The following is a 115,343-nucleotide window of genomic DNA, read 5'->3' as shown; positions in this document are numbered from 1 at the left end:
TTTTAGAGTATCACTAACTTTAATAGGAGTGACAAGCCCTCCTGGTTCTCCAAAATCCAAAGCGTCTAAAGTACTTATCGCATCTGTATGCAAAACAACGTTATGGATTGCGTACTCTAGATCGTTCTTTTCGTATAAGAGAATAGAATATTCCCCATATGAAGCAGGGTTATAGTTAGTATAAGTACCACAATTTTCACCATCTATCTCAACATAAACAGTACCAGTCCAACCCCTATGAGTACCACCTATTATCCGAAGTTTACTACCTATAAATGAAAATCGTATTTTTGATTTGCCACTACAAAGATGGTATTTACCATAAGCGGCGTAAGACGATTCAGCTATTCTCCAATCACCTTCATACGTAATAACGTTATTGTTATCATCATAACGTCTCCAACCGGTTTCTGGATTTTTGAGTACTTGTCCTATATACGCCATACCATCACCCTCTCTTTATCTTGTTTTCTTCCAATTTGAATTTGTCCACCAAGATTGACGACTATGCCGCAGCCATAACTTAGGATCATCATTTTCTTTTTCGATAACTATTAATTCATCTGGTTTTTCTGTATCTAGTACTCTCTCCATTTTGAATAGCTCATTATCTTCTAGAACTGATTCTCTTTCTGGTGTACGTTCAAACCGTTCATATTTCTCTGTAACGCTTTCTAATTCATGTTCCCTATAAAATGTATCTGCTTTGTTAGTTGTAGCTTCTATGCTAGTCTGTCGCTCTAATAATTCATGTTCACTAACGATTGCATATTGTTCAGATTCCCTTGCTGCATCTACTGTTTCAATTACATTTGTATCGGCTGTTATAACTTCTTTATCAGCCGGTGTTATATCGGAGATAATTCCGCCTTCAAATTCACGTATACCGGTAAAAGCTTCTTGATCTGTAATAAGAGCTTGTTGTGAATTTTGTTTGTAAGAAATGTCTAAAGTTATATGTTCAGCATCTAAGATAACTGGAACAGTGTCCGAAGCTACTTCTTCAATTACTGCAGTTGTATGTTCTTTCATTGCTTTTTCAGATTCAATTGTTTTATCTAGCTTAATTTGCATCACATTTAATGATTTAGATGAATCATTAAATAAGGCAATACATGTTTCTAGTTCTTTTTGAACACGGCCAAACAAATCGAATTCTGGAAGATATACGGGAATACCAAGGCCCTCAAATAAATCAAACTCTTCTATGGTAGCTTGTAATTCTTTTTCGGTTTTATTGGCAACTTCATCAGTATTTACATCAGTAATAAGTACGCGTTCTTTTAATCCGAATGAAGAGATGTCATCAACATGTGTAAGTACTGCAGTATCTTCTTTATCAGCTTGTTCCAGTTCAACTACAGTTGCTTGCAACTCATTTTTCACTTCTGCAAATGTAACGTCTGGCGATACGCCTTGTAATTCTTTGAAGATACGATGAGAATAATCTGTATCAGTAATGCCGGCATTTATTTCATGTAACCTTTCTGCTTCTTCTGTGACAATTGTCTGTATCTCGAATATGTTTTGCGATTTATTCGCATCGTCAGTTTCGGAAATGTCTTTAACAGATAATATCCGTGAAGTATTTTCAACTTCTTGTCCTACCTCTATAGCTGCAGTAAATACATTTTCTTTATTTGCGAATTCTTGTTGATCAGCGTAAACAGAATCAAGTGTTTCTACGATACGTTCAAATGTGTGTGTTGTATCTACATTCATATACTGTTCTTTTGTTCTTGTAAATGATGCGGATTCATTTCTTTCAGAATCAAATATATTTATTTTCTTGCTTACGTCGTTACTTGCGATAACATCTGCAGCAAGTTCCTTTGCTCGAATAGAGTGATCAAGGTTAATTTGAGCTACATCTATGTCACGAATTAAATACGCACTTTCAATATCTTCATAAGGAAGCAGGTCCACATTTTCAATTTCTTCTACACGATTCAACTCATATTGTTTAGCGATAGACGTTTCAATGTCTCTTTGCATACGAGCAAATAAATCATAATCCGGAAGATAAACCGGTATACCCATACCATTGAACAAATCAAATTCTTCTATAATCCCTTTAACTTCTCGTTCTTTTGTACCAAATTCGAATTGTGCCGGAGCATGAAGAAGTATTTCTTTTTGCTGTATATCACCAGTTTCATTTTCGGCAATAGATACAGGTAATATATTTGGAACTGCAGTAGATAAAGTAACCTCTGCATGTGTAGCTTGTAGCTCCCTGGTAACAATCTCGCCCGTTTCATTATGCATGGATACAGCTTCATAATCCGTTGCAACTCTTTCGGCCATAAGTTCATTATAAAAACCTTCACCATATACAATACGCGCAACATTTACCCATTCCGATAATACTTCTACACCTGCAGCGAATTCACGTAACTTACCTTTTAGTAAATCCTGCTTTATGATCGGTGCAGCTTCATACTCATTCGTTATAAGATTTGTTTCATCAGAAGCGTGTACCATTGCTTCTATCTCGCTTGGTTTTTCGCTCTCTACCCCTTCGATATGGTTTATATCGAAAATTCGTCTGTGTTGTGGTGATTCTTCTGCAGAAATTAGTTGAACAGAAATCCTGTCCATTCGTTGCGAATGCTGCATTTCAATGTTGGCCACATTTATATTTCGATTTAAATCAGAATCAGTTGTATTTGAAATGTAGGCTTCTACCTCTATTTGTCGCAATGCATTCTCTACAACATCTGTTAAAATCCCTTTTGCTCTTACTTTTGTGGCGGTTATTCCTGCGTTATCTTCTTTAACAGCCTTATATCTCGCATAAGGAGCAATGCAAATTGGATAATCAACATCATTTTTGTTTTCTGTATTTGCTGGTGTAATAGAAAAAGAATAAACTTTTTCATTCTGATCTGGTCCAGAACCAACGACAACAACATGACTTTTTTCTTTGGTACATATAGAAGGGGAAGCAATAGAATAAACTTTTTCACTCATTCTTCTGCTACCCCCTTATGCTTAAATATCTTCTTTGTAGATCGCTAAACCAATTGGATTAAATGGTGTTGCTTTCGCTTGCGTCATAGGACAAACTGGCGTTGTCGGTAATGTATAACGATATAATTGAGCCATTTCATAAGCGCCTGTGATTTCAGAACCAATAACCGGTGCTTCGTTAAATGTAACGGTCTTATCCTCTGCATTGTATACATAATCTGTTTTTTCTACTTCTTTACATGAAATGAATAATCTTAACGTTTCGCCCTTTGGCTTATGTTCTAAATGAAATACTTTACGATGGCCATCGCCTTGACCAAGTACTTCATCTACAACTGTTTTTTCAATTTCTAATTCATCAGCTTGCTGGATATTCTTTGGATGAACTGCATAAACATCATCTAGTTTTCCAACATATCCATCGTTTGGATGAACAATATAAATTTGAGATAAATGATATTTACCACTATAAACCGATGGATTAAAGCGTCCTTGTCCACTATCTACTGACATATCATGAGTAATGAAAGCTAGATAATGATGTTGGTACATGGCTCCTGTGCTTGATTGTGATAATTGAACCGTTTCGTTTCCGTTTGATGTATCAGAACCGTAATCAAGTGGCGCATTACCGATTTTCTTATTTGGCGAATATACAAATTGGTCGCCTGGTCTGCAGCCACTTAAAATAATCATGTTTTTTCTTGGTGCAACATCGAATGTATATAATTTCCCGATATACAACGGAACAAATAATGCACGAACTGGATTTGGTGTTGGATCTACACGCATAAACATAACTAAGCGGTCCTTGTTTGCGTTCCCATACAGATAAACAACAGAGTCGCGATTTAATTCTTTAGAGAAACGCTGCTCCGGTGTAAAACTAATTGATGTATAAGGGGATGGGTTCACAAAATTAATCGTAGAATATACTTCGCCCATAATACTTTCCATCTTTTGTACATCGAAACTTGTTTTTGCCGTTAATGTATCCAGTGTCCCGTCTTCTTTTGGTAATAAGAAATAAATACCACTAATCTTAATTGTTGTATCTGCTGCAGGTGCGGTTTTAAATACAATTTCTGTTTCAGTAAACGAATACTCGCTAGGATCAACAATAGTATTATCTTTGTAAACTACGGTCCTACTTTCGTCAAAGTTAGGGAATGGCAATGCGAAGTTCTTTTTCGTTCCATTTCCTTTTCCTAATTCCCCTAATTTATCACCGGAAAGGATCTCTTTTTCAATAAAGTATCGATTGAAAGTAAATAGCAGCATGTCATTGTTTGGCTCATATGTGTTGGTAGCCAATCTGTATTCGCATGTTACTTTATCACCTTTTGCAATAGCGGTAGTAAATGTTACTTTTCCTGTAGTTGCATCCACCTTATATTTACTCTTTTCTTGTTCAAACCCATTTACATATACAATGACAGAAGGGCCAAGAACAGGAGAAACAGGGATGGAGAAGTCTTTCTTTACTCCATCCCCCATCCCTAATTTACCTAGTGGAGAATCTGCAGAAATAAAGCGGCTATCAGTGAAATCAGAATCAGCAGTGTCATACGCATTTGCTATGCCGAATCTTCTACGTTCTCCATCGCTTCCTAACGATTCAAACAACCTTACATCAATAAATTTTGAAATGCCGCTCTTGATTTGGAAAAATAGCGTTCGTTTCCAACCGTTATCAGCAAATAGTTTTTCTAATTCTTGCGGTAATGTTTGTAAATATACGACTTTATCAAACCACATATATGTACACTCCTTTATACTGTTTTCTCAAAAATACCTAATCCAGCAGGACGATACGCCGTAGCAGGTCTTTTTGTAATTGGTGAAATAGCATCTACATTAAAGAATTTGTAAATGTCGTGTGAATCTGGACAAGTATTCTTTCTAACTTTTAATCTATCGCCATTTAATAGACCTAACGGAGACAATAGGATCATATAAGGTAAATATCCACGTACACCTTCATCTGGATGAACAATATAAGCACGAGAAGTATGTACTTTATTGCTATAAACAGACGGGTTAAATTGATATTTGTATTCGTCATTATCCTGCGATTGCCATGCTAGTGAATACTGGCCACCATCTTTACCAACGCGATCTGGTGGCATTGCATTAGGCGCTACATTCCAAGCAATAAAATGAGCCTGGTATCTTGCTCCTAATCTTGAACGTTTAATAATTACGTTATCAATACCATTACCAGGGGAACGTGGATAAGACTTCATGACAGGCATGTAGTTTTCTACATTTCTATATGGTTTCGTGTCGTTAAAATCGAATTTATGTGATGCTTCTTCATTACCTGTATCAAAAGCTGTTCCCGCCCATAATGCATCACCTAATGTATCATCATTAGCGTAACTTTCTAATTGGCCCATATAAAGCGGTGTAACTGGAACTACGTTGTTTTCAAAGGCTGGTGTATTATCAGCTTGTATTAATAAAACAACACGGCTTTCATCAACTTGGCCATTAATTCGAACCAATGAATCAGGCCACCAGTTTGTTTGAGCATTGATACCTTGTAAATTCGTATTTCGTAATGTTACTTTCACCCAAGGAGACATCATGACTTGTGTCTCTGCTTCGTCATAGGAGTAAACTTTATATGTACCGACACCACTTGGATTTGTCTTTAGAGTAATTCCTATCTTAGTTAATTCCACATCTAATAATATTTTTTCAAATTTATTAAATTCATAAGGAAGAACAAGAACACCCTCATCTGCAACGCTGGGTTCTTTTTCAATCATATAAACATAAAAACAAGAACGATCCCTGCCGCTTTCTAAACGTTTTTTACCATCTTCGGCAAAAGATTTCTTACCTTCTTCATTTGTGAAGTTGTATTTAATCTCTGACTTTTTAAGTGACCATTTTGAAATTTGAGCAATTCCATAAATAGAACCGCTATTGTTCTTCACTAGCATGTGCTTACTCATGCCGAACTCAAACTTTGAATCATCTTCGGATTTTATGTCTAAATCCGGATAAACGGCTCTGAAAAACGATTTTACTTTCTTCCATCCGTTAGCGATTACCAATTTAACAATTTCGTCTTGGAATTCGCCTTCTGTATACATTTTTTCAACGTATGCCATCTATTTCACGCTCCTAATCTCTTAATAGTTGGTAATTAAGCCATATGGCTTTTTTCTCTGCAGATGCATTGTGGTATTCAAATTTTAGTTCTGCATTAGCAGGTATAGGTTTTACAATGGAGAAATTAAATCCCTCCGGCACATCTTTTACATAAACCTCTTTAAATACTTGTTGGCCATTAATAAATAAATTCCAGTAGTCCGAGTCACTGTAATGTGAAGCAGCAACAGAAAAAGCAATCATTTCTGTTTCGAATGGTAATGAAAACTTATCTACATGAATTTCATCATGTATACCAACTCTTCGCCCTTGTATAAATGGCTCTGTTTTTGTTGGGAAGTAAGGTGCATCGAATCTTCCACCAGCCATATAGGTAACAGCAAAGCTCATCAATACGCCCCCTTATCTTAAAAAGTGCAATTCAAACCAAACTGTTTTATCAAGAATTCCTTGGTTATGGAATCGAAATACAATTGTGTCTCCTGCTTTAACTGCTGTATAAACCATAAAGTGCATCCCTTCCGGAAGCCGCTTTGTATAAATATCTTGGCAAACGGTTTGCCCGTTCACGATTAAATCCCATTTATCATCTAATTCGTAAATGGAAGAACTAACACTAATTGCGTAAATCTCCATATCTGCAAGCAATGTATATTTCACTTCATCCGTTTTAAATGATGTGGAATCCATAATGAAACCAGGTATGAATGGTTCTGTTTTAGTTGGATGAAAGGGTGGATCTAATCGTCCACCGGCTAAATAGGTTGTTTCAAACAAGAGTAATCACCCTTTTTCTTGTATTAAAAAATTCCCGTGCATCATTACGACACATCGGGAATTGGTAAATCAGAAAGTATACCGTTACCTTTATTAAGAAGTTTCGGCTGCACACGCTCTAATTGTTTTTGTGCATTGTATATTAATTGTATCTCCATCTCTTTTCCGGTTACTTTATGAGAGACAAGAACCTTTTCTAGCATACCGTGTGCATTAAAGGCCAAGTCATAGTGCAGATATTTATCTCCATCAACTGCAGATAAACGAGCACCGTCACGAATAAGTGTATATCCTTCGGTCATACCTTCTTTAAATACGTCATTCGGGTCATTCCCAGGCATTGGCTTACCACCGGTATATATTTGCCTATCGATTAATCCTTTCATCAAATACATGATTGGATCATATAAGTTTTTTTGCATTATCATAGAATCACCCCTAGTTCACCCTCGTAACAGACCAGGTTTTTGCTGGTCGTTGGATATAATAGTGATCTTTGTCTTGATTTACCCGAGGAAATGATAAATCTGGTAGAGAACCATAATCAAATAAGATATTATTTTGCGTATCCAGTACTTGCAAACGTCCTGTAAGAATCCCTTTTGGGTTTCGTACTGCTTCAAATACGATAATATTCACGCCGTATTCAAGCGGAATATCTACATACGTTGGATTGTTCCGGATGAAATAATTTTCTTCGATTAATTTATCATTACAGTAAATATTTAATAAATCGCCATCCTCTAAATCCCAATCCCAAAGTTTTAAACGTAATGTATCTACATTTACTGTAATACCGGTTATATCTGTATAGGGAGCAGGTTCATACCCATAGTTAACAGTTAAATCTAAAGTTTGATAGAATCCATCATCTGCAGAAATCATTGTATTAATCCCTTTAACAAAGTAATTCCACTGTTGACCAGAATCTCTATTGTAAACAGAAATAACATCAAATAATTGAATCCTTGGATCACCAACTACTGCTACTGTTAATGTTCTGAACTTCTGAATTGCTTTTAAATGATAAGCTGCAGCAACCGCTCTTCTTGCAAAGAATGTTGTTGCCCAGGGCACTTCTATCATTTCCTCTCGTAAATCACCCTGCGATACATTTTTTAATAGAAACGAATTAAGAAATCCGTTTGCGTAATCGCCACATTTAACAACAATACTATTACTTATATCCTGATCAGTTAGCTGCATATCTAAAGAGATAAGGTTTTCCCCTTCTCTAAAACTAAACTTTGCAGGTTCATTAATTGCATAGTCTGGCATTTTCATAAATGTACAACTTCCGTCTGGTTCGTGTTTAATATAGTGGAATGTGGTATCTATAATATCGCGAACAATTTCATCCCATTTTTGAAATCTCTTACCGGTTGCTCCTTCTACAATCCAGCTCTGATTGGTTCCAGGAATATTTACTCTGTTACCGTGCAATGTAACTCCTGCTTTTTCAAAGAAGAACTTCACAACATCATAAACATTACCGGTAGGTGCAACAATTTCATCTGATCCAGGTGTTGGGATTACTGATTTATGTAAAACCTTCTTATAAGATGTAGTGCAGGTAACTGAAATCGTGCCGCTTTCGGCATTTACCTTCACATCAGATACAAAACCATGTATATAAGGTAATGCTTCCTCACCGTAACCAATAGACACTTTAAATTCAGTCTGCGGATATAGCTGGTTTGTATTTGTTACCTCACTGTTATAAAACCATTCTGAAATAGAAGAGAACTTACCATACCAGTTATCAGGAGCCATTTGACCGTATTCATTCGCAAAGGTAATAGTAAATGTACTAGCAAACTGATCTGCGTTCTCCTGCACTTCTAAGCCTATTACACGATGTTGTATTTGTACGTAAGAAGAAGAGTCTCTTCTTTTCATATAAACAATTAAATTAGGGGAGTTATTCCCAACTTGGAAATAGCTCCCCAACATTCTAATTAAAGAAATAGATCCTTCTCTCACATTCCATCAACTCCTACTCCTGCTTGTGACATGGACATTAATTTACATTTTGCTATGACTAACGTTCCTTTTCGTATTGCATCTACTTCATTCGGCGGAATTATACCCCCATAGGTACCGTAATCACCAGTAATAATATGAGGACGGTATATTTCCCTCATGAAATCACGCCAATAACTGATATCTTTAAATAGTACAGTGAATTCTACTTCACAACCTTTGCTACCTGCACTTTGAGAACGCGGGTATCCATGCATGACATTATGCAATTTTAAGCCATCTAGTGATTTTGGTAATTTTGTTTGTTCAATCTTTTCGATATTAGGTACATGCCCAAATGCATAGTAATGTACGTCGCGTATATATGCTATGTCAGAGGAACCATAACCGATTGTTGTAAATTCAATTGTTTGTGGTCCTGCACCTACAAAGATTTCTCTTGCTTCCCAGTCATAAGGTCCTCTTGCTCTAAATCTCTCAATACCATTTACCCGAACAATAAAGTACTTATCTGGTAACATGCCATCAGAACCAATAGGAACCTGGGACAAAAACGAAAAGTTATATGTCCCTGGCCATGAGAAATCAATGGTATATCGTATTGTGTCTTTTAACTCTGCAGCCTTTCCTAAGAGATGGTATGAACCACCTCTTCTATGCAATGTTTTTAATATACTCATACATTTCGCACCGCCATTCCCATTAGATCATCAGCAACTACGTTTTGTAGCAGCTTTCTCATTTTTACAAAGTCGTCTGCAGATTGTAGTTTTTCAACAGAGACTTTAAAAGTAGCATTTTGAATTGTTACGCCATTATCCGTTTTCTTCTCAACGTGGGTTTGTCCAGCAAATGGATGTGCAGTTTTACCGATTAGATCAGCAGAACGTGCGCCCATTTGTCCAATTTGATTAGATACATCGGTTACTAGTTTCATTGGTTTAGGTGGTACGACAGCTTTATTTAATAGTTCAGAAGCTTTGTCTACTGCAGGAATCATTTTTTCCATCCCTACACCAAGACCTTCTGTAATATAGCCCCCGTATTCCATCATTAACCGGGATGGGCTTCGAATACCAAAGAACTTTAATACGGCTTTAGGTATTCCCGAAACAACTCCTTTAGCTTTTTTTATAAGCCAATCTGCCATTCCTGACATACCTTCACCAATACCGGCAATAATATCTTTTCCCCAGCTAACTGCATCTTTTGCTACATTTTTTACTATAGAACCAACTTTACTGAATACATCTTTTACTGTATCTACAACCCCTGTAAATGCACCAGTGATTGCTTTCTTTATAGTTTTAAAATTACTAACAATAAATTCTTTTATACCGCCAACAACATCGGTTATTGTGTTATATAATTTGTTGAAATTAGTAATTACAAACCCAACAAATTCACGAACTGCATTAATGATTGTAAACTTTATAAAATTCCAAGCTGTTTGAATCACATTTTTAATTGTGTTCATAACGCTAGAAATTGTATCTTTAATAGATTCCCAAGAAGATTTCACAAAATCTTTTAAGAATTTTAATACTGTAGTAAAGGTTGATTTAATTGCGTCCCAGGCTTTTTTTACAATTTCCTTAATCGTGTTAAAAACACTGGATATTGTATTTTTCATTTTTTCGAATTCGGTTTTTACGTACTGCTTTATTATTGCTAAAGCCATAGAGAAAATTCTTTTAACAGCATTCCATCCAGTAGTGAAAATTTTCTTCCAGGTGTTAACTGCCTTTTGGGCACTATTCTTAATGAATTTCCATGTGCCATCTACAATTTTTTTCAATCCATCTAATGCAAATTTGAAGATGAATTTAATAGCATTCCAACCGAATTCGATTATATTTTTCAACAAGTTAAAATACCATTTAACTATTTTTACATAACCATCCCAAGCTTTAGAAAATATTTTACCTATGAATGACATTGCAGAACTAAATATTTTTTTCGTACCTTCCCAGAATCCGGAGAAGAACTTACCTAAACCATTCCATGCCTTTTTTGCACCTTTTACGGTTGCGTCCCAAGCTTTAGAACAGACATCGCCAATCCATTTAACTGCTTTCTTGGTGTATTTTACGATGTCATCCCAGTTTTTATAAATTAGATATACTAATCCTACAATTGCTAGTATGGCAATCGTCCAGGGATTCATCAGTAAGGTCATCATGGATCTGCCCAACAGCGCTAGAGCTTTCCCAATTCCACCAAACATACCGATAAGTTTAGGGCCGACTTTAAGAATGCCTGTAAATAGCATTGGTACTTTAGTAAGTATTGGTACTAGGAATCTTAATGAACCAACAAATGCTCCAACTCCACTTGTCATAAAGCCCATCATGGCGACTAATGGACCTAATACAGCGACCATACCTAAAATTGCTACAATACCAATTTGAATTGGCTTAGGCATAGAACTAAATGCCTTTGCAACAACTTCTACTGTTTTAATAATTGGAGGAAGTGCTACTTCTGCAATATCTAAAATAGCTTGTCCTAATGGTTCTAAAGATGCCATTGTAGTACGCATTAACTTTTGCCAACGAACACCAAAAGCTTCTTGCTGCGTCTTCTGCATTTTTCCCATTGTGCCCTCGACATCGCCTAACGCACCATTTGCATTATTAAGACCTAAGACAGCTTGAGCACCCATGTCTTCCCACTTTGTCAATTGTGTTATCGTAAAGGCTTTTTATCCTCTACTTCTTACAGTTCATTTCCTGTAAGTTCGGCATACGTTTTCACTAATAAGTGTCGCGGTCTCGTGGAAGGATTATATCTTTTCACCTTCTATGCTCTGCCCCTGGCTATACTTTGTATATCCTTCGGTTCAAATTAGGATTCGCACCCTCTTTGCTTTATACCGCGATTTTATTTCGGCACAATTTATCATCTACCGAATACAGCAACACCAAGTTGGTTTGCTTTTACTTTATCGTCCATCTTACCTAAATCACCTAAAACGGCATTAAATACATCCGCAGAAGTTCCTTTACCTTTATTGAAATTGTCCCAAACCTTTTGAGTTGCTGGACTCATTTCTGCAAAGGCATCAGCTACGCCTTTAGAACCATCTTGCACACGAATACCGAACTCTTTTACGAGATCGTTAATGTAATCGAGATTATAACTGCCGTCACGAGTTCCGTTTGCCATAATGGTAAACATCTCGTTAGCAGAGAAGCCGGCTTGTTTGTACAATGGCGCATATTCGGCCACATTATCAAACATTTCATTTGAATAGTTCAAACCTTCTTGTCCACCAGCAGCAAATAAATCGAATGCTTCCTTTGAAGAAATACCAAACTGATTCATTAACTGCCCTGCACCACGAGTTACTTCATTGATATCAGAATCAAATGTTTTACCCAATGTCATAGCGCTTTTTGTAGCTTCATCTAATTCTTCGTGAGGAACGTCTTTCATATTCTGATACACTTTTATAAGAGACTGATCTACTTCTTCAATACTTTGGCCAAATCCATCTTTCCAAGTTTCTTTTGCGATTTTACCAAGGTTTTCAGCACCTTTTTCAGTAAGACCTAAAGAAGATTGGATGTTTCTTTGAGAAGTATCGAAATCAGAAGCCACTTTTACAGCGGCAGCACCGATACCAGCTAAAGGTAAGGAAACGCCCGTTGTCATGTTTGTACCAACATCTTTCATTTTGTTACCTACATGACTAATTGATTCCCCTGCTTTTTGGAATTTATCATGCATTCCATTTGCAGTCTTTTGTACTCGATCTTCAAACTGTTGTAAATCTTTATAAGCGCCTTCTGCTTTAATACCAATCGTTCCGAACAGTTGGAACATTTCAGCTAACATTTACGCACCCCCTTCTGGGGCCGATAACCATTTTATTCTTCATCGTCGTCTTCCTGGAATTGAGCCATAATCTGCTCAACATGCGCTTCACACTCTTCTTTCGTCCATACTTCACCCATTTCATAAGATGATTCTTTATCGTCCTGGTTGTCAGTTAGTCCAAAAGCTTGAAGATAATCATTAAAAGTAGTACCTTCTTCAAGTTGACGAGTTTGAAAGCCAATGAACGCCATCTTTTTCCACTCATTTAGTTCTTCTTGCTGCTCTTCTCGTGCAATTAGAGAAAACAGGTCCATTAAACGCGAATACGGTATTGATAAGACATAATCATCTGTCCATCCATACCGTTTTTGTATCTTGTCGAAAGCACGTAACATATTTTGTTCTGCTTCTTCTAAATATTCATCTGAGTCTTCATTTACGCTAGGATTGGCGCTGCTGCTGATTGGTTCCATTTCTCGCTCTGAACTTTCACTAGCCCCTGCACTTGGTTGAAAAAAGTCATTAAGTCTTCACTTTCCAGTAATCCTTGAATAACAGAAACCATTGCTTCGGGAGGGAGTTGGCAAAATTCCTCTTTCTTAGCTTTTAGTAAACTTGCAAAGAACTCTGTGAAATCATCCTCACAAGCCGGGATCATTGTTAGTACACGTAAAGCAAACTCTAAACCTTTTTGTTTTTGTTGTTCTTTAAGTGCAGCTAACTGAACGTTTTTTTCTTCTTCCGGAAGAGACTCTGCAGCTTTTGTTAGTTCATCCATTTCATTTTTAGCTTTACCGAAATCTGCAAAATCAGCTATTGCATGTCGGCCAACTTTAGAAATAATCTTAGCGAACCGCCAAACATCCGTTACATTTAAGCGACGCATCAATATTTTCTCCCCTAAAATCGTGATTTCTGTACCGGTATTCATCATTTTTTCTAAAATAGATTTCATTTCGTTCTCTCCTTTTAGCATTTAGCTCGTTTTATGTAATAGAAAACCGACTACCATTTATGTGGTAGCCGGTGCTTTTTGTACTGTTGTTTTCTTTTTCTTTGGTAAGTAGATGTCGTATGGTGGTGTAGTTGGTGCAGATTCACTGTAATGACCGATAAATTTACATTTTAAACCAACCGTTCCTTTACCGTCTTTTAGATCTACTTCAATAGATGAAACTACCATTGCATTACGAATTACAAAAATGACTGGTAGCTCACTACCCGAAATCATACCAATGAGTGCAATATCATGATAGTTTGAATCTGGAATATCATTTGAAGGTTTCATAATATCGTAATCTTCTTCAGTTGTACTATCTACCGTCATACCAGGTAAAGCTAACTGCAGGTTTTCTTTTGTGAACTCTACTAATGTAAGTTCTACATGCGGTTCATCTTTTAATAACCACTTACCACGCACCATTTTACCTAGCACACCATCAATATCTGCATCATAATACTCACGATCAAAACCCACTTTAGTTCCGCCTGTAGTCGCTCCTACAAGCTCACCTAATTCTTTTACACTTTTAAATCCTTTGTACATGACACCAGGACCGATAACAAAATTATCTGTAGTCCCTTCACGGACACCATTAATTAATTTCCAGCTCATTTGTCCTACCCCCTAATACAAGTCCGTTCGCATGGTTCGGACAAGAAATTTCGCATTTATATGAATGATAGATGGGTCTTCATCCGGTACCGGCAGTTTCCCTGCACGATGTATAGAAAGTATCCCATCATCTTTTAAACCAACTTCTCTATCTAGTAACTTCTCAATACGCGTAGCAATTAACTTTGCCTTATCATAATCCCCATTATCACAATACACATCGAAATTTAGAATCATACGATCTATAATTTCAACATCATCCGGATTATCTGCTTCAATTCTCATAACTACATAAGGCATTTCCATATCATCTTGTGCAGTTTGGAATGAAAGGGCAGGCCCTTTATCCTCGCCTTCACCATATTCTGATAGATTAGCTTTTATTATTTCATCGTTCTCTACAAGTATTCTAATAGCTGCAATAGCGTTAGACATCTATTACCCTCCCATCATTCTTTTAAGTTCTCTACGTTCTTTTTCAAACGCTTTTAATAGGAATGGACGGGCTTCCATATGACTTGTACCAGTTTCAAGCCAAATTGCTTTTTTTAAATCACTTCCTACTGCGCCTAACACTTCCGATTGTGATCGTTTGACATTATACTTAATCGAATTTAATAAATCACCGGTACGAACGGCAGGAGCTTCACCTGGTTTAGAAGCAGTATATTTACGACTCGTATGAGGTATTTTGTATTGCTTACCGCTACGGCTGCCTGTGAGGTTCTTCTTAACTTGATTTTGTAAATGAATAGATGCTGTTGTGACCTTTTCAACACACATAGCGTTAATATGTGTCTTTACTTGCTCCATATTACTTGAGTACTCAATTTCTACTGAATTCGCCATATAGAATCATACCTTTTCGCAATAAATTTCAATGTGATGATTCATAAATGCAGGATTACGCGGCTCTCCTTTTACTTCAAATGTATAATCAACGCCCACATCTTCATTTTTGAAATGAATAAGATCATTGGGTTTAATTATGTAAGAAGCAGGTGCATATATCTTAAAGGTTGTATCAAAATTTTGTTTATCGCGCTTAAATCTCTCATTATCAGCAGCAGAATTAGTAGTTACACGACAAGTCATATTCTCATAAATGTCTTCTTCTGTTTCTGCATAATTACCAGAGGATTGTTTCTTTTTCATTTTTCGTTTTACAACTACCTCATGAATATATAAATCATCCATTCCACCATCATCGAAATACATTTCGTTCATGTGGCCATCACCGGCTTAACTCTTGCTCTAAAGCCTTTTAAACCATTGAGTATCTTATTGTTTGTAGCTGGTTCATCTAGTGTTTCTGGGCTAATCTGGTACGAATAATCGCCAATACTCTCCGATGTCTTCATACCTTTTCGTAGTAAGTTAGCACGAACTACTGCAGAAACAACCAAATCAATAATACATTTCTTCATAAGTACCTGCAGATCATCATAATCTTGTATCTTATATTCGAATTCATATAACTGATTTTCAGATAAACCGTAAACAATACGCCCATTTACAGTAATAGAATCGGTCATATCTTGTTTAGAACTAACATGAGTTACTTTTGCTATAGATTCAGCAGGAAAAGAAAGCCAAGCTAATTTACTTGTTTGGATGATTTCTTTCATTGGATTCTCCGGCTTAACTCTTAAATACTTCTTAGTAATAACTGCATAGTAATCTATTAGTTCTTGAATAACCGTATTGGGCATTTTCTGCACATTTACACGGTCTTTAATGTCCTGCACGGTAATATCCATTATGTTTCTTTCTCCTTCTTATCGACTTCTTTTACAAGTTCAAAATGTCCAGTACTTACAAGATAATCAGCTTTATCATTTGCTATTGTTTCTTCTTGGCCATTCTTAAACTTTTGTCCATAAGCGGTATAAGTACCACCTAATCGCAGCGTAACTACTTTCATAATTAACACCCCTTTCACGAATGTAAACTAATTATTAAAAGTTTACTTTTTAACACGTTTTTGATATCCAACATATAGTACTATGAGCATTCACAATATAGCCTAGGTCATTGCTGTGTTTTTTCTCATTGAAAATACGAATGTAAACTAATCAATGAAAGTTTACATTCGTATTATTGGTTTTATTGGTTCCATCTCGTATTCCATTAAAAACAAGAAAATATTAAAAAAGTATACATTCAAAACCCTAATAACAAAGGGTTTATTCCCATAAAAAATACGCCTGGATATTAAGCTCCAAACGCATCCGGAATATTTGTTAGGATTGCTACTGCATCCATTTCTTGAATTACAGCATCATCATCAAAGTGAATTACATAGAATCGTTTATCTTCCATTACTGCAGTTTTACCTTCTGTAGTTTTACGAACACGAGTGTCGTGTATTAACTGCAATAAAGTTTTTAGGGTCTGCAAGAATAATAACATCGTCTTCTAAAGATGGAACCGTAACAATTCCGTATCCCATTGGTTTATTAACTTGATCTCCTGCTCCAAGTAACGCAGCATCACCAGCACCAGTAGGACGATTTGTTAAATACTCAATCCATTTCTCTCTACGGCTTGGAGACATAATCCAACGTAGGTTGCTGTTTTTATATTTATTTGGCATTGCACCGGATAAAGCAAAGATAGAACCTTTCCCAAATCCATTTGCCGCAGCAGCTTCACCTGTACCAGTTACCAATTTAGCATGATCGACAATATGAGACTCTTTTGATTTCTTGATTTTTTTCAACCATCCATCATTGATAGATAACATTCCGTCGGAAGATTCTGTATCACCATTCCAATGTAAATCCTCTAAATCGATACCTAATTGTGTAGACATAAGAGCCATTACAGTATCTTCATACCCTTCACCTTCAATATTTTCGCGGAGTAATTCTTCTGTAATTTCCCAAGGTAAACGAATAGCCTTTGTATTGTACTCAATTTTAGAAGTTTGAACACCTGCGCGGTAATTATCATCGCTATTTTCTGTTTTCTTGCGTAAGATACGGCCACCAATTGCAATTTTATCTAATTCACCTTGTTTTGCTTTACGCATTTCTTTACGGTGTAATTGTGAGAATGGCGTTGTATCAAATGCCATACGGAAGAACTCTTTACTTTGTTCTGGATTTAATAATCCTGCATTCATTCCACTTGTTGTCATTGCTGCCTTTTCAATACGATCTAAACGTTTTAATAATTGTGCGTTAGTCATTGTCATAATGATAAATCCTCCCCTTACAGGTTCAATCCTGTCCATTTAGATTTTTTAATTTGTTGTTGTCCTGGTGTAACTTCTTCATCTGGATCTAAACCTTTACGGATAGAAGCGGCATTTTCGATATTTTCAAGTCGCTTTGTAATTGGTTCTAGTGCTTTTTGAATAACTGCTGTAGCTTTTTCTTCCTCTGTTTGCTCTTCTGGTGTCGGTTCTACTTCCTCACCATTCACTTGTTTTTCAATCTTATCTAACTTAGTAGCTAGTGGCTCTACTGCTTGTTTAACAATCTCTGCAATATCTTCTGCTTTCATTTCCTCTTCCTCCTGTGGCGAAGCAGCTTCTTTTATTTCAGTAATTAAAGCTAATGCTTCATCTAATTTTGTATGATTCTTTTGGGATAATACTTTCCCCGCTTTTTTAATACTTTCTAAAACAATGCTTTCTGCTTGTACACTGTTTTCTGATTTCACAATGGTATAACCACCTTTAATAGAAGAAAGTATGTCCTTCATATCGTCAAGAGCAGCTGCCATACGGTCGATATCGGGATTACTTTCCCAAATCTCCCAATAGAACACATCTTCAAACAAATTAAAAACAGCCCGTAAATCACGCTTTTGTTTTTCATCAATAAAGCGGTCTTTTACTTCGCCTTTTGCGATTTTGTGAGTTTCACCTTTAACGAAATCTAGCATTTTTCGAATAAGACCTTTATCTTCATGAGTAAAATCTTCTGCCTTCGCGATTTCCACACGTTCACCAAAGCCACCCATAGAAAAACCGGTAACTTCACCTTTTTTAATTTCTTCCCAGGTATCTGCATCATCAACGCGAACTGTCATAAGCCATGTTCCTGCTTTTACTTCCTGTTCGCCTACTGTCATATCACTTTTAGCAATCCAGTTTTCAACAACTGTCCCTTTACCAGCGATTTCATCATGCTGTTTGTCGATGTGCTGGTAATTTTCCATAAAGGTATAAGCAGCCTTTTCAATTTCTTCTGCGGTCATTTTATCCCCGTGTGAATCTTCTACATCTGGTTCATATACCACACCTGTAACAAGCTGCTTCTCTTCCTCTGTTTTAAGGATTGGAACTTGTTTTGATATATTTGGTTGTCTAGCAGATTCGCTTTTCATAATGGCGAATTGACGACCATTAGCTCCCTTTGTAACTAATGAAACATAGCTGATATTGGCGTTTTTTAGTTCGTATCCCATCGTTTTACCTCCTTCCCTATAAATATTGGGGTTCCACTGTCAAAACGCATAATAGCCAATTTAAAGCCGCATACGTTTTGACGATGAAACCCCAATCAAATAGGTGTATTTTATTACTCTTCTGAAATCATAGTGCAGCGACAATGTGGATGAGCTGGCGGGCACATCTTTCCGTTGCTAAATAAATCATCAATATCTACCGTTTCGCCATGTAAACCACCACATTCTTTACAAACACGCTCATCGTTTCCTGTAAGCCATGTTTTCTTGTTTCTATTTGCACCTTTATAAGCAATTAAATTGCCGTAATTCATCGCATATGTTGTTTCTGTACGTGCAATCATCATTGCTCTGTAGTTACTTGCTTCTGACATTACATCTGCAATAGAAACACTTAATGCATCGACACCCATTCCCTCACTAAGATTCTTTAACATTGCTTCTCTTAATCTATCTTTAGTAGTTTCATGGATTCCCTTTGCTAATTCAAAAGCGTAAGTAGCTACCCATTTTGCAGCAACGTCACCAATTGGATCTAATACCATCCAGGTTAAACCGTTAGAAGCTATAGTACTCTGTACAAACTCTGTTACATCATCCTGTAGTGTGTCCGTGACTTCATCGACAAACATTTGTCGTTCCTCATCCCAATCAACACTATCCAGAAATTCATCAACTTCTGCTTCTGCAATTACAAGATCAATCTCTTCCTCTGCTTTATTAATACGAATTACGGGAAGCAGGTTTAAGAGCCGTTTTCCCTGCTCGGAAAAAAATCCGCTACCTTCTTTTGCATAGCTTTCTCTACTTCTTCATGCTTTTCCCTAAATGCATTAATAGCAATTAAGTTATCTTGCTCATTATCTGCAGCTTTTGCAATTGGTTCTATTTGAGAAACGGATGGACCACCTTCAAAGAATGTATCTCCATCTGCTACAGGTTCATAACCTACTACTTTACGAGATTCATTCCGTGTTAATATACGTTTCTCATAACCATCTGCCGCATATTGCATATCAGCTTCACGATCATCTGTATCAATTTCGTTTAATTTGAAATGCCAATCTAATCCACCGAGTATTTCAGCAAATACACGGAACAATTGATAGTTTAATCGATGTTCTAATATTCCTTGTCCAGGCTCAATAATAGAACGCTTGTACATCTCGTTCATTTCTTTAGCGGTTGTTTGTCCTAATGAGCCTGTCATAGCCCAGCCGATACGATAAGGCGGCACACGATGAGCCACACATATCTCCATTGCGCTATCCTGCTTATATAAACGAAAACTGCCTTCTTTTACATCTGGACTAACTTTTTCTAATCTAGCTTTTGCCCCTGGCGGTACGGGGACAACGGCCAATTTATGATGTTCTCCTTTTGTTTCTGCAGAGAAGAATGCTTTTAGTTCATTTTCCGTTCCATCATCTATTTCATCAACGCCCTCAAGAAATAGCAGAGCATCTGGAATTGTCTTTCCTGTAAAGAAGTTAATATTGTAATCTCTTACTGCTTGAGATCCAACTATCGAGCCGATAGAACTAACATAATTAGGTATCCCATAATAAGAAGAACGAGAACCGAATTTACGAATAACAATTACTTCTCCAGCTTTTTCTGTTCCGCTTTCTGCAACATCCTCTGCATTTATCGCCCTACCATCAGCAAGACGGAAATCATCGGGATAATTGAACTTTTTAAACCATCGTTCTTTGTTATTTACAATTTGAGCAAATCGGACTTTATCCTTATGAGCACGAACCGTATGCGCCGGAATATGGTACAGTTCCGATGGTTCGTTTTTTTGATTCCGAACAACTTCGATAATCCCCCAGCCAACAGTTTCATAATCATCCCATACAGCTCTAAGAATTTCTGAACTCGTCATTTCTGGATTACAATTCCGCATAAATTCTTTTAACCTTTTATATTGCTCCTGGTTCGCTTCTTTCACTTCTTCAAAAGGAGCAAAGTCAAAACCAACACCTGCAATATCATCGACTTTTGCGCTAATACAAGCAGAATGGATTGGATTACTTTCCTTTATTTCCAACAGCACTGACATATCATAAGGTGGTTTAACCAACCCTTTATCGCCATATATTTGCGCGAATGGATCTACAGTCATTTGCTTACTGTTGTCTTCCCTATTTTTGGGGTCATCTGCTGCTTTATTAATACCAAATACTTTTACATTCTTAATGGTTTTCTTATTGCTCATATCGTTTGTGTCCTCCTTTCTTCTATTAATAGAGAGCAAAAGAAATAGCCGAACAATAAATGTTCGACTACACTCTTTTAACCTTCCCACCCATAACTACTTTCGGTTTATAGAAGGCTAGAACTATAGCATCTGCTCTATCGGGTGATTGCAATCCGCGTTTCTTCATTTCTTCTTTTCGCTCTAATGCAATCTTACCTCTACTTGTTATTCTGTATTTACGGCTAGAGAATTGAGAAATCATTTTTTCATCATTTGGAATCTCCATTGTAGGTTCTTCACCCTGTATAAATGCTTTCATATTCTCTTCAAGTAAATCTCTTACTACGGCCCAACCTTCTGCACCTGCATTATCATAATGCTCATCATCAAGCGGTTTCCCGTTATTCACAACCGGATATACTTTGAATGGTAATCGTTCAGATTTAGTAACTTCTTTCAATCTGTCCGTAACACCACCACCAACACCACTATCATCGACTTTTATATCAACTCTTTTTAACTGCTTGTAATTTGCCATGTATTCCTTAGCTAATTTCAATACATGACCAGCAGTTTCCATAGTATCTTGTTTATAGTGGTTTAATAATTTAAAGACTTTATTTCCTATCCTTGGAGCAATTACAGTTTCATCATCACCAAATCGCGCAACGTCAACACCTAAGTCAAGTGTTTCACCAGTCGGCTCTACTTTACAAGATGCTGCTTGCTCTACAATTTCTAACGGGATAAATGCATCTGCTTCTGCTTTAGGAAATTCACCAAGTACACGTACACGCCAAACATCTGAACCCTCACCATATTTCTTTTTCAATACTTCTATATTGTCTTTACTGGTTCGAGGGCTATCTAAGCTAGAGACTTTATGTATTTTATATAAATCTCTGTCACGATTATGAGAATCATAAAATACACCGCTTGTTCTTGTTGGGTTTCCGCATAAAAACAATTTATTTTCTGCGCCAGATAAAGTACCAAGTATAGCTTCCATAATAGGATCTGCTATACCAGAAGCTTCATCACATACAAATAGCATATAATCTTCGTGGAAACCCTGCATATTCTCCGGCTTTGTTGCCGTTCTAGCAGTAGCAAACCAACGTTCCTCACTGCCAATCATATATACTCGTGTTTTAGTCCATTTAAGTAGATTTTTAACCGCACTGCCTTCTAACCACTTCGCTATTTCAGCCCAGAGCACAGTAAATAACTGTTCCTTTGTAGGAGCTGTACAAATAACTTTTGGATTCGGCCTACAGCAGAGGAACCAGATAACAACGACTGACTCAAGACCTGTTTTACCAACACCTTGGCCAGAACGCACAGAAACCTTTGGACTTTGTGCCAAATCCATAAGAACTTTTCTCTGCCATTCATCCGGATAAAAACCTAGCATATCCTCAGCAAACGCTACAGGATCATCCCAATAAATATCGATAATCTCCATAAATTCGCTAAAAGCTGTGTTACTCATTTTGTTCAGCTTCCTTTTGCTTACGTCTGCGCTCTGCTATCTTCATAAGAGACTCTTTCCAGTCTTCTGTATTCTGATTCGTATCACCATCAACTTTAATAGCAGCGATCTCTTTCTTGAGTTTCTCAATGCGTAGTTTTTGTTCTTCTGTATTAGCTAATCTATCGTATTTTTCAATTAGATTTACTAGCGTTGACATTGCTTTCGATTGAGCATTTAAGAAACTAGCTTGTTTATCCCAAGCAAATTGAATTTCCCACTCTTCCTCATAGCCACTTTCCGTAAGTTTGTTTTTCCGCAGTTCTTTGGTCATGTCTTCGTTGTCTTTAACAAACATAATACGTTGAGCATGAATGATTTGAGTGTACTGCAGCATAATACTGTCCCAAATGATTGTTAAGGAATCGTTGTTAACCGCTTCTTTTAATTCTTCTTTTAAATCATATATTTCTTGCGGCAAATACTTTCTATACAATCCATGACTAACAGCATTACCATTACGAAGTGGAGCAGCGCCACCGGAATTACCAACAGCATTTTTATTACCCTTTTTGGCTCCGCCACGATTGTTTACAGCATTCTTATTACCCTTGGGTGCTCCTGGTTTCTTTTTGGAGTACTCCGTATCTTTCTTTGGAGTACTCCGTTCATTTTTATGGAGTACTCCATTTAATTTGTCTATCCATCCATCTTTGGATTTCCATCCGCCAACCGTTTTTTCACTTACAGTTTTTTCGGATGTAGACAACAATTCGGCAATTTTACGATTCGTAATATCACCATTATGTTCTTTAAATATTTCATACGCTTTGTTACGGTCTGGACTTCGTTGTCTGGCCATAATTACATAACACCTGCCCCCTTATCCAATTGTTTGCACTTCCTTCTCTAAACACTCAATGCATATATGAGCATTATCCGTATTTGCTTCACGGAGATATGTTTTATCAAAATGAGTAATAGTTAATGGCATTTTTAATGTCCACATGCACGGCTCATTACAAACAGAGCATGTAGGAACGTTTATAGTTTCTTCTTCCATTTACACCACCTCACGCTAATTGCTTTACAAAATAAAAAAGCAGCGAATTCGCTACTTTAAATTTTTCGTATTTTTTTCTTTTTCATTTATGTATCTATATAAAGTGGCCCTTGAAACATTGAACATCTTACAGACATCAACTTTAGGTAATCCTTGTTCAACCATTTTTAGCATACCCTCTATCCGTTCCGGAGTATGAGCACGTTTGCGACCACCTTGTTTTCCTCGTTCTTTTGCAGCAGCCACACCACTAACAACACGTTCATTAATAACCTCGCGTTCCATTTCAGCCATTGCACCAAATATATGAAATAAAAACCTTCCCATTGTTGTAGATGTATCAATACCATCTTTAATAGAAACAAAGTGAATTTCCTTATCATTAAATTCTTGCAATAAATTAACTAACTGGTGCATGGTTCTTCCTAAACGATCTAACTTGTAAACAACCAATGTATCACCTTTGCGAAGTTTGCCAAGTAATAATTGAAGCTCTTTTCTATCCTTTTTCGCTCCACTTTCTTTTTCTGTAACTATTTCCTCACAACCATAACGGTTTAATTCATCCAATTGCATATCTAAATTTTGTTTTTTAGTAGAAACCCTAGCATATCCGAATATCATGCACCATCATCCCTTGTTATTTGATATAAAAAGTGTATCAAATTCCTGTATCAAAATCAATTATTAATTGAGACATAGTTTTGAGACATTTGTTATACCATTTTTATAGGTTTTAAGGCCCATATATTAAGTGTCTCATAATGTTTTGTTTTTGAGACACTAGTTTTCGGACAAAATAAGTTGCAATCCACTCGTCATCCCTTTAATTAGTTCAGATTCCTTTTCGTTAGATTGGGCTAATAATTTACCGATTACCTTCTGATCTGAATAAGCTAGTAAAAAAGTAGATATATAAGCTAGTGCATTTACGTATTCTGTAGCATCTTTACTTTCGTTATTTGCATGAGCAGTATAATGTACATTTGGCACTATTATCACCTCTTACAATATTTGGGTTGTGTTGAGTTTGTTTCGTTTTTACAGGAACACTTGAACCACTCTTCAAACCGCTCTCTATTTATCACCCAGGTTCCACCGATCTTTTTAGATTCAATAGCACCTGCTGCACATAGATTCTTTATATGACCAGGAGAAAGGCCGCTAATAAGATGAGCATCATTAACACCAATAACATTATCTAACGCTGCATATGGCTTCAAATTAACATCTTCCCATTTAACACCATACATCCCTATACCCATTTCATTCATTTTTGTTTTATCTGTCATTCTCTCTAAATGATCCAATACAATAACATTAATTAATTCCCATGTAACTGCATCAGATAAAACTCTTGTCTTTAACTCTGCTGTTAAATCATTTAATAATTCTAATTCCATATGTATCACCTCATAATAAATGCAACACGTTTGCGCTTATCTTTCCTTAACAACAAACAAGACGCCACCCAGATCACGGCAGCGCCTGCTCTAATTGCTATACACATGTTTGTTCTAAAAATAAAACATCCATAATGGACACATCATAAGATTAGTAACCGTATTTTCTGTTCGTTAATTATTATGTTTATAGGCCTAGATTGTGCACATCTATATTCAGTGAGCGCATACCCTATTACACGAATACTACTTTAGGAGTGATTATATTATGAATCCTTTACCGATGAGGATTGTTGTAGCTCCAGCTTCTGCTTGGCAACATTTACCTCAATATCCTTCATATGGTCAATATGTTATGCAACCTGGGCACATTCCCTTTACTCCTACAATTCCGCCTTCTCCCGTAATATACCAATATCATTATCTTTTTCCGGCATTGTATTTCCAAGAGTTTCACGGTACATTTAACATCTAATCTAAATAGAAAAATATCTGTTATCTGTACCATGAGTCAATTCACATTATACCTAAGACAGTATTTAAATACGTTTAATGTGTAATTTCTATATAACAAAGAAAAAAGCACCCGTTTTGGATGCTACTCTTTAATTAATACTACTCTTGGTTTATTTCCTTCATACGGACCAATAACTCTATTCTCTTCAAGACGATCAATAATCTTTTCTGCACTAATATAAGCAACTCTAAATCTACATTGAATCCGAGTTACTTATGCAGCTTGTTAGCTTCTTCTATAATGTTTCCCTGGAATTTCATCACTTAAATGTGTTTCCGTCATATAAATTCTACCTCCCACACAAATAATAAAAAGCGCACGAATGGACGCTTTGATATAAATTATTAATTTGTACTTCAATTACGGTAAATGAAGTTTTATCCTTCTTCCAATCACCTAATATTAAGTATCAATCTATTAATACACTATTAAGTAACTGGAAGAAGAGCAAAAGCTCTCCTCTATATTAACGTTACATTCAATCAGTACCATCTGCTGGTTTCGGATTTTAGTATGCCGTCAATATGGGTCGTTTAGATATCGAATTATAAAGGCATTCTTGTGATTTATGTTTTCCGCCACTTCTCACAATACAAATATAACACGGAAATTCCAAAATAACCGGTACATTTCCTGCCAAAAAACGGTCACGACTCTGCCACTTCTTTCACTATTCTCATTTCAAATTTTTCAATTTGATCTGTAATTTCTATTCTAATCCCAAGTAAACCATGATTTTTCACCTTTTTCTTTTTTCTAATTAGCCACTCTGGATAAGCCAATTCCTCTAATATCATTCTATAATAATTTGGATTTATTCTTAATAGGTTCGGCTTTTCGCCCTGTAACATTTTATACTCAACCAATTCACACAGTAGCTCTTCGCAGGCCAATCCATCATCACCTCTTATCAAGTATAATTAACTAATATACAAAACCGTATCATTTTATGCTTGTCAGTTACCCATATCTTATATTGTGTGTAACTGACCCTATCGCTGAATCCCTTGCTATCATTGACTGAATTAAACTTTCTCTTTTGAGTTACACAGTACGAAATTTATGAGTAACTGTATAGGGGTGCCACCAGCATTTTTGAAGAAAAACACTTTAAGTAAAAAATCCAATAAGCCGCCCATATGGACAGCTTATTTACATAATTTTCGTTATTGGAAGTTACTCTTCAAGTATTAATAGACGGTCAAGTTCAGTTTCGTGATAACTCTACACGCTCAAAGTGTTCAACTGTTGGAAATGGATCATAAAAGTGATGCAATAATGCTTTCCACTCTTGATATTGTTCAGATTGACGAAATCCTATCGTGTGGTCTTCTAAAGTTTCCCATTGCACAAGGAGCAAATATTTTCCTTTCTGCTCTATACAGCGTTGTAATTCATGATTTTTGTATCCTTGCATGGAAGAGATGATTGAAGATGCTTGCTTAAATGCCCATTCATACTCCGTCTCCATACCGTCTTTTACTTGCAACATGACTGCTTCTAAAATCATTTTGAAGTCCTCCTCCTTTTCCTAATTGTACCATGTGGGGAAAACGCTGTCTGAGGAGTTTTGATGTATAAACATATACATGTAAAGTTAACATAACGTCTCATTATCGGTAGCAAGAAAAAGGCGAATCCCTACTTTCAAAAGAAATCCGCCTTTTTCTATACCCCTATGAATCTTTTTATACATTCCTATCCTTAAGTGGATTTAGGGTTCTTGTTTGTTACTGGATTAGCCGAAAAACTGTATAAAATCTTGCATACTTTTAACGTGTTTTTTTTCAAAATACTACGATACCTTTAGATTTAAAAGATATAAGCAATACTTAGATTTTAAACCTAGTCATTGCTTTATCCATTGCATCTTGGTTTACACCTATATAACGTAACGTGACCTTCTCTGACGAGTGATTGAATATCTCCATAAGTAATGCTATATTTTTTGTTTGCATGTACATGTGATATCCATACGTCTTTCTCAAGGTATGTGTGCCTATTTCATCTAATCCGAATTCTGCCGCCGCTCCACTTAATATCTTATATGCCATGCTACGACCAATAGGACGATTCTTTCCTTGTCTACTTTGCAATAGATACTCACTGCCTTCTCTTTCTTCAATAAACCATTTAAGTTCTCTTTTCAGTGCTGCAGTAATTTGTATTCTTTTTTGTTTCCCTGTTTTCTTTTCCCTCATAGATATATGACTGCCTTTGACATCCCCTATTTTTAGTTTCAAAATATCTGAGATTCTAAGACCTGTATTAATACCCATAATGAAGAGAATGTAATTACGTAAACTTTTTTCCTTAAAGTACTCTTTTAGCTGTTGTATTTGCTCTGGATCACGTATCGGTTGAACAAAATTCATTATTCATTACCTCCAGTTTCTTCTGTCTCGTAAACTTCTAATCCAAGTGCAAAAGCAAGTTTATAAAACGCTTTAGACTTCCAACGGCGATATGTACGCTCTGACATTCCGATTTCGTTATAAACCATGTAATCACACATATCCTCTTCTTCTAAATAACGTTTACAAATAATATCCCTTTGAATACTTCCTGCACGTCCATTTCCTAATCGATTTAGAAACTGATCAATACGTAACGACATACCTTCAAGCCACTCTTCTCGCTTACTTTGTTGGATATTTGCTATAGCAACATCTTCTAACGGCTTACCGACTGCATGTGTAGGACCGTGCTCACGCATTTCATAAGAAGGAGTGACTTTCATTTCTTTGCGTATCATTCCAAATTGCCTATGTATACGTACGCTTTCCAGCACACCTTCTAATTCTTCCTGTGTTGATGTTCTATCAATTTTTGGTAAGAAAGATAATTGTTTAGTCATTCAAGACCACTCCTTTTTATTTTTTATTACTTTTGTCTTAACGCTCCACGTCTACGTTCATAACAAGGTCTATGCATCCCCATTAAATTTTCAATTTCACGAATACTAAATTTCTCTTTCTGTTTTTTCTTAGTTTTCTTTTTTGTTTGATTCGATTGCTTTTTCCACTCACGTAATTGGTCCTTTAGTACCTTCATATTTCCCCATCTCCCTTTTCAAAATAAAAAGGACACCTATTCCTAAAACAGCTTTAATGGCTACTTTAATGAATTGGTGTCCTCTAGTTTTCTAGCCGGACTTTATTCTGTTTGCTTTCACTTTAAAAGGATTATTTTGTTAAATAATCTGAAAAAATTTCCATGTTAACAAACTTTTTTGGATATTTCCATTCGATAACTAAATAGATATTATTAGTTTCATATGAAAATACAAATATTCATATTAATTACATATAAAATGTTAAATTTGTATATTTCCTTATAAAATTAAAGTTAAGAAAGGGTGATGATATAATGATTAAATTTCTTTTAACTTTAACTACTGAAAACAAACAAACAATAACATGGAAAAAGTACTATTATGAAATCGTTAAAGCTATGATTATTTATAAGTAACTCTGACATATTTCAAACATGCATATGTTAATTTTAAATGTATAAATTTTTCTCCCCTGAATAAAACTCAATATTCCGTCAATAATGTAGATGACACGGTAATCTTTTCTCCTTTCCCCCTTGGAGAAGCGAGCAGTTAGTTTTTGCTAGCTGCTCTTTTAATTACACATTTTTGTCTTAACACTCATATAATATTGAGAATTAAAAAATCATCTCATGTATAAAGGGAAAGTATTCTTTTTCATTACTCCACTCCCTCTTTAAATAACACTGTTTGAATAAGGTTTTTAAAGAGGGAATACATTTAAAAATCTTGGTTACACTGTAAACAGGCTCGTGAATAGCCAATTTTACTAATACCCACTCTATGTCTATTACCTTGAGCCGAGCAATTAGCAAAAGCTAATTGCTCTTTTATATTGAGTTAATAATAAAATTTAGGTCTTATTCCTTTTCTACATCATATACTTTTAACCTAACCATCCAGCTCAAAGTGTTACCTCCTATCTTAAAGAGCACTGATGCATGGTGCTCTTTTTAGTTTCCTTATTTCTATAAAATGAAATTTTTGTTTAGTTTTCTTTCATGCATAACATTTTCAAATCTGTTTATACTATAACTGTAACTTGTAGTTACAATTTGCGTATCCATGTGGAATAGTATTTACAGCAGGCAGTTAGCTACTTCAGCTAGCTGCTTTGTTGTGCCAAATAGCGTTTTCGTTCAAATACTTCACGTCCATAAAAAAATTACATTTGGTATCACATACTCTTTTACATTAAGAGTTTTAGTCAGAAGAGCACTTATATATGGTGCTCTTTTTGGTATGGAATGTAAAATAGAGGCTTGCTCTTAAAACCTTTCATGTAATTTTTATAGTTTTTCCTTACACCCATATGTCTGCTTGCTCATAAGTTGTTAAAGTATAAATATAAATTGGCTAGTTAGTTTATAACGGAGGTGTAAAAATGAGTGAATTTAAAAAGAAATGTCACATCCCATTTCCATGTGCCCTTCCGTTGCCTCAAATCGGGGCTACTGGATTAACAGGTGCTACTGGGCCTTCGGGACCTACTGGAGCTACTGGACCTTCAGGTGGACCTCGGGGACCTACCGGGCCTACCGGACCTACCGGACCTACTGGAATTCAAGGTAACCTGGGACCTACTGGTCCTCAAGGGATTTCTGGACCTCAAGGGATTCCTGGGATTTCTGGATCTATTGGTCCAACTGGACCTTCTGGAATTCAAGGTATCCAAGGTATCCAAGGCGAGCCTGGCATTCAAGGTCCTATTGGACCGACTGGAATAACGGGGGTCACTGGAATTCAAGGGATTCAAGGCATTCAAGGGATTCCTGGGATTCAAGGCATTCAAGGGATTCCTGGCCCGACCGGCCCTCAAGGGATTCCTGGCATTCCTGGTTCTGTAGGTCCAACTGGACCTTCTGGAGCTGTTGGCCCGACCGGCCCTTCCGGGGGACCACCAGGACCAACGGGCCCGACTGGACCTTCCGGGGGACCACCAGGACCAACCGGAGTGACTGGCCCCACTGGACCTACTGGATCACCAGGACCAACCGGACTTCAAGGTATCCAAGGTATCCAAGGCATTCCTGGCCCCACTGGACCTCAAGGAAGTCAAGGGATTCAGGGGATTCAAGGTAATCCGGGGCCTATTGGTCCTATTGGACCCACTGGAATAACTGGGGCGACTGGAATTCAGGGTATCCAAGGTATTCAAGGTGATCCAGGACTTATTGGACCTATCGGCCCGACTGGCCCAACTGGGCTTCAAGGTATCCAAGGTATCCAAGGCATTCCTGGGCCTACTGGATTACCAGGAACCGCTGGAGCTACCGGAGCTACCGGACCTACTGGGCCTACCGGTCTTACAGTATCTGGATTATCTCAATACGCTTATATTTTCAATACAGCAGCTCAAGTTGTTGCCTTAGAAGCACCTATTCTTTTTAATTCGAATGGTTTAATGACACCTGGTTTTACTCATACTCCTGGAACTTCTCAGATTATGGTTATTAATGCAGGAGATTATAAGATTTCTTTTTCTGTATCAGGAGTTGAACCTAATCAATTTACGCTCTTTTTAAATGGTGCTCCAGTTACCAACGCAGTTTATGGATCAGGTGCAGGAACTCAGCAAAACAATGGGCAAACAATTCTCTCTTTAGCTGCAGGTGATATTATTACCCTTAATAATCATACTTCCGCTGCTGCAGTTACTTTACAGACTTTGGCAGGTGGAACACAAACAAATATAAATGCTTCGATTGTAATTGAAAAATTAAATTAATTTAATCATTTATTTCTTGAAACTCTGGCAGTAAATAACCTGGTGTAGATTTCTTTTTTCAACAAGCAGTTAGCTTTTGCTAGCTGCTCTTTTGTATTGAGTTGAAAATAAGTTTTAGGTCTTATTTCTTTTCTGCGCCATATAATTTTAACCTAAACATTCAGCTCAAAGTGTTACCTCCTATCTTAAAGAGCACTTATGCATGGTGCTCTTTTTTATTTTGTTTTCTTTCATTTCTGAATAACATTTTTAACCCTGTTCATACTATTTTTGTAACTTAAGGTTACAAACTATTTCTGTAAGCGCAGCGTTTCTTTTGTACAACAAGCAGTTAGTTTTATTAACTAGCTGCTTTGTTGTGTAAAAGAAAGATTTTGTTTTAAAGTTACACATAGCTAAAAAACATACATATAATATCTTGGGTATCCTTTTTCAATATTAGTTTTGGTCAGAGAGCACTTTTAAGAGTGCTCTTTTAATGTATTGCAATGTATCACGTTTTACATACAATAAACATAGAATGCAATGAGCACGCAAGACATAATTTTTATATAATCGTGTACATTTTTTGTACACGTTTTTTTATTAAATAAGAATTCTGTTTAAATTTCATCAACCTTATTGATTCCTTTGCATACATTATTATCACAAGGAATTTCATAGGTTTCTCTGGTCCAGTTTCCTTGAATTCCTTGTACACCTCATTGAAATAACCCGTTTTAAATAGCGGGTTATTTTATTTTTGGTCATAAAAAACTTTTACTTAACTTTCATTCATTTTTTTGCTTATTTTGAATACATTACTATTAAGCCAAGAAATACACAGGTTTCCCTGGAGTGGTTTCCTTGTATTCCTTGAACTCCTTGTACACAGAACCTGTTATTACTAACAGGTTCTTTAATTTTTGTCATTATACAATAACTATTTTATTATGTTTCCTAACTTACAGTAATGTCCTTGAAAAACATTCATATATATTTATCGAATGCACTTTGAAATCCCTACAGTATCAAATACTTTTAAGAATTGACTGACCAATACTATTCGGCTAAATTTTATAAACTTATTAAAAATAACATAGATACACAAAAAAGCTACGTTTTATATGAGATAAAAAATTACCTTACACAAAGGGGTTTGATTATTTGTGAATTACCAAAATGATAACAACTCTAAAATTCACAAACCTTGCACTTGTCCATCCCCCACGGCTAACAGTTTAAATGTTGTTCAAACTACCCCAACAATAGTTTCTGTAAATTCTGCGATCCCACTAGATACCGTGGTAAATTCTAATGGTACAGCAATCTCATTCGCACCACCAACAACTGTTTTACTTGAAGGTGGAAGAACCTATTTGGCAATCTATGAAGTGCAAGTTATTATTCAACCAGGAGGTAATTCGGCAGGTATCACTATGTATCTGAATAATAATCCAATCATTGGCTCAGGTACTTCTCTAGGATATACTGCAGGATTCACTTCTGTATCAGCACCCGCAATTTTCACTACACCTTCAGGTATAACAAGTACTCTTACTGTTAATGTAGGACCATATTCTAATACATTAAATACGTTGGGCTTAACTCTTGCTGTTGTAGCATTAACATAATAAAATCTAATACTCTCTAAAATGATTTTCTTTGTCCTTTAACTGTGGTTTTTGAGCTAGCCTCTAGGAACTCAACATAAATACATATAGAAAAAGAACATTATTTGGATCGATAGTACTGGGTGACTCGGCTGGCACACTTGCTGAGTCACCTATTTTCCTATAATAAAATAACGCTTTTATGAAAATTCCATTGTCTAATTCCTCACTTGTCCATTTCGCTTTTCTCTATCCCTGCATTTACTATTAGTAATACTAACTATTCAGAGGTGAAAATATAATGGACGAGTTTTTATCTTCTGCTGCAATAAACCCTAATTTAGTTGGACCCACTTTACCACCTGTTCCACCATTCACACTACCTACAGGACCGACTGGACCGACTGGACCCACTGGACCGACTGGGCCGACTGGACCCACTGGACCTACTGCACCGACTGGGCCGACTGGGCCGACTGGACCCACTGGACCTACTGCACCAACTGGGCCGACTGGGCCGACTGGACCCACTGGACCGACTGGGCCGACTGGACCGACTGGGCCGACTGGACCCACTGGACCCACTGGATTACTATCAGTAGCTTACGGAACTTTTTGGCAAACAGAAATCATTACAGTCCCTTTCGAATCCCCTTTTTCTTTTGATCAGGCTGACCCTATGGTAGGGGGGATTTCTCTGTTAAATCCAACCACAATTAATATCACACAAGCTGGGGATTATCGAATTACTTTCATTTCCTCGATTAACTTGACTGTAGCCCTTACATTCCCTTATTCGCCTACCATTTCTATACTATTAAATAACAGTCTGATTCCAAATTTCAAAGCTACTTTCGGCCTTTCAATACTAGATCCAGAGGATGTAGATTGTGCTCAACTCATTGGGGACACTATTTTATCAGTCCCAGCCAACTCAACACTTCAACTTATCAATAATAGCTTTGTAGGCGAAAAAGACATTCGTACATGCGATAATGGAATAAATGCTTTAGAATTAAACATTATCAAATTAAACTAGTATCAGTACTCCTTTAAAACTAGGTGCTATTATGGCATCTAGTTTTAAGTTTCCAATGAAATTTTTATACAAAGAATACACCAAAAATCAAAAATAAATTTATAGAATATTTTATATCCTTTTCTTTTTAGAATGAATAGTCTTTACAGAGCACTTTCCCGAAGTGCTCTTACATTTACATATCAAATAATGTTTTTAATTAATTAATTACAAGAGCGGATTTTCTTATTGTGTACAAGCACTCTATTCTTTTTTTAATAAAATATATAGATATCTCAAAGAAAGGAGAGCGACATAAGTATGGCTGATTATTTTTATAAAGATGGTAAAAAGTATTATAAAAAACAATTGTACACTCACCATCAAAAAGATAACTGTTTTATCGAAACCCATACAATAACTGGTTCGAATACAGCTTTAAATTTCAACGTACCAGCTAACACTACAAGAACTGCTTTTGAAGATTCCACCAATAACCACAATAAAACATTACTTGATCTTCGCATTCCCGGTACTTCCCAACCAATTGAAGTAACTATCCGAACAAGAAGTTCTCGTCTGCCGATTAATGTAACAATAGTTGCAGGTGAAACCAGGGTATTCCAAGTAGAGGATTTCCATAGCCTCACTCTCACAAATAATACTAATATCAATAGCAATATTGGTATATTCATTCAAAAAACATTTTGTATCTGTTGCAATAATCAAAATGATTCTCGCAACAAGTATTATAAAGAACAATCAAATTCTCACTATCAAAAAGATAACTGTTTCATCGAAACTCATACTGTAGCTGGTTCAGAAACTACCCCAACCGAAAATGCACCTTTAACTATTATCGTACCCCCTAACACTTCAAGAAGAGTTTTTGAAGATTTCACTAATAATCACAACAAAACATTACTTCAAATATCTGTTCCCGAAGATGTCTCCCCCATCGAAGTCACTATTCAAACAAGAAAATCTACTACACCAATTATCGTGACTCTTGCTACAAATGAAACAAGAGTATTTCAAGTAGAAGATTTTCAAAGCCTTACTCTCACAAATAATACCGATTTCCTTAATTTCATTGAAATATTGATTAAAAAGACATTTTGTATCTGCTGCAATGATAGAAATGATTCGTGCGATGAATATTACCGTGATTACGAATGTGAATGTTAGATTGACTCCCCAAAAGAATCCTTATAAAGGGTTCTTTTTCTTTTACCTTAGTATCATCTAATCATTCACATTTGTTCAACATTTCATCTCTTAACAAAATTCCAATTTAATTAATATCCTACAAAATAATACTTTCATTAAAAAATCATTTATATTTCACTTTACGAATAATATTTTTTATATCGTACATACTATCTGCAAGCCGATTTCCCACGGCTGTACTCTTTCCAAACGGAGCTCTCTCCTCCGTACCACTTGAGGACAGGCGGGTAACTTAATTAGTTGCCTGCCGTTTTTACGTATAATCGTAAAACTTCTTGTCCATACTTTTTAGAGAAAACATCTTATGCCATTTGGAGCAACCTCCAGCACATGATATTTGTACGGCCGTTCCTATAAAGGAGCGGTCTTATTTTATCTTTGCTTGCCTCTTTTCTATTCAAATAACGCTTTTATTAAAGTTTTATAGGTTTGTTTCTTTTAATAGGCTTAGTCGAATATGTAATCTCAACTTCTCTTGAATACCCAATTTCAGAACCGCATTTACCACAATTAATTGTGTCACTGTCTTGCGAACGCTCCCAGGCATCTATATCCTTCCCTCCACAATAGGGACATATTAAATGTTCTTCGTATTCAATTTCTTCTGGCGTAGACTGTAATTTTATTTCTCTAACACCTATCAGATTGTTTTGCGGATATTTCGCACAAACATGATAAACTTTACCATCTATCATAATGTTAGTGCTTATCGCTAAATCACAATCTACAACTCTTATAACTTCCGCTGTTTTATTCATATCGAACCATAGTTCCATATCATATTTAACAATCGTATATTGCATCTCTAATTCCCCATTTCTAATAAAATTCAAATTTGATTAAAGTAACTGTGTTTTTCGTTCTTCCATACGAATTACTTTTCCACTTTGATATACAAATGATTGTTCACCAAATCCACCTTGGGGTGGTTCTATTAGTTGGACCTGACCGTTTTTAACAACATATATTCCGTTTATTTTCAAATCTATTTCAGCTTTCATTTCTACAAGATTTTCTTTAATACTTCCCACTAAGACCACTCCCGTATGTTATGATTATTTTGTCGAAGCAAGTCGGGAGCAATCTCGACTTTTTTATTTTGTTATAGATATTCCACAACATTATCGGGAATAAATGATTGTTCTAATGATAAATAAAGTCGTATTGAAATCGGTTCTTTATTATCTCTCGCAGACTTGCAAAGCTCCTCCGCTTCTTCCCAATCGAACTGCTTATCTTCCACTCGCTTAAATCTCCAAATTCCAATTGTATATTCCTCAAATAATTCATACTGATCATCTGGCGCTGTTGTTGGTTTTAATTCATCAGTAGCTCTTACTTGTTTTGGCACTTGAACAACTACATCCGTAAAACGAACTTTAGAATTTAATCGATGAATGTGTGCTTTCTCAGTATCGAATGCTACTACAGGCTCAACATCAAATATTGTTAACTGCTTTGGCATCACAATCCTCCTAAGCCTCTTTTTTATATTTAGATAACACTTGTTCTAAACGTTTACGTTCAGCTTCTAATTCGGTTTCATTAAGCTCTACTGACTGAGAATTTGTTTCCGTATCTTGAGTATGTAACCAATCAGGAACAATTTCATTTCGAGCATTATTTCTTCCACCACGAGAATGGTATTTCTTACGGAATTGAGTTTGTGCAGCTTCAACATCAGTAATACTCTTATACCCCTTAGCATGCCAATCTCTTAAAATACCTTGTACATAAGACATATTAGGTGCATTCTTTTCTAAAGCTATTTTCATTGCTTTGATAACAAGCTGTGCATTCAAATCTTCAATCCACGCATTAATCCCTTCAGCTACAAATGGTTTAAGAACTCCAAAGTTTTGCTCATAAAATGCTATTGGATTTTCTTCTGCAACTTTTTTATCTCTTGAGCAGCTTGCTGCTTCTTCTTTTGTTTTTGTTTCTTCTTTTTCTTTTGTTTCTGTTTTTGTTTCTTCTTTTTCCTTCATAGGGTCTTCGAAGCCCCTTATAAGCCACTCAAAACGAGCTTGGAAGTATTCCTTAATACGAGGAATTTTAAAATCTTGCTGTTTTTCTAACTCTAAACATGTCTCATAAAAATCAATTAAAAAATCTTCACACTTAATATTCTGGATTTCTTTTAACACACACTTTTCAATATTCATATTTGTAATAGCATTGAATTTAAGCCAATTAATCAACATAATTTCTTTGGTCTTTTTGTTGTAATGAATTTTCCCGTAATCAGCAAACCGCTCCAACAGCTTCTCAACTGTTTCACGGTTATACCCTGTATCCATTTCTATCACTCTTAGTGGAAGCTCATAGATACCACTCTGAGAAGTTTTGCTATTAGTCATTAAGTATAAGTAGAAATATTTTTCCTCCGGTGTAAGATCTAAAACGAAAGCATCTTGCCAATATGAAACTTGAACAGGTCTATAAACTGCCATATTATTCATCCTCCATTGTTTTACTTGATTTGCTTTGATATACTTAATCCAATTCTATTTTTAGAAAGACTCTCTATAAGAGTCTAAAATCTATCACTCTGCCAAGTGATAGATTTTTTATTTTCTTCGACTAACTAATGATGCGTTGATCCCCTGCTCTTGAAGACTTTTAACAACTACACGATAACTCTTTGATACATCGTGATCCTCTTTTTCATTACGAAGGCTCTTGAATTCTTTTGCGCATCTATTTAATTCCTTCTCCCAATGATTTGCTTCATTTAATGAACCAGCATTGAACATGTTATGAATACATGTCACCATGCAGTTATGTAATTCATTTGCAAAAGCAAAATCACCTGGTAGAACTAAGTCGAACAGACGATTACATTCTGATTTCATGACTTATTCCTCATTTCTAGTAATTTGATACTGTACGCATCGTTATGAACAGAAAGAAAAAGCAGAATCTAATAAAAGTTGGGGACTCAGCCTTTCTGATCATAACGACAAGCACAATTGCTTGTCGCATTAAATTGAAGTATGCTATAATTCACATGTTAATTTTCTTGGCTATCGCGGGCTATGCGGTAGTCTTTTCTTTTTTCTTTTTGTTTTTCAAAATGAACGCTGCTTCTATAATTCGAATTCTTATCTCCATTAATTTCTTCTCTTGTTTTAAACCCCTAGCTTTCATATAGTCCCCACAAACTGCTGCAATTCGAATATCACCATATAAATTTGCTTCCTTACGAATTAGAGCTTTATATTGATTTAAAGTTGGACTTGCATAATCAATCGTCATAACTTAAACCTCCGCAATAAAATAATTAAATTAAGCTTTTATATACTTCCTTGCTCGTAATGATACTTTCCAGTACTTAAAGACTTCTTTCATTGAAATACCATATTGATCACATAGGACCGCTACGAGGCTCATCATTGAACCTGTAGCATCCAAGATTTCATGCATTACCTTTTTCAAATCTTCTTTCTCACTTTCGGACCAAGTTTTTGAAGGCTTAAACCAACATACCGTATCGAGTTGTTTCAAAGCTTCATTTATTTCTTGATTGACCATGTACCTCATGCTTGTAGGATGAAGATCAATATGCTCTCCATTAAAGAATGGGACACTTACATGACCTGTTGCTTCATTCCACATTTTAAAAAATAACTGTGGATCATCAATTCCTTCAGTAATGCATTTTCGTAAATCTTCTGGTAATCGTCGCTGTTCAGTTTCATATTTTGCTAGTGACTCACGACTCACGGGGATTTCTAAGGAGAGTTGTTCTTGGGTGATTCCCTTTCTTTTGCGTGCCATAGCAACTTCTTTTCCTATGGACATCGTTTACTTCCCCCATTCGTACCTAAAGCATTATTTATTTGTGACAACTTACTATGGTAATTTGTTATTAGACGGATTCTTTGAATGGATTGTAATACTCCGTATTGTTTTCTACCCATTCAGTGTGATTCTCCATCCACTTAAAAAGAAGGTGTGTAGGAATAAGAACCCCGGCTTCACGACATACTGGAAAATCAGAACGGTTTAATAACTCAGATGCTTTGGTACGTTTAATATGTAATAGTTCCATTAATTCTGTAATAGTTAAAAATGGTGGTAATTCTTTCATTGGCTGAAGATGTTCTGTTGCTCTTTGTACTTCTTCTCGGATGATTTGACGAAATGATTCGATATCGAAGTTAATCATTTATATCCCCCTATTTTTCTTATTACTAAAATATTAAATTCGCCATTTTGGCGATTTATTTTTCAAAAAAAAAGAGAGTCTATTCTTACCTTTAAAACATCTGCAACCTGCGCAAGTGCCTCGGCGGAAAATTTACTTCTTCCTTTTTCGATATAATGATATCCATTCGGACTATCATATCCTAATATTTTAGACATTTCCACAAGAGTAATCTGTTGTTCTTTTCGCAAATCCTTTATCTTTTTTAAATTAACCTTTCTAATTGCAACCATTTTAATCCTCCTTTTCTCCATTTTGGCAACTTCTACCTCAATAATAAATCGCCATTTCGGCAAAGTCAATCAAAAAAATTACCATATCGGCAATTTAAATGATATGCATATCCCCAATATGGTAAAATAATACTAAGTTTTACTAGGAAGGATGAAATTTATGAATATCCTTGGTGATCGAATCAGGTACTTAAGAGAATTGAATAATCTTTCTCAAAAAAGGTTATCTGATGCATTAGGATTAACAAATACTCAACTATCAAGATACGAACGTGGTGAAAGAAATCCTGAGCCTGAAACAATAAAACTAATAGCTGATTATTTTGATGTAACAACAGATTATTTACATGGCAGAACGAATAATATAAATTATACCAACCCTGATTTTAAAAACATTCTTGATGACGCTGAATTAGGTCTTTGGTTTAAAGATATTAAAGATGCTAGTCCTGAAAAGCGTGAAGAATTAAAACGCTTTTGGGAGTTCATTATGCAAAATGAAATAAAACGTAAATCTGGAGATAAAAAGTAGGAAAAACAGCCTTTAGAGGCTGTTTTTCCTACATAAATAACGCCATATTATTCCTATACAAGAATAATACAGTAAATGTTAAATTTTATAATACCAACTATCAATCTCAAAATATACTATCACTATTTTTTAAACCTTTATTAAGCCAATCTATTCCAAATATATTTAGGGGGTTATCTTTAACAATGAAAAGTTTACCAGCAGAATCTAAGGAAAAGCCAGTAGAAATTAAAAATGAATCTTCTGTAGAAAAAAACACATTAGAAAATGAGATTATAGAGGATAATAATAATTTATTGTATAAACAAAGATTGAAAGACTTTATGAAACAGATTGGAAATAATGAAAATTTCGATATTAAATTTTACAAAACAAGTGAACAAACTCTTCAGGAATATTATAAATTTATTACAGCTGCACTTACATATGAAATTATTGATTTACTAAAGAAATATGATAAAAAGATTATTACAGATGATATTATTCGAGAAGCAGTCAGTAATTTCCTAAGTCAAGCTGATGCTTTTAATGTAGCAATAGTAGAACTTCAAGATACAATTTCAAAACTAATTTCACATAGTAGTAGTACCTCTATTGATAAAGCTAGTCATTACATTAATTATACCCTTCCAAACACTAAAATAAAGGAGGATTGAACAAGCCATTATGCAAGAACAAAAATTATTTTTCACTCGAAGAAACCAATTTAGTTTTTGGGAAAAACTTATGCATTTAAATAGCAATCAATATATCAATCTATATTCACAACTTGTACAAAAACGGCTTATAACAAATACAGCAGTTGCTCCGGATAATTATCCTAATTTTTTTTATTGTAAATATTTAGATTTTCAGGGTGAACATAAGCGACAACTAGAGTGTCTAGTAGATTCGTTTTTTCACACCCTTTCATCTCCAAAATCAGACTTTAATGCCCTTATGTTTACTTATTCTAAAACAATCTTGAATCTAGAAAACCTAGGAGATCGCTTTAAGCAGTTATCAACTACACTTTCTCAAAAAATAAGTATTGAAAATTTAGAAATAAATCACTTTTTAGAATGTAATAACACTGTGTTAGATATAAGATTTACAAGTTCTAAAAATACCTACTTTAAAGAAAATAAAAATGAAACCTTAATTCATACCGAATTAAGGTTTTACTTACAGCATAATATCGCACTTGTTACAAATTATTCTGACTACACTCACTCAGAATCGCAAAAAAAAGAATTTATTAGTGGCGTGTTAAATATTATTACTAACAATAGTAGTTTTTCCTTTATGGAATTGAAAGATCATTCTTTACGCAGTATTTTACTTGCTGACAAAGCAATTCCAACAAAAATAAAGTTTGAAGTAGAAGGGCGCATGGAAGTCGGTATTAATATAAATCAAAATATCAGTACTTACGAAGCATTAGCTCAGGATGAACTTAGATATTTTTATGATAAATATCCTATTTCCCACATTAAAGTCACTATTTCTGAACAAGATGATAAGATATTATTAATTAATGGCGATGAAGGGAAACTTTTATCCCGTTCTAAAAATATTGAAACAGAAGACATCGACTTATTTATTGAACAATTAACGAAATTACTAAAATACGATTACTTAAATCAGGACTACAACAAAGTACTATTATCTTTAGCAAACGAAAAAATAATTTCAACATCACGTTTTATAAAAGTAGAACTTACTAAAGGTTTCAAAGAAATAGAAAAACTTATTGCAAATAAATGTGAAGATGAGACATTAATGTACATAAAAACTATTAAAAATGCTTTCTTTTATAGTTTAATTAACAATTTCATTTTAGAGACAAACGAGAACATAGATACATCAATTTTAAGGATTGAAAATAAAACTTTAGAACTTTTCTCCTCTATCTCAAAAATGGATAAACAAAATATACATAATAATCTATGTTACTTAATAGACTTTTACAAAAAAAAGGATAAAGAAAAAACTTTTGAAGATTTCCTTAGTCAAATTGATAGTAAATTAAAACCTATGGGATGTGCATCAAATGTTATTGGGGCATGAATATGAAATTTTGTCTAGAATACCAGAGCATTTCACGTTACACAACAGTAATTATTTTATATTCAATCACAAAAAACTAACAGATGAGTTTCACTCAACAGAAATAGACTCTCTTATGAGTTTAACTGATCAAGGAATCTTATCAAAGAAAAGCGATCTTATCTATATTGACATTAACAATTGGATTGACTTATTTATAAAAGAGTTAGAAAAAACAATGATTAACTTAGGTTATTCATTCATTTGTAAATATAATAAAGATGAGAGTTTAATTCAGTTCCAAAGTAAAGAGTCTGAAGATATCTCCAAAGAATTTCAATTGAATTTCAATCCAAATGCAGAGGAAGTTTATAATTTAAATAATGTAATTCATTTTTGTATACCTATGTCATTTGAATTTTCTCTGTTTTGGCTAGATCTTATAAATAATCACAATATCCTAATAATGTTCTGTGAATTTTTAAATAATGAATTTGAACGTTTTCAATATGATAAGAAAATTAGATTTAACTTTTTTGATGGGTTAGAGTTAGGAGATATAAATCATATTTACCATAAGAGTATCAGTAGTTACTTTACAAAAAAACAATTCAATAAGAATATTATTTCAGAAGAACTAAATCAAAAAATAAAAATGTTTATTTCTAAAGAAGATTATGAAGCTTATCAGATTACAATAAACAAATCCAATATTGCTGTTGTTAAATTAAAAAATGAAATTATATTCTTTTCATTTTTAGAAGATAAATTATATTATTCACAAGAAACCCTTCAAGAACTAGAAAATTTAAAGGAATTACTGCTAAATAAAGTAAGTGAATATAATCAAATAATGTTAATCAATCGAACTAAGCTAATTGATTCAAAACATAAATCCTCAATCATTATCTTTAATATATTTTCGTACTTAGCAATTTCACTTAATTTTTTCATATATACTTTAAATTTAAATAATCAATACTTAAAATTTGCTACGGCTACAATATCTATTATTAGCTTGCTAGCTATTATTTGGTGGATTATTATTCCTGTAATAAAAATAAGTAGGTTTTCATGGGAAATTTAGTTACAAAAGGAAAATAATATTTAAGACACATAAAAAAAGCGTAAGAAATGTATTTCTTACGCTTTTTTCTTTTTATCAATTTATCGCACCGATAATCTAATATTTAATTTACTTTCAACTTCACGATTCCAAGACATATAATTCATAATTATCTCTTTGCCTGTCTTTCTTGCTCTTCCAAGTTTTTTATTTTTGTTATATCATAAGAACGTACGTTCTTAATATATGAATGGAGTGGAAATATGTTTCAATCGCAACCCTACTATACAACACAACTTGAAGACTATATCCAGCACTTGTACCAATCCTTATCTATTTTTGTTCCCGAGCAAATTGATATGATGGAGATTGCGAAAAAGCTAAACATTTTGCTGTACTTTGCTCCGTTTGGAAGTCATGCAATGGAAAGAAATCAAATAGCTAACTTAGTTATTGATAATCGTATCTCTCAGCAAGAACAATGGGAGGATTTTGGCCATGAGGCCTGTCACATCCTATTTCATTCTGGTAATCAATTATTAATGCATCAAATGTTTCTAGATTATCAAGAAGCAAAGGCTAAAAACTTCGCACAACAATTTTGTGTACCTACTTTTATGTTAAGAAAGCTTCCTCCCCTACAGTTAAAAGCATATATAATCTCAGAAAAATTCAATGTAACAACACAGTTTGCTGAAAAAAGGCTTTTACATTATGAAAATCAATTATTAGCAAGTAAATTACAAAATCAAATATCACAATACTGTAATTTTCGAAAATAACGATACAGGAGGTATTGAATATGAAAGGAAGTTTCCGTAAACGTGGAAATGCGTGGTCTTTTACGATAGATATCGGTATAGATCCAACCACAGGAAAACGACAGCAAAAAAGTAAAAGTGGATTTAGAACAAAAAAAGAAGCCCAAAATGCTGCTGCAACGATGATTACAGAGATAGAGAAAGGAATATATTTTGATGACAAACAATTAACTGTTTTAGATGTATGGGAAAAGTTAAAGCCCCTTCGTAAAGCTGAATTAAAAATTACATCTTATGAAAAAGACATGAGCTTAGTTAGGCTCTATATCCTTCCCCCATTTAGTTATAAAAAAATTAAGAGTATTAAACCCGTAATGATTCAAAGCTACTATGCTGAACTTAAGGGAAAAGGACTATCAAATGGTACAATCAGCAATATCCACCGCTGCCTAAGATGCATTTTCAAACACGCTGTAGAATGGGAAATCATACATGATAATATAATGAATAAGGTTAAAAAACCACGTGAAGAGCAAGGTGAAATGAAAACATGGTCTAGCGAGGAATGTAATCGATTCCTCCAGTATCTAAAAGAAAAAAATATTAAGTATCATATGTTCTTCTTACTTGCAATCTATACAGGTATGAGACGCGGAGAATTACTTGCACTAACGTGGAAAGATATTGACTTTGATAATAAACGTATCCTGGTTAATAAATCACTTGTAAAAACAGAAAAAGGACTATTTAAAGCTGCTACAAAAACTAAGTCTTCAAATAGAAGCATTAGTATCTCTTCTTTTGTTATAGAGAAGTTACAATCCTACTACTCCTATAAAAAGAAAGAATTTTTCCGCTGGGGTATACACTTGAATGAAGAGGCTTTTATTTTCACCGGCAATACGATACATTCGCCCTTACATATAGATGCTCCTCATCGTTTTTTGAATGATCACTATAAAAAAGCTGATGTTCCTCGGATTCGTATACACGACTTACGACATACTCATGCTACACTAATGCTTCAAGCTGGGGAACACCCTAAAATCGTACAAGATCGCTTAGGACACTCATCTATTCAAATGACTTTAGACAAGTATAGTCACATCACACAGAACATGCAGCAACAAGCAGCAGAAAACTTCGAGAGCATAATAAAATCTAATGAAAACATCTGATAAAAAATGAAAAGATTTAATGTGAGCAAAATGTGAGCATCGAGGGAAATCACCACTTAGAAACCTTGATATAATAAGGTTTTCCATACTATATCGTTGAATCTTGGGAAGAAGAATGAGCAGTTTTAGGGTTGTTTATTTGATAAAATATAAAAAACACAAAAGTGCCAAACCCCTTATACCACAAGGGTTTTGGCACTTTTTAATATCTAAAACAAATTTTATTGAAATAATTATTTTTATAGATTTTCATACTTTTTTATATAGTACGTGAACAAAATGTGTGCAAATATGTGAACATATACAGTACAAAATTACACCTTTGTATACACATTTTTAGAAACATCTTACGTTTATCAAACAATAACCAAAAGACGTACCTGCAACCTCATCATATAAATAATAGATATTAAAAAGAGGACACTATAAGCGCCCTCTTCCTTAGGTTTTAAATATGTTCTCCATGATCCATAAACACTTCAATTGCTTCGTTTTGTGGTATGTCTTTTACATTAGTAAGACCAAAAGTAAAAACAGCGGATAACATCATCATTAATAAGATTGCTTTTTTCATTTTAGCGCCCTTCTTTCTATGCTATTTTTGTCTGCATCTAAAGCGATGTGCAAATACTTGCTTGCTTTTCTGTGATTTTCTGAACCATAGAATATTTCACCTAAAAGAGAAGCATATTCTTTTACCCAATCATATAATTCTTCTTTTTCAAAATACGAAATACCTTCTATAACCACATTTTCTAATTCTTCTTGCGGTACATAGTTATGTACTGCTTTTAAAATTCGGAAATGATGACGATAACATAAGTCGCTAATCTTATAGCCATTCTCAATATATTCATTAGCGATATGACTATAACCTAACTTAAAATGTTCTCTTGCTAAAAGAAACATAGTTTTAGCGTTATTTTCTAATGAATCCTCTAAGTGTTTAATTGCTAACTCTGGCATGTTTTGACTTGCGTATAAAAGTCCTAAATTATGCTTAACTCGTTTAATAAGAAGTTCATCATTAGATTTTTGGAAGGTACCTAGTGCTGAAAGTAAATATTCCTCTGCACTTTCGAATTCATTTAGTCGAATGTGTGCCATTCCTAAAGTATTTAAGCATGCTGCAGTTTTTAATTCATACCCTGGACTAATTGAAAATACTTCATTCGCCTTTGTAGCAAATTGAACTGCTAAGATCGGTTTTAATACGTGATAGTAATGGACTGCAAGCCAATAATTAAATTCAGCTTTTTCAATTTCATCATGCATGTACTCTAAAAACGTTTCAGCTTTTTCAAATTGCATTCTTGCTTCACTATGGTTTGCTTTATTAATAGCGTAAATTGCTTTAAATAAATGATGATAGTACTCTAAAAATGTTTCTGTAGACTCTGGTAAAGGCTCGATTTTGTCCAGAATATCTTTTGTACTATCCATATCCCGAATTAGCAGTTTATACCGTGCATTCAATAAAGCGTAGTAGACTAATATTGTTTGGTCTTCCTTAATATTATTGATTTTATTTGCAATATCTTCTTTTATTTTCTGAGACTGTAATACACGTTGTGAAATCATAGCTTGATACCAGTCGTTTAATAATTTTGTGATTTCTTCTTTAGAAATAATGTCAACACTCATCTACTTCTACCCCCTTTTGTTAAATGTTATCATGACATGCTTGTTTGCATAAATAAGTTTTTGAATATTCTAACTTGAAAAAAATATTTTTGAATATTCATGTTAACAAAATGGTCCCTTTTCAAACCCAAAAAAAGAACACACGTTTGTTTGTAGTGGAGTTAAAAAAACAAAAGTGAGGTATTACATCATGGAATATAACGGCTTTCCTGTAGTACGTGGAAGAGGTATGGTGAAATGGAATCCGTTTGCTTCAATACCGGAGCAATACGAGGAAATACATAGAATGTTTGAGGAACAATATAAAGTATCTAAACCTTTTTTAACACAAGATACTATGGAACGAATAGAAAGAGCGTTAATGCAATCTTTTCACGAGGAAGAAGAAATACATACCTCATACTATCGTGATGGAATGGTGCAAGACATGTACATAAATGTATTACATATTGAACCGATGACGAAAACTATATATTGTACAGATGCTTTTGGTTTGAATACTAAGTTTAAGTTTGATGAATTGGTGAATATAAATTAAAAGAAGCCGCCCGACAGTACTGAAGTGCACCCCAATTGTTAGACACAGCCTAACAATTGGGGTGCACTTCACATATATAGGTGGCTTTTGTACGACAAAAAAGAGCTCTGCTATACAGCAGAGCAAAAGAAAAATATATAACCCTATAAAAATAATACAAATTATTGATACTTTCAAAAGACGAAATTTAAATTTCCATCACAATAATACCTATGTTTAAGTATGAAACATTCTACCTTTGTGTCATCTATTTCACATTTAAATTCTGCCTGTTTAATAGCTTGTTTAGCTTTTTTCGGATCACGAGGCCATACTTCCCTACCAGATTCCATTTTAGTTTTTTTTCGATTTTCCGGTTTCTATTCTTCTGCAATCTTTACTTTACTAAAATCCGAATCAATATTAGCCTGATACATATCTTCCTCTTGCTCATCCTCAGAAAGAATAAAGCTCTCATTCAACGCTTTAATAATATTATCAATAGATTTATATTTTGCTAATTTAATTTCTAATTTTGTTGAATCAATATTAGTAAATCCTTGTGGTGTATGGTTCAATTTGTAGCCAAAGAAAGCTGCGAATTCGATTGCTTTAATGTTTACAGGTTTTAGGTCCTTAATAAAATAGATGTATTCCCAAGTTTCATCATTATCGTTTGTTTTCTAAATTTTTCTAGCCACATCTGGGTTATGAGTCTTAGCAAAAATTGTCCCGAAAAACTTAAATTCCCCTTTAGAATATGCTAAAATCCCGTCACCCTCTTTTAACTTTTCCCATCTATCAACATTTGAAGAACCAGGAGTTGCTCCCCACATACATACATTCTCATGTAATTCATTATCTTTAAGTTTAGTTACTGTATCGGCATCTAAATCTGCTAAACATGTAGAAATAGGATATGATTTTTCAATAGTAGCTTCCAAATTTTTTATAGCACTATCATTACTTGCAGTAAAAAGATATAACATATTTAATTCCACCTTTTTTAAATTTCATTATATTTCTTTTTAGAGTCTCGAGATTTCTCTACTGGATATTTTTTATTATTTTTTCTATTTTGTTTATAATAATCTCTTCTAAATCAATATCCAATTGATCTGCCAACTCATCTTTCATGTCTTCTTTTTTTGTTTCTACAGCTTCCTCACTGCTTTTCCACTGAAAATTCTCCAACAACTCACTCGCCTCTAAAGAAAGAGAAATAGCTAAATCTTTAGGGTTGTGGAACTGCTTCCAGTTCCTATCGTCCCGAAATTTTAGGACTTTCTCTAAAATAGTTTGATTCATTTTTTGAATCCCCCAGTTACTTTTCATTGGTAAACTCTTCTATAATTACACATAACCATTTACTTCCATTGCAAAAAAATATGAATATATAAATGTAAAAGATTAAAATAAAAATAAGTACATATGTTTTATTAGGAGGTATATGTATGTCCAACAGCACTTCATGGTTAGATGAAATTATAGCAATATTAACCGAACTAGATGGAGCAGGAACACTGAATCAAATTAAAACAAAGGTTATGGAGCGTAATAAAATTGACTTGAATAGATACCAACACGAACAGTCTATAGCTGCAAGAATTAGAAAGACCATTTATCAACATTCAAGTGAATGTGATATTTACAAAGGTTATTTTATGCTGTAAATGGTAAAGGAAATGGTTTGTGGGGGCTAAGAGATTACGATAATAATAGTAATTCTGATTTAATAGACGGCGAAGAAGCATTTGCTGAAGGTAGACAAATCCTTAAGGCACACCTATCCTACGAGCGCAACAGCAAAGTAATTAAATTGGCTAAGGAGCGATTTAAACAACTACATGGTGGGAAGCTGTTCTGTGAAGTTTGTGGTTTTGATTTTTATAAGGCATACGGGGAATTAGGAAAAGATTTCATTGAAGGTCATCACACTGTACCTGTATCAGAGCTTAAAGAGGGCTCTGTAACCAAAGTAGAGGATATTATAATGGTATGTGCTAATTGTCATAGGGTGCTGCATAGGAAGAAGCCCTGGCTGAGTAAAGAAGAACTGCAACTGTTATTAAATAAACTGTAAGATTTAAAAATAATAAGAGTCCTTTTATAAGCAAGGACTCTTTGGAATAATATTACTGGTTGGAGCAATTAGCTTTTGCTAGCTGCTCTTTTTATGGATTCACTACATAAACTTCTTCTGCCCACGATTCTTCTATTAAATAGTTATTGATGGAAAAGTAATCATTTCTAGGTACATTCAAAATCAATTCATTTATACGATTAATTGTGTGAGAATTATGATGTGTGATTTCTCCTAATTCCTTGTACTGCCTTACGCTTTTTTTCCATTTCACAATTACAACATTATTTTTTTGTAACTGTTTAAATTGCTCTTGTTTTTCAAAGTTTTCAAAATTCATATCAATTCCCCTTTGTATGAAAATGAAATTTCTATAATAAAACTTTATAAGCTTTATATATCCATTCTTCATCTTTGTCTTCTTCCACATAAAAGATTTCTATTTTTATTTCCATACCATTTTCCATTAAAACGTGCGCTTCATATTTCCCATCTACATAACTAGCACAATCAATATTGTCTGCTACTATTTCTCTCCATTTATCAGGTAAACTATCATAAAAACGTTCAATGGCCGCTACTAAAACTAAATCTTCTAAATGAGCAGTTTTAGGGTTGTTTATTTTTAAAAACATCAAAAATGCCAAATCCCTCATATCATAAAGGATTTGGCATTTTTAAGTATCTAGAACACTCGCTAAGTTTAAGGAGAACTTAACAGACATGCATCCGGTATAATGCCGTTTCCACACCCAAGGAGATCGGTTACATAAAATAACGTATCTAACATGGGAAGTCTATTGGCCTTTTCCCCTTATAGTAACACTCTCTTCTACTAAGACCTTTTCTTTCTAGGACCTACAATTAATTTAATCGCTGTTCTTTCTTCATTATTAATAGAAATCTCTTGAAATGCTGGAACAAAAGCTAAGTCAATACCACTTGGAGCGACGAACCCTCTTGCAATCGCAATTGCTTTAATCGCTTGATTTATAGCTCCAGCCCCAATCGCTTGAATTTCCACATTACCACTTGTTCTTAGTACTCCTGCTATTGCACCTGCGACTGAATTTGGGCTTGATTTTGAAGATACCTTTAATATATTTTCCATGTAAGTTGCTCCTTCTATTATTTAATCTCTCTTTCGTTACAATTTTAAATATTTTAGTGTATCTTTAATTACTATTCACACCAAAAACAAATGATGCTTCATATGTACATTATTCTATATTTTCTGACTTCTTCCTGCTCAACTACGCAAATAAAAAATAAACTAAATAATCTAATATACATACGATTAAATATCATAACTTCACCAAATGATAACATCCATACAGCTAAAGGTAATATTGCTATTTTGTCAGACGAAATTAATATAGTAAAGTGAAATTTTAATGAGTGGGGGTTTAGTTCATCCCCCATCTAACTTCTTTGCTTTCGCTGAATTTTGAGGTGGGAGTCTTACTGCTCGGAAAATAGCGTGATAAACGTTTCCTTGTTACTTCAATCCATTTAGAAATTCCATTGATTTTTCTATCAAATTTTGAAGCTTATCATCTTCAAAAGGTGTTACAGGTAATACCCAAATACTACATTTCATTATTTGACCGCTTTATATTCCAAATCTATTTCCTTTTATAGTACAAGCATACATGCCAATTGCAATTAATTTCCACATACTACTATATGGTTTTAATTTATTAAGAATCGGAGGTAATATTATTTCTTCACATTCAGATGCTATTTCAGCATCTTTTTTTATTGAATAACAGTTTTCTTCAACTTTTATTATCTCACCCCACATAAAAAAGTGCAGAATTCTTTCTAACACAAGATTTCTGCACTTTTTTATTATGCTTATTTATTCTTCCTTATTTCTCTACATAAACCGACTTAACAATCGTACGATTATATGGTTTTCCTTCTTTATTCATCCCTTTTATATCCATCGTAACGTTATATACTCCCGGTTGTTTTATATCTTTCAAAGCACCTGAAAATGTATTCGTATGAACATTTTGTAATTCATTAAATTCAGAGACTAACTTACCTTCTTTATTAACGACTCTTACTGTTATGGAAAGATCCCCTTTCATTTCAGGTGCTACAGGTGATTTTTTGAGTTTATACTCAAGTTTATTTACTTTAACTTTTGTAGGCATTCGAAGAACAAATGGTGCGTCATCCTTGTAATCGCTTACAACTAAATATGCATCTTTCGACTGCTTCGCCATCATTTTGATTTTCCATTCGCCTACTTCCAATTTATCAAACTTAAATGTTCTAATTGTCGCCCCATTAAAGAAAGATTCGCCTTCACCAGTAGTTATAGCGCTATCTTTATTTGCATAGATTTTTCCTTTTGGAGATACCATTTGTACTTCTACATCAGAAGAAGCAGTTAGTACAGAAACTATTCCTTCAGCCTTTTTATCAACAGAAATACTTTGCTCTATCCACTGATTTTGTGGTAATTCGCCTCCTAAAATATTTTGATTTGAAGTTGTATTTAATTGTTCTAGATTTTCATTTGAACTATTGCTGGGTGCTACTAAAGCTGGTAATCCCACATTTGTCGTACGTAAATATGGTTCAATTCGTGCAAAAACAGCTGATCCTTTTCTTATATTGTCATGATCAAATCTGGAATCTGTAAATAAATGTGTACCGTACGATAGCTTCGCACTCCATTCATTTACTAGTCCGTCATTTGAACCGTACGATGATAAATATAACCCGCCCATAGATAATGCAGAAAATGTTGGTCCCCAGCTAGTTCCAGTAGCCGTATAGTAACGGTTTAATTTAGCTGCTGGGTTGTTATCTATTATTGAACGAAACTTTGCCATTTCACCTATTTGTAACGAATACGTACCATCATCTTTTTGACCTAATATAGAAGCAAGCCACCCTGCCCACCAACTATATGACAAATCTGCTAAATTTGAGCCGTGATGCGGTGTAGCAAGTGTAATAACATTTCCAACAAATCGATTCGCATCATATTCAACTAATGCGGCTTGTGTATCAATACCACCTTTACTATGCGCTACAATATTAACTTTTTTACCGAAATGATTATATATCTCTTCAAGTTTTTGTGCTAACAATTTTCCATTATCCCACTGACTAGCCGAACCTTTCCCCGCTGCATCATACAATTGTATAAACACTGTTTGATAGCCTGCTTTTAAAGCATAATCATACATATCATTTATATCATGATATACTGTCTTTCCATACCAACTATCAGCATTACCATTTCTTCCTTGTACAAAGAGAATTGGCGGTTTATTCTCATCATAATTAGCTGGTTTTTGGCCTAAAAACCATTCTCCAGGTGTGAATACTTCTGTATCAGGAAACCCCTTTCCAAGCTCTTTTACAACTTCTGCCTGTACATTTGTGCTAATCGTTGGAGTCATGATAAAAAATACAATTAGTAAGGCCACACATCTTCTCATCAGTCGCATATTACTCCCCCTATTTTTTTGAAAGAAGGTGTTCTTTATAATATTTTATATTTTCCCTTCCTTAATAATAGCTAATCTTTTATTTTAAAAAGATGTTAGCCCTATTTTTAGAAGGTTACTAGTTGTATACCCTCTTCCTTAACTCTCGTTATTCTCTTTGTTTCTACCTCTTCCTTTTGATAGAATACGACAAAAAAGTTTCTCAATAATTGTTAACTTCGCTACACCCAGATATTTTTTAAATCATTATTGTTTATATAAAGCATACAAATCTTGAAAAAATTTTAGTAAAAAAATATTTTATTACTAGTTAGTTATTGAAAAATATAATAAAGATATGTACTTTCTTTTCATTAAATACAAACTAATTTTAAAGGAGCTTATATTATATGACTTTCCTACGATTAAAAATTAAACTGAAATTTCCGAATAGAAAATCATATTTCCAGAAACATATATTATGATAATTTCCGCGCACTTGAATTAACTTTTTAGAAGTACTAACCTATCGGTGAGCAGAAGAAAATTCTGTAAAAAGAAAGGAGAATACTTTATGATGACCAATTTACAAAAGGAGTTTTTTAAACGCTTAAAAATTCCTGCAAAAGAAATAACATTTGATGATTTAGATGAAATTCTGTTAAAAATGGGAATGATTCTCCCCTATGAAAATCTTGATATTATGGCTGGTACTATTAAAAATATCTCAAAAGATAACTTAATAGAAAAGTTACTTATTCAAAAACGAGGTGGACTGTGTTATGAATTAAACTCCTTATTGTATTATTTTTTAATTGATTGTGGGTTTCAAGTATACAAAGTAGCCGGTACTGTTTATGATCTGTACGATAATAAATGGAAACCCGATGATGGTCATGTCATTATCATATTAAGTCATGAGGATAAAGATTATGTTGTGGATGCAGGTTTTGCATCTCATCTCCCTTTACATCCAGTCCCTTTTAACGGAGAAGTCATCTCCTCTCAAACAGGAGAATATCGAATTCGTAAGCAAAATACTCGAAAAGGTACGCATATTTTAGAAATGAGAAAAGGAGCTAACGGGGAATCTACAAGTTTCTTACAATCTGAACCTTCAAACGAATGGAAAATAGGCTATGCTTTCACTGTAGATCCAATAGATGAGAAAAAAGTGAATAACATTCAAAAAGTGATTGTAGAGCATAAAGAATCTCCTTTTAATAAAGGAGCTATCACTTGTAAATTAACTACTTATGGTCACATATCATTAACAAATAAAAATTATACAGAAACCTTTAAAGGCACCAAAAATAAACGACCAATAGGCTCTAAAGATTATGCTCGCATTCTTCGTGACTCTTTTGGAATAACGCAAGAGAAATATGTAGGAAAAACACTAGAAAGAGGCTAGTTGACTACAAGTATTTCATAATAAAGCAGATTCTATATTTAGAATCTGCTTTATTTTATATTTTGTTATAAATTAATTTAATTTTGTTGTTACCCTTTAATTTTCAATTATATACTCATCATCATATTTATCGTATTGTAGCCCTTCCCCTATCTTTGACTCCGTAACTTGATCTCTTAAAAACGGTGCAGCATCCATTTTGCTAGTTGCAATTTCAATTCCATATTTTTTCGTTAAATGAGCTAACTCTATTAAAAACCACTCTCTTCGCAATGTAACTGGAATATCCAATGTTTTTCTTTTCATATATAATAGCACCTCTTTTATTTTCATAGCTTAAAAACATCACTGGATGCACTTATTAAAACTACCTTTCACCGCTAACATCCAATGAAACATTATAGTATATGCATGTCCATTTCAAACGTGCTATCACAAATATGATATTTAAGTTTACATAATTATATTATGTAATAGTAGAAAAGGAAGGCATGTCCCTTCCCCTTCTACTATAGAGATTTAAATTAAGAACATCTTGGTACACCTAAAGCTAAGAATAAACCTGCTACTCCCGCAGTAATCGGTACTTTTAACGTAATAACATCGTCTACCTTCGTTACTAAAAAGTAAGCATTACCTTCTTGTAATATACAAGTTACCAACAATTGAAATTCCATTCAAATCTCCTCCTTTCAATCGATATACTATAATTTATGAAATCTCTTTCAAAAAGTAATAGGAAATACATCTATTTTTCCTTATATACAAAATAAATGTTTATAAGTTTAGGAAAAATATTAATTTTCTAAATTTATATAAAACGTGTAATATCCAATAAGTTCCTATATAATCAATAAGAAAAATCTTACAAATGGAGGTATGAAAATGGCGATTTTGAGTAATATTGGTGCTGCTTTATTTTTTATTGCTTTTATTCTTTTAATTTTATGTATCATTTCATTCTTTAAGAAAAATGGAAAAGCAAAACAATATGGTCGTCCTGCCGTTATTCTTTTTATGATTTCGATTGTATCAATAATAACTAGTGCTGAAACTTCTAATAACCCAATTGTTGAATTCTTTTCTATTTTAAGTTTTGTTTTATTTATTTTCTTCCTTGTGCTAGCAATCTTATCTGTTATTAAGAAAACAGGTGTAGCGAAAAAACAATTTATTATTACAGCCGTATTATTTGTCATTTTTGTTGCGTTATTAGGTATTTCAGCTCCTTCTTCTGAAAAAACGACAGCAACTAGTACAAAAGTTGCCTCTAACAATGAAGAGCAAAAAGATAGCGAACAGAAAAAAGAGCTAGAAAAGAAAGCGGCGGACGAAAAAACTCAAAAGCAAGAAGATGAGAAGCGTCAAGCCGAGGAACAAGCTCGTAAGCAAGAAGATGAAAAACGTCAAGCCGAGGAACAAGCTCGCAAGCAAGAGGATGAAAAACGTCTAGCTGATGAACAAGCTCGTAAACAACAAGAAGAGCAAAAACGTCTAGCTGATGAACAGGCTCGTAAACAACAAGAAGAACAAAAACGTCAGGCTGATGAACAAGCTCGTAAGCAACAAGAAGAACAAAAACGTCAGGCTGATGAACAAGCTCGTAAACAACAAGAAGAACAAAAACGCCTAGCTGACGAACAAAATCGGAAGCAACAAGAAGAGCAAAAAGCACAGCAAGCTCAAACACAACCAGCTAATGGTAATACTGATAGTGCATACTACAAAAATTGTGCTGCAGTTAGAGCAGCTGGGAAAGCTCCTTTACATAAAGGGCAACCAGGTTATAGCTCTCATCTTGATCGTGATGGCGATGGAATTGCATGTGAAAAATAATAATGAAAAAGAAGCTTTTACTAAGCTTCTTTTTTATTAACGTAAAATATTACCACTTATTACTTTCCCCCCTTATTTTAATAACATTCTTATTATTATTCTCAAAAATGACACAGAATAAGTGATTTCAATCACTACATAGATTTTAATTTATCGCTATTCTTAATTCAGATATTACATTTAAACTTTATGGAGGCATTCATATGGAACATACATTTACTGAAACTTCTATTGTCGGTGAGATTGTTACACAATTCCCGAAAGCTAGTGATCTTTTTAAATCATATAAAATAGATTTTTGTTGTGGTGGCAATAAACCGCTTATTGATGCAATTCATGAAAGAAATTTATCAGCTACTGAAGTGCTTACAGAGTTAAATACGCTTTATAATAATATGAAACGATTAAATGAATCTGAAATTGATTGGAAAAATGCTTCTTATCGCGAATTGATTGATTATGTTATAAATAAGCATCATCGCTATTTAAATGAAGAGTTGCCACAATTAAGTCCGTATGTGACAAAAGTAGTACGTGTTCATGGGGCAAGTCAGCCTCATTTAGCTCAAATTCATAAGCTATTTCACGAATTAAAGATGGAATTAGAACAACATTTAATTAAAGAAGAAACAGAAGATTTTCCATTAATTTTAGAATTTGAACAAAATCCAATTGAAGAAAACTATGTGAATTTACGTAAAGTAGTAGATAAGTTGGAAAATGAACATAACCACGCAGGCAACATTATTAAAGAGCTTCGTAAAGTTACAAATGACTTTACTCCTCCAGAAGGAGCTTGCGGCACTTATCGACTTGTTTACCAACGCCTTGAAGCACTAGAGTCTGATTTATTTGAGCATATTCATTTAGAAAATAACATTTTATTTCCACGTGCAATTACGAGAGTATAAATCAAGTGCAGGACATGAGTATACATACTTATGTCCTGTTTTTTCATTTGGTAAAGAATATACACATCCCTCTCGAATAAATCCGAATTTTAACAATTTGTGAATCATTATAAAAATGTGATAAATATCACATCTCCCCTTTTTTGGATTTTCTATAATAGAAATATAATCCTTTGTTCAACATTTCACAGAAAAAGGGGAAACGAAAATGAAAAAACGTTTAGTTATGATCGGAAATGGTATGGCTGGAATACGCTGTATGGAAGAAATATTAAAACATAATAGTGATTCATATGAGATTACTATTTTGGGAGATGAACCACATCCAAACTACAATCGCATTATGCTCTCTCACGTTTTACAAGGCAAAACAAATATGCAAGATATCATTATGAATGAATACAGTTGGTATGAAGAAAACGAAATAACTTTATATACAAACGAAAGAGTTCAAATTATTAACCGGGAAGCAAAAATCATTATCACCGAAAAAAATCGTACTCTTACATATGACAAACTCATTATCGCAACAGGTTCTAGTGCTTTTATTTTACCTGTTGAAGGTTCTACTCTTCCTGGTGTAACAGGATTTCGAACAATTGAAGATACACAATTTATGATAGACACCGCTAAAGAAAAGAAAAAGGCCGTTGTTATTGGTGGTGGGTTACTTGGTTTAGAAGCCGCAAGAGGTCTTATTGACTTAGGGATGGACGTACATGTTGTTCATTTAATGCCAAACTTAATGGAGCAGCAACTAGATACGAAAGCAGCTTCTCTATTACGCGAAGATTTGGAAGCGCAAGGCATGAAATTTCTAATGGAAAAGAAAACTGTAAAAATTCTTGGTACAGACCATGTTGAGGGCATTCAATTTGAAGATGGTGAAGTTGTAAATTGTGATTTAGTCGTAATGGCTGTCGGAATACGCCCAAATACGCAAATAGCAAAAGATGCTGGTTTAATTGTAAATCGCGGTATTGTAGTCAATGACTATATGCTAACAAATGATGAGTCCATTTATGCAGTTGGAGAATGTGCAGAGCATGACGGTATCGCATATGGACTTGTTGCTCCTCTTTATGAACAAGGTGCGATATTAGCAAAACATATAACAAATTTACAAACTGATGGATATTCGGGCAGTATTGTCGGTACGCAATTAAAAGTTGCAGGTTGTGATTTATTCTCTGCTGGTCAAATTTATGAAGATGCTCAAACGAAAGCAATATCAATCTTTGATGAATGTAAACGTTCCTATAAAAAAGTATTAATTCGTGACAATAAAGTCATCGGTATCGTTTTATATGGTGACACAGCTGACGGAACACGCCTCTTTAGCATGTTAAAGAAAGAAGAAGATATACAAGAATATACAGCCGCTTCCATTCTTCACAAAGCTGGTGAAGAAAGTGAACTTAACGTTGCTACTATGAGTGCTGATGACACGATTTGCGGATGTAATGGTGTTACGAAAGGCACAATCGTTCACGCCATTTTAGAACAAGAGTTAAAGACTTTTGAAGAAGTTAAAGGCTGTACGAAAGCCGCAGGGTCTTGTGGTAAATGTCGTCCGCTTGTAGAACAAGTTTTATCTCATACACTTGGAGATGCTTTTGATGCTTCTGTGCAGTCTACCGGTATGTGCGGATGTACACCTTTATCACGTGATAAAGTCGTAGCGGCCATTCATGAGAAAGGTTTAAAATCTCCAAAAGAAGTACGAAACGTTCTTGGTTTTGTACTTGAAGAAGGCTGTTCAAAATGTCGTCCTGCTTTAAACTACTATTTACGTATGGCGATTCCAGAAGAATATGAAGATGATAAATCATCCCGTTTCGTGAATGAAAGAATGAATGGTAACATCCAGCACGATGGTACATTCTCTGTTATTCCACGCATGTACGGAGGTGTTACAACAGCTGATGATTTAATGAAAATTGCTGAAGTTGCGAAAAAGTACGATGTTCCACTTGTGAAAATTACAGGTGCGAGCCGAATTGGCTTATACGGTATTAAGAAACAAGATTTACCTAACGTATGGGCTGAATTAAATATGACTTCTGGATATGCGTATTCAAAATCTCTTCGTAATGTAAAATCATGTGTTGGCTCTCGTTTCTGCCGTTTCGGTACGAAAGATTCATTAGGACTTGGTATGTTGCTTGAACAATCATTAGAAATGGTAGATACACCTCATAAAATGAAGATGGGTGTAACGGGCTGTCCGCGTAACTGTGCGGAAGTACTGACGAAAGATTTTGGCGTTGTTTGTGTCGAAAATGGATACCAACTTTATATTGGCGGAAATGGTGGTACGGAAGTACGCGAAGCTGATTTTGTAATGATTGTCCCTACTGAAGATGATGTCCTTCGCATCGCTACAGCTTACATGCAATATTATCGTGAAACTGGTATTTACGGAGAGCGTACTGCCTACTGGACAGAGCGTTTAGGCTTCGATCACATAAAAGAAATACTGCAAGATGCAAATATGGTCACTACACTAAATGAACGCTTCCAAACAGCTCGTGGCACATATAAAGAAGCTTGGGGACAAGCAATAGAAACGAAGTCGTTAAAAGCGATGTATGAAGTAGAAACTGTGAAATAAGGAGCTGTGATTTATATGATACAAACGAAAGATAAAATAAAAATTATGCGTGCAGAAGACCTTCCTATTCAAATCGGTAAAGAGGTGCAAATGAAAGGTATATCTATCGCCCTATTCCGCCTTTCAAATGGCGATGTTCGAGCTGTAGAAAATCGTTGTCCTCATAAAAACGGACCGTTAGCAGAAGGAATTGTGTCTGGCGAATTCGTCTTTTGTCCACTACATGATTGGAAAATTTCATTACTAACAGGTGAAGTTCAAAAACCTGATGACGGTTGTATTCAAACGTATGAAGTAGAAGTTATTGACGGGGATATTTATATATACATGTAATTTACGAAAGGAAGCCTCCCCCCTGGCTTCCTTTTACATAAAAATAGATGAGGTGCGATTATGAACGGATATGTATATTTAGTTGGTGCAGGACCAGGTGATGAAGGGCTTATTACAAAGAAAGCGATAGATTGTTTAAATCGTGCAGATATCGTTTTATATGACCGTTTATTAAACCCTTTCTTTCTTAGTTATACAAAAGAAACATGCGAACTTATTTATTGCGGAAAAATGCCAAAGAATCATACTATGCGACAAGAAATGATTAACGCCCACCTCCTTCAATTTGCGAAAGAAGGAAAAATCGTAGTCCGCTTAAAGGGCGGAGATCCATCTATTTTTGGCCGTGTTGGTGAAGAAGCAGAAACTTTAGCATCTGCGAACATTCCATATGAAATTGTACCAGGCATTACATCTAGCATCGCCGCTAGTAGCTATGCTGGCATCCCCCTCACCCACCGCAACTATAGTAATAGCGTCACTTTATTAACTGGGCATGCGAAAGGTCCTTTAACCGATCATGGAAAATATAATTCATCCCACAATAGCGACACAATCGCCTACTACATGGGTATAAAAAACTTACCTACAATTTGCGAAAATTTACTACAAGCAGGCAAAAAGGAAGATACACCAATAGCAGTCATCGAATGGGGTACGACAGGGAAACAGCGCGTTGTCACAGGAACACTTTCAACTATTGTTCCTATCGTCAAAAACGAGAATATTTCTAATCCTTCTATGACAATTGTTGGTGATGTCGTTTCCTTACGTAATCAAATCTCTTGGAAAGAACGCAAGCCATTGCACAGCAAGAAAGTTTTATTTGCATCTGCAACAAATAAAAAAAGCGCAATAAAGCAAATGTTACAAGAGTCCGGTGCAGAAATATATCAAATTCCAACTTTCAAAAAGAAAGAATACACATTAACCTCTGAACAAATCAATAAGATTTTTAACGTTGATCGTCTTGTATTTTGTTCCGCTGACAGTGTAGACATCTTAATGCAATCATGCAGTAAATATTATAAAGATATTCGTTCCTTACAGGCAGAACTTCAGTATATGAACCTTTCTATTCAAGAAAAGCTCATGCAATATGGATTGTTCAGTAAACCTGCGCAATTTTCTTCGAATTCAACGATTTATTTAGGACGAAACATTAACCGAATTGCTGTTTTTCAAGAAAAAATTGGTGCTGGTTCCTATATGATGACTCATGAGTACACAATTGATCATCGCTTCGATGAAATTCATTCACGTATTCTTTCTGAATTCTCATGGGATAGCATTGTATTTGAAGGTCGTGCTTCTATTGATACGTTTCTAGCAGAAATAAAACGCCTTGGCTTTATCAATATTCTTACTCTCCCATTCTCGTATACCGACGTTCCAACTTTACACTATGCAAATAAAGTTGGGTTTCATAACGTAGATCATCAATTACAAGAAACTCTTATGAAGAAAGACATGGTGAGACAATGAAAGGAATTGTATATGTTGGACATGGGAGCCGGCTACAAGAAGGTAATGAACAATTCATTCAATTTATTCAATCTGTTATGAAAGAGCGAAACGAAAGAATTCAAAAAATAGCTTTTCTAGAACTAACGACACCTACTATTTCGGATGCAGTTACAGAAACGATAATAGAGGGAGTAACTGAAATAATGATTGTACCTGTTTTATTATTTGCAGCAGCTCACTATAAACGTGATATTCCTTTTGAAATAGAGCAACTACAAAAGAAATATCCACACATAACATTTTCAGTTGTACCTCCTTTTAGTACACATCCACATATGGTGGAACTTGTAGTGAAAAGAATACGTGAAGCTATGTCAATGCAAAATAGTAGTATTTTACTCGTAGGACGAGGCAGTAGTGATCCACAACCGATACATGAATTACAACAAATCAGAGCAGCTGTCGAACGAAAACTTGGTATGCCAGTATCCTGTTCCTTTTTAACGAAAGGAACTCCCTCTTTTGCTGCTGAGCTCAAGGCTATAACATCGACTGCGTCCCATGTATATGTCATGCCGTACCTTCTCTTTACCGGATTATTACTTCAAAAAATTAAATTGCATACAAAAAAATATGATCACGTTACGACTTGTAACTGTCTTCAGTTTGATACATACATGAAGTTAACATTATTAGAACGAATGGAGGAATGCATATATGTATAACATGTACCCTCTTATGTTTAATCTACAAAATAAAGTGGTCATTATCATTGGTGGAGGTAAAATTGCATATCGAAAAGCGTCTGGATTAAAAGATACAGGCGCTTTTGTCACCGTTATCAGCCCAGAAATTTGCGAGGAAATGAAGGGACTTTCTTATATTACTTGGAAGCAAAAAGCTTTTAGTAATGATGATATTAAAGATGCTCACCTTATTTATGCAGCTACAAATCAACACGCTGTAAATATGATGCTCAAACAGGCCGCTCATGATTTCCAGTGGGTTAACGTTGTAAGTGATGGTACAGAATCATCTTTTCACACACCTGGCGTTATAAGAAATAATGAATATGTTGTCACTATTTCAACTTCAGGTAAGGACCCATCGTTTACGAAGCGTATGAAACAGGAATTAACTTCTGTCCTTGCTAAACTTATAAAAAGACTTTCTCGTACTCATAAAATGTAATCTATCACTTAGCTAAAATAGTAATTAGCTTTGAACAAACGTTTTTTAGGATCAGACAAACAATTGGACAAGAATCTGTGAAGAAAAATAACGGCAACAATTACGGACAAAAAAAGCAGTTGCTTGAGGGCAACTGCTTCAATACAGGTTTTATATTGGATATTCATTCAACCAAATTAGCGCTTGTTCATAATCATCAAAAAATCTCACAGATTCTTTCGTATTAGATTGTTGTAAATAATCCATTATCTCCCCCTCTTCAAGGAGAAATGCAATTGCCGTACTGTTATTCAAAATGATTTCATTGAAGAACTTCTCTTTCCATACTTTTTGAACAGAAAAATGATTTGGCGTGTATCCTTTTCTATCCACCAACAATTTGTATTTCCGCCCTTCAGAAATGAATTGCTGACAAACCTGCTCAAAACCATTAAACCATTCATACACATCATCTGTTTTTATATTTCCAACTAGATGGGTAACAATTATATCTCCTGAAACTGTTGTGCTGATATTCTGTTTACTCAACTTGGAATCCCCCCTTAGTTACAATTTTACGAAAAAACCGCATAAAATCAATAAAGAAAAAATTCTTACTTGACACTCCCACCCCATCGCTATCAAACTAAGCTCACGTAACGTCAATTATAAGCGAAATTATGTCTTTTTTCGCAAGTCTATATGCAGATGCTTTAAAGATTTTCATACGAAATAACCCGTAACGAGTTTCCTTTTTTTGAATTAAGCCACTTGATTATCAGACACGGTACAATTGTAAACGCCCCCCAATATATCATAGACTGTTTTCCTCTCATATCAATGGGATTTCCATCCATCATTTACCGCCTCAAATCCATTCGGTTTTAAACGTATATTCAAAACAAAATATATGACAAATAAATAACGACAGTTACTGTAATAATGCTGAAAAGTGTTGAAAATAAAACGATTTGTGTATGTAGTTCAGGCTCTATTTGATACTCCATAGCAATAGTTGATGTATTTCTTGAAGTAGGAAAAGAACTTGCAATAAATAATGATTGTGCAACAATTCCATCAATGTTTAAGAGGTAGATCATGGAAAGTGCTAATAATGGCCCCATCAGTAACCTTCCAATTAAAGACCATGTTATGACTCTATGGAAAAAATTAAGCTTAATGTTGGCTAATTGTGCTCCTAGCAATATGAGTGCTATGGCAACAAAACTATTCGCAAGCTGATTAAGAGGTAGAAAGATAGAATTAGGTATTTGAATTGTAAACGATTGAAAGAGAATCCCTAGTACGAGCGCATGAAATACAGGCAGTCTTATAAATGATTGAATAATACCTCCGATTGTTTTTGTTGCTGATAGTAAGTTATAAATCCCATATGAATAAGTTAAAAGGTTTTGGAAAATCACAATGAAAATCTGAATGGAAACCCCCACTGGATTGTGACTGAAAATCAATTGACTTACTGGTAATCCATAATTACCGGAATTCATTAACGAAATGCTATTTTTTAGAGCTGCACTTTCTCCTTTTTCTAACTTTAATGTTTTTGAAATAAAATGACTTACTAGCATTAGACTCAGACTATAAAACATTAAATAGTACATGATCTGGAGCAACAAACCTGTTTCTATACTAATATCATATATATTCACAAATACAGCCGCTGGCATCAAGCAATAATTAATAAGTGTAGATAGCTGCTTTAAGTTAAATTGGAACTTCCTTTGTAAGATTGCACCAATTAGCATCAATATTAATATTGGCACTATTACGTCTAATATAATGAAAATAAACATTTAAAACCTCATTCTACATATATTTTAGTTGGATTAAACGCTCTCTTTTCTTTAACATATCAAATATGACTCACAAAGAAAATTATGAATTATTTATACAAATTCATAATTTTATCTTATCAACCTAAACTGTATTCTTTATTTTAAGTGTACTTTTTCACAATCTCCATTAGCCTTACCCAAAAATCTGGTCCTAAAAAATATGCAGTTTTTTCTTGTTATAGATACCTTTATATGTTTTTTGAATTTCGGAACATTTCAAGCTATTGATATATTTTTATACATATTAATAGCTAGCTTTTAGAAAGGAGCGACTATTTATCGATTCGTTAGCGATCAATAGTCATCGTTTAATTCAAAAGTTATTATTTTCATTCTCGATATATTTGCTTTCTAAAAATTAGTTTAATCTTTGTGCTTGAGCTAACCTGCCCTTTAATTGAATAACATCTGATATCTATTTTTTAACATAAAATTCCATTACCCTTCTGTTTTTTATTTAAAAACCACAATATTTTAGAAAACAAACATTTGTTAAGATATCAATAAAAAACAAGTTGAAGTCTATTACTAAAAGAACCATCCCAAAATACTTCGGGACGGCTCTTTTTCTTTTTTAATGATTCTTTAACATCACTAACAGCTTTTCTTGACTATACATCCACACTGTAATGATTAAACAAGCAAGTGCGACTTCTGATAATGCCATAAATCCAATTGCATAATGACCTGTTAGTTGGAATAATAATGTTAAAATTAGCGGCGGGAAGAACCCTCCTAGTCCGCCTAAAGCTGAAACGAGTCCATTTACAATACCAGCTTGTTCTGAGAAGTACATTGGAACGAGTTTGAAGATTGTACCATTACCGATACCTGCACAAAATGCGACTAGTAAGCAACCAAAAGTATATACGTTCATACTAGGCATGAATGATAAAATAATACCTGAAAGTGTTAAACCGATAAATACGAAGATTAATATTTTAAATGGGTTAAATTTATCACCAAGCCAACCGCCAATTGGCCGCATAATTGTTGCAAGTACAATGAATCCTGCTGTCCGCATACCTGCATCCACTTTTTCTAATCCGAAGTGAGATACTAAAAAGTTTGGTAAGTATACAGTAAATGCGACGAAAGATCCAAATGTTAAAAAGTAAAAGATACATAAAAACCAAAGTTTTTCATTTTTATATACACCTTTTATTTGTTCCATTAATGGTGTATTCACCTTTTTCTCCTTACGATCGCCTAATAAAAAGTTCATAAGTGCAAATGCTGCGAGTAAAACTAAATAACACTGTACTGTCGTTCTCCAGCCAACTGAAGTTGCGATAACTGGTGCTAAGAACGAAGTAATTGCTGTTCCTGCGTTACCGACACCGTATATACCATTTACAAAACCGTGACTCTCTTTCGGAAAGTATTTCGGTAAAGAAGTTACGCCTACAGAGAATACAGCACCACCGATTCCGACAAATAAACCACCAATAATTAAATCCATCATTGAATTGGCAACACTAATATAAAAGACAGGAAATAATAATAGAATAAAACTAATAAAGAATAATTTTCTTGCTCCGAAACGATTTGTCCAATAACCAATTGGAATGCGAAGAACAGAACCTAATATAACCGGTACTGCTGTTACCATAGAAATTTGTCCCGCAGTTAATGGAATATCCGCTTTAATATAAGGCATTAATGATGATAAAATGACCCATACCATAAACCCGATAACTAGATTAGAAGTTTGTAAACTTAATTGAAAATTAGGACTTTTCATCCTGTTCCCTCCTATGTATGCATAGTTATATTCATTCCCTCCAGCCTAATCACGTCCTAACATGATTAGGCTGAAAAGAATCAACCACCACTCACTGGCGGAATCATTGCTATAACATCGCCAGTTTGAATGATGTCATCCTCATTTGCATACTCTTCATTTATAGCAACCATAATCTCACTTGAAATCGCTACGTCGTATTTCTTAATGAGCACTTCCTTAAGTTTAGCAACCGTAATATTTTCACAATCTATGTGTAATGCTGACTTACTTACTTCTTCTTGTAAATGTGCAAATAATAGTACTTCAATCATATTCTCATCCCCTTTCCAGGCTCATCATTCTCATATGCTACCTTTTCTAACTGATCACCTATCCATGATTCACCATCTTCCCAAAATTCTTTCTTCCAAATGGGAACGATTTGTTTTATACGCTCCATAATATATTCGTTCGCCTCATAGGCTGCTTTCCGGTGTGGTGTAGAAACAGAGACGACAACAGCAAGATCACAAATTTGTAATGTACCAATGCGATGTGTAATGGCGACAAATGTCCCAGGCCACCTCTCTCCTACTTCAGTACCAATTTTCTCAAGCTGTTTTTCTGCCATTGTTTTATATGCTACATACTCTAAATATAGCGTACGACGGCCTTTCGTAAATTCTCTAACAGTACCAATGAAAGTAGTAACTGCGCCGCACTCACGACAAATTACTTTGTTTGTAACTTCCTCAATTGAAATAGGTGTATCAATCACTTCATAATACGTATGTGTCATCTTGCACCTCTTATCTTCATATAAGTTAGCAATCTATTTTTCTATCATTTGTACGACCGAAATGGTTCTTCCCATGGCCACTCACTTCCAGCGTTTGATTCTAATAACAGTACCGAAACAGTTATTCCTGCTTCAAATCCCCTTGTTCCTCCCGGCAGGACAATAAATGCGTTCGCCTCTGCAAGTGAAGAAATTGCACTAGATTTATCTAAACCAACTGGTGTCGCTTGCAATTTTCCATTTACAATTTCCACTTTTCCTCTTACAAAACGAGTGAATGGGTTTGCTTTTGGAAAGTCTTTTTGTAAAATCGCCTCTGCACGAAATACATGCGAATCTTTTCTATGCAAGTATGTTCGAATAACTGGCCGAACAAATAATTCACAACCGACATAACAAGCAGAAGGATTACCAGATAAACCAAATAGTAGTTTTCCTTCTACCTCAGCTACAGTTGTCACACTTCCTGGTCGCATCGCTATTTTGCTAAAAAGTACATTTGCTTGTAATCTCTCATAGATAGCAGGTAAATAGTCATAATCTCCTACCGAAACGCCACCAGTTGTAATTAAAATATCGACTTCTTTTATCGCTTTTTTTACAGTGTTATAACACGTCTCAATATCGTCAGCGAACTGTCCATAATACTGTACAACTCCGCCAGCTCGTTCAATTTGAGCAGCAATCATATAGGAGTTACTATTTCGAATCTTCCCTGGCTTTAAGTGTTCATGTACTTCAAGCAGTTCGCTTCCTGTCGTTACAATTCCAATAACCGGCTGTTTTATAACGTGTACAGAACTATAACCAAACGTAGCAAGAAGTGCTGCTACTCCAGGATTAATAACAGTACCTTTTTTCACAAGGACGGTATTTTGTTTTACATCTTCTCCTTTAAAAGAAATGTTATCCCCAGCAATAAAGGAGCGTTTCAATTTCATATAAGTCTTTTCATTTTCTTCAAACCCTTCCGTTAGCTCCAACATAACAACCGCACTACACCCTTTCGGAATTGCTGCTCCTGTCATAATACGGACAGCTTGAAACTCTTTCACTTCTTCTGTAAAAACAAAACCTGCTCCAATTTCGCCAATTACTTCAAACTGAATGGGGTTACTACTACTCGCTTCTTTTGTATCTTCCGCTCGAATCGCAAACCCATCGTACGGAGAGCGATTAAAATGCGGAACATCATGATCTGCAATAACATCTTCTCCAAGTGTTCTACCGTAGCTTTCTATAAGAGAAACCTTTTCTATTTCACCTTGGTAGGCATATTCCATTACACGCGCAACTGCTTCTGCCACCGGAATTGGTATACGTTTTTCTAACATTCTTTTTCACCTCGTTTTAATAAGGGGCGACGCTCTTTCTGTTCATCCTATATATTTTGCGTATAATCGTTTTGCTATTTTCATATCATTTGTTCCATGAATAAATGCCCTACCGTCTGTAAATAAAACGAAACGATATTCATCAATTAGAAATGATAGTAAGTAAGGCGTTTTTTGGACATGTACAATTTTTTGTAATTGTTTTTGAACTTCCTCTAAATGAAGAACACGTTTTATGCCTGGGCGGATTTGAACAGTATTCCTTCCACATAGCACTTCCGTTTTCATCTGTGCTTCAAATGTTAAACTTGGGTACGTACGTGTATTGCCACAAGATGGACATGTATTTTTCTTCTGTCTATTTACTTTTAATGAGAGATACTGATTGTTCCAAATATCAAATGATAACATTGTCCCTCGCAGCGCATCGAAATCATCCACCAATATTTTCATCGCTTCTGTCACTTGGTGAGCAACAACCATTTGTACAGCTGGTTGAATGATTCCGGCTGTATCGCATGTTGCACCTCCCATAGGATGATCCATTAAGCAACGAAAACACGGTGTTTTCCCTGGAAGAATTGTATACGTTACACCGTAACTTCCAATACATCCACCGTATATCCAAGGTATATTTTCTTTTTGTGAAATGTCATTTATAAGTAGACGCGTATCAAAATTGTCAGTCGCATCTAATATAAGGTCCACTTCTTTTGTTAACTCTTCCATTTCTTTCATTGTGACATCAGTTACAACTGGTACAATTTCCACTTCAGAATTAATCTTTCTTAAATGCTCTGCCGCTGCAATTGCTTTCGGTTTGCACTGCTGTGCATCTTCTTCTGTGTATAACTGTTGCCGCTGTAAATTACTCCATTCGACATAGTCACGGTCAGCGATTGTCAATTTCCCAATTCCCATTCTAACAAGAGCTTCTGCATTTGCAGCTCCAAGTGCACCCGCACCGATTAAAAGTACATGCTTTTCTCTTATTTTTCTTTGACCCATTTCACCTATTCTAGAAAACAATACTTGCCTTGAATATCGCTCTTGCATAGGAAATCCTCCTCTCGCTATCCGCCAATGTAAGACATTTCAACTTTTTGACGTTTATTTGTACTATCCGCCGTTCTTTCATCTGAATATCGATCTGTTCTATATCGCCACGTATGTTGTAAAATTTTTAATAGTGATGCATCAGAAATATTTTCTCGAAGAAGCGTTCGCAAATCCGTTCCTTTCGTTCCAAATAGACACGTAAAAAACTTACCATCTGCCGAAATACGAGCTCTCGTACAAGAAGAACAAAATGACTCTGATACTGAAGTAATAAATCCAACTTCTGCATCGCTCCCTACATATCGATACAATTTCGCAACTTCTCCAAAATAACGAGGTGTAACAGGTTCAACCGGATATACGCGATTAATCTTCTCTATTAATTGTTCCTTCGTAATCACTTGTTCAAAATTCCATCCGTTCGTACTGCCTACATCCATAAACTCAATGAAACGGAGCTGAATTTCTTTTTCTTTAAAATAACGAGCCATATGAAGAATTTGACTATCATTCATTCCTTTTTTTACGACCATATTTACCTTTACCTCTAATCCAGCAGCCTTTGCTGCTGCTATTCCTTTCAGTACAGGTTTTGTACTTACATTTCTTCCGTTAATTTTTTTGAAGACGTGATCCTCTATCGCATCTAAACTAATATTTACACGCTTTAATCCCGCGTCTTTTAACGCCTTAGCTTGTTTCGCTAAATGAATTCCGTTTGTTGTGAGCCCAATGTCTTTTAAGCCTTCTAGTTTTGTAAGCCTTGCGATTAACTGAGGTAAATCTTTACGCAATAACGGTTCACCGCCAGTCAGCCTAATTTTATTGACTCCCATACTTATAAATAATCTTGCTAATCTTTCTATTTCATCGAACGTTAATAAAAACTCTTCCTGCAAAAAAGCATAATCAGGTCCGAACACTTCAGCAGGCATACAGTATGTGCACCTAAAATTACAACGATCAATAACTGAAATACGTAAATCTTGAAGTGGCCGTTCTAATGAATCTTTCATTTTTTCGTGCATCTATATCCCTTCTTTTCTGCTGCAATCCTTAGTAAGCTTTCAATTTTTTATTTGCCTTTATTATAAAAAATAAGTTGCAAATTCAATGTGACTTTTCTCACATCACTTTCCCCATTCAAAAATTCTTCACAAATCTGTTCGCATTTTGTTCACATCTTCAGTCTCTCCTCCTTACGGTCATTGAAATTTTACTATATTTTTAAAATAGCTCTTGCATTTTCAACATATTTACACTCAAAATAGGAAATGTATTGCTTATAAGAAGAAAGGTGATTGCTGTGACAAACAGTATGAAATTATCTCAAGATTTAAAGGAATTACTTGCATCTGTTGAATATAAAATGCAGATAAAAAAAGGCAGTTTTATTTTTCAAGAAGGTATGGAGGCAACCGAACTCTATATTATCCACTCAGGAAAAGTACAAATTAGTAAACTTAGTGCTGACGGACAAGAATTAACACTTCGAATTTGTTCGGAATATGACATTATTGGAGAATTAACGTTGTTCACGGATAATGCAAAATATTTATTAAACTCAAAATGTCTTGAAGATGTTGAAGTAGGTGTAATAAAGCGTGAAGCGTTAGAAAAAGCATTACTCCAAAAACCCGCTCTTGTATTTGAATTTATGAAATGGATTAGTGAACATTTAAGAAGAATGCAAACGAAGTTCCGAGATTTAGTGTTACACGGCAAAAAAGGTGCCTTATATTCTACTCTCATTCGAATGACAAATAGTTACGGTGTATTAAAAGAAAATGGTATTCTCATCGATTTACCGTTAACGAATCAAGAACTAGCTAATTTCTGTGCAACTTCACGTGAAAGCGTAAATCGAATGTTAAATGAATTAAAAAAGCAAGGTACAATTTCTATTCATAAAGGAAAGATTACCATTCACGATTTACAATTTTTAAAATGTGAAATTGCTTGTGAAGATTGCTCTGCTTCTGTTTGTAGTATTGATTAGCATCTTATTTAGATGCTAATCTTTTTTCAATTTAAACTACTTATTAACGGTTATTCCCTATGTAAACAAAAACGAGGCCTTCCATATTAGACCTCGTTTCGTTTTAACCATTAGCTCCTATCCGTTTACAGCAGTATTATTTTTTCAACTCATTAGGAATACGTCTTCTGTAAATTACATAACTACGGCTTACATATTTAATTGGGGCACTAAATACATGTACTAGTCTTGTAAATGGCCACACTGCGAATAAACCCATCCCTGCAAGAATATGAATTTTAAACCATACTGGTACTTCCGTCATATATTCAACTTTCGGTTGGAAAATAAAGAGACTTCGGAACCAAGGGCCAATTGTTGTACGATAATCAAATCCTTTTGAATCGATATTTAAAAATGTTGCAGAAAGTCCTGCTAACATTACGATAAGTAATAAAATAAGCGCAATATAATCTCCCTTTGTGCTCGTTGCAATGATACGTTTTACAGTTACGCGGCGGTACGTTAATATAATTAAACCGATAATAGAAGCAACACCTGCCGGAAGCCCGAAACTAATTGCCATTATGTGATACGTATGCTCAGAAATACCTATCGAACGGTATACAGCTTCTGGAATTAATATCCCCATAACATGACCGCCAATTACGAACATAATCCCAAAGTGGAATAATAGACTTCCGATTCGGAGCATTTTCTTTTCTAATAGTTCACTAGATTTTGATGTCCATCCAAATTGATCATAGTTGTATCTAAAAATATGTCCACCGATAAAGATTGCAAAAATGATATAGGGAAACAATACCCATAGAAATTGATTCATCATTTTAACAACTCTCCTTTCTAATTTTTCTGTACATCCCATGCTTCGATAGCGAGTAGAACAGCCGCAAGAATTGGTTCATACATACTACCTGCTTCTTTTAACTGAACGTGTAATGCTTGTATATTCTCCTTGTATTTATTCATAATTGGTTCACTGTCTTGCTCATTTGCATTTGCAAAAAACTCAAGAAAAAGTGGTAAATAATCAGGTAATTCTTTATCCGTTACTTCAAAACCAGATTTTTTATAATGCTGCTTTAACTCTAATAATTCAATACCTCTTTCTCTTTGTTCACCAGTGTTCATATAAGTAAGATACATATTTGTTTTCTTACCAAAATCGAATGTATATACGTAACTATCAATGAGTTGATCATTCGTTTTATCTAGCGCTTGCTTTATAAAGGCTGTAAGTGATGCTTTAACTTCTTCCTTTTCTATCGTTTCAATCTCTTCTTGCAATTCAGTTACAGCTTCTCTCCACCCTAGTTCAGGATAGGAGAGAAGAAAAGAAGAACAAGAAAAAGCAGTTTGTAAACTTTGTTTCATCATTTTCTGCCCCCTTTATTTAAGAAATTGTCATACAAGAGCCTGGACCACCTGCGAATGCTAAACCACAGCTTCCTTGTTCGCTATATAAATCTGCCACTTGTTCACGATGAGTGCCCGGAATGACGAAGCGATCTTTATATTTCGCAATAGCAAGAAGACGATACATATCTTCTACATCCTGTTTCGTTAAACCAAGTTCTTTTAATACAGCTTCATTTGGCTCTTTATTAATTTGCAGCGCTCTCATATGCGTTCGCATAACAGCCATTTTCTTCAATGTAAGACGAATGTGTGATTCATCTCCTGCAGTGAGTAAATTCGCTAAATATTGAATTGGAATACGCATATTATCGATAGCAGGGAAAATCTCTTCTGCTTGCCAGTTACTGCCTTTCCCTTCCACCATATTCATAATTGGGCTAAGCGGCGGAATATACCAAACCATCGGCATTGTACGGTACTCTGGATGAAGAGGCAGAGCAATTTTCCAATCGATAATCATTTTATAAATTGGTGATTGTTGCGCCGCTTTAATCCATTCTTCAGGAATGCCTTGTTTTTTCGCTTCAGCTGCTACTTCTGGATCATTTGGATCTAGGAAAACAGTAAGCTGAGATTCATATAAATCTTTTTCGTCTTCAACAGAAGCTGCTTCTTTTACTTTGTCAGCGTCATATAGCATTACCCCAATATACCTGATACGTCCCACACATGTTTCTGAACAAATTGTTGGCATACCAGCCTCAATACGTGGGAAACACATTGTACATTTTTCAGCTTTATTCGTTTGCCAGTTAAAATACACTTTTTTATATGGACAAGATGATACGCAGAACCTCCAAGCACGACATGCATTTTGATCTACAAGAACAATGCCGTCTTCTTCACGTTTATACATCGCACCAGATGGACAAGATGATACGCAAGACGGATTCATACAATGTTCACATATGCGTGGTAAATACATCATAAAGACGTTTTCAAAATCTGTTTTAATTTCTTCTTCCATTTTCTTTACGTTCGGATCTTGTAATCCTGTTATATGTCCACCAGCTAAATCATCTTCCCAGTTCGGACCCCATTCAATTTTGTCGATAAATTCGCCTGTAATTGCTGATTTCGGACGAGCAACTGGTTGATGCTTACGCTGCGGGCTATTTGTTAATGTTTCATAATCATAATTCCAAGGTTCAAAGTAATCATCAATTGTTGGTTGATCTGGATTGTGGAAAATGTTCATAAGACGTTTCATTTTCGAACCAGATTTCAGCTGAATTTCACCATTTTTCAATTCCCAGCCGCCTTTATATTTCTCCTGATCTTCCCATTGTTTCGGATAACCAATTCCGGGCTTCGTTTCTACGTTATTGAAGTATATATATTCCGCACCTGGACGATTTGTCCAGGTGTTTTTGCACGTTACACTACAAGTATGACAGCCGATGCATTTATCTAGGTTCATTACCATTCCGACTTGCGCTTTAATCTTCAAGCCAATCTACCTCCTTCAGTTTACGGATTACAACATTTAAATCACGCTGGTTCCCAGTCGGACCATAATAGTTAAATCCATAGCTTAATTGGCCATATCCACCAATCATATGTGTTGGTTTAACATGAATACGGGTTGGACTATTATGCGTTCCCCCACGGGTGCTTGTTAATTTCGTACCAGGCACGTTAATGTGGCGATCTTGCGCATGGTGCATAAATGCCATTCCCCTCGGTATACGGTGCGTTACAACAGCACGCGCTACGACAACACCGTTACGGTTAAAGCACTCGATCCAATCATTATCAGCAACGCCAGCTTCTGCAGCGTCCTCTTTATTCATCCAAACAGTTGGACCACCTCTAAACAGCGTTAACATCGGTAATGAATCGAAATACATACTATGAATCGACCACTTATTATGCGGTGTTAAATAGTTTAGTGTAATCTCTTTCCCTTCTACTTCAGGGCGTGACTTACGGAACGGTTTATGTTGCAGAATTGGTTTAAATGTTGCCATCATTTCACCAAATTCTTTCATCATGTCATGGTCTAAGTAGAAAGATTGTCGACCAGTTATCGTTCTCCAAGGAATAAGACGTTCCACATTTGTTGTAAACGGTGAGTAACGTCGTCCACCTTTTTCTGAACCTGTAAAGGCCGGAGAAGTAATTACTGTTTTCGGTTGTGCTGTAATTTGTTCGAATGTAAAGCATTCTTCTTCACGTTCTTCTGCTAAATCACGTAATTTTAGATCTGTTTGTTTTTCAAGTGCTTCCCATGCTTTTACTGCCATATGACCGTTTGTTGTAGAAGAAAGCGTTAATACCGCTTCAGCAGCATTGATTGCTTCTTTTATGTCTGGGCAACCTTTCGCAATAGTATCCGTTCGAACAACTCCTAATTTGCTCTTTAATTGCTCATACTCTTTTTCTGCTGACCAAGAGATCCCTTTCGTACCAATCGGTTGTTTTCCGGCATTTGGTCCAAGTGCTGTCATTTTGTCATAAATCGTTTTATAATCCCTTTCAACAACATGAATTTGTGGCATCGTTTTACCCGGGATTGGTTCACATTCACCTTTACTCCAATCTTTAATCTTGCCAAGTGGTTGCGCTAATTCTTGCGGTGTATCATGAAGAAGTGGTGTTGCAACAACTTCTTTCATTGGCTCAAGATCTATTTTCTTCGCTAAATCTGACACAGCTTTAGAAAGTGAAGTGAAAATATCCCAGTCAGAGCGTGCTTCCCACGGTGAACCGATTGCTGGATTAAATGGATGCACAAATGGATGCATATCTGTACTACTTAAATCATGTTTTTCGTACCAAGTTGAAGCAGGTAAGACGATATCAGAATACAGCGCTGTTCCAGCCATACGGAAATCTAAATTAATGAGTAAATCAAGCTTCCCTTCTGGTGCTTCTTCATGCCACTTAATTTCTTCTGGTCGTAATGAATCACTATCGTCATTCATTAATCCGTTTGTTGTACCTAATAAATGTTTTAAGAAATATTCATGCCCTTTACCAGAACTTGAAATTAAATTCGCACGCCAAACGAATAAGTTGCGCGGGAAGTTGTTTTTATTATCAGGATCTTCAATCGCAAATTTCAGTTCTTTTTCTTTTAATTTTTGTGCAACATATTTTCCGATTTCTTCTTGCGTTGTTGCACCAGCAGCAACAGCTTCTTTATATAATTCAATTCCATTTTTCTCGAATGTTGGATAAGAAGGTAACCAGCCGAGTCGTGCTGCTAATACATTGTAATCACCGTGATGTTGATAACGTGAGTTACCTTCAATTGGTGATGCTAAATGTCCAACAGGTGTATCTTCATAGCGCCATTGATCTGTTACGAAATAGAAGAAAGACGTACCATTTTGTAATTTTGGTGGCCCTTGCCAATCTTTTGCCATCGCGATTGTTTGCCATCCTTCTGCAGGTCGTAACTTTTCTTGACCAACATAATGCGCCCATCCCCCGCCGTTTACTCCTTGTGCCCCGACGAGAAGAACAAGATTTAAAACTGCGCGATAAATCGTATCAGAATTAAACCAATGGTTAATACCAGCTCCAACAATAATCATCGAGCGACCATTTGTATCAGCGGCATTTTGTGCGAACTCACGAGCGATTTGAATAATTAGTTCTCGTTTCACTCCTGTCATTTTCTCTTGCCATGCAGGTGTAAACGGTACATCATCATTGAAGTCTTTCGGCTCTTGTCCGCCAAACCCTCGGTTCACCCCGTAATTTGCTAACGTTAAGTCGTATACAGTTGTAACGAACACTTCGCCTTCTTCTGTCATAACCTTTTTCACTGGAATTGTACGTTCTAATACTTTGTTTCCATCATCAGAGAAGTACGGAATTTGTACCGTTCCAATCGTTTCTTCCATTCCAAGTAAAGAAAGACGTGGATCAATCTTTTCACCTGTTTCTTCATCTTCTAAACGCAAGTTCCATTTCTTTTCGTTATCCCAACGTGAGCCCATTGTGCCTTGAGGTGTTGCAAAATCATTCGTGTTCTCGTTCCAAAGAACAGGTTTCCATTCTCCTAACTTCGTTTCGCGTCCAATATCAGCAGCGTTTAAGAAACGATCAGCAACGAATTGATCTCCTTTTTGTTTCAATGTGACAAAGAAAGGAAAATCAGTATATTGCTTCGCATACTTTGTGAAATATTCCACTTGATTATCTACGTAAAATTCTTGTAAGATCACATGCCCCATTGCCATCGCAAGTGCACCATCTGTACCTTGTTTCACACTAATCCAATCATCCGCAAACTTTGTTGACTCAGCGAAATCAGGACTTACTGAAACTACCTTCGTTCCTTTATATCGAACCTCCGCTAAAAAGTGTGCATCTGGTGTTCTCGTCATCGGTACATTTGAACCCCATGTCATAATGTAACCAGAGTTATACCAGTCACTACTTTCTGGTACATCTGTTTGATCACCCCAAATTTGCGGAGAAGCTGGTGGTAAATCTGCGTACCAATCATAAAAACTAAGCATCGGTCCACCCATAAGTTGCATAAAGCGACTACCAGCTGCATGACTTAACATCGACATAGCTGGAATTGGTGAGAAACCAACATTTCGGTCTGGACCGTATTTCATTACTGTATACAGTAATGAAGCTGAAACGAGTTGTAACACTTCATCCCAATTCGCACGAATGAATCCTCCTTTACCACGTGCCTGCTTATACTTTCGTGCTTTTTCAGGGTTTTCCACAATGCTTTTCCAAGCATCTAATGGTGACTCGTTATTTTGTAGTTCCTCTTGCCACATACTCCAAAGAACACCACGTACATACGGATATTTCACACGAAGTGGACTATAAATGTACCAAGAAAAACTTGCTCCACGTGGGCATCCTCGCGGTTCAAAATCTGGCATATCAGGACCTGTCGTTGGATAGTTAAGCTCCTGCCCTTCCCACGTCACAATTCCATCTTTCACATATATATTCCAGCTACATGAACCAGTACAGTTCACGCCGTGTGTAGAACGAATTACTTTATCATGCTGCCAACGCTTTCTGTACACATTTTCCCATTCACGATCTTCATATGTTTCTTGTGTATGATTATCGTTATAACGATCTATTGGTGAAAAATATTTTAAACGTCTCATTAGTGCTGAAGTTTTTTTCTTCATACTGTTCACTCCTTTAATACGTCTCTCTTACATACCCTTACTATAAGAGAGGTTGTAAAATACAGATGTGACATTTCGCACAGTTCAAGAGATTGTCAAAAATTCAGTAGAAAATAAGTTTGTGAGAAAACCTTTTGTTCCGTTGTGAAGGTTATGGTTAATCGTGATTATTAGGAGAATAGTATTTTGAGGTATCGACTATTTTGCAAAAGAAAAAGAATTTTGATATTATTTCAAAAATGCCATAAAGAAAAGAATATAAATTGTATGTAAGGAATTTTTTCTTCAATGTCATTTTTAATATCAAGTCTCATTTTACATAAAACTACAAATCATTATTTACTGTATTGCCCTTAGTTACGGAAACAATTATACTAGATATAATCAAAATAAATAATCTGAATATTCTCAGAATTAAAGGTGGAAGTTTTACTATCTATATATAGAATTAGAAATATGTCAACTAAATGGATTAGAAAACGATAATAACATTAGGAGGATTACGATGCCCCAGCTTGATTCATTACATCCCACTGTAGAAAAAATAATCAATAATATTGAAAAAATAATGGTCGGAAAACGAAAAGAAACAATCTTAGCTTTGACAGCTCTCTTAGCTGAAGGTCATGTGCTATTAGAAGATGTTCCTGGTGTCGGGAAAACAATGCTAGTACGTGCTCTTTCTAAATCCATTGATGCTGATTATAAGCGAATTCAATTTACACCTGATTTACTGCCGTCAGATGTAACAGGAGTTTCTATTTATAATCCGAAAGAGCTCCAATTTGAGTTCAAGCCTGGACCAATTATGGGGAATTTTGTACTTGCTGATGAAATTAATCGTACATCTCCAAAGACACAATCTGCTTTACTTGAATGTATGGAAGAAGGCAATATTACAATAGATGGTATTACAAGACCTTTACCAAAGCCGTTCTTTGTCATGGCTACACAAAATCCGGTCGAATATGAAGGAACATATTCTCTACCAGAAGCTCAGCTCGATCGTTTCTTATTGAAACTAAAAATGGGATATCCTACACCAGAGGAAGAATTTGAAATTTTAAACCGGATGGAAAAAACAAATCCACTCTCTCAATTACAGACCATTACTACAATACAAGAATTACTTTATTTACAACAAAGCGTACGGGTAGTAAGTATGGACAAAGCAATTAAGCATTACATTGTAAAGCTTGTTAATCAGACTCGTACGTACAGTTCTATACAGTTAGGTGCAAGTCCACGTGGTTCGATTGCTTTAATGAAAGCTTCACAAGCTTATGCATTTATCCATGGCAGGAATTATGTTATTTCAGACGATGTTAAACTTTTAGCCCCTTACGTTTTAGCACATAGACTCATTCTAAAAATGGAAGCAAAATTTGAAGGAATAACTGGCAAACAAGTTATCGCAAAAATCGTTGCACGAACTACCGTGCCTACTCAAAGGACGATGAACCCTTGATGAAACGAATGCTGCGAGCGCTATATCACGTTATGAAGTTATTGCTACTCCCTTTATGCCTAGTCTTAATATTTGTGTACGCTATGTTTCAAGGAGGGTTTGTAAGTTGGTTTTTATTTTACAGCATAATTCCCATTGCTCTTTATTCGCTACTACTCCCCTTCTACGCTTTACGGGACGCTGAAGTAAAGCGAATAACAAACCAAAATGGATATGTAGTAGGAGAACAATTTGTAAGCACGATTACAATAAAAAGAAAATTTCCTTTTCCCTTACTTTATTTAGTTATAGAAGATGCACTGCCACCACAATTTATAAGTTGTAAACAAATAAAGATGAATAAGGTAGTACTCTTCCCAGGATTGAAACGAAATATTTCGTTTCAATATGTTATTGACACAATCCCTAGAGGCGAGCACACTTTTTCAAGCGTTCGTGTCAAAACTGGCGATTTATTCGGCATGATGGAGAAAGAAGTAACTTTTTTAGTTCCAGATACATTTTTAGTCTATCCCCAGTATGTAGATATAGCGTATCGACAATTGGAAAATCATTTCGAACAAGGAGCGCTTTCAGCAAATATAAATTCAGCAAAAGACTCTACAATCTCGGTCGGTGTCAGAGACTATAAACCTGGCGATCGCTTTTCATGGATCGATTGGAAAGCAACTGCACGAACAAACAATATTATGACAAAAGAGTTTGAACAACAGCGCAGCCATAATATTATGATATTCATAGACAGAACCGAGTCTCCTCTATTCGAATCAGTCGTCACATTTACTGCCTCTATCGTAAGGGCTGTCTTGAAACAAAATTCACCAGCATCATTCGTGTCTATCGGAAAAGAACAAACCATTTTCCCTTTAGACAATGGAGATACGCAGTTACAACAAATCCTTTGTCATTTAGCAAAAGTACAAGCAGACAGTGTATTTCCGCTCTCCCAGAGTGTAGACATGGAACTAAGAAAAATTTATGAACCCGTCACGGTTATACTCGTGACCAGTAATCTTTCTCCCGATATTCAAAAGGCGGCTGATTGTGCTGCTATAAGAAATAGAAAATGTATGGTTTTTGTCGTGAAAGAAAAAGCGAATCAACTTTCACACCGAGAACTCAGTATACTAGAAACTCTAAAAAAACGACAAATATTTGTAAACACGGTTTATGAAAACCGGTATACAAACGTGTTTTTTGAGGTGAGCAAATGATGATATTACAAGCAAAATACAAGTGGGATACGAACAGATTCTTCATGCATGCATGTGTATTTCTTCTTTTACTAGAATGGCTAAGACCTCTTATAGGTATTACAAATGTAGGTAGATTAGATATTTTCGTAACATTTATAGGAATTTGCTTCGCTCTCTCTTTTTTTCAAACGAGGTGGCAGATTCCTATAAAAATTGTCACAGTCTTATTTATCATTCATTCCCTATATTATAAAAATGCTTTTATAAATCCATCTTGGCTAACAACATTCTTTTCTGATATGTTTCGAAATTCCTCCCTGTTTTTCCAAGGGAATTTACTAGATATTTCTCCAGTTTTTCCGACGGTTTTATTTTTTCTCTCATTTTGGTTTTTGAGTTCTTTCACTTCATTTTGGATTATTCATAAAAAACGTGGGTTTCTATTCCTTGTATTGACTATTATTTATATCGCAACTTTTCATAACTTACATTTATACAATGCAAACTACGCTATTATTCGTACTGTTGTCATCGGCTTTTTTATGCTTAGTCTTCTTCAAGTAGAACGAATAAAAGAACGTGAACACTTACAAAATTATGCTAGAGAAATCTCAAAATTACTTAGACCACTTACAATATTTATCGTATTATTAGCAACCATTGCATACTTTGCTCCAAAATTTGGCCCTCAATGGCCAAACACAATGGATTTTTTAAAATTCAACACATCTGAAGCAAGTAAAGAACAAAAAGTTTCTACAATTGGGTATGGTTTAGATGACTCGCGATTAGGCGGTCCTTTTAAGGCGGATCCTACAATTGTTTTCACAGCACGAACGCAAAACAAACAATATTGGAGAGTAGAAACAAAAGATTTTTATACAGGAAAAGGCTGGGAAATTTCTGAAAATCCGAAAAAGATTTCTTTTAAAAATAAAAACGACGTCGTAAGCTGGTACGAACAAAATACAAAAACGAAAACGACTGAGGCAACAATTACCATGCAAAAAAGTTACCCTCACCTTACCTATCCAGCAGGATTAGTATCAGTTGAGGCTGCTTCTGATGTATCATACAGTGTTGACCCGTTTTCAGAAAAAATTTATACAATGAATGGAGACTCTTCTACTACTTTACATTCGTATAAAGTAACATATGAGATCCCTGAGTTTTCCATAGAAAACTTGAAAGCTGTAAAAACAAATGAAGGTCAAGAAACAAATCCTTATTTTATGACAAAGTACACACAACTTCCCAAGTCATTACCACAGCGCGTAAAAGACTTGGCTGTCAATCTTACAAATGATAAAGACAACCGATATGATAAAGTATTAGCTATTGAAAATTACTTTACAGACAACTCTTTTACATACGAATCAACAAATGTCTTATTCCCTGCCAAAAGCCAAGATTATGTAGATCAATTCCTTTTCGATACAAAAAGCGGCTACTGTAATAATTTTTCGACGTCTATGATTGTACTACTTCGTTCTGCCGGGATTCCTGCTCGCTGGGTAAAAGGCTATACAGAAGGAACTCTTGACAATACACTTGCCTCTGCAGAAGGTGAGGATGTTTATACAATCACGAACGATAACGCACACTCTTGGGTCGAAGTATATTTCCCAGGATACGGATGGATTCCATTCGAACCAACAAAAGGATTTACTAATCCCTATAATTTTATAAATAATACGCCTGCTCCTATTTCACAAAATAGCGAAGCAAATAATTCTAATAACACGCAAATACAACAACGAAATAATGAAGCAAAACTTAAAAGTTTAATAGAAAATACAGAAGAAGCTTCTACTAAAAAGGTTACAAATTCTCAAACTAGTTTTTCTTGGTGGTACGTATTCCTCTCTACGATACTAATTAGTATTATGGGATACATTCTCTTCACCACTAGAATGATATGGAGGACATTTCTTATTATTCATTTCTATAAATACCGAAAAGATGATGGTGTTTATCAAAAAGCTTACGGTGCACTTTTAAAACAATTTGCGAGAATTGGCATACCACGGCGTGAAAGTCAAACATTCCGAGAATACGCTCTCCATATCGATACACTTTACAACTCGGCCGATATGCAACAACTTACTGCCAGTTATGAGAACGCTATGTATAAACAGAGGCAGACTGCAGAAGAATGGAAGAAATCTGTACACTTATGGGAAGTGCTTATGAAAAAAGCAGCTTCTCTACCTAAATCAGATGACTTTGATACAGTTATTTAATCTTGAAAATGTGAGTTTAAAGAAAACGTCTCAAAGAACTACATTGTTCTTTGAGACGTTTTTTAATAAAGTGAAACTCCTAATTATTCTCCAAGTACCTTCTCAATCTCAACCTCTAAATCTACCGGCTTCGTCTGCGGCGCAAAACGCCCTACTACTTTCCCGTCTTTTCCAATTAGAAACTTCGTAAAATTCCATTTCACTGCTTTCATACCGAGTAAACCTGGTGCTTGTTCTGTCATGTAGGTATATAAAGGATGAGCCTTATCACCTTTCACATCAACCTTTGCAAACATCGGGAAGTTTACACCGTAGTTTAACTCACAAAAACTAGTAATATCTGCTTCTGTACCTGGCTCTTGTCCTCCAAATTGGTTACAAGGGAAACCGAGTATTTCTAGTCCTTGGTCCTTATATTTATCATACACCTCTTGTAATCCTTTATATTGAGGTGTGAAACCACATTTACTAGCTACATTTACAATAAGAAGTGCTTTTCCTTCATAATCTCTTAACGACTTTTCTTCACCTGTAATTGTTTTAGCTGAAAAATCATAAACTGTCATTGTCTTTGCCCCTCTCTTCACTATCATTCTATGTTTATACTATACTACATTCGTGAATATACAGCTCTTATTACGTACTTACACGCTGAAATGATAGCGCTTTATTTTTGTTCGAAAATTCGACAAAAAATACTAGACTTTTATTTTGGAAAGTTTTACAATTGAAATGTGAACAAAATGTGACAGTTTATATTCCATTATAAAAGAAAAGGATGGTGTCCATTATGAAAACTGCACAACATGAAACGATTTCAAATCGCGAGTTTTATTTCGTACTATATATGATGTTATTGTATGTTACTGGCTGGGTAATCGATGTAAATGGTTTATTCTTAAGCTCCTACTTTAATTTAGCAGGAGAGATTATGCTTCCATTAGTAGGCGGGATTGTTGGACTGTTCATTATGTCTATTAATAAACAACAAACGAAATAATAATATTACAAAAAGGCAGAAGACGAGCTTTCGTTTTCTGCCTTTTTTCTATTTTAGCGTATAATAGAAACATGCAGTATATAAGGAGTGGTAAATATGAAAAAAGTAGAGCAATTATCTTCTCACCTATATCTTATTGATGATTTCGATTTACAGCATAATGAACGAACAGGTACGTACGTTTTATTAGGTGACGATATTACTTTAATTGAAACTTGTGCAGCCCCTTCTCTTCCGTATATTTTAGACGGCTTACAACAATTACATATTGATTTAAACGATGTTAAAAACATTATCGTTACACATGTGCATTTAGATCACGCTGGCGCAGCTGGTTTAATGATGGAAAAGTGCCCAAATGCTACGTTATATGTGCATTCTCGTGGTGCTCGTCATATGATTGATCCAACAAAACTTATTTTAGGTGCAAAAGCTGTATACAAAGAAGATTTCGACAAACTTTTCGATCCCATTCTTCCTATAGAAGAAGAACGTGTTCGTATTGTACAACATGGTGATACATTACAAATTGCAGAAGACCGTAAACTTACATTTTACGATACACCAGGACATGCGAAGCACCATATTAGCATTCACGATTCATTAACAAACGGGATTTTTACTGGCGATACAATTGGAATTTATTATAGAGAACTCGCAGACGTTGATGTAGAGTTATATCTACCATCAACGTCCCCTTCACAATTCCAACCAGATGCGATGATTGCTTCTAAAAATCACATTCAAAGCATGAATGTAGATACTATTTATTTCGGTCATTACGGCGCATCCTCTCATGTTACAGAAGTATACAATCAATTGGAACATTGGTTACCTATTTTCATTCAGACTGGTAAGGAAGTCTTTGAACAGTATAATGATTTCGATGAAGCAACTAAAGCTTTACAAACTGTGTTAATGGATAAAATCTCTTCTCATCTTACAACGTTAAACGTTCCAGCTGATCATTCCGTTTATAATATTTTACATTTAGATATAGAAATTAGCGCAATGGGCATTATTGATTATTTCACGAAGCAAGAAAAAGCAAACTCCACTATTAACTAACAGTAAAAGAAGAGATATACAACAGTAGTTATTGTATATCTCTTCTTTTTTTGAATATATTTTGAGTAAAGGATGGTGGAATATAATGCAAAAAGTAATGCTATACCTCTGCTTCACATTATTTATCGTCTTATTATTATTTGTAGGAGTAAAAATTCAATTTTATTTAGATACAGACACGCAAGTGAACTTTAACGTTTATCCAAAATTATTCTACTTTACACTCTTCCCTCTTATAGTCGGCATTTTATTACGATTCCTTCAATCTATTAATCGCGAAACGAGTAAACAAAATTGGAGCTTTCAACCGGATAAATTTATCGCTATTACAGTGCCTACACTATTCATTTCCTTTTCCCCAGCACTCCTCTTTTCACCACTTGGCGAATACCTACCTTATTTAGTTAATATTATTCTAATAAATACAACTTTTGTTACGATTATTAGTTTAATAGCTGGTTATTCCCTTTTAGATTGTTTTATACAAAAGGATCATGCAGCGATGAAAAAATATAATTGAATGCTTTATTTTCTTTCAATAAAAAAAGCTCGAAGCTAAAGCTTTGAGCTTTTTTACTTATCTCACCTTTTCATTTACATACTCCATAAACTGCTCCGCTTTAATAAACCTTTCTTTGTACGCTTCAGGTACTTCTTCTACTGTTATCCCCCCACTCGATTTCGTTTTTACTAATACGGTTTGATATGACATTAATGCTTCCATATATTGTTCATACTCTTCAGGAGTTAATACTTCTTTACTAGATTTATGGCCATTTAATTTATCAAAATACGGCTGAAGCTCCATCTCTATTCTTTTCATTTCTTCTTTTTTAGCTGATGATAATTGATCGTAATCAATATTACCGTTTGAATCTCCGTACGCAAGCTTTGCATCTGTTAATTTTTTTAATTCTTTTGTAAACTCTTCATATTCCTTCGCACCCATTTCATCTTTCGCTTCTAATAATTTTGCACTAAAACGCATGTACGCCTCTAATGTCATCGCTCCAGCATGTTTTTTTAAATTCTCAAAAGAACCGTATATACCATCCGCCATAATAGATTGATATGCAAAACCGGTCGTAGGGATTAAAAGTGCTGCTGCAAGCACTCCGGCGATCAGGCGTCTCTTCACCTTACTTCCCCCGCGATTCATTTTGATTTGAACAATTATTTTTTCTTTTAACTCCGGCGGGGCAACAATTCCCTTCGCTTCTTCTCGTATAGATTCTCTAACTCTACAATCTAAACTCATTTCACATTCCCTACCTCTCCTAAAAAAATTTCTTCTACTTGCTCTTTTTGACGTAGTTTCTTTAATGCCGCATGAATTCTAGATTTCACTGTACCAATTGGAATATGTAATATTTGTGCTACTTCTTCTTGTGAATAATCATGTAAGTATCTTAAGATAATAACTTGTTTCAATTTATACGGTAATTTATGAATGAGTTCGATTAGTTTTTGGTTTGATATTTTACTTACAACATCGTTAGAAAAATCAATTTGCACTGGCTTTCTTTGCTCTTCTGCTTTTTTTATAATTCGTAGTCGCATCCACCTCTTTCTTCTATAAGAATGAATTTGTTTAATCGCAAGCCCAATTAGCCAAGGACGAAATGGCTTCTTCCTATCATATTTACGAAGCGATTCATATAGCTGTATGTATACTTCTTGAACGACATCATCTACATCCGTTTTATCTTCAATTAAAAAATGTGCTGTTTTATATACTTCTTGAATCGTTACATCATACAATTCGCTATACGCTTCTTTATTGCCTGATAAAGTTAATTGAATTAAATGTGCGTAATCTATTTCACCCTTCATATTCCAGCCCTCCTTTGTCTTACACTATATATTGGCAGGTAATTCATATTTCGTTCGATTTTTTAAAAGTTTTTTTATATAAATTAATATTATGATTCATTGAGTTCATAAGCTTCACTTATAATCAAACATAACTATTATATAATTTTCCAATTTCTAATGAACATTTAAAATGATTTATATAGTCAAATTTAGGAGGATATATGATGAAAGCTATCGTTGTAACGTCGTTCGGTGGTCCTGAAGTGATGAAATATACAGATGTGGATGTGCCGACTATTTCAGAAGACCAAGTTTTAATTCGCGTTGTTGCTACTAGTGTAAATTTCGCCGATATTAAATCCCGTTATGGTAAAAAAGGAAATAAAGCACTACCTTTTATACCAGGGATAGATGTCGCTGGTGTTGTAGAACGAGTCGGTTCTCATGTGAAAAATATTTATCCTGGACAGCGAGTCATCGCTTTTCCTCAAAATGGATCTTACGCAGAATACGTTGTCGCAAACGAAAATCTTACTTTTTCTTTACCTCATGAAGTCGATTTTCAAACTGCAGCTGCTTGTCCAATTGTATCTTTTACAAGCTATAATTTACTCGCTAATGTTGCAAGGCTTCAACAAGGTGAATCTGTACTCATTCATGCGGCTGCTGGCGGAATTGGCACTACTGCTATTCAACTTGCTAAACTATTAGAGGCTGGAACAGTTATAGGCATTGTCGGAAGTGAAGCAAAAAAAGAAATTGCTTTAGATGCTGGAGCTGATTATGTTATTTGTCATCAAGCTGAAGATTTTGTAGAGAAAGTCAATGAACTGACAAATGGTAAAGGGGTTGATGTAATTTTAGACTCTATTTCTGGAACGGTTTCTGAAAGAAGTTTAAACTGCCTTGCTTATTACGGTCGCCTCGTTCATTTCGGTAATGCTAGCGGTGAAATTGGTAACTTTCAAACGAAAGATTTACATGCAAGTTGCCGCTCTATACTCGGTTTTAGCTTTGGAACCACACGAAAAAAGCGTCCTGAACTGCTCCAAGAAACTGCAAATGAAGTTTTCCGTTATTTGCGTGACGGACGTTTACAAATTAAGGCTACGAAATCTTTTCCACTTCAAAATGCAGGGAAAGCACATGAATGGGTCGAAAGTAGAAAAAGTACAGGGAAAGTAATACTAACTGTTTAGTCCTCTTCCTGAAATGAATACTGGAAACAGAGGTGGCATTCATGGGATCACGAATTATGCATGTTATTATCGCTAGTGGTATTGCTGAGAAACTATCAATTCACGATAAGACTTCTTTCTTACTTGGAGCTGTAGCCCCTGATGCTGTTCATTCAAAAAAAGAAAAAGGAACCTCACATTTTTATGCCGGTACAACGAAGAACTATACGAGAAGAATAGATTATGATTCATTTTTTCATAAATATGAATCACATATAGATTCCCCATTTATTTTAGGCTATTATACCCACCTCATTGCCGATGATAATTGGCTAAGTGGATTTTTTCTACCTTGGCTAAAAAATAGAATAGAGAATGACGAAACTATCGCACCCCTGTACTATAACGATTTTAAATTGTTAAATGCAAAGTTGCTTCATCATTACGATCAAGAACAACAGCTTTTCTCTCTTCTCAATCAAGAGGCTCACATTGTGGATATTGAAGAGGTTTCTAAAGAAAACGTTTTAGAATTTCGAAAGTATCTTTTTGAAGATATGTTATATCCAAAGCAACATTTGCATGAAGACTTACAAGTATTTACGTTTGACCAAATCGTTGGCTATATTGAGACAGCTATTGAAAAAGGAGTATTTTTTATTAAACAACTCTCTAATGAAAAATCCACTTCAAAAATTTAATCCCCCTCAAATATATTTGAGGGGGATTTTCACATAGCAATATTATTATTGGTTCTTCTCCATAACCGCAAAATAATTCCCTTCACTATCAGCAAAGTTAAACACTTTACCAGAAGGCATAGTTACCATTTCTCCAACAGTAACATTTTTATTTGTTAAATCTGTATATAATTGATCAAGATTTTCTGAGAAGAACATTAGGGACGGTGTATCAAGATTCAATTCTGGGCTCATTTTAGAAATAACTTCTTTATTATGTAATATAATGCTCGTTTCTGCACCGCTTTTCGGAGCGATTTCAATCCATCTCATTCCTTGCTTATTATCTTCCTCTGCAACTACATGAAACCCTACCTTTTCCGTCCAAAAATTTACTGCCTCATCTTGATTATTTACATATAACATAATTTGTCCTACTTTATGGATCATTACATTTCCCCCTAATGGTTTTTATATTCTATGTAGCTTTCTACAAATACTATCGTTATTCCTTTTGAGTTGGTATGTACTTCTTTGCAAAATTTATCGACTGACTCATCCCATCCAGTTCATCAAAATAATCATTTCTTTCAATCATGTTATATCCGTCGAATCCAATTTTATCTAATACTTTGAAGAATATATCGAAATCTACTTCACCATTCCCTGCTGCGACTTCTATATACTTAGTTGAACGATCACTTTTCACTTCTTTACAATCTTTAATATGAGTTTGTACTATATAATCTTTTAATAGTAATAAACCTTCTCCCGGATTTTCATTTACATCACTTATTAAATTTGCTGGGTCAAAGTTAACAGCTAGTCCTTTCGAGTTTGCAGTTTCTAAAAATCGTTTTAATACTATTGCTTTTTCAGATCCCGTCTCAATGGCGAAGAATCCTCCAAATCTGAACGCTAAGTCCCCTATTTCATTACAAACACGTAGCATTTTATCATAGTACTCACTATTTTCATCCTCAGGGATTTTCCCAATATGGGCTGTTACTATGTTAGCTCCTAACCTTAACCCTTTATCAGTAATATATTTAAAACTCTCTATTACACATTCAGCTTCAGTTCCTATTATTCCATTTTCTCCGAAGCTAATTGCTAATGACGGGACTTGAATCTCATTAAAAGATAAGTTTTCTTTTAATGTATTCCATTGTATCTTTGAGATGTTAGCTAAGTTGAAAGTCGGATTCATAGCATATAATTGAATATATTCTAAATCCCATTCCCTTGCTTTTTGTATTCCTTCGTTTACTTCAATATATTTCGTATTCAAAAACATTCCTAATTTCCTATCCATATATGTACCTTCTTTTTATTATTTCGCATCATTTTAATATTCGACTTTTTTATATTATTTCCTCGTATAAACCAAATAAATAAACTACCCTTTTTTCGATACTCCCAGTAGAAGCATATATATGATAGGCACATTAAAAACACTAATACAATTCCCATTATCACTTGTTTACAAACAAAAAAGACGTAACTACAAATAGTTACGCCTTCTCCATCATTTATCTAGGCTTTTTCTTCCCAGTAAATGCTGGTTTCTTTTTCTTTGGTGCTTTCGGTTTCGTTTCTACGAATGATCCCTTGAACATTTCTTGCTTCGTAAATACAATGCCTAGTTTTTTCGCAAATTGCAGTAATTTACGCTCTTCTTGTGGTGTTACAAGAGACACGACAGTTCCTTCTTTACCCATACGTCCAGTACGTCCTGAGCGGTGAATATATTGGTCTACTGTGTCTGGTAATTCTAAGTGAATTACATGTGTTAAATCGTCAATGTCGATACCACGTGCTGCAATATCAGTAGCAAGTAGAATTTCTACTTTCCCTCCGCGGAAAGCACGCATTGTCGCTTCACGCTCTTGTTTACTTGCTTCTGCATGAAGAGCTGCTGCTTTCATTTTACGGAATTTCAATTTCTCAGTAATTTCATCTAAACGGAATGGGTCGTTTAAGAACGCAACTGCTTTTACATCGCCCATATGCATAATTCTTCTTACGTAATCATTTTTTTCGCGTCGCTCACAAATGATATACGTATGCTCAACTAAGCTTTTTGATTCTGCACGTGTTACACGTACTAATTGTGGTTCCACTGCTAAATCACGTGCCGCATCTTCTGCCGCTTTTGTCATTGTCGCCGAGAAGAATACTAATTGACGATCGCGCATCGTTGATTTAATTACATCTTGCACTGCGCCCATCATTTTTTGCTTTACAATTTGATCAAACTCATCAAATACAATTGTTTTTACTTCATGCATTTTTAGCTTTTTCATACGAATTAATTCTAAAATACGGCCTGGTGAACCGACAATTACTCTTGGGTGTTTCTTTAATTTTTCAACTTGGCGCTTAATATCTGCACCACCAATTAAAGATGCACCTGAAATTTCAGTTCCTGCTGTAAACTTTTGAACCTCTTCATGAATTTGCATTACAAGTTCACGTGTTGGCGCTAAAACAACAACTTGTGGCTGTTTTACTTCAGGATTAATTTTATGTAAAAGGGGTAATAAGTACGCTAATGTTTTTCCTGTTCCAGTTGGAGATTCAGCTATAACGTCTTGTCCTTCTAAAATAGTTGGAATCGCTTGTTTTTGAATTTCAGTTAACTCTTTAAAACCAGCCTTCTCCCAAGCTTGTTGTAAAAATGGTTGCATATCTTTTATCATTTGTTTTTCTCCTTTATCTCTATTTTTGAAGAAAATGCTGTATTGTTCGCACCGTTTCTATCATGTGTGAAATAACAGCTATTAAATCATCAACATGGTCTTCTGTAATCGCTTTTTGAAATAGAACCTCTACCTTATTATGATATGAAATCGCTTGCTTATTATATTCGTATGAAACTTTCTGCATAATCATTCTTTCTTTTCCCCATATAGAACGCATTAATGTTTCAATTTCTTCACATTTTACTTCTGGTTGTTCTAACGGGAATGAAAATGCTAGCTTCATCTCACAACCTGGTGTAAACTGAGGCACTTCTAGTATTTCACCAGACAAGTTCTTTGCATCCACAGATAATGAAAATGTTGCTTCTACTAATGGTTCAAACGGTTCTGTTAATTGAAATGAGATATGATATATACGACTTAATGAAGCAAGATCCATCATATCTTTTCGATCTGTTACAAGAATATCTCCATGTAGATCAAAATCATACACAGCACCTTCTACGATTACTTTTAAATTGTCAAAAGCAGTTGGATCAAACATAATTTCCTCCAAAAAACAGGCGCCTTTCGATGGAAAGGCGCCACTTGATGTATATATAGTTTACAGATAAACGAGATGAATTACAACCTTTTAGAATAAACCTACTGCTTTTCCATCTTCATTTACATCCATTTGAAGTGCTGCTGGCTGTTTTGGAAGACCTGGCATTGTTAACATTGTACCTGTTAACGCAACGATAAAGCCTGCACCGATAGATGGTTTTAACTCACGAATTGTAACGATAAAGTCAGATGGACGACCTAATTTTGTTGCATCGTCAGAAAGAGAGTATTGTGTTTTCGCCATACAAACTGGTAGGTTACTCCAACCTTCTCCTTCATATTGAGCTAATTGCTTACGTGCTTTCGGAGCAAATTCAATATCTTTTGCGCCATATACCTTTTGAGCAATTGTACGAATTTTTTCTTCTAATGGTAATTCTAATTCATAAAGTGGTGCGTAGTTGTTTTCACCTTTTTCGATTTCTTTTAGTACTTTTTCAGCAAGGTCAACTCCGCCTTGGCCACCTTTCTCCCAAACTTCTGTTAAGGATACTGCATAGCCACGCTCATTACACCACTCTTGTAAGTATGTAACTTCTGCATCTGTATCTGTAATGAATTTATTAATTGCAATTACGAAAGGCACACCGAAGCTTTGAATTGTTTCAACATGCTTCTGTAAGTTTTCCATACCTTTTGCTAATGCATCTACATTTTCTTCTTTTAATTGATCTTTTGCAACGCCACCATGCATTTTAAGCGCACGAATCGTCGCAACAATAACAACTGCTTCTGGTTTAATGCCAGCTGCACGAGCTTTAATATCTAAAAACTTCTCAGCGCCTAAATCAGCACCGAATCCAGCTTCTGTAATAACATAATCACCTAATTTTGCTGCCATTGTTGTAGCGATAACACTGTTACAACCGTGAGCGATATTCGCAAATGGTCCGCCATGAATGATAGCTGGTGTATTTTCTAACGTTTGTACTAAGTTCGGCTTTAATGCGTCTTTTAATAATAGTGTTAACGCACCTTCTACACCTAAATCTTTAACCGTTACAGGTTGATTTGCAAAGTTATAAGCAACTACGATGCGAGATAGACGTGCTTTTAAGTCTTGAATATCTGTTGCAAGGCAGAACACGGCCATAATTTCAGATGCTACTGTAATGTCAAAACCGTCTTCACGTGGTACACCTTGTACAGGTCCACCAAGACCAATTACTACGTTACGAAGGGCACGATCATTTAAGTCAACACAGCGTTTCCAAACAATTTTACGTGTATCAATTCCAAGTGGGTTTCCTTGTTGGATATGATTATCAATAAACGCTGCTAATGCGTTATTGGCAGTTGTGATCGCATGGATATCTCCAGTAAAGTGAAGGTTAATGTCTTCCATTGGTACGACTTGTGAAAAACCGCCACCTGCTGCTCCACCTTTTAATCCCATCGTCGGTCCAAGAGATGGTTCACGAAGTGCAATTACTGTTTTCTTACCAATTTTGTTAAAAGCTTGACCTAAACCAACTGTTACTGTTGATTTACCTTCTCCAGCTGGAGTTGGGTTAATTGCTGTTACTAAAACAACTTTACCGTCTTTCTCATCTTGTAAGCGCTTAAAAATATCAAGAGATAACTTACCTTTATAATGCCCGTATGGCTCTAATTCATCTTCTAAAATATTTAAATCAGCTGCAATTTCTTGAATCTTCTTCATACTCGCTTCTTGTGCGATTTCAATATCGGATTTCACTGTTGTAGTAGTTGTCATATACCCTAGTCCCCCTTTAATTGGTTCTGATGATATTGTATCAGTTTTTTGTATTTTCTGCACTTATTTACCTCCTAAAAATTCTTTCATTTCTTTATACGTTTTTTAACATAAATACCCATAAGAATGTTAACGATTGTTGCAACTCTGTAGGTAGTTGACCTAACATCTTCTCATTTACTCCGCGCTTATATACGCCGATGCCATCTACAACTTTAAAACCTTGTTCTTTCGCTAACTGTTCAAATTCCCAAGGCATCATTGTATTACAAACAACGTCTTTTCCGTACAAGCGAGGATAACTATTCTCTCGTGGCTTTGCTGTCGGTCCTAAAATTGCAATACATGCATATCCATCTTTCTTTAACACACGCTTTATTTCATTTAACGCTCGTAATGGCTCTTCCGTCCATTCTAAAGAATTAATTGCCATAATTGATTCAAATTGCTCATTTTCAAATGGTAATGCAGAAAGATCTCCTTTTATAAAAGATAAATTTGGTCCTTCCCCGCGCTCCTTACCTTTTTGAATCATCACTTCCGATAAATCTACTCCCACTGCTTTATAGCCTGCGCGACTTAATTTATATGTACCGTACCCATCACCACAACCAACATCGAGCACTAGTGCTTCTTTCTTCACGTATTGTTCAAAAAACGGAATAATTGTGCTCCTACTCCCGCTGTCCCACATCTCTTGACTATTTTGATTCCAAAACTCTGCACTACTATCCCATTTCTTTTCTGCTGATTCATGCCAATTAAATTTCGTCATACATTCCCCTACCTTCACGCTTTATCACTCATTTCATTCTACATCATTTTCCAAAATTCCTGTTTTATCCCGCTTGTAGTAAGACACCTACCTCAAAATTCAATGGATGCGGACCAGTTAATGGGAGAGAACTGCTAATAAAAATCCAATTGTTGCTGGCTGATAATCAGTCCTAGTGAAAAAAATCCCACACTCTATCTTCAATAGGAGATGGATATGTTAACGATGGAATACGTATTCTCCATTTTTTGCTTTACTTGGGTTTAACTCATACTCATGCTCTTCTCATTTTGAAAGATACTATAGATACACCCAATTGAAAGAGAGGGATGTACATGCGAAGAAAGAGAAATCATCATTTTAAAAGTGGTGAAAAAAACGAAGAGTATGCTGCTGAAATATCACCAGCTGGCATTCCAATTAGACATAAGCGTAAAGAAATTGCAAATGAAATAGAAGGTACAAATACCGGCGCAATGGTAGGCTATGTCGCTTTATTTCTTTCGTTATTCTCCATTGCTTTTTATCCAGTTACGCTCGGCTCCCTAGCAATTTTAGTTGGCCTATTAGCTGTCAATTTCGGAGCAAGAACACTTGGATATACAGCAATTGGTTTTGGTAGTTTTTCTGTTTTATTTACTTTACTTTATCCCCTTGCTTTGTCAGCGTTTTAAAAAAACACACCAAGTTATACTTGGTGTGTTCATTCGTGATACAACATAATATGACCGCATCCACAGCAATGTTTCGCTGTAATTTCTTGAAACACTGGATAATTTTCTTCATCCCTATGCTCAATAAAAACCTTTTCAAAACGGTACATGTTTGGCGCATATGCCCAATCTTGTTTCGTACGTGCATATAACGTTGAGGAAAAAAACTCCTCACCACCGCAAACGATACATGTATTCTTCATCGCTATCCCTCCTATGCTTGTCTTACTTCATCTATATGAACATAAGCATAAAAAAAAGACCTTCTATTACTAGAAAGTCTTCTCTGAAACAAAAAGAAATGTACCAAACATTCCTACTCCGCTATATTCTTTTGAAACACCAGCTTCTGTTTTAAATGTTTGCTTTACAGTCATAAAGAATACACCATTTCGTGCATCTGTACTTTCAAATTGTAGTTTTTCTTTTTTACCATCTACATTTTGCGTGCATTCAAAACTACTCTCGTTACAATTCAACGCATACTTATCCTGTACATACACTTTAAAATCTGATTCTTTCGGACAAGTTATAAGTAATATTGCCACGAGAATAATACTTATAATACCCACAATTGTATAATATTTCTTCATTTGTACTCCTTTCAAATGACAAGAAAACTTGACTTCATACGCCAAGTTTTCTTAGTCAACAACCCATTGCCACTCTTGTTCTTTCTTATCAAAAATGAGCCAACCTGTTTCTGTTGCTTCCTCTTTCAATTCATCGATATTATCTAACACCTCATCCGTACTTTCATACGAACCAACTACATATACCGGAATTTCAAGACCTCTTCTTGACTCAATCTTCCCTGCTAGATCTATGTAAAGACCATCTTCCATTAGTGGAATAAGTCCCATAATCAATTCTTTTGAAATCGCTGGGAAAATTTTTGATTTTTGGAAGAAAGAAAAACGTTTCTTACCGAAAGCACCGAGTTTATACGGAATGACTTTACTTAACATTCCTACAAAATCAGCAATTCTACGATAATACACTTTGTTGTACCATCCGTCATCATGTGAAAAATAAACAAATCTATTTTTCAACAGCGGAAAGAATGTTCTTGCAAGTGGTTCTTTTTTGTGAGCCAAATATAATAATTCTGCAATTTCTTTCGGCTCTAATTCATCTAAATCGCTTGCATCATCAAAATCTACCCAACAAAATTCATCAAATTCATCAATCTCTGCTTGAATTAACTTATGTATATTTTCTTCCTCAACATATTCAAATAAAGTATGATAATGAAAATCCGTCCATTCGAAGTTGTGCTTCAAAAGCAACACTTGATGAAGCGGTGAAGGGATGTTACTCGCAAACTCTTTAAACGTAATTCCTGATGTAATAAAACAATGACCTCGACGATTACCATTAATATATATCATATTCTTTACTTGGTCAGATCCTCCAGACAAAGCACCTAGCCACCTTCGTTTTATATGTTTCAATTCTATAGCATATTTTAACATGAAAAATTTTAGAAACATAGAAAAAACTTCAAAAACTATTTACAATTTCATGTGTTTTATTACATAGTGATTACAAGAAAAAACGCCTGCTCATAAGCAGGCGTTTTTAAAGGATTTCATCAGGGTTTTGAGGATGATGATTTCCCTCTTTCTTTTCTTCTTTTTGGAACATCGATTGAATTTTATCAATTGTTTGTGGAGCTAATTCAATCATTTTTTCTGCTAAATGTGTCGCATTTTGTAGATGAAGAATATTTACTCCATCTTTATTCACCACAAGAAATGCTACTGGTGTAATAGAAACACCACCCGCGCTACCGCCACCAAATGCAGCGTTACCGTTCGCTCTTTGTCCATCATTCGTTTGGAAATCAGAACCTCCTGCTCCAAAACCGAACGCTACTTTAGAAACCGTTAACACCACACCACCGTCAGCCGTTTGAACAGGCTCTCCAACAATCGTATTTACATCAACCATTTCTTTTAAATTTTCCATTGCTGCTTTCATTAACCCTTGAATTGGATGATCCACCGTTCATAACCTCCTTTGTCATATCTTTCCTAGTTTTTCCGAAAGTTTGTGAACTAAACATAAAATTTTATATTGATTTCAAAAAACTTAAGTTGTAATATTTAGAAAAATAAAAAAGAGGTCGATTCGTTATGATGCGAAAATTAACAAAGAAAGATCATGAACAAGTATTCGCTTACCTAAAAGAAGAAGCAGCCCTTAACTTGTTTATTATTGGAGATATTGAAGCTTTCGGTTATGACACAGATTTTCAAGAACTATGGGGAGTATTTAAAGAGAATGGAACATTAAAATCAATTTTACTCCGATTCCACGATTCATTTATACCATATAGTAAAGAAGACTTTGTTACCACTGATTATGAGGCACTTCTTTCCGCATATAAGCCACTTAAACTCTCTGGTAAGTCAACCATTGTAGAAAAGTTTGAAACTGCTCCAAGTCTACAATTAGGCGTCAAAAATGAAATGTATTTTTGTGAATGTCTAAATGACAACAACTTACCTGACACGCCTATTCATGAAACGATTAAACTTGCGTCACTCGATGATATAGAACGAATTATGAAATTACGAAGTGACATTGCTGAATTTCCGACTACCAATGAATCAGAGAAAATATTAAGGCAGGCTATCGAAACGAATACAGGACGCACATACTATATTGAAAAAGACGGCGTGATCATCGCATCCGCCTCTACTTCCGCTGAAAATTCATTATCCGCTATGGTAGTTGGTGTATGTACACACCCGAATTATCGTGGAAATGGCTACGCTTCACTCATACTACAAAAAATGATTCAAGACTTTACGAAAGAAAGCCGAACACTTTGTTTATTTTATAACAATCCAGCTGCTGGACGAATTTATAAACGACTAGGATTTAAAGACATTGGGATGTGGACGATGTATCGATAATAAGAGGTACTCTATAAGAGGAAATAGTCGTAACTTAGTAATACAAGCAAATTACAAAATAACCCACACCGTTATTATGAAGATGGAGAAACTACTTGTAAAGCCGTGCCCCTAACTAAAACATGTCATGTATTCAAGCTAAATTTAGACAGATAAATGCCCGAGTTGCATCTACTCCAGCAACTGGGGCTACATATTTATACTCAAATTCTTTCCACTACAAATAGAAATATTTATGAAACATTTATCACACCTATGTCGCTATTATCTTTCCGTGCAAATGCCCTTCTTAATATTACTGCTTCTTATTATACTGTGCTTTAAAATCAATATATTCCTGTTTCGCATCTTGGTTATTACCTTGGTGACTATCAAAATATGTATGTATTTTTGATATGTGTTCTACTAACTTTCCTTCTTCATTTCTCTTTTTATAATTCATTACAATACTTACTTCCAATATCTGCTCTGAACCCTTTGTAAACTCAATATGCAGTGCGATCGATCCACCACCATATTCATCATATTGTATTTTCAACTTATCATTAATAATACTTTGAAACTCTGATTCAGTTAGTTTATATCCAACAGTACTAGGCTGACCAAACTTTTTTATATCATCTCCTGGCTTCATCTTTAGTTTCCCAATCCCTTTTAAACGATCTACAATTAAGTTCACGTATGAAACATCCAGACTTGAATCCGTACTTTGTACCTGTCCATTCTCATAACTAATATTTGTACTATAATTAACTTCTTCTCTATAATTTTTATTATCTACTTTCGAGGTAATTTCTTGTGTTGTATTTCCATATAAACTTTTATCTTTCGTATTATATATACCTTTCGAAGTTTGATAAATTGTTTTACTGTGCTCTCCATCTTCCTTTTGCTCATATGTACTATATATACCTCTTTGTTTCACATACGCATATCCATCATCACTAGCGGACATAACCTTTTTCATGTCACCTTCATCCAAAGCTTTGACAAATGGCTCATACTCTATCTTTTTTTCAAAAAAACTACATGCTTGTAGTAAGCTGATTACTATTATGATAGTAATCATTTTAAACACTTTTTTTTGTTCATTTCATCATCACACTACTCTCTACATTTTCAACTAGATAATCTTTTAATCACATTACATAATTAAAATTTCTTTTAGTAGTTAAAATACTCTCCTTTAAACCACTACTTTTTTCACCATTAAAACTTACAATACACACTTTCTTTATGCCTTACGTTTCGATTTACCTTTTTTATTTCTCTTTCGATATCTTGGAGTCTCTCTTTTATGTTGCTCCCACGTTTTATTAAATGACGGAAATTTAAACCTGCAATATGCTAATAGCTGAAATTCAGCTGCACCGATGGCTATCGTATACATTAAAACAGTTCCTATTACATATCCAATAAAAGTATCAAATGCATAATCATTATGAAAATAAATCAAAATAAGAAGGATTAATGCGTATATTGAAGCAACTTTCATCATTGTTCCTTTTGTTTTACTAAAAAAGGACACGGATCTTTCATCCATACTAAACGCACCTTCACTTGCCAATTTAAATGTATCTATTTTTGTTACAATATGGAAAATTACCGCTCCTAAATATAGCAAACATACATAATTCAACGTAATACGATCCATTGAATTATTAGCTATTTCAGAAACAACTAAAACTGTAAGTAATATAGTAGCCATTTGAAATGCATATAATAATACGACAAGTGTTTGTAACTTTTGAAATTTAAATTGTGCTTTTGGAAATAAATATAGCACGAAAAAAATTACTTGCAGAGCATATGCCAACACCTCTAGCTTAACAATTCCTATGTTAAGGAGAACCATACAGTACTCCCAACCACCTGATACAATAATAGAAAAAACGGCTATTGAACTATAAAGTATTCCTCCAAACATAAATCCTGTAGCACCTTCTGGACTTAAACGATCTTTACATGTCATCCTAAATTCATCTAAATCTTCTTTTATATTCCACATCCTGACTTTTCACCTCTATACAGTTTAAATAATTTTCATTCAATAAAATCCCATTACATTCCTAACTTTTTAAGTACATTCATCTTTGTGTAACTATATTCGGATAATATTATCTCTACATTAATTACCGTACATAATCAAAATGCTTTTGATAGTTCAAATAGCCTTCTTTCTCCTCAAAAGCTCTAAATATTCTTCTCTCTTTTACTTAAGCATATCCCTCATACTCCCTGAAACTCCACTCACTTAGTAAAAACGTTACTGTCAGCACAATTGTATCGAGATAATAAAGCTCTTTAATTTTATCTTCAGAAAGGTGATAACCTCCAATCAACAATATGCTAGCAGGTTATTACAGTTATTTTAAATTTGTTTTTTATTTTAATGGATTCGACTTTTGCAAATAATAATGTTGTTTAATTTGAGAAGCGAATATTAAAAACATACTACTTAATAACTCGTGATTAAGTCTTCGCCCTCATATCTAGGATCTTTCTCAACTTTACCATCTTTTGTTTTGATGACTTTTAGTCTACCTAACCACTCTGCTCCGTTATATGTCTCTTCACTTACCCATACATTATGCTTTTTACCATCTACCTCAACTACTAATGTGGGGTGTGTAAACATGAATTCCTTCTCTACATGCCTACCTACAATTTCTGCATGTAATGATGTACCTTCTTTAACTAGTTTACTATTCTGATACCCTTCGATAATAGGTAATCCAATAAATACAAAGAATATGAGTCCAAATACGATTACTTTCTTCTTTGTACTCCATTTATTCTTTTCTTTCAATTCCTTCTGTCTCGCTTCTCTTTCTTCCCGTTCCTCCAAACTCTCATTTAAAGCGTCTTCCCATGCCTTAATTTCCTCTTCGATTTCTGCTTCAGCTCTTGCTAGTTTTTCTAGTTGTTCATCGGTTGCTACCATCTCATATGAGTTGTCTCCAACCAAACAAATTTCAGTACCATTTTCTTTTACTTTTCGCAAGTCTTTTTCTGTACAATTAAACTCTCGAATGATTTCCCCTTGTGTGTTTACCAATCTAACGTAAATGTTTTTTTCTCCTTCTTCTTAAACATCTGAACTCCCCCTTATTTGTTTCCTATCATAGATAACCCTATTGTAATTAAGAGAAAGAAAACGATAATAAGGAAAGTCTTCCCTTTGCTTACTTGTGTTGTAGAACCTTCCAAGACAGCCCATATAAAAATTGGGAAAAGAAGAATACCTAGGAGAATATCAACCAACTTGTTGCTACTCTTCTTTAGTGGTTTTTCTTCTACTATCGGTTTTATCTGAACAGCTTCTTTTCTTATTTGTTTCGGTTTCTTTTTCTTGCGTCTATGATTCCCCCAACTTACTCCGCCACATTTTAAACTTAGCTGCAAATTGATCTTCCATTCTTCAAAACAAATCAGCTCCCTTAGAATGATTTATTATTATGAAAAGACTTTTCATAATTCACATAATCTTGCTTCGCTTTCCTCTTTAACTTCATACTGTCACCAGTTACTCTAGGCATTTTTAGTTTCATTACGTTCCCTTATTGTTCCTATCATAAATCCTAAAGCATCCTCAGGACTCCAACGATGTTTACATATCATCCGAAATTTATCTAAATCTTCTTTTTTTATATTCCATATCCAAGTTTTCCACCTTTAACTACCTTTACTTAAATCATATAGATTAAAAATAAAAACCTTCTCATTTTAACGAAAAGAGAAGGTTTTCTTACTGTTATACATTCATGCCATATTCAAAACTTTCCCTCTTCAAATAACGTATTATAGTTGTTAATCTTTGGAATTTTATTTTTGCTATTAATTTAGGCATTTTTACTTTTCTTAAAAAACACCAAATATGCAAATAATGACGAAATTAAGAGGAATACACCCGCCCCTATACCCTCATATATTTTAAAATAAACAGCAGCAATTATCACAAATATTGACATTATTATTATTAGAATCATTGTATATTTCATTATAAATTCTAACGCTTGATAGATAGATACTATTGTCCTTTGAAAAAAACTTTGCTCTGTTTCTGAAACATTCCGATCCTTAATCAAAATAACACCTTCCCCTCTTTACAAATTGACTTTTGAATAAACTTTCCCCTTCAAACTAGCAACAAAGCGAACTATAGCACGTAACTACTACCAATACAGAATGAGCCCGTTGAAAATCGCATGTCGAAATATTAAGTTAATTACATATAAATTTGAGAACGAAAAACCTCCTCATTCTAACGAGAAGAGAAGGTTTTATTTATGATATTTCCCCAAACCCTATTCAAAACTATCTCTTTTATGATATTTCATGATGTTTCCATATGTTAAAAGCCACAAGCTTAAAATATTATTCTTCATTAAATACAGCAATCTTCACTTCAACATACTGTAAAGACTCATCACCGCTAAACACATGATAAATTGGCGAGGCTAAATTCAGATTATTATCCTCCATATACAGAAGCATTTCACCATATACCTGCTCTGTTAATTTTTCATAATCTCCCGTATATCGTTTCATGAGCATCTCATCAACATAATAATAGCTCCTAAATTGAAGTGTTTCTGATGCTGGAATTTTATCTTCATTCACTGGCATGAATAATTCAACGTACATATTTTCATCAGATGGTATATTTTTCAAAGCATAAAACATCGGACCTTTTACTGTTAAATTCTCTGTTGCAATTTCTGACATAAAATGTTCAATTGCTTCTTCCATATCTTCGTAATGAAAATAGTACTCTTTCGAAACAACATTTGTATATGCAATACTTTGTCCTTCAATTATCATTTTATTGTTTCACCTACTTCTCTAATAGGAGCATAAATATCTAGCCACATGTCACCGTATACGTCTAAACATACGTGATAAAAACCATTATCTAACTTGATATGATGCTGTTCTGCAAACTCATGTATTAAATTATAAGCCTCCTCAATATCACCATCTTCATCAGTAAATCGAACACTTAATGCCTCTTCAATAATTAATCCATCAACGTATTCATATGCAGAATTCTCTCCCAATTTAACACGCTCATTTACTGGAACAGAATACGTATATTCACCGTACTCTGGTTCATTTTCCAATGGCTGATATTTAAAAAGAACAGGACCTACAGCATATATTCCATTATGAACAACTTGATTTCTCAGTGCGATAGCAGGTAATAACCAATCTTCTTTTTTTACAATTTGAGTAATACTAATTAAATTTAAAAGTGATAATGCTTTATATTGAATTTTCATAATACCTACTCCTTTTACTATTCTTTCTCTTGGCTATATATTCTTTTGTTTCTTCAAATGTCACTTACGCTCTCTTTCATATTCCTTCCACATTATAGTAAATGGCGAACATTTAAACCTACTATACTCATTTCCTTTACGCCTTACGTTTTGATTTACCTTTTTTATTTTTCTTTTGATATCTTGGAGTCTCTCTTTTATGTTGCTCCCACGATATGTTAAATGAAGGGAATTTAAATCTACAATACGCTAATAGCTGAAATTCAGCTGCACCAATGGCTATCGTATACATTAAAACAGTACCTATTACATACCCAATAAAAGTATCAAACGCATAATCATTATGAAAATAAATCAAAATAAGTAGGATTAATGCGTATATTGAAGCAACTTTCATCATAGTTCCTTTTGTTTTACTAAAAAAGGAAGCGGATCTTTCATTCATACTAAACGCACCTTCACTTGCCTGTTTAAACGTATCAATCGTTGTCACAATATGAACAATCACTGCTCCAAAAAATAAGAAACCTACATATACTAATGTAATTCGATCAATTGTATAATCAGACATTCCAGGAAGAATTAGAGCCGTGAATAATATCGTACCTAATTGAAATGCATATAATAATACAACAAATGTTTGTAACTTTTGAAATTTAAATCGAGCTTTTGAAAATGAATATAGAATTAAAAAAATTATTTGTAAGCTATATAACACAAGTTCCATTCTAACGATTGTTTTCTCAAAGAAAGTAGTATAATAGTCCCAACCAAACGTTACTAAAGTACCAATAAGAAAAAACATCATTACTGAAACAAACACTATTGTTCCTATCATAAATCCAAAAGCACCTTCAGGACTTAATCGACGTTTACATGTCATCCGAAATTTATCTAAATCTTCTTCTTTTATATTCCACATTACCTATATGCACCTTTCTTGTAGTCTTATTACCAAAATATAGATCCAAGTTTGTGTGTTACTTTTTTAACTCCTTTTTTAGCAAGATCAATTGCATTGTCTTCTCCTCCTAAAAAAGACCATTTTTTATTAATTGCCCATGTAAGTCCTACGGCAACACCAGCTCCAACCACAGTTCCAAGCGGCGGAAGGAAAAACGACCCTGCTACAGCACCAGCGGCCATCGCTCCAGCATTTGCTCCAATATCTACAGCTGAATCTGTTGCTATATCAGCTACATCATGTAACTGCCAACCATCATCTTTAGTAGCGTCTACAACATTCCCTCCGACTGACACAACAGCCCCAAAAATACCTGCTCCTTTCAATACTGTGGCCGGTTTCCCCATACCTTTAAACATTTCTTTCCATTTTCCAGGATGTAAATCCTTTAAACCGTCTGCATAAGCAGTCTTAAATGCACTCAATCCTCTCTCCCCAATTGCAGTAGGCAATCCTTTCTTCTCCCAATCAACGTGGAAATCTTGATAACTTTGAAACTCTGGTAATTTTAAAATGGTTTTTCTTGCTTTTTTTATTTGTGCATTTGTTGTTTTTAAATCACCAAATTCAAATTCTAATTTATTCTTGATAAATCGAACTAAAACATCATCATTATTATCCATTGTAAGGATTTTTGCTACTTTAACCAAATCTTCTTTCTTTAATGTCGATAGTTCATATACTCCTTTCCCTTTTCGACCTTTAGGATCAAAAAGGACGTCTAAAGCATAATTCTTTTTAACATAATGCATGCGTATATAGGAAGCTAAAAGAGCCTTAGTTCCCTTAACACTAATGTCGAATTTGGTCATTGTATCTGCCATTACCTTAATGATATTTCCAATTGCCACGCTAGATATAAGCTTCCCTATTGCAGCGATAGACAAATTTCCATTATTCACTTTTATTTGTTGCATTCCCTCATCTATCTTACGCATTAATTCATCAAACTCTTGCAGGTCACTTTGCTTACTGTTATAAGTCTCTAATTTTTCTAATGTCTCACTGATTTCTTTTTGGCTTTTTACAGCGCCTTCAGTGATGCTTGATGATGATGGATATTGAATTGCGACGATGTCACTAATCGTACCTACTGTTTTTTTCGCCTCTTCATTAGAGTGGCTAAATCCCTCACTATATCCATTAACTTTTTTCTTTACATCATCCAAATAACTTCCATGAATTTTTGCATCTGCATCACTGTCAACCTCACTGTTAAACTCCTCTATTGCTTTTTGAAATTGACTTTTTAACATTTCCGTTGTAACTGTAAATCCAGTGATAACAGCTCCATGAACTGTAGATAAATGATTCTTAATAGTATCAGCAGCTTTCCCTTGAAAAGAGTTAATTTGTGTAAAGTCCTCTATTTTTTGCTGCAATGTTTCCAAATGTTGATTTAACTCTTCAGCACTTGAATTAAACCGCTCTTGCAGTTCTTTTACTTCTTGTAACTCTATGATTTTGCTCATATTTTCCCCCTCCTATCCCTTTACATAGCACGGTGAGCTGAACTGTCTTTCAAATCTTTTCCAAGCTTTTCATCTTGCTGAACCATTTCTTGTCCTGTTTGCTGAATTCTACTAATATCCTTTTGTAGTATTTGTTCATATTGCTGCACTTTTTCCGATAACTTTTCAATCGCTTCACAATATTTTTTCAGTTTACTTAAATTCGTACGATGTAACTGCATACCATTAAATTTAGTCTTACCTAAATCACTAGCACCACTTTTCAAATCACTTACTTTCGCATCAAATACCCCTTTATTTAATTTAATTTCCCCCATTTATCATTTCCCCGCCTTCTGTACTTCTACTTGAATACTAGCGTCAACCATTGAAACACTTCTACTTAGAGAAAGAATACTAGACTCACATGTAGCGATTTCTCTTTCAAGCCGCCGTATAGCTTGATCGATGTCTTCTTGCACTCTCCCTAGTTCTCCGATAAACTTCCCTAAATTCGAAATGACTTGTTGTTCATATGTTTCTTTAAAAGTAGTTGCTCTTTGCCCTTTCCAACTACTCTCGTTTATTTCTAAGGACTTAAACTGCTCTTGATTTTGTTTAATTGCTTCAAGATTATTTACAAATTTCCCTTTAGCAGTTATTAGCCTTCTTAGTTTCATTTGTAGTTCAGCCAATTGCCCTTGTTGATGACTTATACTACTTAATAAACCAGATTTTTGACTATTTAATTCCTCTATCCCCATGCAAATCCCCCCTTAAATAGTTGGCACTTTAATTCTAGTAGCAAAACGATTTTCAACAAAATACCCTTCAAATGGATTTAATTTTGTACTACTTAAATCTTTATTAGATACATCGAAGACCATTTGGCCTGATGATTTTCTAAGTAAAATAACATGAGATTGCGTTTTTATTGTTTTTGAAACTAAGTCGTATCGACTGTCAATTGAATCAACATCACAGCCAATTACGAAGTGGATGCCCATAAATGCACCATTTGTTATTAATTCCGCTAAACTATATATATCGCTATCCTCTAAATTACTTAAAATATCATTTACATCTGCAATTACGATTACAATCGGCTTAAATTTCTTAATAAATTCTGCCGGGTTCACTGTTTCACTTGATGCTTCCTGCTCCTCTTTAAACGCCGCTTCTCTCGATTTATAAGCGTTTGTAACTTGTTTAATCGTTTTCTCAATTCCTGTTTTTTCAGCTACATATAAAGCAGCGCTCTCTCTATAGTTTGAGAAATTTCGTGTTCTTGTATCAATTAAACCTAGGTCAAAGTGTCCACTGTCTGCTAACTGTTGAAGGAATTGATGAACTACATTTTCAACTTCATCTTTCTTAATTCCCCCTACAACAATATTAGACGCTTCTGTTAAATCTAATTCGAGAGGCGTAACGTTTTCTGTCTCTACACCAAATGTTAGTTTGCCTGCTTCAATAATTTTTCTTGTTTCTGGCCATGCAATAAATTCTTTGTATTCTAGAACTTCAGGTACCATAGGAATTGCTTTCGGTCTTTCTCCATCCCAGAAGGAATCCATCTCTTTTCCTTCAGCTTGTATATTTTCAATTCGAGTAAGGACATCTTCTCCATCTGTCGGTAAAGCTGTTTGGAAGATTGTTGGTTCGTCAATTTTAACTAAACCACGTCCTGCTAATTCTTCAATTTTCAACTCTGTTCTTCCTACAATCGCTCTAGATTCTGCCTCATCTATCATATATAGAGCAATTTGTAGTTTAATATTTGTATTTACTTGTACTCTCAATGCATTTTGACGTGTAGCTGTAAGCATTAAATGAATTCCTACCGCTGCCCCTTCACGTACAATTTGTGCAATAATGCGTTCAAAATCTTCGACAAATCCAGCTTCTCTAACAGCATCATAGTTATCTAACGTAATTAATATTGTTGGTAATACTTCTTTACTAGCTCTCTCATACATTTCAAGACTCGCAACGCCATATTTACTTAGCAATTGCTTTCTATCTTTTAATAGGTCTTCTATGCGACGAAGAAACTTCTCGCATTTTTCAACTTGGTCTAATGTAATGATGTCTGCCACATGCGGTAAAGATTTTAATGGCATTAAACCATTTGTTCCGAAGTCTAATAAATACACATGCAAATGCTCCGGACTATGTTGACGAGCTACATCCATAATGACTGATTGTAAGAATGTTGATTTTCCGTAGCCTGGACTTGAGAAGACCGCTACGTGTCCGTCTTTACTAATATCTAATGTTAATGGTTTTTGTGATTGTAATTCAGGCTGATCTAGTAGACCAATTGTTGCTTGTAATGGTTTCTTTTCTTTCGTCCATGCTTCTTTGAACTGAATAGCATGTAAGTCTTGTAAATATACGCTTTCTGGAAGTGGTGGTAACCACGGTCTTGCTAATGCTTCAATTTCATTTATTTCTGCGTAATCGTGAATGTAGTCAATAACAGCATCCAGTTCAGATGGTACGCTTATTACTTCTTTACTGCTACCAAGTCCACTTAAGTCTTCACTTAATATTTCATATTGTCCTAGATCATTTATTGCATAGATTGTTGCATCTAAATGTTCTTTATCCTCTTTATTTTCTACATAGTCTGCTCCGCTCCAAGCTGATTGGAATAGTTCATAAATTTCATTATTCCCAACTTGTAAGTAAGCACGTCCTGGTAATGTAATTTCAGCAGCATCCGGTGTTTTTAAAATTTCATTACTATCTGACGTATTTTGAACTTTTAATGCTAGTTTGAATTTCGAGTTACTCCAAATTTGATCATCTACAACACCACTTGGTTTTTGCGTAGCTAATATTAAATGAATTCCGAGTGAACGACCGATACGCGCTGTTGAAACTAACTCTTTCATAAATTCTGGTTGTTCTGACTTCAGTTCCGCGAATTCATCACTAATTAAAAATAGATGTGGCATCGGTTCACTTACTAAGCCTTCTTTATACAGTTTTTGATACTGATTAATATGGTTTACATCATTTTCGCCAAATAATCGTTGTCTTTTTTGTAATTCAGCTTTAATTGATGCGAGCGCTCTCATACTTTGTGCTCCATCTAAGTTCGTAATTGTTCCTAATAAATGTGGTAAGTTTTTGAATAAATTCGCCATACCGCCGCCTTTATAGTCAATGAGAAGAAAGGCTACTTCGTAAGGATGGAAATTGACTGCTAGAGATAAAATGTACGATTGTATAATTTCCGATTTACCTGAACCTGTTGTACCTGCTATTAATCCGTGTGGTCCGTGTGCTTTTTCGTGTAAATTTAAGTTTACGATATCTTCTTTACCACGTAATCCAAGTGGTACAGCTAAAGATTTATGCGCTGCATTTTTCTCCCAACGACTTGTGATATTCAGTTCTTTTACTTTTTCAACGCCGTACATTTCTAAAAATGTTACGCTTTCTGGAATACTATTTTTTAAGTTTTGCAAATGATTTAATGGTGCTAATGCCCGTGAAATATCTTCTAAATTAAACCCTTTCGGTACGTGATTTAGTTTAAATTGACGGTTAACAAGCTCTCCTTGCTCTAAGATGATGTTCCCTTGTTTTGCATCTCTTATATCTATTACCGTTTTCACATGCTCCGGTAAACTTTGCATAACATCTTGTACAAATACAAGTGATACACCTAATTGACTCGGATCATCATTAAAGAATTCCATAACAACATGGTCTAATATTAGTTTTTCATCTGTAATGAGAACGACATAGTGCGGTGCAAAGTACATTTTTTCATTAGTAGAACTTTTTTCATCTAGTTTTAATTTTCGTTCTTTCAATATTTGATACAAACTATTTAACACTTGATCACGGCTACGATCATGGTATACAAATCCACGTACATTTATATCGCGAACACTTCCATGAGGTAACCAGCGCATCCAATCCCATTTTTCTTTTTCTTCTTCCGGAAAAATAGTAATAAACTGCAAGTCATAATAACTATGGAATAAAGCCGTTTGTGCAACTAATAATTGTAATTGCTCTAACACTAAAGAGCGTTGGCCAATATAACCGACTGGTCCATTCATTAAATCTGTTACAACTGGTACATCTTCCAATGATAGATAACGCTGTCTTAGTTCACGTGCTATATCGATTAATTCATCTTTCGTTTGACTAAATTCTTCTTCATTAAATTGAATTTCAAAACTCGTATTAGCTTGTCCTGTTCCAACGCTAAATGTTAAGAAATCATGATGTAACATTGTTTTTTCATAAATTCTAGGATTTACTTGAACTGCCATATTACGTATTACTTCTACATTTGGATTGTGATAATGTAATGCGTGACGCTGTTTTTCACTTTCTGCATGTAAATCTTTCGTTTTTTGTTTTATATACTCTCTATAGCTTTTATCTCGTTCAACAATGTCGACTTTATATTGCTTCAAATTTTTAATATACGATGTGACAGAAACAATGATTGTTACTAATGTCATCGCAATCGATGCGATAATAAACATTCCATATTTCATGAAAATAGCAAGTAATACAGTTACGACAATCATGACAAGTGAAGGTGCAATGATTCTTGCTAAATGCTCCGTTGGTTTTGATGGCATACTTGAAGGCTTTGCAATTGTCATTTTCTCTTCTGGTTCACGGTAAATAATACGTGGTGAACGATGATAGTCTGGATAACCACTTTGATAATTTGTTTCTGATTCTACTAAAATAGGTAACGCAGATTTCACTTTATCTTCTGAAGAAAGTACTTGAATGTCTTCACTACCAATCTCCAATAAAATACCATCAAAATATAATACGTCTCCTGATTCCAACATAACGCTATCTTTTAACTTCGTATAATTATGAAATACATCCCCGCCATACACGTTCACTTTAAAAGAATCGTACAACGTTTCGCGAGATAGCATTAAATCTACAATAGTCCCGGTAATAGAAATATCATCGTAATCGTTTTGACTCACTGTAAGAGAATGTTTCGTTCCGATATCAAACACTTTAGTTGTGCCAACAATAGATATAAAGATTTTCAAGCTCACATCTCTTGTTTTCCCAATCTCAATTTCCTTATTAAATTCTATTAATTGATCCTGTACCATCCAAGCATTTACTTCATTATTCCACTTTAACTCTATTTCTTGTTCTAAACTTGGATTCGTAATATCATTTGTCCACTCTTTTCCAATCGACACTATTGATTGCTCATTTGGATGTAATGTGCACTTATATATTTTGTCTCCATAAGTCAATACTAATAGTTGCTCCATCCGTGTTCACTGCTCCTTTTCAACTGCTTACTCTTTTTTCTCTGTGTCCGACAAATTTTTATCGCTTGATGAATTGCCATATTTCTTTTTATATTCATCTAATTGTTGCTCATATGTTTTTAACTTTTGATCACGTTCTTCCCCTGATAAATCAGGATTATTTTTCAGTGATTCAATTTGTTTAACAAGGCCGTACATAATAAGCTGAGGATCATCAAGTGTCTTAGCTAAATCTAATGATTTATCAAAATTACCTTTTCCGTTATACATCCAATACAGCAAATACTTTTCATCACTTTTCAAACTAATGTTTTTCATAATCGATTTCTTTTGAGCTTCACCTAGTTTTTCAGCTGTAATGTATGCAAATGCTAACTCATATTTAGATGCAATCGGCAATGATTCAAACTCCTCTTCATTCAATTGCGTAATGACTTTGTCATAATCAGTTGCTATGAAACTTGCATTTGCTTCTAACAATTTATTTTGATAAGGAAATTTTATAAAAGTGAAATATATTAAAGGAGCAGCTAAAATAACTGTCGCCGCTATGAAGGAAAAAGCTAAGTATTTAAATGATTTGTAGCTTTTTTTAGGTACTAACTGCATATTTTTTTCTGTTTTTGTTTGTTCCTTCTCAAAGCTGTCATCAAGAAACTGCAGTAATGCATCTAAGCTTTCCATTTGAGCAACGGTCTGTTCAAATGTTGTTTCTTTTGCATCTTTTAGTAACCCAGCATACAAATCATCAAAGTTATGTTTTTGGGAGAATAAAGCAATAATTAGACACTTATATTGTGTTAAAAATTGCTCTTCTAATAACGGGGTTGGCGGAACAATATCTCGAATTCCTCTATGTATAATACTTGGTATTAAATTAGCATTAAAAACTATATTGTCTGGATGTAAAAAGAACGTGATTCGTTTATTTAAATATTTACGAAACTGCGCAACATTCCGAAGTAGTCTTAATTTCTCATTTCTTCCAAAACGGCTAAGATCGTCCCACTTATGTAATTTTTTATCTACTTGATATAGAAACGTAAACATATCATCCGTTTCTTCTATTGTTAATGGTACAAATTCAGATGATTCGCCCGTAATTATATCGAATTGACGGAAGTCTTTTATACGTGTTTGAGATTTGGTCATCTCCAATTTCCAATTTTCTTTTTCTATTTGAAATTGATAGTTCATTGCATCAATTTGAATTATTTTTTCCGTCATGTTTATCCTCTTCTCCTTTTCTTTATAACCCGTAATAACTTATTTTCAAATAACTAAAAGTAAAAAATATTCTTTATAAAACTTGCAAAATATCTCCATCTGTTATTTGGTGATCAATTAAACGATCATTATCTGTTAAAACAATTGACTTATTTTTCACTTTAATTACAAAATGTGAACCTTCATGATTATCAATCTTTAGCGTATCTAATAAGTTTTTTAATAAATATTTAATAGATTGATGATTCGGAATACGCAAATCATATGTATTTCCATTCCATTTACTAAAATCTACTGTCACATTGATATGTGTTTGTATTGCCATCGCTTTACCTCCAACTTTTACGAAGAACCGTATAAATACCGATGCAAATAAGTAGAATGCCGCCGCCAAATAATAATATTATTGTTATACTAATTGGCTCTTCATTCATTGTTTCATTACTCGCTACTTCATCTGCACTTTTTCTGACAATGTATTCACTGCTAAACAAACTATTTTTCGTATCTTTAACACTATTATTCTCTTTTGGTTTTGTAAAAAGAGAATCTCGCAAAGCTTCCATATCTTTTTGTTCTTTCTTTTTCTTTTTCTCAATTTCTTCTTCTATATCTTTGTTAAATAACTCAATCGATGCTTTATCTAATTCTGTTTCCTTATGTTCCTTTTTATTTTTTTCTTGGTCGCTTTCTTCAAGTCGATCCACTTTAAACTTAATCTTCCCATCATCACCAAGATAACTGTCAGCCGCGCTCCTTATCGGTAGCGCGACAAACAGTAAAAGGATAGAGAGAAATGATAACTTAGCCACTATGCTCCATTGTTTGATCATTTACTTCTTTTTCCTCCCATTTCTTATGCCATACAAATAGATTACTAACCAATCCAATAATGGCAATTACAAACAATACGACAAAAATAACTTTCCCAGTATCTTTACCACTAATAAAATCATTTAGAAAACTTTCTATATACTGAAGCGGTGAGAATTGACGTATCTTTCCGACAGACGACATTTGATCTACTTTACTTCCAACTGCCTCAGTTAAAAACAGGTACATGCTTAAAAATACTAATAGTATAAACATTCCTACCATTTTTATTTGTCGTAATAAGTAGGTTGAGACTAATACAAACGCCATCATAATAAATGTGATGAACGCAATCCATAGTAAACTTTGATCCTGACCAAACTTTAAAAGACGCCCAGAAATGATACCTATACTAATCCCTTCCACAATTGATATACCGAAAGCTACTACTGTAGTTGGTACATTCATATCAATTAATGAGAATTTCTCTTCAAAATGATCTGATTGCATTCTTTTCTTTTCTTGATTCGCAATTGCGTATGCTGTAAATAATGCAACAATGAAACAAGTTAATACAATTAAGTATGGTGTAAAAGCATTTCCTGCTACAATTACTCCATCATTTTGCTTTTGAACTGGACTAGCTAAAAAGTCATATAGCATCTCATTTTGACGATCTCCAATACGGCTATTCGCTAAAATTTTCGTAAAGTTTTTGGAGAATGATTTATCATCTTCCATTTTCTTCGTAAAGTCATTTAATAATAAATCAGCTTTTGAAACAATTGTCGTTCCGCTGTCTTGAATTTCTTTTGCTTGTCCATTAATTTGATCAAATGTTTTATATACATCGTCTGAAGTTGCTAAACTATGCTTCGAACTTTCGACCAATGACTGACTTTGCATCATTAATGATTTAATACCAGAATCTAACGATAAAATAGCTGTTTGCTCACCAGCATGATTTGTTGTTAATACTTGCTGCTCTTCAACTAGCTTTAAGCTATTCTCACGCCATTTCGCTAAACCTTTTAAATACTCTCCTAAATTTTCATTCATACTAGTTGCTTGTTGCGTCGTTCCATTTAATTTCTCCGCTAGTAGCATAAAATTTTGATCCGCACTAGTAATAGATTGTTGATAAGAGTTTATTTTTTGTTTTAAACCTGACATATCTTGTTTTATTTCTGTAGTAATACTTGATGAAACAAGATTTGAAATTAAATCAATTAAGCTATGTTTATTTAATACGTAGTACAAAGATTGATCCGTCGCAATTGCATCTAAACTTCCTTCTTCTAACTTAGGACCTACATCTTTCGTTCTTAAATCAATCCCATAATACATTTCGTAAAGGCTCATTAAACCTTGATAACTTTCGACTGTATCTACTGCTTCTTTTATTAATACACTAGAAGTAATATCTGTTATTTTTTCTGTTTTTTGATGTATAACTTGATTCGTTGTACTTTCAATAACTTTACCGTTATCTGTTCCCGTTTCGCCTCCTGGATTTCCTCCGGTTCCGTTATCTGTCCCCGTTCCGCCTCCTGGGTTTCCTCCAGTTCCGTTGTCTGTTCCCGTTCCGCCTCCTGGGTTTCCTCCAGTTCCGTTGTCTGTTCCCGTTCCGCCTCCTGGGTTTCCTCCAGTTCCGTTATCTGTTCCCGTTCCGCCTCCTGGGTTTCCTCCAGTTCCGTTATCTGTTCCCGTTCCGCCTCCTGGGTTTCCTTCAGTTCCGTTATCTTTCTCTGTTCCGCCTCCTTGGCTTCCTTCATTATTGCCTGTTGTGTTTTCCATTTTTTTGATAATAGGCGTTTTAGCATTGTGTACTAACGGCATTATGCCATACTGTGATTTATGAACCACATTTTCCACCTTGCTATTTTCAGTTTGTGTTCCTTTATCCTCTTTATTAGGTTCTTCTTTTTCAGGACTAGTTTCTTTTTTATGAGTCCCGCTCAATTCCCACTGCCATGTTACAGGAGAGAAAACATCTATATTGATGTTTGGATCTTTTAGCTTCACATGCAAGCTAATCTTTATATCCCCTTCATTACGAGGAGTTATTGTAATTTCTCCTGCTTCGCTTTGTAGAAAGTCACTTGTACGATCCACATCATCAATATATAAAGCTTCTGTACTTCCATCTAGTTTAAACTCTTCTGGAATACTTATCTTCAAAATTTGCGGAGATTCCATTTTAATTACTTTCGCAGTATCACTAAATGTAATTCCCTCTGTATAAAGTCTATCCTTCACTTCTTTAATGGCGTTTCCTAAAGATATTTTATTTACAGGATCATAATAAAAATTATTTTCTTTATTATATTTTTTTGTAAATTGAATTACATTTTGCAGTTGTAATTTCGTTGTATCTGGCAAATCACTTTGACCGATTTCTTCCATGTTTAAACTAGGTAATTTCGCAATTAAATTCTCGATTTGTTTCTTTATTCGAGCATCTGGTTGTTTCA

Annotated in this window: 125 protein-coding genes and 4 pseudogenes (2 of these 129 only partly in view); 32 read left to right on the top strand and 97 right to left on the bottom strand. The window is 34.8% G+C overall.

What is annotated here, in order from left to right; all coding sequences use genetic code 11:
• From ACTFRH_RS07110 to ACTFRH_RS06970, 29 genes and pseudogenes are all read right to left on the bottom strand, one after another.
• On the bottom strand, window positions 1-444 hold the start of the coding sequence (locus ACTFRH_RS07110; protein ID WP_000323411.1) for a hypothetical protein. 1,461 nt of this gene lie to the left of the window's left edge; only the first 444 of its 1,905 coding nucleotides appear in the window; it begins with the start codon at window positions 442-444; the stop codon falls past the left edge of the window.
• 15 nt (window positions 445-459) lie between these two features.
• Window positions 460-2,973 carry a hypothetical protein gene (locus ACTFRH_RS07105; RefSeq protein WP_201145313.1) on the bottom strand — a complete coding sequence of 838 codons (2,514 nt, stop codon included), beginning with the start codon at window positions 2,971-2,973 and terminating at the stop codon, window positions 460-462.
• A 21-nt stretch (window positions 2,974-2,994) separates the two neighbouring features.
• The gene (locus ACTFRH_RS07100; protein WP_440048730.1) at window positions 2,995-4,731 is read right to left on the bottom strand and encodes a hypothetical protein; all 1,737 of its coding nucleotides are present in this window, start codon (window positions 4,729-4,731) and stop codon (window positions 2,995-2,997) included.
• A gap of 14 nt (window positions 4,732-4,745) precedes the next feature.
• Complete coding sequence (locus tag ACTFRH_RS07095) at window positions 4,746-6,095, bottom strand: hypothetical protein (protein ID WP_088338743.1); 1,350 nt, start codon at window positions 6,093-6,095, stop codon at window positions 4,746-4,748.
• Between the two features lie 13 nt (window positions 6,096-6,108).
• Complete coding sequence (locus tag ACTFRH_RS07090) at window positions 6,109-6,486, bottom strand: hypothetical protein (RefSeq protein WP_000006649.1); 378 nt, start codon at window positions 6,484-6,486, stop codon at window positions 6,109-6,111.
• A gap of 12 nt (window positions 6,487-6,498) precedes the next feature.
• On the bottom strand, window positions 6,499-6,873 hold the full coding sequence (locus tag ACTFRH_RS07085; RefSeq protein ID WP_088338742.1) for a Low copy number virion structural protein: 375 nt from the start codon (window positions 6,871-6,873) through the stop codon (window positions 6,499-6,501).
• A gap of 44 nt (window positions 6,874-6,917) precedes the next feature.
• Complete coding sequence (locus ACTFRH_RS07080) at window positions 6,918-7,301, bottom strand: hypothetical protein (protein ID WP_000605843.1); 384 nt, start codon at window positions 7,299-7,301, stop codon at window positions 6,918-6,920.
• A 10-nt stretch (window positions 7,302-7,311) separates the two neighbouring features.
• Complete coding sequence (locus ACTFRH_RS07075) at window positions 7,312-8,856, bottom strand: hypothetical protein (protein ID WP_001206676.1); 1,545 nt, start codon at window positions 8,854-8,856, stop codon at window positions 7,312-7,314.
• Window positions 8,853-9,536, bottom strand: a complete 684-nt coding sequence (locus ACTFRH_RS07070) for a hypothetical protein (RefSeq protein ID WP_000025605.1) — start codon at window positions 9,534-9,536, stop codon at window positions 8,853-8,855. The genes ACTFRH_RS07075 and ACTFRH_RS07070 overlap by 4 nt, the downstream gene beginning before the upstream one ends.
• Window positions 9,533-11,539: a phage tail protein gene (locus tag ACTFRH_RS07065; protein WP_088338741.1), complete on the bottom strand. Its 2,007-nt coding sequence runs from the start codon at window positions 11,537-11,539 to the stop codon at window positions 9,533-9,535. Before ACTFRH_RS07065 ends, ACTFRH_RS07070 begins: the two co-directional genes overlap by 4 nt.
• Before the next feature lie 224 nt (window positions 11,540-11,763).
• Window positions 11,764-12,696 (bottom strand): annotated as a pseudogene (locus tag ACTFRH_RS07060) (phage tail tape measure protein); the annotation flags it as partial.
• Between the two features lie 32 nt (window positions 12,697-12,728).
• Complete coding sequence (locus ACTFRH_RS07055) at window positions 12,729-13,151, bottom strand: hypothetical protein (protein ID WP_000433386.1); 423 nt, start codon at window positions 13,149-13,151, stop codon at window positions 12,729-12,731.
• Window positions 13,115-13,633 (bottom strand): hypothetical protein, encoded by a 519-nt coding sequence (locus ACTFRH_RS07050; RefSeq protein WP_000836019.1) that lies wholly within the window; start codon window positions 13,631-13,633, stop codon window positions 13,115-13,117. The genes ACTFRH_RS07055 and ACTFRH_RS07050 overlap by 37 nt, the downstream gene beginning before the upstream one ends.
• 57 nt (window positions 13,634-13,690) lie before the next feature.
• Entirely contained in the window at window positions 13,691-14,293 is a 603-nt protein-coding gene (locus ACTFRH_RS07045) for a hypothetical protein (RefSeq protein WP_000118569.1), read from the bottom strand.
• A gap of 12 nt (window positions 14,294-14,305) precedes the next feature.
• Window positions 14,306-14,728 carry a hypothetical protein gene (locus tag ACTFRH_RS07040; protein ID WP_000063387.1) on the bottom strand — a complete coding sequence of 141 codons (423 nt, stop codon included), beginning with the start codon at window positions 14,726-14,728 and terminating at the stop codon, window positions 14,306-14,308.
• Window positions 14,729-14,731: 3 nt separating this feature from the next.
• The gene (locus ACTFRH_RS07035; protein ID WP_000024038.1) at window positions 14,732-15,142 is read right to left on the bottom strand and encodes an HK97-gp10 family putative phage morphogenesis protein; all 411 of its coding nucleotides are present in this window, start codon (window positions 15,140-15,142) and stop codon (window positions 14,732-14,734) included.
• 6 nt (window positions 15,143-15,148) lie between these two features.
• Window positions 15,149-15,520 (bottom strand): hypothetical protein, encoded by a 372-nt coding sequence (locus ACTFRH_RS07030; RefSeq protein WP_001004651.1) that lies wholly within the window; start codon window positions 15,518-15,520, stop codon window positions 15,149-15,151.
• Entirely contained in the window at window positions 15,517-16,053 is a 537-nt protein-coding gene (locus ACTFRH_RS07025) for a hypothetical protein (RefSeq protein ID WP_000355717.1), read from the bottom strand. The genes ACTFRH_RS07030 and ACTFRH_RS07025 overlap by 4 nt, the downstream gene beginning before the upstream one ends.
• Window positions 16,053-16,217 carry a YqbF domain-containing protein gene (locus ACTFRH_RS07020; RefSeq protein ID WP_000869884.1) on the bottom strand — a complete coding sequence of 55 codons (165 nt, stop codon included), beginning with the start codon at window positions 16,215-16,217 and terminating at the stop codon, window positions 16,053-16,055. Before ACTFRH_RS07020 ends, ACTFRH_RS07025 begins: the two co-directional genes overlap by 1 nt.
• 290 nt (window positions 16,218-16,507) lie before the next feature.
• Window positions 16,508-17,492: pseudogene (locus tag ACTFRH_RS07015) on the bottom strand (phage major capsid family protein).
• A gap of 17 nt (window positions 17,493-17,509) precedes the next feature.
• On the bottom strand, window positions 17,510-18,712 hold the full coding sequence (locus tag ACTFRH_RS07010) for an XkdF-like putative serine protease domain-containing protein (RefSeq protein WP_000540230.1): 1,203 nt from the start codon (window positions 18,710-18,712) through the stop codon (window positions 17,510-17,512).
• Between the two features lie 113 nt (window positions 18,713-18,825).
• Complete coding sequence (locus tag ACTFRH_RS07005; RefSeq protein ID WP_000496053.1) at window positions 18,826-19,344, bottom strand: phage head morphogenesis protein; 519 nt, start codon at window positions 19,342-19,344, stop codon at window positions 18,826-18,828.
• Window positions 19,345-19,457: 113 nt separating this feature from the next.
• Window positions 19,458-20,933: a phage portal protein gene (locus ACTFRH_RS07000; protein ID WP_000066337.1), complete on the bottom strand. Its 1,476-nt coding sequence runs from the start codon at window positions 20,931-20,933 to the stop codon at window positions 19,458-19,460.
• Window positions 20,934-21,000: 67 nt separating this feature from the next.
• Window positions 21,001-22,407 (bottom strand): DEAD/DEAH box helicase family protein, encoded by a 1,407-nt coding sequence (locus ACTFRH_RS06995; protein ID WP_422423956.1) that lies wholly within the window; start codon window positions 22,405-22,407, stop codon window positions 21,001-21,003.
• Window positions 22,400-23,248, bottom strand: a complete 849-nt coding sequence (gene terS / locus ACTFRH_RS06990; protein ID WP_422423954.1) for a phage terminase small subunit — start codon at window positions 23,246-23,248, stop codon at window positions 22,400-22,402. Before terS ends, ACTFRH_RS06995 begins: the two co-directional genes overlap by 8 nt.
• A 21-nt stretch (window positions 23,249-23,269) precedes the next feature.
• Window positions 23,270-23,449: a hypothetical protein gene (locus tag ACTFRH_RS06985; protein ID WP_000390790.1), complete on the bottom strand. Its 180-nt coding sequence runs from the start codon at window positions 23,447-23,449 to the stop codon at window positions 23,270-23,272.
• A gap of 51 nt (window positions 23,450-23,500) precedes the next feature.
• Window positions 23,501-24,073, bottom strand: coding sequence for a recombinase family protein (locus tag ACTFRH_RS06980; RefSeq protein WP_000576170.1), 573 nt, complete (start codon window positions 24,071-24,073; stop codon window positions 23,501-23,503).
• Between the two features lie 159 nt (window positions 24,074-24,232).
• Window positions 24,233-24,442 carry a hypothetical protein gene (locus ACTFRH_RS06975; protein ID WP_001134184.1) on the bottom strand — a complete coding sequence of 70 codons (210 nt, stop codon included), beginning with the start codon at window positions 24,440-24,442 and terminating at the stop codon, window positions 24,233-24,235.
• Window positions 24,443-24,447: 5 nt separating this feature from the next.
• Window positions 24,448-24,852, bottom strand: a complete 405-nt coding sequence (locus ACTFRH_RS06970) for a helix-turn-helix domain-containing protein (protein ID WP_000418199.1) — start codon at window positions 24,850-24,852, stop codon at window positions 24,448-24,450.
• A gap of 268 nt (window positions 24,853-25,120) precedes the next feature.
• Between ACTFRH_RS06970 and ACTFRH_RS06965 the strand changes: the two genes are divergently transcribed.
• Window positions 25,121-25,327: a hypothetical protein gene (locus ACTFRH_RS06965; protein WP_001068929.1), complete on the top strand. Its 207-nt coding sequence runs from the start codon at window positions 25,121-25,123 to the stop codon at window positions 25,325-25,327.
• Window positions 25,328-25,450: 123 nt separating this feature from the next.
• On the opposite strand, the gene ACTFRH_RS06960 is transcribed toward ACTFRH_RS06965, so the two are convergent.
• The 6 genes from ACTFRH_RS06960 to ACTFRH_RS06935 form a co-directional block, all read right to left on the bottom strand.
• Window positions 25,451-25,573, bottom strand: a complete 123-nt coding sequence (locus ACTFRH_RS06960) for a DNA translocase FtsK (protein WP_223285812.1) — start codon at window positions 25,571-25,573, stop codon at window positions 25,451-25,453.
• A gap of 443 nt (window positions 25,574-26,016) precedes the next feature.
• A complete protein-coding gene (locus tag ACTFRH_RS06955) occupies window positions 26,017-26,283 on the bottom strand; it encodes a hypothetical protein (protein ID WP_440049319.1) in 267 nt (88 codons plus the stop codon).
• 293 nt (window positions 26,284-26,576) lie between these two features.
• Entirely contained in the window at window positions 26,577-26,879 is a 303-nt protein-coding gene (locus tag ACTFRH_RS06950; protein ID WP_000599698.1) for an antibiotic biosynthesis monooxygenase family protein, read from the bottom strand.
• Window positions 26,880-27,201: 322 nt separating this feature from the next.
• Window positions 27,202-27,744: a site-specific integrase gene (locus ACTFRH_RS06945; RefSeq protein ID WP_001012155.1), complete on the bottom strand. Its 543-nt coding sequence runs from the start codon at window positions 27,742-27,744 to the stop codon at window positions 27,202-27,204.
• The gene (locus ACTFRH_RS06940; RefSeq protein ID WP_000166197.1) at window positions 27,744-28,226 is read right to left on the bottom strand and encodes an ArpU family phage packaging/lysis transcriptional regulator; all 483 of its coding nucleotides are present in this window, start codon (window positions 28,224-28,226) and stop codon (window positions 27,744-27,746) included. The genes ACTFRH_RS06945 and ACTFRH_RS06940 overlap by 1 nt, the downstream gene beginning before the upstream one ends.
• 26 nt (window positions 28,227-28,252) lie before the next feature.
• Window positions 28,253-28,423 (bottom strand): hypothetical protein, encoded by a 171-nt coding sequence (locus ACTFRH_RS06935; protein WP_000866160.1) that lies wholly within the window; start codon window positions 28,421-28,423, stop codon window positions 28,253-28,255.
• 1,385 nt (window positions 28,424-29,808) lie between these two features.
• Between ACTFRH_RS06935 and ACTFRH_RS06930 the strand changes: the two genes are divergently transcribed.
• From ACTFRH_RS06930 to ACTFRH_RS06915, 4 genes are all read left to right on the top strand, one after another.
• On the top strand, window positions 29,809-31,152 hold the full coding sequence (locus tag ACTFRH_RS06930; protein ID WP_440048731.1) for a BclA C-terminal domain-containing protein: 1,344 nt from the start codon (window positions 29,809-29,811) through the stop codon (window positions 31,150-31,152).
• Between the two features lie 1,148 nt (window positions 31,153-32,300).
• Window positions 32,301-32,765 (top strand): hypothetical protein, encoded by a 465-nt coding sequence (locus tag ACTFRH_RS06925; protein ID WP_001109241.1) that lies wholly within the window; start codon window positions 32,301-32,303, stop codon window positions 32,763-32,765.
• 280 nt (window positions 32,766-33,045) lie between these two features.
• Entirely contained in the window at window positions 33,046-33,783 is a 738-nt protein-coding gene (locus tag ACTFRH_RS06920; protein ID WP_000343248.1) for an exosporium leader peptide-containing protein, read from the top strand.
• A 300-nt stretch (window positions 33,784-34,083) separates the two neighbouring features.
• Window positions 34,084-34,950, top strand: a complete 867-nt coding sequence (locus tag ACTFRH_RS06915; RefSeq protein ID WP_000796372.1) for a hypothetical protein — start codon at window positions 34,084-34,086, stop codon at window positions 34,948-34,950.
• A 455-nt stretch (window positions 34,951-35,405) separates the two neighbouring features.
• On the opposite strand, the gene ACTFRH_RS06910 is transcribed toward ACTFRH_RS06915, so the two are convergent.
• The 9 genes from ACTFRH_RS06910 to ACTFRH_RS06870 form a co-directional block, all read right to left on the bottom strand.
• Entirely contained in the window at window positions 35,406-35,795 is a 390-nt protein-coding gene (locus ACTFRH_RS06910) for a hypothetical protein (RefSeq protein ID WP_001200432.1), read from the bottom strand.
• Between the two features lie 36 nt (window positions 35,796-35,831).
• Window positions 35,832-36,023 (bottom strand): DUF3954 domain-containing protein, encoded by a 192-nt coding sequence (locus ACTFRH_RS06905; protein WP_000534814.1) that lies wholly within the window; start codon window positions 36,021-36,023, stop codon window positions 35,832-35,834.
• A gap of 71 nt (window positions 36,024-36,094) precedes the next feature.
• Window positions 36,095-36,457: a hypothetical protein gene (locus tag ACTFRH_RS06900; RefSeq protein ID WP_001125985.1), complete on the bottom strand. Its 363-nt coding sequence runs from the start codon at window positions 36,455-36,457 to the stop codon at window positions 36,095-36,097.
• A gap of 10 nt (window positions 36,458-36,467) precedes the next feature.
• A complete protein-coding gene (locus ACTFRH_RS06895) occupies window positions 36,468-37,445 on the bottom strand; it encodes a DnaD domain-containing protein (protein WP_000312152.1) in 978 nt (325 codons plus the stop codon).
• Window positions 37,446-37,562: 117 nt separating this feature from the next.
• Window positions 37,563-37,847: a hypothetical protein gene (locus ACTFRH_RS06890; RefSeq protein ID WP_000834162.1), complete on the bottom strand. Its 285-nt coding sequence runs from the start codon at window positions 37,845-37,847 to the stop codon at window positions 37,563-37,565.
• Between the two features lie 181 nt (window positions 37,848-38,028).
• Window positions 38,029-38,250 (bottom strand): hypothetical protein, encoded by a 222-nt coding sequence (locus tag ACTFRH_RS06885; RefSeq protein ID WP_000151149.1) that lies wholly within the window; start codon window positions 38,248-38,250, stop codon window positions 38,029-38,031.
• A 30-nt stretch (window positions 38,251-38,280) separates the two neighbouring features.
• The gene (locus tag ACTFRH_RS06880) at window positions 38,281-38,796 is read right to left on the bottom strand and encodes a helix-turn-helix domain-containing protein (RefSeq protein WP_000022022.1); all 516 of its coding nucleotides are present in this window, start codon (window positions 38,794-38,796) and stop codon (window positions 38,281-38,283) included.
• A 67-nt stretch (window positions 38,797-38,863) separates the two neighbouring features.
• Entirely contained in the window at window positions 38,864-39,163 is a 300-nt protein-coding gene (locus ACTFRH_RS06875) for a helix-turn-helix domain-containing protein (RefSeq protein WP_000606756.1), read from the bottom strand.
• A 62-nt stretch (window positions 39,164-39,225) separates the two neighbouring features.
• Window positions 39,226-39,435 (bottom strand): helix-turn-helix domain-containing protein, encoded by a 210-nt coding sequence (locus tag ACTFRH_RS06870; protein WP_000225774.1) that lies wholly within the window; start codon window positions 39,433-39,435, stop codon window positions 39,226-39,228.
• Between the two features lie 160 nt (window positions 39,436-39,595).
• On the opposite strand from ACTFRH_RS06870, the gene ACTFRH_RS06865 reads away from it, so the two are divergent.
• From ACTFRH_RS06865 to ACTFRH_RS06840, 6 genes are all read left to right on the top strand, one after another.
• A complete protein-coding gene (locus ACTFRH_RS06865) occupies window positions 39,596-39,967 on the top strand; it encodes a helix-turn-helix domain-containing protein (protein ID WP_001023058.1) in 372 nt (123 codons plus the stop codon).
• Window positions 39,968-40,152: 185 nt separating this feature from the next.
• Complete coding sequence (locus ACTFRH_RS06860; protein WP_000838839.1) at window positions 40,153-40,623, top strand: hypothetical protein; 471 nt, start codon at window positions 40,153-40,155, stop codon at window positions 40,621-40,623.
• 10 nt (window positions 40,624-40,633) lie between these two features.
• On the top strand, window positions 40,634-42,016 hold the full coding sequence (locus ACTFRH_RS06855; RefSeq protein WP_440048732.1) for a chromosome partitioning protein ParB: 1,383 nt from the start codon (window positions 40,634-40,636) through the stop codon (window positions 42,014-42,016).
• Complete coding sequence (locus tag ACTFRH_RS06850) at window positions 42,000-43,082, top strand: hypothetical protein (RefSeq protein WP_000924147.1); 1,083 nt, start codon at window positions 42,000-42,002, stop codon at window positions 43,080-43,082. The genes ACTFRH_RS06855 and ACTFRH_RS06850 overlap by 17 nt, the downstream gene beginning before the upstream one ends.
• Window positions 43,083-43,324: 242 nt before the next feature.
• On the top strand, window positions 43,325-43,843 hold the full coding sequence (locus ACTFRH_RS06845) for an ImmA/IrrE family metallo-endopeptidase (protein WP_000487836.1): 519 nt from the start codon (window positions 43,325-43,327) through the stop codon (window positions 43,841-43,843).
• Between the two features lie 20 nt (window positions 43,844-43,863).
• Complete coding sequence (locus ACTFRH_RS06840) at window positions 43,864-45,000, top strand: site-specific integrase (protein ID WP_000678739.1); 1,137 nt, start codon at window positions 43,864-43,866, stop codon at window positions 44,998-45,000.
• A gap of 448 nt (window positions 45,001-45,448) precedes the next feature.
• Here the strand turns inward: ACTFRH_RS06840 and ACTFRH_RS06835 are convergent, their stop codons facing one another.
• The gene (locus tag ACTFRH_RS06835) at window positions 45,449-45,574 is read right to left on the bottom strand and encodes a hypothetical protein (protein ID WP_000709202.1); all 126 of its coding nucleotides are present in this window, start codon (window positions 45,572-45,574) and stop codon (window positions 45,449-45,451) included.
• The gene (locus ACTFRH_RS06830) at window positions 45,571-46,644 is read right to left on the bottom strand and encodes a tetratricopeptide repeat protein (RefSeq protein WP_000109856.1); all 1,074 of its coding nucleotides are present in this window, start codon (window positions 46,642-46,644) and stop codon (window positions 45,571-45,573) included. The genes ACTFRH_RS06835 and ACTFRH_RS06830 overlap by 4 nt, the downstream gene beginning before the upstream one ends.
• A gap of 190 nt (window positions 46,645-46,834) precedes the next feature.
• On the opposite strand from ACTFRH_RS06830, the gene ACTFRH_RS06825 reads away from it, so the two are divergent.
• Complete coding sequence (locus ACTFRH_RS06825; protein ID WP_000456184.1) at window positions 46,835-47,182, top strand: YolD-like family protein; 348 nt, start codon at window positions 46,835-46,837, stop codon at window positions 47,180-47,182.
• A 239-nt stretch (window positions 47,183-47,421) separates the two neighbouring features.
• Here ACTFRH_RS06825 and ACTFRH_RS06820 read toward each other — a convergent pair.
• The 3 genes and pseudogenes from ACTFRH_RS06820 to ACTFRH_RS06810 all read right to left on the bottom strand — a co-directional run.
• Window positions 47,422-47,598 (bottom strand): annotated as a pseudogene (locus ACTFRH_RS06820) (HNH endonuclease); the annotation flags it as partial.
• 246 nt (window positions 47,599-47,844) lie between these two features.
• Window positions 47,845-48,150 carry a hypothetical protein gene (locus ACTFRH_RS06815; RefSeq protein WP_000966112.1) on the bottom strand — a complete coding sequence of 102 codons (306 nt, stop codon included), beginning with the start codon at window positions 48,148-48,150 and terminating at the stop codon, window positions 47,845-47,847.
• A 58-nt stretch (window positions 48,151-48,208) separates the two neighbouring features.
• Window positions 48,209-48,496 carry a hypothetical protein gene (locus tag ACTFRH_RS06810; RefSeq protein WP_002025705.1) on the bottom strand — a complete coding sequence of 96 codons (288 nt, stop codon included), beginning with the start codon at window positions 48,494-48,496 and terminating at the stop codon, window positions 48,209-48,211.
• Window positions 48,497-48,615: 119 nt separating this feature from the next.
• Here ACTFRH_RS06810 and ACTFRH_RS06805 point away from each other — a divergent pair.
• Window positions 48,616-49,244 (top strand): annotated as a pseudogene (locus tag ACTFRH_RS06805) (HNH endonuclease).
• 91 nt (window positions 49,245-49,335) lie between these two features.
• On the opposite strand, the gene ACTFRH_RS06800 reads toward ACTFRH_RS06805, so the two are convergent.
• The 5 genes from ACTFRH_RS06800 to ACTFRH_RS06780 all read right to left on the bottom strand — a co-directional run bounded on the left by ACTFRH_RS06800 (window position 49,336) and on the right by ACTFRH_RS06780 (window position 52,717).
• A complete protein-coding gene (locus ACTFRH_RS06800; RefSeq protein WP_001008601.1) occupies window positions 49,336-49,584 on the bottom strand; it encodes a hypothetical protein in 249 nt (82 codons plus the stop codon).
• Window positions 49,585-49,615: 31 nt separating this feature from the next.
• Window positions 49,616-49,891, bottom strand: a complete 276-nt coding sequence (locus tag ACTFRH_RS06795; RefSeq protein ID WP_225989081.1) for a hypothetical protein — start codon at window positions 49,889-49,891, stop codon at window positions 49,616-49,618.
• Between the two features lie 188 nt (window positions 49,892-50,079).
• Window positions 50,080-50,355, bottom strand: coding sequence for a stage V sporulation protein S (locus ACTFRH_RS06790; protein WP_000427801.1), 276 nt, complete (start codon window positions 50,353-50,355; stop codon window positions 50,080-50,082).
• Between the two features lie 501 nt (window positions 50,356-50,856).
• Window positions 50,857-51,075, bottom strand: a complete 219-nt coding sequence (locus ACTFRH_RS06785) for a hypothetical protein (protein ID WP_000893485.1) — start codon at window positions 51,073-51,075, stop codon at window positions 50,857-50,859.
• A 40-nt stretch (window positions 51,076-51,115) separates the two neighbouring features.
• Complete coding sequence (locus tag ACTFRH_RS06780) at window positions 51,116-52,717, bottom strand: esterase/lipase family protein (protein WP_001238712.1); 1,602 nt, start codon at window positions 52,715-52,717, stop codon at window positions 51,116-51,118.
• 553 nt (window positions 52,718-53,270) lie between these two features.
• On the opposite strand from ACTFRH_RS06780, the gene ACTFRH_RS06775 reads away from it, so the two are divergent.
• Complete coding sequence (locus ACTFRH_RS06775) at window positions 53,271-54,110, top strand: arylamine N-acetyltransferase family protein (protein ID WP_000988899.1); 840 nt, start codon at window positions 53,271-53,273, stop codon at window positions 54,108-54,110.
• Window positions 54,111-54,206: 96 nt separating this feature from the next.
• On the opposite strand, the gene ACTFRH_RS06770 is transcribed toward ACTFRH_RS06775, so the two are convergent.
• Both ACTFRH_RS06770 and exsG read right to left on the bottom strand, forming a co-directional pair.
• Window positions 54,207-54,416: a hypothetical protein gene (locus ACTFRH_RS06770; protein ID WP_000824206.1), complete on the bottom strand. Its 210-nt coding sequence runs from the start codon at window positions 54,414-54,416 to the stop codon at window positions 54,207-54,209.
• A 218-nt stretch (window positions 54,417-54,634) separates the two neighbouring features.
• A complete protein-coding gene (exsG, locus tag ACTFRH_RS06765) occupies window positions 54,635-54,787 on the bottom strand; it encodes an exosporium protein ExsG (protein WP_000395679.1) in 153 nt (50 codons plus the stop codon).
• Between the two features lie 208 nt (window positions 54,788-54,995).
• Between exsG and ACTFRH_RS06760 the strand changes: the two genes are divergently transcribed.
• From ACTFRH_RS06760 to ACTFRH_RS06730, 7 genes are all read left to right on the top strand, one after another.
• Window positions 54,996-55,946: an excalibur calcium-binding domain-containing protein gene (locus ACTFRH_RS06760; RefSeq protein WP_000996465.1), complete on the top strand. Its 951-nt coding sequence runs from the start codon at window positions 54,996-54,998 to the stop codon at window positions 55,944-55,946.
• A gap of 203 nt (window positions 55,947-56,149) precedes the next feature.
• Entirely contained in the window at window positions 56,150-56,857 is a 708-nt protein-coding gene (gene ric / locus ACTFRH_RS06755) for an iron-sulfur cluster repair di-iron protein (protein WP_000401345.1), read from the top strand.
• A gap of 208 nt (window positions 56,858-57,065) precedes the next feature.
• Window positions 57,066-59,471: an NADPH-nitrite reductase large subunit gene (gene nirB, locus ACTFRH_RS06750; RefSeq protein ID WP_000746956.1), complete on the top strand. Its 2,406-nt coding sequence runs from the start codon at window positions 57,066-57,068 to the stop codon at window positions 59,469-59,471.
• Between the two features lie 15 nt (window positions 59,472-59,486).
• A complete protein-coding gene (gene nirD, locus ACTFRH_RS06745; protein ID WP_000616667.1) occupies window positions 59,487-59,804 on the top strand; it encodes a nitrite reductase small subunit NirD in 318 nt (105 codons plus the stop codon).
• Between the two features lie 60 nt (window positions 59,805-59,864).
• Window positions 59,865-61,289 carry a uroporphyrin-III C-methyltransferase gene (locus tag ACTFRH_RS06740; protein WP_001014938.1) on the top strand — a complete coding sequence of 475 codons (1,425 nt, stop codon included), beginning with the start codon at window positions 59,865-59,867 and terminating at the stop codon, window positions 61,287-61,289.
• Entirely contained in the window at window positions 61,286-61,996 is a 711-nt protein-coding gene (locus tag ACTFRH_RS06735; RefSeq protein WP_151521994.1) for a sirohydrochlorin chelatase, read from the top strand. Before ACTFRH_RS06740 ends, ACTFRH_RS06735 begins: the two co-directional genes overlap by 4 nt.
• Window positions 61,989-62,462 carry a precorrin-2 dehydrogenase gene (locus tag ACTFRH_RS06730; RefSeq protein WP_000282584.1) on the top strand — a complete coding sequence of 158 codons (474 nt, stop codon included), beginning with the start codon at window positions 61,989-61,991 and terminating at the stop codon, window positions 62,460-62,462. Before ACTFRH_RS06735 ends, ACTFRH_RS06730 begins: the two co-directional genes overlap by 8 nt.
• 150 nt (window positions 62,463-62,612) lie before the next feature.
• Here the strand turns inward: ACTFRH_RS06730 and ACTFRH_RS06725 are convergent, their stop codons facing one another.
• The 8 genes from ACTFRH_RS06725 to moaA form a co-directional block, all read right to left on the bottom strand.
• Window positions 62,613-62,990: a hypothetical protein gene (locus ACTFRH_RS06725; protein WP_002181618.1), complete on the bottom strand. Its 378-nt coding sequence runs from the start codon at window positions 62,988-62,990 to the stop codon at window positions 62,613-62,615.
• Window positions 62,991-63,337: 347 nt separating this feature from the next.
• On the bottom strand, window positions 63,338-64,255 hold the full coding sequence (locus ACTFRH_RS06720; protein ID WP_000469522.1) for an AEC family transporter: 918 nt from the start codon (window positions 64,253-64,255) through the stop codon (window positions 63,338-63,340).
• Window positions 64,256-64,871: 616 nt separating this feature from the next.
• Window positions 64,872-66,041 carry a nitrate transporter NarK gene (gene narK / locus ACTFRH_RS06715; protein WP_000841864.1) on the bottom strand — a complete coding sequence of 390 codons (1,170 nt, stop codon included), beginning with the start codon at window positions 66,039-66,041 and terminating at the stop codon, window positions 64,872-64,874.
• 80 nt (window positions 66,042-66,121) lie between these two features.
• A complete protein-coding gene (gene moaD, locus ACTFRH_RS06710; protein WP_000573686.1) occupies window positions 66,122-66,355 on the bottom strand; it encodes a molybdopterin converting factor subunit 1 in 234 nt (77 codons plus the stop codon).
• A complete protein-coding gene (locus ACTFRH_RS06705) occupies window positions 66,352-66,822 on the bottom strand; it encodes a molybdenum cofactor biosynthesis protein MoaE (protein ID WP_000149953.1) in 471 nt (156 codons plus the stop codon). Before ACTFRH_RS06705 ends, moaD begins: the two co-directional genes overlap by 4 nt.
• A 44-nt stretch (window positions 66,823-66,866) precedes the next feature.
• Window positions 66,867-68,156, bottom strand: a complete 1,290-nt coding sequence (locus tag ACTFRH_RS06700; RefSeq protein ID WP_000890788.1) for a molybdopterin molybdotransferase MoeA — start codon at window positions 68,154-68,156, stop codon at window positions 66,867-66,869.
• A 42-nt stretch (window positions 68,157-68,198) separates the two neighbouring features.
• Window positions 68,199-69,212 (bottom strand): molybdopterin-synthase adenylyltransferase MoeB, encoded by a 1,014-nt coding sequence (locus ACTFRH_RS06695; RefSeq protein WP_001158154.1) that lies wholly within the window; start codon window positions 69,210-69,212, stop codon window positions 68,199-68,201.
• Between the two features lie 17 nt (window positions 69,213-69,229).
• Window positions 69,230-70,243, bottom strand: coding sequence for a GTP 3',8-cyclase MoaA (gene moaA / locus ACTFRH_RS06690; RefSeq protein ID WP_000544617.1), 1,014 nt, complete (start codon window positions 70,241-70,243; stop codon window positions 69,230-69,232).
• A gap of 278 nt (window positions 70,244-70,521) precedes the next feature.
• On the opposite strand from moaA, the gene ACTFRH_RS06685 reads away from it, so the two are divergent.
• Complete coding sequence (locus tag ACTFRH_RS06685; protein WP_000185188.1) at window positions 70,522-71,214, top strand: Crp/Fnr family transcriptional regulator; 693 nt, start codon at window positions 70,522-70,524, stop codon at window positions 71,212-71,214.
• 136 nt (window positions 71,215-71,350) lie between these two features.
• Here the strand turns inward: ACTFRH_RS06685 and narI are convergent, their stop codons facing one another.
• From narI to ACTFRH_RS06665, 4 genes are read right to left on the bottom strand one after another with little or no spacing between them, the layout of a single operon-like run.
• The gene (gene narI, locus ACTFRH_RS06680; protein ID WP_000981848.1) at window positions 71,351-72,040 is read right to left on the bottom strand and encodes a respiratory nitrate reductase subunit gamma; all 690 of its coding nucleotides are present in this window, start codon (window positions 72,038-72,040) and stop codon (window positions 71,351-71,353) included.
• A 17-nt stretch (window positions 72,041-72,057) separates the two neighbouring features.
• Window positions 72,058-72,588, bottom strand: coding sequence for a nitrate reductase molybdenum cofactor assembly chaperone (gene narJ, locus ACTFRH_RS06675; protein WP_033703548.1), 531 nt, complete (start codon window positions 72,586-72,588; stop codon window positions 72,058-72,060).
• A gap of 19 nt (window positions 72,589-72,607) precedes the next feature.
• On the bottom strand, window positions 72,608-74,083 hold the full coding sequence (gene narH, locus ACTFRH_RS06670; protein WP_440048733.1) for a nitrate reductase subunit beta: 1,476 nt from the start codon (window positions 74,081-74,083) through the stop codon (window positions 72,608-72,610).
• Window positions 74,073-77,756, bottom strand: coding sequence for a nitrate reductase subunit alpha (locus ACTFRH_RS06665; protein ID WP_000730789.1), 3,684 nt, complete (start codon window positions 77,754-77,756; stop codon window positions 74,073-74,075). Before ACTFRH_RS06665 ends, narH begins: the two co-directional genes overlap by 11 nt.
• Window positions 77,757-78,261: 505 nt before the next feature.
• Between ACTFRH_RS06665 and ACTFRH_RS06660 the strand changes: the two genes are divergently transcribed.
• The 3 genes from ACTFRH_RS06660 to ACTFRH_RS06650 are packed head-to-tail and all read left to right on the top strand — an operon-like array spanning window position 78,262 to window position 82,663.
• Window positions 78,262-79,224, top strand: coding sequence for an AAA family ATPase (locus tag ACTFRH_RS06660; protein WP_001135813.1), 963 nt, complete (start codon window positions 78,262-78,264; stop codon window positions 79,222-79,224).
• Entirely contained in the window at window positions 79,224-80,438 is a 1,215-nt protein-coding gene (locus ACTFRH_RS06655) for a DUF58 domain-containing protein (RefSeq protein WP_000827534.1), read from the top strand. The genes ACTFRH_RS06660 and ACTFRH_RS06655 overlap by 1 nt, the downstream gene beginning before the upstream one ends.
• Entirely contained in the window at window positions 80,435-82,663 is a 2,229-nt protein-coding gene (locus ACTFRH_RS06650) for a transglutaminase TgpA family protein (RefSeq protein ID WP_033702997.1), read from the top strand. Before ACTFRH_RS06655 ends, ACTFRH_RS06650 begins: the two co-directional genes overlap by 4 nt.
• Before the next feature lie 83 nt (window positions 82,664-82,746).
• Here the strand turns inward: ACTFRH_RS06650 and bsaA are convergent, their stop codons facing one another.
• Complete coding sequence (bsaA, locus tag ACTFRH_RS06645) at window positions 82,747-83,229, bottom strand: glutathione peroxidase (RefSeq protein WP_000219442.1); 483 nt, start codon at window positions 83,227-83,229, stop codon at window positions 82,747-82,749.
• A gap of 224 nt (window positions 83,230-83,453) precedes the next feature.
• Between bsaA and ACTFRH_RS06640 the strand changes: the two genes are divergently transcribed.
• The 3 genes from ACTFRH_RS06640 (at window position 83,454) to ACTFRH_RS06630 (ending at window position 85,251) form a co-directional block, all read left to right on the top strand.
• Window positions 83,454-83,663: a DUF3925 domain-containing protein gene (locus tag ACTFRH_RS06640; protein ID WP_000844984.1), complete on the top strand. Its 210-nt coding sequence runs from the start codon at window positions 83,454-83,456 to the stop codon at window positions 83,661-83,663.
• A 96-nt stretch (window positions 83,664-83,759) separates the two neighbouring features.
• On the top strand, window positions 83,760-84,731 hold the full coding sequence (locus ACTFRH_RS06635; RefSeq protein ID WP_000754971.1) for an MBL fold metallo-hydrolase: 972 nt from the start codon (window positions 83,760-83,762) through the stop codon (window positions 84,729-84,731).
• An 85-nt stretch (window positions 84,732-84,816) separates the two neighbouring features.
• A complete protein-coding gene (locus ACTFRH_RS06630; RefSeq protein WP_001174540.1) occupies window positions 84,817-85,251 on the top strand; it encodes a hypothetical protein in 435 nt (144 codons plus the stop codon).
• Between the two features lie 57 nt (window positions 85,252-85,308).
• Here ACTFRH_RS06630 and ACTFRH_RS06625 read toward each other — a convergent pair whose 3' ends face one another.
• Together ACTFRH_RS06625 and ACTFRH_RS06620 are read right to left on the bottom strand one after the other, a co-directional pair.
• A complete protein-coding gene (locus ACTFRH_RS06625) occupies window positions 85,309-85,989 on the bottom strand; it encodes a DUF3600 domain-containing protein (protein WP_000050698.1) in 681 nt (226 codons plus the stop codon).
• Window positions 85,986-86,564, bottom strand: a complete 579-nt coding sequence (locus ACTFRH_RS06620) for a sigma-70 family RNA polymerase sigma factor (protein WP_000675554.1) — start codon at window positions 86,562-86,564, stop codon at window positions 85,986-85,988. Before ACTFRH_RS06620 ends, ACTFRH_RS06625 begins: the two co-directional genes overlap by 4 nt.
• 206 nt (window positions 86,565-86,770) lie before the next feature.
• Between ACTFRH_RS06620 and ACTFRH_RS06615 the strand changes: the two genes are divergently transcribed.
• Window positions 86,771-87,745 carry a quinone oxidoreductase family protein gene (locus ACTFRH_RS06615; RefSeq protein WP_000644654.1) on the top strand — a complete coding sequence of 325 codons (975 nt, stop codon included), beginning with the start codon at window positions 86,771-86,773 and terminating at the stop codon, window positions 87,743-87,745.
• 41 nt (window positions 87,746-87,786) lie between these two features.
• On the top strand, window positions 87,787-88,425 hold the full coding sequence (locus ACTFRH_RS06610) for a zinc dependent phospholipase C family protein (RefSeq protein ID WP_000535631.1): 639 nt from the start codon (window positions 87,787-87,789) through the stop codon (window positions 88,423-88,425).
• Between the two features lie 45 nt (window positions 88,426-88,470).
• Here ACTFRH_RS06610 and ACTFRH_RS06605 read toward each other — a convergent pair whose 3' ends face one another.
• The 6 genes from ACTFRH_RS06605 to ACTFRH_RS06580 form a co-directional block, all read right to left on the bottom strand.
• Complete coding sequence (locus ACTFRH_RS06605) at window positions 88,471-88,854, bottom strand: VOC family protein (protein WP_000581462.1); 384 nt, start codon at window positions 88,852-88,854, stop codon at window positions 88,471-88,473.
• A 55-nt stretch (window positions 88,855-88,909) separates the two neighbouring features.
• The gene (locus ACTFRH_RS06600; RefSeq protein WP_000375222.1) at window positions 88,910-89,719 is read right to left on the bottom strand and encodes a sugar phosphate isomerase/epimerase family protein; all 810 of its coding nucleotides are present in this window, start codon (window positions 89,717-89,719) and stop codon (window positions 88,910-88,912) included.
• A gap of 217 nt (window positions 89,720-89,936) precedes the next feature.
• A complete protein-coding gene (locus ACTFRH_RS06595) occupies window positions 89,937-91,106 on the bottom strand; it encodes a DEAD/DEAH box helicase (RefSeq protein ID WP_000588614.1) in 1,170 nt (389 codons plus the stop codon).
• 19 nt (window positions 91,107-91,125) lie between these two features.
• Window positions 91,126-91,653 (bottom strand): hypothetical protein, encoded by a 528-nt coding sequence (locus ACTFRH_RS06590; RefSeq protein ID WP_000460219.1) that lies wholly within the window; start codon window positions 91,651-91,653, stop codon window positions 91,126-91,128.
• Window positions 91,654-91,743: 90 nt separating this feature from the next.
• Entirely contained in the window at window positions 91,744-93,432 is a 1,689-nt protein-coding gene (locus ACTFRH_RS06585) for a formate--tetrahydrofolate ligase (protein WP_033672993.1), read from the bottom strand.
• 94 nt (window positions 93,433-93,526) lie between these two features.
• On the bottom strand, window positions 93,527-94,207 hold the full coding sequence (locus ACTFRH_RS06580) for a class I SAM-dependent methyltransferase (protein WP_000160041.1): 681 nt from the start codon (window positions 94,205-94,207) through the stop codon (window positions 93,527-93,529).
• 335 nt (window positions 94,208-94,542) lie between these two features.
• Here ACTFRH_RS06580 and ACTFRH_RS06575 point away from each other — a divergent pair, with 335 nt between their 5' ends.
• Entirely contained in the window at window positions 94,543-94,881 is a 339-nt protein-coding gene (locus ACTFRH_RS06575) for a hypothetical protein (protein WP_001253201.1), read from the top strand.
• A 29-nt stretch (window positions 94,882-94,910) separates the two neighbouring features.
• Here the strand turns inward: ACTFRH_RS06575 and ACTFRH_RS06570 are convergent, their stop codons facing one another.
• From ACTFRH_RS06570 to ytfJ, 4 genes are all read right to left on the bottom strand, one after another.
• Window positions 94,911-95,123, bottom strand: coding sequence for a hypothetical protein (locus tag ACTFRH_RS06570; protein ID WP_000798747.1), 213 nt, complete (start codon window positions 95,121-95,123; stop codon window positions 94,911-94,913).
• 69 nt (window positions 95,124-95,192) lie between these two features.
• Window positions 95,193-95,513 (bottom strand): hypothetical protein, encoded by a 321-nt coding sequence (locus tag ACTFRH_RS06565; RefSeq protein ID WP_000761174.1) that lies wholly within the window; start codon window positions 95,511-95,513, stop codon window positions 95,193-95,195.
• 51 nt (window positions 95,514-95,564) lie between these two features.
• The gene (locus tag ACTFRH_RS06560) at window positions 95,565-96,341 is read right to left on the bottom strand and encodes an oxalate:formate antiporter (protein ID WP_000014087.1); all 777 of its coding nucleotides are present in this window, start codon (window positions 96,339-96,341) and stop codon (window positions 95,565-95,567) included.
• Between the two features lie 160 nt (window positions 96,342-96,501).
• Window positions 96,502-96,927, bottom strand: a complete 426-nt coding sequence (ytfJ, locus tag ACTFRH_RS06555) for a GerW family sporulation protein (protein WP_000349986.1) — start codon at window positions 96,925-96,927, stop codon at window positions 96,502-96,504.
• A 131-nt stretch (window positions 96,928-97,058) separates the two neighbouring features.
• On the opposite strand from ytfJ, the gene ACTFRH_RS06550 reads away from it, so the two are divergent.
• Window positions 97,059-97,844 carry a GNAT family N-acetyltransferase gene (locus ACTFRH_RS06550; protein WP_000984749.1) on the top strand — a complete coding sequence of 262 codons (786 nt, stop codon included), beginning with the start codon at window positions 97,059-97,061 and terminating at the stop codon, window positions 97,842-97,844.
• A gap of 295 nt (window positions 97,845-98,139) precedes the next feature.
• Here the strand turns inward: ACTFRH_RS06550 and ACTFRH_RS06545 are convergent, their stop codons facing one another.
• The 16 genes from ACTFRH_RS06545 to esaA all read right to left on the bottom strand — a co-directional run.
• Window positions 98,140-98,913, bottom strand: coding sequence for a DUF3952 domain-containing protein (locus ACTFRH_RS06545; RefSeq protein WP_000628357.1), 774 nt, complete (start codon window positions 98,911-98,913; stop codon window positions 98,140-98,142).
• A 165-nt stretch (window positions 98,914-99,078) separates the two neighbouring features.
• Window positions 99,079-99,852 (bottom strand): hypothetical protein, encoded by a 774-nt coding sequence (locus ACTFRH_RS06540; RefSeq protein ID WP_000267093.1) that lies wholly within the window; start codon window positions 99,850-99,852, stop codon window positions 99,079-99,081.
• A 450-nt stretch (window positions 99,853-100,302) separates the two neighbouring features.
• The gene (locus ACTFRH_RS06535) at window positions 100,303-100,902 is read right to left on the bottom strand and encodes a hypothetical protein (protein ID WP_003300966.1); all 600 of its coding nucleotides are present in this window, start codon (window positions 100,900-100,902) and stop codon (window positions 100,303-100,305) included.
• Window positions 100,903-100,952: 50 nt separating this feature from the next.
• Window positions 100,953-101,249: a hypothetical protein gene (locus ACTFRH_RS06530; RefSeq protein ID WP_001177229.1), complete on the bottom strand. Its 297-nt coding sequence runs from the start codon at window positions 101,247-101,249 to the stop codon at window positions 100,953-100,955.
• Between the two features lie 437 nt (window positions 101,250-101,686).
• Window positions 101,687-101,932 (bottom strand): hypothetical protein, encoded by a 246-nt coding sequence (locus ACTFRH_RS06525; protein ID WP_000588631.1) that lies wholly within the window; start codon window positions 101,930-101,932, stop codon window positions 101,687-101,689.
• Between the two features lie 289 nt (window positions 101,933-102,221).
• A complete protein-coding gene (locus ACTFRH_RS06520; protein ID WP_000582719.1) occupies window positions 102,222-102,668 on the bottom strand; it encodes a DUF5085 family protein in 447 nt (148 codons plus the stop codon).
• Window positions 102,665-103,126: a DUF5085 family protein gene (locus ACTFRH_RS06515; RefSeq protein ID WP_000701786.1), complete on the bottom strand. Its 462-nt coding sequence runs from the start codon at window positions 103,124-103,126 to the stop codon at window positions 102,665-102,667. Before ACTFRH_RS06515 ends, ACTFRH_RS06520 begins: the two co-directional genes overlap by 4 nt.
• 136 nt (window positions 103,127-103,262) lie before the next feature.
• Window positions 103,263-104,048, bottom strand: coding sequence for a hypothetical protein (locus ACTFRH_RS06510; protein WP_000267118.1), 786 nt, complete (start codon window positions 104,046-104,048; stop codon window positions 103,263-103,265).
• 29 nt (window positions 104,049-104,077) lie between these two features.
• Window positions 104,078-105,562 carry a T7SS effector LXG polymorphic toxin gene (locus ACTFRH_RS06505; protein ID WP_000034623.1) on the bottom strand — a complete coding sequence of 495 codons (1,485 nt, stop codon included), beginning with the start codon at window positions 105,560-105,562 and terminating at the stop codon, window positions 104,078-104,080.
• Window positions 105,563-105,582: 20 nt separating this feature from the next.
• Window positions 105,583-105,879, bottom strand: coding sequence for a TIGR04197 family type VII secretion effector (locus tag ACTFRH_RS06500; RefSeq protein WP_000503885.1), 297 nt, complete (start codon window positions 105,877-105,879; stop codon window positions 105,583-105,585).
• A 3-nt stretch (window positions 105,880-105,882) separates the two neighbouring features.
• Complete coding sequence (locus ACTFRH_RS06495; RefSeq protein ID WP_000510565.1) at window positions 105,883-106,305, bottom strand: YwqH-like family protein; 423 nt, start codon at window positions 106,303-106,305, stop codon at window positions 105,883-105,885.
• A 12-nt stretch (window positions 106,306-106,317) separates the two neighbouring features.
• Window positions 106,318-110,829 (bottom strand): type VII secretion protein EssC, encoded by a 4,512-nt coding sequence (gene essC / locus ACTFRH_RS06490; RefSeq protein WP_440048734.1) that lies wholly within the window; start codon window positions 110,827-110,829, stop codon window positions 106,318-106,320.
• A 27-nt stretch (window positions 110,830-110,856) separates the two neighbouring features.
• Entirely contained in the window at window positions 110,857-112,056 is a 1,200-nt protein-coding gene (gene essB, locus ACTFRH_RS06485) for a type VII secretion protein EssB (RefSeq protein WP_000136609.1), read from the bottom strand.
• 73 nt (window positions 112,057-112,129) lie between these two features.
• Window positions 112,130-112,381, bottom strand: a complete 252-nt coding sequence (locus tag ACTFRH_RS06480; RefSeq protein WP_001007571.1) for an EsaB/YukD family protein — start codon at window positions 112,379-112,381, stop codon at window positions 112,130-112,132.
• Between the two features lie 4 nt (window positions 112,382-112,385).
• Entirely contained in the window at window positions 112,386-112,889 is a 504-nt protein-coding gene (gene essA, locus ACTFRH_RS06475; protein WP_000595655.1) for a type VII secretion protein EssA, read from the bottom strand.
• Window positions 112,861-115,343 carry the 3' portion of a type VII secretion protein EsaA gene (esaA, locus tag ACTFRH_RS06470; RefSeq protein WP_440048735.1) on the bottom strand. It continues 1,084 nt past the right edge of the window, so 2,483 of the gene's 3,567 nt are visible here — the last part of the coding sequence; its start codon lies off the right edge, out of view — the gene reads right to left on this strand; it ends in the stop codon at window positions 112,861-112,863. Before esaA ends, essA begins: the two co-directional genes overlap by 29 nt.

Source organism: Bacillus cereus group sp. MYBK216-1 (genome assembly GCF_051916495.1).
GTDB lineage: Bacteria > Bacillota > Bacilli > Bacillales > Bacillaceae_G > Bacillus_A > Bacillus_A thuringiensis_K.
Note: the sequence above shows the minus strand (reverse complement) of the source record. Positions and strands in the feature narration are given on the sequence as shown.

Coding starts and splice junctions, on each gene's coding strand:
- ACTFRH_RS07105 (WP_201145313.1), bottom strand. CDS start 2,973: ATGAGTGAAAAAGTTTATTCTATTGCTTCCCCTTCTATATGTACCAAA.
- ACTFRH_RS07100 (WP_440048730.1), bottom strand. CDS start 4,731: ATGTGGTTTGATAAAGTCGTATATTTACAAACATTACCGCAAGAATTA.
- ACTFRH_RS07095 (WP_088338743.1), bottom strand. CDS start 6,095: ATGGCATACGTTGAAAAAATGTATACAGAAGGCGAATTCCAAGACGAA.
- ACTFRH_RS07090 (WP_000006649.1), bottom strand. CDS start 6,486: ATGAGCTTTGCTGTTACCTATATGGCTGGTGGAAGATTCGATGCACCT.
- ACTFRH_RS07080 (WP_000605843.1), bottom strand. CDS start 7,301: ATGATAATGCAAAAAAACTTATATGATCCAATCATGTATTTGATGAAA.
- ACTFRH_RS07070 (WP_000025605.1), bottom strand. CDS start 9,536: ATGAGTATATTAAAAACATTGCATAGAAGAGGTGGTTCATACCATCTC.
- ACTFRH_RS07055 (WP_000433386.1), bottom strand. CDS start 13,151: ATGGAACCAATCAGCAGCAGCGCCAATCCTAGCGTAAATGAAGACTCA.
- ACTFRH_RS07050 (WP_000836019.1), bottom strand. CDS start 13,633: ATGAAATCTATTTTAGAAAAAATGATGAATACCGGTACAGAAATCACG.
- ACTFRH_RS07045 (WP_000118569.1), bottom strand. CDS start 14,293: ATGAGCTGGAAATTAATTAATGGTGTCCGTGAAGGGACTACAGATAAT.
- ACTFRH_RS07040 (WP_000063387.1), bottom strand. CDS start 14,728: ATGTCTAACGCTATTGCAGCTATTAGAATACTTGTAGAGAACGATGAA.
- ACTFRH_RS07035 (WP_000024038.1), bottom strand. CDS start 15,142: ATGGCGAATTCAGTAGAAATTGAGTACTCAAGTAATATGGAGCAAGTA.
- ACTFRH_RS07030 (WP_001004651.1), bottom strand. CDS start 15,520: ATGAACGAAATGTATTTCGATGATGGTGGAATGGATGATTTATATATT.
- ACTFRH_RS07025 (WP_000355717.1), bottom strand. CDS start 16,053: ATGGATATTACCGTGCAGGACATTAAAGACCGTGTAAATGTGCAGAAA.
- ACTFRH_RS07020 (WP_000869884.1), bottom strand. CDS start 16,217: ATGAAAGTAGTTACGCTGCGATTAGGTGGTACTTATACCGCTTATGGA.
- ACTFRH_RS07010 (WP_000540230.1), bottom strand. CDS start 18,712: ATGGGATACGAACTAAAAAACGCCAATATCAGCTATGTTTCATTAGTT.
- ACTFRH_RS07005 (WP_000496053.1), bottom strand. CDS start 19,344: ATGTTTGTCGATGAAGTCACGGACACACTACAGGATGATGTAACAGAG.
- ACTFRH_RS07000 (WP_000066337.1), bottom strand. CDS start 20,933: ATGAGCAATAAGAAAACCATTAAGAATGTAAAAGTATTTGGTATTAAT.
- ACTFRH_RS06995 (WP_422423956.1), bottom strand. CDS start 22,407: ATGAGTAACACAGCTTTTAGCGAATTTATGGAGATTATCGATATTTAT.
- terS (WP_422423954.1), bottom strand. CDS start 23,248: ATGGCCAGACAACGAAGTCCAGACCGTAACAAAGCGTATGAAATATTT.
- ACTFRH_RS06985 (WP_000390790.1), bottom strand. CDS start 23,449: ATGGAAGAAGAAACTATAAACGTTCCTACATGCTCTGTTTGTAATGAG.
- ACTFRH_RS06980 (WP_000576170.1), bottom strand. CDS start 24,073: ATGATATTCGGATATGCTAGGGTTTCTACTAAAAAACAAAATTTAGAT.
- ACTFRH_RS06970 (WP_000418199.1), bottom strand. CDS start 24,852: ATGGAATTAGAATTATTAAATGATTTAACAGCAGAGTTAAAGACAAGA.
- ACTFRH_RS06965 (WP_001068929.1), top strand. CDS start 25,121: ATGAATCCTTTACCGATGAGGATTGTTGTAGCTCCAGCTTCTGCTTGG.
- ACTFRH_RS06950 (WP_000599698.1), bottom strand. CDS start 26,879: ATGATTTTAGAAGCAGTCATGTTGCAAGTAAAAGACGGTATGGAGACG.
- ACTFRH_RS06945 (WP_001012155.1), bottom strand. CDS start 27,744: ATGAATTTTGTTCAACCGATACGTGATCCAGAGCAAATACAACAGCTA.
- ACTFRH_RS06940 (WP_000166197.1), bottom strand. CDS start 28,226: ATGACTAAACAATTATCTTTCTTACCAAAAATTGATAGAACATCAACA.
- ACTFRH_RS06935 (WP_000866160.1), bottom strand. CDS start 28,423: ATGAAGGTACTAAAGGACCAATTACGTGAGTGGAAAAAGCAATCGAAT.
- ACTFRH_RS06930 (WP_440048731.1), top strand. CDS start 29,809: ATGAGTGAATTTAAAAAGAAATGTCACATCCCATTTCCATGTGCCCTT.
- ACTFRH_RS06920 (WP_000343248.1), top strand. CDS start 33,046: ATGGACGAGTTTTTATCTTCTGCTGCAATAAACCCTAATTTAGTTGGA.
- ACTFRH_RS06915 (WP_000796372.1), top strand. CDS start 34,084: ATGGCTGATTATTTTTATAAAGATGGTAAAAAGTATTATAAAAAACAA.
- ACTFRH_RS06910 (WP_001200432.1), bottom strand. CDS start 35,795: ATGCAATATACGATTGTTAAATATGATATGGAACTATGGTTCGATATG.
- ACTFRH_RS06900 (WP_001125985.1), bottom strand. CDS start 36,457: ATGCCAAAGCAGTTAACAATATTTGATGTTGAGCCTGTAGTAGCATTC.
- ACTFRH_RS06895 (WP_000312152.1), bottom strand. CDS start 37,445: ATGGCAGTTTATAGACCTGTTCAAGTTTCATATTGGCAAGATGCTTTC.
- ACTFRH_RS06890 (WP_000834162.1), bottom strand. CDS start 37,847: ATGAAATCAGAATGTAATCGTCTGTTCGACTTAGTTCTACCAGGTGAT.
- ACTFRH_RS06885 (WP_000151149.1), bottom strand. CDS start 38,250: ATGACGATTGATTATGCAAGTCCAACTTTAAATCAATATAAAGCTCTA.
- ACTFRH_RS06880 (WP_000022022.1), bottom strand. CDS start 38,796: ATGTCCATAGGAAAAGAAGTTGCTATGGCACGCAAAAGAAAGGGAATC.
- ACTFRH_RS06875 (WP_000606756.1), bottom strand. CDS start 39,163: ATGATTAACTTCGATATCGAATCATTTCGTCAAATCATCCGAGAAGAA.
- ACTFRH_RS06870 (WP_000225774.1), bottom strand. CDS start 39,435: ATGGTTGCAATTAGAAAGGTTAATTTAAAAAAGATAAAGGATTTGCGA.
- ACTFRH_RS06865 (WP_001023058.1), top strand. CDS start 39,596: ATGAATATCCTTGGTGATCGAATCAGGTACTTAAGAGAATTGAATAAT.
- ACTFRH_RS06860 (WP_000838839.1), top strand. CDS start 40,153: ATGAAAAGTTTACCAGCAGAATCTAAGGAAAAGCCAGTAGAAATTAAA.
- ACTFRH_RS06855 (WP_440048732.1), top strand. CDS start 40,634: ATGCAAGAACAAAAATTATTTTTCACTCGAAGAAACCAATTTAGTTTT.
- ACTFRH_RS06850 (WP_000924147.1), top strand. CDS start 42,000: ATGTTATTGGGGCATGAATATGAAATTTTGTCTAGAATACCAGAGCAT.
- ACTFRH_RS06845 (WP_000487836.1), top strand. CDS start 43,325: ATGTTTCAATCGCAACCCTACTATACAACACAACTTGAAGACTATATC.
- ACTFRH_RS06840 (WP_000678739.1), top strand. CDS start 43,864: ATGAAAGGAAGTTTCCGTAAACGTGGAAATGCGTGGTCTTTTACGATA.
- ACTFRH_RS06835 (WP_000709202.1), bottom strand. CDS start 45,574: ATGAAAAAAGCAATCTTATTAATGATGATGTTATCCGCTGTTTTTACT.
- ACTFRH_RS06830 (WP_000109856.1), bottom strand. CDS start 46,644: ATGAGTGTTGACATTATTTCTAAAGAAGAAATCACAAAATTATTAAAC.
- ACTFRH_RS06825 (WP_000456184.1), top strand. CDS start 46,835: ATGGAATATAACGGCTTTCCTGTAGTACGTGGAAGAGGTATGGTGAAA.
- ACTFRH_RS06815 (WP_000966112.1), bottom strand. CDS start 48,150: ATGTTATATCTTTTTACTGCAAGTAATGATAGTGCTATAAAAAATTTG.
- ACTFRH_RS06810 (WP_002025705.1), bottom strand. CDS start 48,496: ATGAAAAGTAACTGGGGGATTCAAAAAATGAATCAAACTATTTTAGAG.
- ACTFRH_RS06800 (WP_001008601.1), bottom strand. CDS start 49,584: ATGAATTTTGAAAACTTTGAAAAACAAGAGCAATTTAAACAGTTACAA.
- ACTFRH_RS06790 (WP_000427801.1), bottom strand. CDS start 50,355: ATGGAAAATATATTAAAGGTATCTTCAAAATCAAGCCCAAATTCAGTC.
- ACTFRH_RS06780 (WP_001238712.1), bottom strand. CDS start 52,717: ATGCGACTGATGAGAAGATGTGTGGCCTTACTAATTGTATTTTTTATC.
- ACTFRH_RS06775 (WP_000988899.1), top strand. CDS start 53,271: ATGATGACCAATTTACAAAAGGAGTTTTTTAAACGCTTAAAAATTCCT.
- ACTFRH_RS06770 (WP_000824206.1), bottom strand. CDS start 54,416: ATGAAAAGAAAAACATTGGATATTCCAGTTACATTGCGAAGAGAGTGG.
- exsG (WP_000395679.1), bottom strand. CDS start 54,787: ATGGAATTTCAATTGTTGGTAACTTGTATATTACAAGAAGGTAATGCT.
- ACTFRH_RS06760 (WP_000996465.1), top strand. CDS start 54,996: ATGGCGATTTTGAGTAATATTGGTGCTGCTTTATTTTTTATTGCTTTT.
- ric (WP_000401345.1), top strand. CDS start 56,150: ATGGAACATACATTTACTGAAACTTCTATTGTCGGTGAGATTGTTACA.
- nirB (WP_000746956.1), top strand. CDS start 57,066: ATGAAAAAACGTTTAGTTATGATCGGAAATGGTATGGCTGGAATACGC.
- nirD (WP_000616667.1), top strand. CDS start 59,487: ATGATACAAACGAAAGATAAAATAAAAATTATGCGTGCAGAAGACCTT.
- ACTFRH_RS06740 (WP_001014938.1), top strand. CDS start 59,865: ATGAACGGATATGTATATTTAGTTGGTGCAGGACCAGGTGATGAAGGG.
- ACTFRH_RS06735 (WP_151521994.1), top strand. CDS start 61,286: ATGAAAGGAATTGTATATGTTGGACATGGGAGCCGGCTACAAGAAGGT.
- ACTFRH_RS06730 (WP_000282584.1), top strand. CDS start 61,989: ATGTATAACATGTACCCTCTTATGTTTAATCTACAAAATAAAGTGGTC.
- ACTFRH_RS06720 (WP_000469522.1), bottom strand. CDS start 64,255: ATGTTTATTTTCATTATATTAGACGTAATAGTGCCAATATTAATATTG.
- narK (WP_000841864.1), bottom strand. CDS start 66,041: ATGAAAAGTCCTAATTTTCAATTAAGTTTACAAACTTCTAATCTAGTT.
- moaD (WP_000573686.1), bottom strand. CDS start 66,355: ATGATTGAAGTACTATTATTTGCACATTTACAAGAAGAAGTAAGTAAG.
- ACTFRH_RS06705 (WP_000149953.1), bottom strand. CDS start 66,822: ATGACACATACGTATTATGAAGTGATTGATACACCTATTTCAATTGAG.
- ACTFRH_RS06700 (WP_000890788.1), bottom strand. CDS start 68,156: ATGTTAGAAAAACGTATACCAATTCCGGTGGCAGAAGCAGTTGCGCGT.
- ACTFRH_RS06695 (WP_001158154.1), bottom strand. CDS start 69,212: ATGCAAGAGCGATATTCAAGGCAAGTATTGTTTTCTAGAATAGGTGAA.
- moaA (WP_000544617.1), bottom strand. CDS start 70,243: ATGCACGAAAAAATGAAAGATTCATTAGAACGGCCACTTCAAGATTTA.
- narI (WP_000981848.1), bottom strand. CDS start 72,040: ATGATGAATCAATTTCTATGGGTATTGTTTCCCTATATCATTTTTGCA.
- narJ (WP_033703548.1), bottom strand. CDS start 72,588: ATGAAACAAAGTTTACAAACTGCTTTTTCTTGTTCTTCTTTTCTTCTC.
- ACTFRH_RS06665 (WP_000730789.1), bottom strand. CDS start 77,756: ATGAAGAAAAAAACTTCAGCACTAATGAGACGTTTAAAATATTTTTCA.
- ACTFRH_RS06660 (WP_001135813.1), top strand. CDS start 78,262: ATGCCCCAGCTTGATTCATTACATCCCACTGTAGAAAAAATAATCAAT.
- ACTFRH_RS06655 (WP_000827534.1), top strand. CDS start 79,224: ATGAAACGAATGCTGCGAGCGCTATATCACGTTATGAAGTTATTGCTA.
- ACTFRH_RS06650 (WP_033702997.1), top strand. CDS start 80,435: ATGATGATATTACAAGCAAAATACAAGTGGGATACGAACAGATTCTTC.
- bsaA (WP_000219442.1), bottom strand. CDS start 83,229: ATGACAGTTTATGATTTTTCAGCTAAAACAATTACAGGTGAAGAAAAG.
- ACTFRH_RS06640 (WP_000844984.1), top strand. CDS start 83,454: ATGAAAACTGCACAACATGAAACGATTTCAAATCGCGAGTTTTATTTC.
- ACTFRH_RS06635 (WP_000754971.1), top strand. CDS start 83,760: ATGAAAAAAGTAGAGCAATTATCTTCTCACCTATATCTTATTGATGAT.
- ACTFRH_RS06630 (WP_001174540.1), top strand. CDS start 84,817: ATGCAAAAAGTAATGCTATACCTCTGCTTCACATTATTTATCGTCTTA.
- ACTFRH_RS06625 (WP_000050698.1), bottom strand. CDS start 85,989: ATGAGTTTAGATTGTAGAGTTAGAGAATCTATACGAGAAGAAGCGAAG.
- ACTFRH_RS06620 (WP_000675554.1), bottom strand. CDS start 86,564: ATGAAGGGTGAAATAGATTACGCACATTTAATTCAATTAACTTTATCA.
- ACTFRH_RS06615 (WP_000644654.1), top strand. CDS start 86,771: ATGAAAGCTATCGTTGTAACGTCGTTCGGTGGTCCTGAAGTGATGAAA.
- ACTFRH_RS06610 (WP_000535631.1), top strand. CDS start 87,787: ATGGGATCACGAATTATGCATGTTATTATCGCTAGTGGTATTGCTGAG.
- ACTFRH_RS06605 (WP_000581462.1), bottom strand. CDS start 88,854: ATGATCCATAAAGTAGGACAAATTATGTTATATGTAAATAATCAAGAT.
- ACTFRH_RS06600 (WP_000375222.1), bottom strand. CDS start 89,719: ATGGATAGGAAATTAGGAATGTTTTTGAATACGAAATATATTGAAGTA.
- ACTFRH_RS06595 (WP_000588614.1), bottom strand. CDS start 91,106: ATGATAAAAGATATGCAACCATTTTTACAACAAGCTTGGGAGAAGGCT.
- ACTFRH_RS06590 (WP_000460219.1), bottom strand. CDS start 91,653: ATGTTTGATCCAACTGCTTTTGACAATTTAAAAGTAATCGTAGAAGGT.
- ACTFRH_RS06585 (WP_033672993.1), bottom strand. CDS start 93,432: ATGACAACTACTACAACAGTGAAATCCGATATTGAAATCGCACAAGAA.
- ACTFRH_RS06580 (WP_000160041.1), bottom strand. CDS start 94,207: ATGACGAAATTTAATTGGCATGAATCAGCAGAAAAGAAATGGGATAGT.
- ACTFRH_RS06575 (WP_001253201.1), top strand. CDS start 94,543: ATGCGAAGAAAGAGAAATCATCATTTTAAAAGTGGTGAAAAAAACGAA.
- ACTFRH_RS06570 (WP_000798747.1), bottom strand. CDS start 95,123: ATGAAGAATACATGTATCGTTTGCGGTGGTGAGGAGTTTTTTTCCTCA.
- ACTFRH_RS06565 (WP_000761174.1), bottom strand. CDS start 95,513: ATGAAGAAATATTATACAATTGTGGGTATTATAAGTATTATTCTCGTG.
- ACTFRH_RS06550 (WP_000984749.1), top strand. CDS start 97,059: ATGATGCGAAAATTAACAAAGAAAGATCATGAACAAGTATTCGCTTAC.
- ACTFRH_RS06545 (WP_000628357.1), bottom strand. CDS start 98,913: ATGATTACTATCATAATAGTAATCAGCTTACTACAAGCATGTAGTTTT.
- ACTFRH_RS06540 (WP_000267093.1), bottom strand. CDS start 99,852: ATGTGGAATATAAAAGAAGATTTAGATGAATTTAGGATGACATGTAAA.
- ACTFRH_RS06520 (WP_000582719.1), bottom strand. CDS start 102,668: ATGATAATTGAAGGACAAAGTATTGCATATACAAATGTTGTTTCGAAA.
- ACTFRH_RS06515 (WP_000701786.1), bottom strand. CDS start 103,126: ATGAAAATTCAATATAAAGCATTATCACTTTTAAATTTAATTAGTATT.
- ACTFRH_RS06510 (WP_000267118.1), bottom strand. CDS start 104,048: ATGTGGAATATAAAAGAAGAAGATTTAGATAAATTTCGGATGACATGT.
- ACTFRH_RS06505 (WP_000034623.1), bottom strand. CDS start 105,562: ATGAGCAAAATCATAGAGTTACAAGAAGTAAAAGAACTGCAAGAGCGG.
- ACTFRH_RS06500 (WP_000503885.1), bottom strand. CDS start 105,879: ATGGGGGAAATTAAATTAAATAAAGGGGTATTTGATGCGAAAGTAAGT.
- ACTFRH_RS06495 (WP_000510565.1), bottom strand. CDS start 106,305: ATGGGGATAGAGGAATTAAATAGTCAAAAATCTGGTTTATTAAGTAGT.
- essC (WP_440048734.1), bottom strand. CDS start 110,829: ATGGAGCAACTATTAGTATTGACTTATGGAGACAAAATATATAAGTGC.
- essB (WP_000136609.1), bottom strand. CDS start 112,056: ATGACGGAAAAAATAATTCAAATTGATGCAATGAACTATCAATTTCAA.
- ACTFRH_RS06480 (WP_001007571.1), bottom strand. CDS start 112,381: ATGGCAATACAAACACATATCAATGTGACAGTAGATTTTAGTAAATGG.
- essA (WP_000595655.1), bottom strand. CDS start 112,889: ATGATCAAACAATGGAGCATAGTGGCTAAGTTATCATTTCTCTCTATC.